The following is a 115,343-nucleotide window of genomic DNA, read 5'->3' as shown; positions in this document are numbered from 1 at the left end:
ATCTATAGCTTCTTGGCAAAGCTCAGCTTTAATACTGCCATTAGCAATACCATTGACAATATCAAGGTTCAGACGGTCGATACCATATTTAAACGTCATCGTAACGCTCCTAAATTAAAAAACTAAATGGCTGCCTAATCGGTACTTATTACCAGGCGCCGTTAATATTGCTAAACTGACGACTCCCTGGCTTGACCAGGTGCGTCGTTTAACTTGTAAACAGGGGATAGCTTGATCAATGGCCAATAACTGGCAGACAGCATGATCTGCAATGACAGCTTCAATCTCATGAGTCGCCTCTGTTAACGGCGCTTCAATTGAAAGATATTCATGCGGTGTGATCTGGGTAAAATTTTGTGCTAAGTAATTGGGGACCAACTTGCTGTTAACATACCGTTGTTCTAGCTGGATTGGTTGGTCGTTTTCAAAATGCAGCACTTCGGAATAAAATGCGCTATCGTTTTCTTTGAGATCGAGTAAAATAGCGACCTCGTGTGTAACTGCGACTTTTTTTAGTGTAAGTTGTTCGGCATGATGCTGGTGGCCGCGCTGTTGGATTTCATCAGCAATATTACGGATTTCCAGTAAGGAAGACTGTGACTTAAAGGTGGCAACAAAGGTACCTGAACCTTGAGTGCGGATCAATAAACCTTGTTCAGTCAGTTCTTGTAAAGCTCGTCGGGCGGTCATGCGGCTGACAGAAAACTGTTCCGCCAGTTCATTTTCAGACGGCACCTTGGCATGTTGTTGCCACTGTCCCGATTCGATCATTTGGCAGATATGTTCTTTAATGACAGTAAATTTTGCTTTTGCTTGTGTCATAACGGATAACCAGTAAATCACTAAGATAAGTCAACTTGTATATACAATTTCATATTTCAGGCTAAGTGTCAATGGTTGTATATACAAGCTTGCTAACTTTTATACTCTCAGGTAAAGTTCTCGTCAGTTTTAGTGCTTAAGCTTAGCTGGCTTTTTAATTTTTGGGTGACTTAATGAACCACATAACTTCGACAAACTGGCAGACAGTATTTATCAATGTAAACCTGGCGACCATGACGGATGGCGCAAACAGTTATGGGGTGATAGGACACGCTGCATTAGCGATTGCAAACGGGAAAATTGCCTGGTTAGGTGAAATGTCAGATTTACCTGATTTTGAACAAAACCAGGTTGAAGTCATTGACGGGAAAGGACAGTGGTTAACACCGGGGTTAATCGATTGTCATACCCATTTAGTCTATGGCGGTAATCGCGCGAATGAATTTGAAATGCGTCTGGAAGGTAAAAGTTATCAGGAAATCGCTAACGCTGGCGGAGGTATTGTTTCGACGGTGGCGGCAACAAGAAATGCCACTGAACAGCAGCTTTTTGATAGTGCATTAACTCGATTAACAGCTTTGCATCAGCAAGGGGTGACGACACTCGAGATAAAATCAGGCTATGGTTTAGACACAGAAAATGAAATTAAAATGCTCAAAGTGGCTGGGAAGTTAGCAAAGGCATTACCGATGACGATTAAACGTACCTTTTTAGGTGCACATGCCTTGCCGGTTGAATATAAAGATGATCCTGATGGTTACATTGATCTGGTTTGTACTGAAATGTTACCTCAAATCGCCTCTACACAATTAGCCGATGCTGTTGACGTTTTTTGTGAAGGCATAGGCTTTGACATTAAGCAAACAGAACGGGTGTTTGCCGCGGCTAAACAATATGAATTGCCGGTAAAAGTACATGCTGAGCAATTATCCAATTTAGGTGGTACAGAACTCGCGGCGAAATATCAGGCATTGTCTTCGGACCATATCGAGTTCCTTGACGAAGTCGGCGTGAAAGCAATGAAACAGGCTAATATGGTGGCAGTATTATTACCAGGTGCATTTTATTTCTTGCGTGAAACGCAGTTGCCGCCGATTCAACAATTACGTCAGCAGCAAGTGCCTATGGCGATAGCGACAGATGCGAATCCGGGTTCTTCACCAATTAATAACCTGCAATTAATGCTAAATATGGCCTGCACGCTGTTTAGATTAACACCGGTAGAAGCACTAGCTGGGGTAACTTGTGTTGCGGCGAAAGCGCTTGGTGAACAAGAGCATAAAGGCCAGCTCGCCGTTGGATTTGATGCCGATATCGCTCTTTGGAATATTTCACAGCCGGCAGAGCTTTGCTATCAGTTTGGTGTCAATCCGTTAGCCAGTTTGTATAAGTTTGGTCAGAAAGTCCTTTAAGCGAATAAGGCTTTGTTTATACTATAAGTAACAATATCTTAGTACGTATGCTTGTAAACTGAGGCTGGCAAAAGCCCATTAACAGGAATAACTGGATTAGCTTTTCTGGTAATATTTTGTCTATACTGTAGGGCATACCTAGGTTGTGCCTGATTGAGCAGTAAGAGGCGAAAATGAATCCTATTAAAAATGGCTTAGCGCGTCTAAGTCTTGCACTATTGTTAGTTTTTTCAAATGTTGCATTCGCATCCCCGATGAATGACGTCCTGCCACATTATAATCTTATTGAGTTTAATATTGCCTTTATTTTAGGATTAAGCTTACCCGTACTCGTCATCATCGGATTTTTACAGCCGATTCTCGCGGTTTCCTGGCGTTATCCTGCGTTAATGACATTAACGCTGCTGGCGCAGTTTTATGCCTTGCTTTATCTACAGCAATTTCAGACGATGACTGTATTAGCGACAGCAGCTACTTTTCTCTCTTTAGCTTGTTTGTGGCTGGTTGAACAGCAAGGTGAGCAGTTTAGTCAAAGCCGTTTTAACTGGTTAGTAGCCGGCGCTTTGCTGCTATTTATTAGTCTTGCTTTAGGGGTTAAAAACTATGATGTTTATCCATTGTGGCTTGGCTATATTGCCGCTATTACGGCAATTGCTGGTTTTGTCCAATTTTCGGCGAAAAATGATGCCAATATACGAGTACTGTTAACTTGGGGGGTTACTGCCAGCTATAGCTTTGCTGTTTATCTATGGCTTAATGTCGAGTTAAATTTGCTAAGCATGCTGATATTAGCGGTATTAAGTTATATTGCAAATCTTTTGACTGGCTGTTGGGCTATGGTGCAAAGGTTGGTTGATAAGTTTGCGCAGATTAAGCTTGCGGTTAACAGTAGTGAACCCTTGGTGACTCAACCCGATACAGTTTTTGATCCCATTACTAACTTACCTACTTATCAGCAAGGACTTGCACAATTAACTCATGCGTTGAGAAACCAGCAAGACGATCAATTTGTTGCCATTGTATTTAAGCCGCTAAACTTTGAACAAGTTAATAAAATATTAGGGCACCAAAATTCCGATATTTTATTATTGCAACTTGCTTATAGCTTGCAAAAAAAAGTCAGTGACAATCCTTTGCTACTGAATTTTGCTAGTATGGCTGCGCCTGTGAAAGTATGTCGCCTGCAAGGTTTGGATTTTCTTGTGGTAGTGAATGCTAGCTTATCTAATCACCCGATAAACAGTGTGGTTGAAGATATTTGTCAACAGTTAAATAAATCAGTGCCTCAGGCTGTTAGTTTCAAAAGCTTTTCACTTAGCTTCGAACTGGCATTTGGCATTGCATTACAAACGGAAAAGATACGAAGTAGTGAGGCACTGCTGGCTCAGGCAAGCGATGCGCTATTAGAAGCTGAACGTAGTCATCAACAAATTTGCTATTTTGATCAGCAAGCGAGTTTATACACTCAGCAGCAGTTAGCGAAAATGGAAAAACTGAAACAGGATGTCAAAGCAGAAAAACTAAACTGGTTGGCATATCCGCAAGTCTCTTTGAGTGATGGCAAGTTATCGGGGGTTGAACTGGCTATTGACTGGCGGGATAACGAAGGCACGGTATTTTCATCAAAAGAATTTCATCAGATCGCTGAATTTAGCGGTGAAATTCACCGGATTAGTCGGCAATTAGTACAACATGCTTTTAGTGTGCTTAAAGCGATGCATGATCAGGGGGCTGAACAAAAGGTGGCTATTAATCTATCGAGTTCCGCGTTGTTAGAGCCTGACCTTGCTGACTTTATTGAGCAACAATCGCTAGCTGTTGGTGTGGACATGCAGTTCTTAACGATAGAAATATCAGAACAAGTACTATTAGGCGCCCCTTTTCGAGCACGGATGATGATAGATCAATTACGAGTATTAGGTATCAATATTGCGATCGATGATTTTTCAGGTAGTTATGAAGCTTTGCGTTACTTACGTCGAGCGTCTATTCAACAAGTGAATATTGAATGCTCACAACTGGATATAAGCGATGGTGCGCAATATGAAAAGCCTATCGTTAACGCCTTGATAAATGTCATCCGCCAGATGAATATACCTATAGTGGCTACTGGCATTAATAATCAGGAGATAGCGAAGTCTTATCTATTGATGGGAGGAAATGTAGCACAAGGGAAAGCGGTACAATCGGGGATTCATTTAGCGGAGATCAATAACTGGCTTACCGCATGGCAAGCCAGAAAAGAAAGTGTTTAGCTTTTTTTTATTCAATATCTAACGGGTCGGGTGAAAGGATGATGCCGGTATTGTCGGCATAAATATGGTCGTCAGGAAGAAAGGTGACACCCGCAAAGTTAACGGCTAAATCACTTTCACCTAGCTCATTGTCTGTCGCGCCAACCGGAATAGAAACTAAACCCTGAATTCCTATCTCGATATCTTCCAACGCGTCGACATCTCTGACACTGCCGTAGCAGACGATACCTTCCCAGCCATTTTTAGCTGCTGCTTCGGCAATATAGCTGTCGATTAGTGCGCGACGAGTTGAACCTCCCCCGTCTATTACCAGTACTTTGCCTTCACCATCGGTTTCCACTAATTGAGTGATCAGGCCATTGTTTTCGAAGCACTTAACTGTAACTACTTTTCCGCCAAATGAGCTTCTGCCGCCATAATTACAAAAAATTGGCTCTACGACATCGATTAAATCTGCGTAAATATTACATAATTCTGACGTGTTGTATTCCACAATAGATTCCTTAGTGAAAAATACGATTGTAACGCTAGTATACCTGTCCTTAGCTGAGGTACAAGCGTGAGTAGTAATATTGTGCTTGTAATCATTAGGGAAACGCTATTTAATTAAGCAAGGTCAAAGTTTTAAGGGAATATCTTCGATAATGGTGGCTAATGTTTTTGCCTTAAGCTTTTTGTTTCTGGTCGAAGCGATTGTTTTTGGTGTTTTGGCCTATTTACTCCATTCATTTTATCAATCAGCTTTAAAGCGCTATGCTAAATTTTGGTGTTATAGCCTAGTTGCTTTAAGTGTGCATTTCGCTGTTTCTGCGCTGCAGCATGCTCTTCTTCAGTACAGTGAAACTTCATTACTACAAGTGACATTGACTTGTATCGCACAAATTAGTCAGTATTTGTTTGTGCTGTTATTTTGTTTCGGTTGTCATATTAGCCGTGAAAACATTCAATATAATAATGCTAACGTATACGGTTTACTCTCAATAGCGGTTTTGCTTGGAGCTTTCTGCAGTTTACTATTTGCATTTAATGAAAATGGGGCGTTTAGCCGTTTTTACCTACGCGAAAGTTTAGCCGATTTGATCTTTGCCGGGGTATTTCTCATCACTTTGTTGTTATTGCTTAAACATGAAAAACGGCATTTTGTTGCCAAGTTGTTTATGATTTTTAGCGCGATATTAACGGTGCGTTATTTCTTTTCGTCGTTTATCTCTATCGTATTTGTCAATAATAATGGTTTTGGCGCTATGTTTAATACTCTGGTTTATTTTGATTTTGGCGCGTTTGCAATATTGGGGTATCTGATGTTGCTGTGGATGCACAGCGCAGAGCGAAATACGGCTGAAAGAGCGATAAATAGAGCAACATATTTAGGTAAGCATGATCAGCTCACCGGAGCACTAAATAGGGAACAGGTGATAGAAAAATTACCACTTGCTATTGAACAGGCTGTCTCGAATCGTCTTAAGTTACAGATATGTTTAATTGATTTAAAGCGTTTTAAGTTTGTTAATGACAGCTTTGGTTTGAAAACTGGGGATATGATTTTAGGTGAAATAGCCAATCGCCTCAGTGATAGTATTTTTTTACCGAAAGTAGTGGGACGGCTGAGTGGCGACTCATTTATTTTTGCCCTAGAGATCTCTGAAGATAGTCAACAGGAAAAAGCCGCGAAACATTTACATGATCTTATTTCTCGGCCCTGTTATTTAAACCATCAGGAAATACATCTGCAGGCGAGTGTTGGTTATTGTTTGGCGCCAGTTGATAGTTCTGACGCCGAAGAGCTATTACAGCAAGCAAATTTAGCCTTATTTCAGGCGGAAAGTCATAATGTTGCCAGCGTTAAGTATAAAGATGGTATGCAATCTCATGGCAGGCGCTTGGTAGAAGCGGAAAAAACCATCCGGCAGGCGTTAGCACAACAAGAGTTTATCTTATATTTTCAGCCTCAACTAAATTTACTGACCAATCGTATTGATGGCGTTGAAGCATTAGTACGTTGGCAGCACCCTGAAAAGGGCTTGTTAGCGCCAGGAGAATTCTTGTCTGATATTGCGGCACTCGGCTTAAGTGGTGAACTGGATAATTACGTGCTTGAGCTGGCCTGTCAAACTAATGCCCGCTGGTATCAAACCTATCGGCGGCGAGTAGCTATTGCGGTGAATTTAAGTGCGACAGAGTTTCAGGACCCTAAGTTAATCGCAAAAATCCAAACGCTATTGCTCAGTTATGACATCCCTCCCAAATATCTGGAATTAGAAATTACTGAGGATGTGGTGATCACTGATATCCGTTCAGCAATGGATACTATCTTCGTTTTACAAAATATGGGTATTAAAGTGTCGATCGATGATTTTGGTACCGGTTATTCGTCATTGGCATATTTAAGAGATTTACCGATTGATAAAATTAAAATTGATCGGAGCTTTATTACCGAATTTGCTGCTAATGATTCTGACTTAACGATTGTCAAATCTATGATACGTTTATCTCATGGCTTAGGTAAGCGGGTATTGGCAGAAGGAGTTGAGTCTATTGAGCAGTTGAACTTGCTACGAAAATTAGGTTGTGATGCTGTACAAGGCTATTTTATTAACCCACCGTTACCAGAAGAAAAATTTGTCAGCTACTTAACGCGAAAATAAGCGTATTTGATATTAGCAACTATACTTCAACTAGTTACGTGCTCAAGCAGAGGTTCTTTATATGTTAATCAAGCATAAGCTGATCATAAATACATCGATTTTAGTCGCCGCAATGTTATTTATGTTAGGGCTCATTATTTATGCCGTATCGTCATTGGACAATGACGTCAGTATTGCAACTACTATCGGTAAAGTAGAAGGCTCAGTGTTGCAATTACGTCGAAATGAGAAGGACTTCCTAGCAAGAAAAGACCTTAAATATTTTGATAAATTTGAAAGCCAGTATAAGACGCTACAAAGTGATATTAATGTCTTAGATAAAGGGTTTGACAGTGTTGGCCAGTCGATGTCGGAAATTTCGAGCTTAAGGAAAATTGTCAGTGAATATTTTGAACATTTTAAGGCCGTGGTTCAGGCGCAGCAGTCTATAGGGTTGCACTCTAAAGATGGACTTTACGGTAAATTGCGTGACGCCGTCCATGGTGTTGAAGGTTTAATCGGCAATAACGATTACCAGTTACTCGCTGGCATGCTACAGCTTAGGCGTGACGAGAAAGATTTTATGCTGCGTTTAGATGATAAGTATTTAAAAAAATGGCAGGACAATGCGGCTATTTTTAGTGCAAATGTAAAGCAAAGTACTTTATCGGATGAACAAAAATCACAAGTTATTGATAATATAGCTATTTATCAAAATAATTTTGTTAACCTGGTGGAGCAGCAGCGACGGTTAGGTTTTTCTGCCAGTGAAGGGCTAAATGGTAAAATGCGGGAAACGGTTCATCAGGTCGATCAGGTAATGGCAAAGTTAACCAAAGCCAGTCAGCAAACGGTTGAAGATCACGTACTGTTTGTTGAAAGTTTATCTATCATTATGTTTTTTGTGGTGATGGCGATTGCCACTGGCTTTGCCGCTGTTGTTGGCCGTAGCATTATTAATGCGATTAATAAACTTAAAACCGCAATGCTTAATGTAGCCGAAACTAAGAACTTGGCGATTGAGGTTTCCACTGATGGTAAAGATGAACTAAGTGAAATGGCGAAAGTATTTAATACTATGATTGCCAGTTTCAGAAACTTAATTGTTGAAGTTAATCATTCCGTTGATACCGTGAATGATGCAACCCGTAATTTATCGCAAAATATTCATGCGGCGAATGAAGGCGTGGATACTCAGATACAGCAAACGGATATGGTAGCAACCGCGGTGACTGAAATGGTGGCGACGGTTGATGAAATAGCTAATAATACGAAAGAAGCGGCGAATAAGGCTGAAACTACCCATCATAATGCAGAAAAAGGCAAATCTGGAGTTGAAACTACCATAGCTCAAATTGATCAGTTATCCAGTACCTTATTAGAATCTGAACATGTGGTACAGGAATTAGCAAAAGACAGTGATACTATTGGTTCCGTGCTGGATGTTATCCGTGGCATTGCTGAACAAACCAACTTACTGGCATTAAACGCGGCGATAGAGGCGGCCCGAGCTGGAGAGCAAGGGCGAGGCTTTGCTGTCGTGGCCGATGAAGTGCGAACTTTGGCCAGCCGTACGCAAGATTCCACCCAGGAAATTGAAGCGATTATCAGTTCGCTACAAAATCGGACTAAAGAGATTGTCACTCATATGGCGGCGTGTCGAACTCAAGGGCAGGATAGCGCTGATCAGGCTAGTTCTGCTGGGCAAATGTTGGAAGAAATTACTCATGATGTTTCTACTATCATGGATATGAATACTGCTATTGCCACCGCGATCCAGCAACAAAGTGCAGTGGCGTCAGAAGTGAATCAGCATGTGGTAATGATCCGGGATGTTGCTGAAAGTTCAGGTAAAGCGGCGCATCAGAATGCGCAAATGAGTGAGGAGCTTTCACAACAAGCGGATGTACTTAATAGAGAAGTAAACCAGTTTGCGGTGTAATAGCAATTTGACTGAATTGGTCGCCAAGTATTTAATCAACTTGTTCTAAGTTAAAGTAAAGTTGTTAGAGTGTGGTCAGCTTTTAATTAAGCCAGCTCTTTTATTAGCTGACTTTTTAGTCGTAACCACTATTAGGAGGTATATCAAAATCAGGACTGTGAAGTTACTCTTTATTTTCGTCAATATTAGCTGGGCTACGTCGGTATTTTCCAATGATAAACTAGTGGTTGCGTTATCTAGTTTTGAACCCTGGACTATTATTAATGAGCAGCAAATAAGCGGTATTGATATCGAATTGCTTGAGCGCTTAGCACAGATGCAAAAGCTGACGCTTGATTATTATTCTTGCCCCTGGGCCCGATGTTTACAGTTATTGAAAGAAGGTAAAATCGACATCGTTAGTAGTATTTTTTACTCTGACGAACGGGCGGAATACTTAAGTTATTTTAATCAACCTTATGTTCATGGTAATTATCAGGTTTTTTATTTAAATAAAGCGAGTAACTTCGGTATTAATAGCTTTAGTGATTTAAATAATTTAGAGATAGGCGTACGACGCGATATCAGTTACTTCCCTAAGTTTGATCAAAACCAGCAGTTAAACAAAAAACAGGTCACTTATGATCATCAACTGGTTAATATGTTGCTAAATCAGCGGATTGATACCTTTGTTGGACAAGAAGATGTTATTGACTATTTGCTGATAAAAGAGGGTCATAGCGACAAGTTTATTAAAGCGAATTATAAAGTATTTCAGCCTGATAACAGCTTTTTGGCATTTTCAAAAAAATCTAAATTATTGCCGCTGCAAGCACAAATGGAACGAAATTTAGCAATCTTATTAGCGCAGGATATGATTGGCCAATTACGTAAGAAATATCAGTAGTGCGTTTTTGTGGCTCATAAATAAAAAAGGCGCAATATACTGCGCCTTTGAACTTTAATTCCTGATTGAAAAGCTAAAGAATAAAGCGGCTTAAATCTTCGTTTTGTACCACGTCGCTCAGTGTTTTTTCGACATAGGCTTGGTCAATTACAATTTTTTCCCCGCTGCGATCATTGGCGGTAAAAGAAATTTCTTCGGTTAGTCGCTCCATCATAGTGTGTAAACGACGAGCGCCGATGTTTTCGGTCGATTCATTGACCTGCCATGCTGCTTTGGCGATTGCATTGATGCCATCTTCACTAAAAGAAATATCAACTCCTTCCGTAGCCATTAATGCGATATATTGTTCAGTTAAAGAGGCATTAGGTTCAGTTAAAATACGAACAAAATCATTACTAGATAGCGCCTGCAATTCAACGCGAATTGGCAAGCGACCTTGAAGCTCTGGAATAAGATCCGATGGTTTTGCCATCTGGAAAGCGCCGGAAGCAATAAATAGGATATGATCGGTTTTAACCATGCCGTGTTTAGTGCTGACGGTTGAACCTTCAACCAAAGGCAGTAAGTCACGTTGGACACCTTCACGGGAAACATCTGGGCCAGAACTGTCGCCGCGTTTACAAATTTTGTCGATTTCATCAACAAAAACAATACCATTTTGTTCAACGGCTTCAAGCGCTTTGGTTTTAATGTCTTCTTGATTGACTATCTTAGCGGCTTCTTCTTCCTGCAATGCTTTTAACGCGTCTTTGATCTTCAATTTACGCTTGTTGGTTTTTTCACTCGACATGCTTTGAAACATATTTTGCAATTGCGAGGTCATGTCTTCCATACCTGGAGGTGCCATGATTTCAACACCAACTTGTGGTGCCGCCAGATCAAGCTCTACTTCCTTATCGTCTAATTGACCTTCGCGTAGTTTTTTACGAAATACTTGGCGAGTACTAGCATTGTCAGTTTGCTGCTCGTTACCAAAGGTGTCGCGTGGATTGGGCAGTAATACGTCGAGAATACGTTCTTCTGCCGCTTCTTCTGCTAGATGCTTAACCCGCGCCATTTCCTGTTCTTTGGTTAGTTTGAAGGCCATATCAGTCAAATCACGAATAATGGTTTCTACTTCTTTACCAACATAACCGACTTCGGTAAATTTAGTCGCTTCGACTTTAATAAAAGGGGCATTTGCCAGTTTTGCTAAGCGACGTGCGATTTCCGTTTTACCAACACCGGTTGGTCCTATCATTAAGATATTCTTTGGCGTTACTTCGCTACGTAGCTCTTCATTAAGCTGCATTCTGCGCCAACGATTACGTAAAGCTATCGCGACTGCGCGCTTGGCGTCGGACTGACCAACTATGTGGCTATCTAATTCGTGGACTATTTCACGAGGAGTCATATTTGACATAATAATATCCTTACTGCTGGCTTAAAGCTCATCAATCGTTTGGCTATGATTGGTGAAGACACAGATGTCGCCAGCAATTTTTAATGATTTTTCAACAATTTCCCGAGCAGAAAGCTCAGTATTTTCTAATAATGCAATTGCGGCAGACTGTGCAAAATTACCGCCACTACCTATGGCGATCAAATCATGCTCTGGCTGCACTACGTCGCCATTACCGGTAATGATTAATGATGCTGTTTCATCAGCTACTACCAACATGGCTTCGAGTTTTCTTAAGGCACGATCACTACGCCAATCTTTAGCTAATTCTACTGCGGATTTTGTTAAATGCCCTTGATGCATTTCAAGTTTACTTTCAAAACGCTCAAATAATGTGAATGCGTCGGCAGTGCCGCCAGCAAATCCAGCGAGTACTTTATCGTGATATAAACGACGTACTTTTTTGGCATTGCCTTTCATTACGGTATTGCCAAGAGAAACTTGGCCATCGCCACCAATGGCTACTTTGCCATTGCGTCTTACGGAAACAATAGTAGTCACAACTAACCTCTACTTACAGTCGCTAGCGCGGTGCGCTAGCAAGGATCAATGTAGACTAGATTGGGTATATTCGGAATTTTTTCAAGGAATAGGAGGTAATTATTTCCACAACCAGATTTGACAGGTAGTGATACCGTTGCTTTTGAGTTTATGCTTGTCTTTCTCTGCGGCGCGTTTACGAGGATATGGCCCCAGATACACTTTGTGCCAGGTGCCACTGGAACCTGTTGCTGAGCTAATTTGTGAGCTTAAACCACTAAAGGCGATGGTGGCTTTCATTACCTCCGCCTGCTTGCGGGTTCTAAAGGAGCCGCACTGCATCTTGTACGGTCCTTTTTCTTCTACTGCATATTCACCTACATCGACTTCTTTTGATTTTAGCTCTTCCATATATTGCCATTTTTCTTCTGGTGGCTTGGGTAGTTTACTGTCTTGTTGAGCTTGTTTGGCAGGTTGTGTCGCGCTAGGCGCTGTTGGTTTTATATCTTTGATACTCCATAAAAAATAACCGAAAGCTGAAATCGCTATTACTAAGAATAATAGAATGATTTTGAGTTTTATCGGAATGCCGGCTGGAGTTTCAGCTGTTTTTTTATATGGGTTGTGCTTTTTTTTGGGAGAATTAGCACGGGAAATATAATCTTGATGAGCCATATATTTTTATTTCATGATTAAATTAATTGCAAAAAGGAGAATATTCTAACCCAGTGAATGGAAAATGGTAGCGCTTAATTACTGGTATTGCTTAAGTGAATGAAAATTACCAGCTTAAATCTTGTGGATCGATATCGACTGACCAGCGAACTTTTGTCTGCCATTCATTATTTGGGATGTGATTGATTAGCTGAGAAATGCCTTGATGCAGCGCCGTTCGGCTTTTTGCCTGAACGATTAGATGGTAACGATATTTTCCTGCTCTTTTTTCTATCGCCGCAGGCATAGGGCCCGCAATTTCACAATCGTTTAAATTGATCTGGCTGAGCTGACGCAAAAACTTTTCCGGATAAGACGGATAGTTTGCATCTGCTCGAAATAATGCCTGATAGCCAAATGGGGGTAATAATGCCATTTGGCGTTCTGTTAATCCTTGCTGAGCGAAATGTTGATAGCCATTATTGACCAGATCTTGTAGTAACGGGTGTTGTGGGTACTGGGTCTGAATGATGACTTTTCCCGGCTTACTGGCACGTCCGGCACGCCCTGCTACTTGCACTATCAGCTGTGCCATATTTTCTGCCGCCCGATAATCAAAGCTAAATAGTGCGCCATCTATATCTAAAATTGCTACTAAGGTAACGTCGGGGAAATGATGGCCTTTCGCCAGCATTTGGGTGCCGATGAGAATTTGATGTTCTTTATTGGACACTTGTTGCAATAATTTATTGAGTTCACCTTTGCGACGGGTACTGTCACGATCGATTCTGACCGTACTGTGGTGATTAAAGTGCTCGCTTAGGTATTCTTCGATTTGTTCAGTTCCCTGACCAACCGGTTTAATACGAATACTACCGCAATCAGGACACTGTGGAGGCACGCGTTTTTGACTAGCGCAATGATGACAAATTAATAACCCCTGAGAGCGGTGCAAGGTATAAGGGCGCTCACAGCGTTGGCAATTGGCGACCCAATGGCATTCCTGGCAGTTAATTGCCGGCGAAAAACCACGGCGATTTAAAAACACCAGCACCTGTTCACCTCGTGCCAGAGTGTTGGTTATTAGTTGTTTTAGTGGCCTTGATAGGCCAAATTCTAACGGCTGATTAGCGACATCGATTAACGCGATTTTGGCTTCTGTGCTACCGCCCGCCCGCTTTGTTAATCTATGATAATGGTATTTTGCGTTTAGCGCATTATGCAATGATTCAAAGCTTGGCGTTGCGCTGCCTAAAATAATAGGAATATTGAGTTGCTTGGCTCGAAGAATTGCAACGTCTCTGCCATGATAGCGAAAGCTATCTTGCTGTTTAAAAGAAGCATCGTGTTCTTCGTCGACAATAATCAGCCCTAAATCCGGTAATGGCGTAAAAATAGCTGAGCGGGTGCCAATAACAATTGCGGCATTGCCTTGATAGGCATTATGCCAGGTCGCGAGGCGCTCTTTATCATTGAGACCGGAATGATGGAGAAAAATAGGGACATTAAAACGCTGTTCAAAGCGATTTAGTGTTTGTGGTGTCAAGCCTATTTCCGGAACCAATACTAGCACTTGCTGATTTTGACTGAGCACTTTGGTCATTGTTTGTAAATATACTTCGGTTTTACCACTGCCGGTAATGCCATCGACTAAATGACAACTATATTGTTTAAGCAATTGACTAACCGCAGAAACAATGACCGCCTGTTCAGCAGATAAGTTTAGTTCATCTTGCTGATTGAGTGAGTCGCTATGCCATTGAAACGGCTCACTTTCTTTTTCAGTGCTAACGATCAGCTGTTTTTTTTCTAATGCTGATAATTGCGTTTTGCTAAAACCTAAGGTTCTGATTTCTGGCCAGCTCAGTTGTTGATGGTTGCTGATCAGATGGTACAGTTGCTGCTGTTTGGTTGCCCGTGTTGTTAATTTGGCTAATTCAATCTCTTGAGTTTCATCTGTCAGTGGCTGACACTGCCAATATAGCGTCGGGGCTAGCGTAATGTTATCAACCTGGCGTAATAGCACCGGTAGGGCTTGCTGAAAAACATCCCCTATCGGGTGATGATAATAGCGGGCACAAGTCATCAATAATTGTGTTAATGGTAGTGGAATTTTATGGTGTGCTGTGACTTTCGAAGTTATAGGTTTGAGTTTTTCTTGAGCAAATTCTGTTTTATTGGAAACAGCTAAGATGATGCCAATAACCTGGCGGTTACCAAATGGAACGATTACTCGCTCGCCGATGGCAAACTCGTTATTTTGTAAGCTCTCTGGCACTGAATAGGTAAATAATTGCCGCATAGGTACCGGGATAGCAAGTTGTAAAAATAACGGCTGAGACAAAGTAATGATCTGTGGTGATGTTAGTTAACTTATTGTGAATGTTTCTTACCTCAATGCCAATAGGTAGCATGGGAATATTTTTTGGCTATTTATTTACCAGTTTGTCTTGCGCCTTGGCTTAGGATCCATTATTATTCGCCCCCATTAATTTTAACTCGTATGGTGCTTGGCAGCGATTTGGCGTTGACTAAGTGGCGATACGGCCTATTTAGAGGTTTCCATGAAAGACGGTATTCATCCTAATTATGTAGAGATCAAGGCAAATTGTTCTTGTGGTAACGTGATCAACACTCGTTCAACGTTAGGCAAAGACATCCACCTTGATGTATGTTCAGAATGTCACCCATTCTACACTGGTAAGCAAAAAGCTGCTGAGACTGGTGGTCGTGTTGATAAATTCAATAAACGTTTTGGTGCTTTGGGTAAGAAGTAAATTCTTGCTGGTAGTAAAATGTTTCGAAAAAAGCGCCGCAAGGCGCTTTTTTTATATCTTAAAAAAATCCATTAAATTTTTTCTCCGCTTTAAACCCTTTTGTTGCATACTGCATCTAACAAATTAAATCACCAAGATATAGAGATTATAACGTTTGGTTCATTCAGAAGTTATTGATGCAAAAGAGCTGTTTAGTGGAGATGATCAGGCGGAGTTAGTCACGCGTGCACAGCGAGGCGATCAGCAAGCTTTTCATCAATTGTATCTAAACAACTATCGCAGAGTTTATGCCCTGTGTTGGCGAATGCTAGCGGATAAGGACAGTGCAGAAGATGTTTGTCAGGAAGTGTTTGTGCAACTTTGGCAAAAAATTGGCAATTTTCGTGGTGAAAGTAAATTTACCACCTGGTTACACAGCGTAGCGACACATATTGTCTTAGGGCATTTACGTAAACAGAAAAATTGGCTGCAGCGCATTTTCAGTATTGAAGAACATCAGGTTGAAATTGCTAGCGTTGAATTAACCGATGAAAAAGCATCGAGTGAATTAGATGCGAAAATTCAGCAGTTGCCGGAACGAGCAAGATTAGTATTTGTGTTATTTGCAGTAGAAGGTTACCGCCATGAAGAAATAGCTAAGCTGTTAAACATGGCCGTTGGTTCGAGTAAATCGCAATACCATCGAGCCAAACAATTGTTGAAAGAATCATTAAGTGAGTAAGCAGATGAAAAAAGTAATATCCGATCAATCACTTGAGCAACAAGTCGCGCAACTGCCGAAAGAAATGGAACCTAAGCGTGATTTATGGCGTGGTATTGAAAAAGCGATTGCACTAACGCCGCAACAGGCAGAGAAAAGATCCTCAGTAGTTTCTATGGCGTGGGCGGCGTCAATTGTTGTCGCTGTACTTGTTTCTTGGCTGTCATTGTCGCCGCAACAAGGAAATGTGCCTGAGTCGATAACGATAGTCAGTACGTTAGAAAAAGATTTTGAACAGCAAAAGCAGGTCATGCTTACAAACTTTGGTCAGCCTGAATTGTCAGAGCTGCCTAAGGAAATGCAAGAGCAACTCAATGAACTGTCATCGGCGCGTAGCGCGATTAGTAATGCGTTAGCTAATGATCCCGATAATAAGGAGTTACTGAATCTATTACGCTGGACACAGCAGCAGGAAATTCAGTTATTAAAACAGCTTTATACCCCACAGTGGCAAACAATTTAGTGGTAAAGAGGTAATGATGAAAAAATTTGTGAAATTAGGTGTAGTTGTACTAACTACAATGATGTTTGGGACCTGTGCCGCACAGCAGGTGCATAAAAGCTTGCCTAGTGAGGGAGTGACCAGTGTTAGTGTAGAAAACCAGCAAGGTAAGGTGACGGTAACGGCATGGGAGAAAGACAGCGTAGAAGTTGACGGTGAGATAACAGACAAAGCGGAAAAGTTTGTTTTTGAACGTAGTGGTGACCGTATTATTATTAAAGTGGTATTACCAGACTACGGGCATAAAGGCCATAGACGCGAGCATGACTCTATCTTTACCGTTAAGTTACCCAGTTCAATGCGTTTTGATTTTGCTGGTATCGCCAGTGATATTAGTTTGACCGGTTTAGCAAAAAACAGCGAAGTAGAAACCGTCAGCGGTAATATTGATGCGAAAAACTTATCAGACTATATCGATATATCGACGGTCAGCGGTAATATTGTTAGTCAAGGGTTAGCAGGTAAAATACGGTTGGCAACGGTAAGTGGCGATATCAAAGATCAGCAGTCGGATGGACAATTGGATTTGAAAGCGGTGAGTGGCAATATTAATACTCGTTCGACTGCTAAAGAGTTACGTATTAATAATGTCTCCGGTGATATTGATTTTAGTTTAGCTGATGTTGATGAACTTAAAGTTTCCACCGTCAGTGGTGAGGTCGAGGGGCAATTAGCACTGAATGAGAATGGATTATTAAAAATGAGCAGTGTTAGTGGTGACTTTAATATTGCATTTACTAATGAGGTTCAGGCTAATTTTAAAATGAGTGCAAATGCTGGTGGCCAGTTAATTAATCGCATCACAAATGATAAGGCACAGCATGCTAAATATGGCCCGAGTGCCAAACTACGCTTTACTACCGGTAATGGCAGTGCTTCAGTGAAAGCAACAACTGTCAGTGGCCGTATTGTGGTACGAGAGGATTAGCCGCTAGTATTTAAACATAGGTGGTAACATACCACCTATGTTTGCTTTAAGTTTGCTACTTATTTGCTTTAAAATTTCTACTATCTAATACATAATAGTCATTCTATTAATCTCAGGTTTTTTCGGTTAGAAATATATTCGCCGTTTAGTTTGAAGCACGTAATACAGGTATCTGAATGGCAGATCGTAAACTCGCCAAATTTTCAAGAAACAGCAATGCAGCGCATGATCAGCAGGTTGAAAATTTAAAAGTTCCTCCCCATTCGTTAGAAGCAGAACAATCGGTCTTAGGTGGCCTGTTGCTGGATAACGAAGCTTGGGACCGCGTTGCTGAACGTGTCGTTGCTCAAGATTTTTATAGCCGTGCACATCGTGTGGTTTATGAAACCATTGGTGGCCTGATTGAGTTAGGTGAACCTGTTGACCTGATCACCTTATCCGAAGCACTGGAAAACGATCAAAAATTGGACGACGCTGGCGGCTTTGTTTATCTCGCAGAGATGATGAAAAACACGCCAAGTGCCGCAAATATAACAGCATATGCAGAGATCGTTCGTGAACGTGCGGTTACTCGCGAAATGATCAGTGTGGCCAATGAAATTGCCGAAGCAGGTTTTGATACGCAAGGGCGAACCAGTGCTGATTTATTAGATTTAGCGGAAACCAAAGTTTTTGCTATTGCCGAGCAAAGGGCTAATAAATCTGAAGGACCGGAAAATATTCATTCGGTGCTGGAAAAAACTGTCGATAGAATTGAAAAGTTATATCAGCAGCCACACGATGGTGTTACCGGAGTTTCTACCGGCTTTTCTGATCTCGATAAAATGACTGCTGGTTTGCAGTCTTCTGATTTAATTATCGTAGCCGCTCGTCCGTCGATGGGTAAAACAACGTTTGCTATGAACTTGGCAGAAAATGCCGCAATGACCGAAGACAAACCCGCACTTATTTTTAGTTTAGAGATGCCTTCAGAGCAGCTTATGATGAGGATGCTAGCATCACTGGGTCGTATTGACCAAACCAAAATTCGTACCGGACAATTAGGCGATGAAGATTGGGCGAGATTATCATCAACTATGGGCCTGCTGATTGAAAAAGGCAAAATGTTTATCGATGATGCCGCCGGCTTAACGCCAACAGAAGTACGCTCGCGTGCACGCCGTATTGCGCGTGATAATGGCGGTTTAAGTATGATCATGATTGATTATCTTCAACTGATGCGTGCACCTCAATTTGCAGATAACCGAACCTTAGAAATCGCAGAAATTTCTCGTTCATTAAAAGCGTTGGCAAAAGAGCTGGAAGTGCCGGTAGTCGCACTTTCTCAGTTAAACCGTAGCTTGGAGCAACGAGCGGATAAACGCCCGGTTAACTCAGATTTGCGTGAATCAGGCTCGATTGAGCAAGATGCGGATTTGATCATGTTTATCTATCGTGATGAGGTTTATCACGATGATTCTGAATTTAAAGGTATGGCTGAAATAATCATTGGTAAACAGCGTAATGGACCTATTGGTCGTGTGCCATTGACCTTCCAGGGACAGTTTTCCCGTTTTGATAATTACGCCGGTTCTCACGTGCTGGAAGAAGATTAAACTACGATGAGTATTAAGACAGCAACGGCGCATATCAATTTAAATGCCTTAGCTGATAATCTCCAACACGTTAAAGCTCAAGCGCCAGATAGTAAGGTGCTGGCGGTGCTTAAGGCCAATGCCTATGGTCATGGTTTAGAACGTATTGCCAAGGCATTACAGACAAATCATGAGAGTGTTGATGCTTTTGGTGTCGCTCGAATTGATGAAGCATTAGCATTAAGAGCCGCAGGGGTGATCACTCCGATTGTCTTATTAGAAGGTTTTTTTGATAGTAATGAGCTAGCTTTACTCGCGGTTAATAACCTGCAAACCATAGTACATAATGAACAACAATTAGCAGCCCTTTGTGATAAGCAACTCGTCTTGAGTCAACCACTGAAAGTTTGGCTGAAAGTAGATACAGGTATGCATAGGTTAGGTATAAATCCTCAAGAATTTAGCCACTATTATCAGAGCCTAAAAGCAAGTGCTAATGTAGAAAATGATATTGTGCTGATGAGTCATTTAGGTTGTGCGGATGATTTAACTAATCCGGTGACGGCACGACAAATCAATTTATTTAATCGCATTACCCAAGGAATTGATGCTGAACGTAGTATGGCAAATTCTGCTGGAGTTGCTGCTTGGGCAGATTCCCATTATCAATGGATAAGACCAGGCCTGATGCTTTATGGCGTTTCGCCAATGCAAAATCAAAATGATCATAGCATTCGCCCAGTAATGACGTTGCAGTCAAGCTTAATTGCAACACGAAAATTAGCGAAAGGCGAATATGTTGGTTACGGCGGCGCTTGGCATAGTGAGCAGAACACCATTATTGGCGTTGTTGCGATAGGCTATGGTGATGGTTATCCCAGACACGCTAAAAATGGTACGCCAGTATTGATCAATGGCCGACGGGTGCCTTTGGTTGGTCGAGTATCTATGGATATGATCACGGTAGATCTAGGCATTAACAGTCAGGATAAGGTCGGCGATATTGCGACTTTATGGGGTGAAGGTTTGCCGGTTAAAGAAATCGCTGACTGGGCAACTACTATTCCTTATGAGCTATTGTGTAATATAACCCGACGAGTGCAAATAGCAGTTAGTTAAAGCCGAGCTATTCGCTGCTTTCACCGTTTATTGTCGCTACTAGTGAGCGTTGCCCAGCGCGGTTTCTGTGCTCACCTAAGTAAATTCCCTGCCAGATACCAATATTGAGCTGGCCATTTTTAATCGGAATGGTAACGTTATTTCCTAAGGTACTTGCCTTGATATGGGCAGGCATGTCATCAGAGCCTTCATAGGTGTGTTGATAATAATGGGCGTTTTCTGGAATAAACTGATTGAAATGTGCTTCCATATCAGAGCGAACCGTAGGATCGGCATTTTCATTTATCGTCAGTGATGCCGAAGTGTGTTTAATAAACAGGTGTAAAATGCCAATATTAATTTGTGCTAGCTCAGGTAGTTCTAGTAACACTTCGTCGGTGATCAGGTGAAAGCCACGCCGCTTGCTTTTAAGTTGGAGAGTTTTTTGCAGCCACATATTAGCAAATATTCTTTAACGGATTAAGCCTGGTTGGGGTTGAATGAAGAACAGTTACTTATCAAAGCTAAATTCGATATAGGCTTTACCATGAGGAGAGTTTAGCGGAATGATAACAATTGGTCCGTCTGCTTTATGCTGAATTGTGTGATTTTTTCCAGAGACTACCATAGGTGTTGCCATATCAAACTCGAAGCCTTTTTCACTTAGCATACGTTTAGCACCACCTGTGACCATATTGGTTATTTCGCCTACCAGATCAGTGATTTCTTCATTTATTTCATCAGGCGCTTCACCTACCATGCCTTTCATAGTAGCTAATGCCAACGGGCCATCGAATGTAATAGATAACGAACCTTTGGTTTGTTCACTCACCATACCAATAAGGCCTGATACATCCCCCATAGCATTTTGATCTTTTTTCAACTTTGGCTTTTCCGGCGTCAGTTCCATTTGAGCCATGGTTGCCATAACGTTGAGCATTGACGATAAAAATGGGTTAATAAACTCTACATTCATGAATATTCTCAAAACCTTGGTTCGTACTAGTATCCTGATTTTGCACGTTAAACGGCAAAATGTAAATCAATGAATACTAATTATTATTTCTCGATAATACCTACTCGCTTAGACTCGGTAAAGGTTAAGCTACCTGATAATACAGAGTCTTGATAATTCACAGTATTTACTTGTTTGTAATAAGTATCGACGAGTAAGTCATTTTTTACCACTAATCCGGCTAAATTATTTTGAAATACCGCTTCCTGGTAGATAAACATTTGACCATTAACAATTTCCAGGCCGATCCAGGTTAATGGAATAGCTTGTTGTTTAAACTTTAGTTGAAAGTGCTGATTGAAGTAATGTTGAATATAATCTTCATAGCTAGCATGTTCTGGTGAGAAGTGTTCTTGTCTCGTTTCAGCGATGACATTTTCTAGATCATGCGCGGTGAACTGATGGATAATCTCTATATTATTAGTTCTTGGATTAACAGACATTTCTGTTAATCCAAAGAAGTATTTATGGGCAAAGGCGGATGCACAATGCCCAAAAATAAACAAGATAAAGAAAATTTTTAATGCATTAGTTTGCATTGTTACTTATCTTCTTTTTTCTTGTTGTCTTTATCGTCGTCTGTTTTTAGCTCTTCATTGTAATCACGCATCATATCTTGCTTCTTACGTTTATAGAGTTCAAAACGAGATTTAATTGGGCGAGCTGGCCAATAGTTGTTATTGACGTCAGTATCAGCTGTTTCCCAGTTAGGATCGATGGCAATAGCTGTCAGCTCTTTTTCTCGGATAAATAGTTTTGACACTTTATCTGAGTTTTTACGCCAAATTTCCGCAGGTAAACGTACATGTTCTGTGCTGCCGTCTGCATAAGTCAGGTCAAGCAGAATCGGCATAGGTAGACCGCCTTTGTTTTTAAAATCAATGATATAAAAGTTTCTGTCATCAACTAACAGGTCTTTTTCCCATTGCTTTAATTTCTTTTGCTTTTTGTTATAGCTGTTACGATCAGCGTTTGTGGCGGTAAACTGGTCATGTTCATTGTAAAAGTCTAATAACTCAGGCTTTTCATTTGTTCTTAACCAATGACCTTTATTGCGCAGGTCGCTAATAAACGTTGGTTTTTCATTTTCTAACGCACGTTCCCACGCTTCTTCTGTATCAGGGTTTTGGCTGTTTGGACGATATAAATGAATATCTCCTAGTGCTATATCAACATGGTCAGTGGTGTAGAACCAGCCACGCCAGAACCAGTCCAAATCAACTGCTGAAGCATCTTCCATGGTGCGGAAAAAATCTGCTGGGGTTGGGCGTTTAAACTTCCAGCGCTGGGCATATTCACGAAAGGCAAAGTCGAATAATTCACGACCCATTACTGTTTCACGTAATATATTTAATGCGGTTGCTGGTTTACCATAAGCATTATTACCAAACTGCAGGATTGATTCTGAGTTGGTCATAATCGGTACCTGATTATTACTCTTCATATAGTTGGTAATTTTTGCCGCATGACCACGACGCGATGGATAGTTTTCTTCCCAGGCTTGTTCTGCTAAAAATTGCACGAAAGTGTTTAAACCTTCATCCATCCATGTCCATTGGCGTTCATCAGAGTTAACTATCATAGGGAAATAGTTGTGACCAACTTCATGGATAATTACACCAATTAAACCGTATTTAGTACGACGTGAATAGGTTTTTTCACCTGTTTCTTCGTCTAATGTCGGGCGCGGACCGTTAAAGGTGATCATCGGGTATTCCATGCCACCAACTGGACCATTGACTGAAATAGAAACGGGGTAAGGGTAGTCAAAGGTATATTTGCTGTATTGTTGCATGGTGTGAATGATGGCTTCAGTGGAATATTTTTCCCACAGCGGGTTACCTTCATTCGGATAGAAAGACATCGCCATAGTGTCAGTGCTGTCTTTTTTATAGCCTTGAGCATCCCAGATAAACTTACGGCTGGACGCAAAAGCAAAGTCACGAACGTTTTCTGCTTTAAAATGCCAAGTTTTGGTTTTGCTTGCACGAGATTTTTCGTTCTCTAATGCTTCTTCAGGGGTGACGATTAATACTGGCTTTTTCGCCGTTTTAGCTGTGGCTAAACGTTGACGTTGGGTTTTGGTTAAAACCTTTGATGCATTTTGAAGTTCACCCGTTGCAGCAACGATATGATCGGCTGGTACGGTAATCTCTACATCATAGTTACCAAATTCTAAGGTAAATTCACCACTGCCGATAAATTGCTTATTTTGCCATCCCATAACGTCGTAATAGGCAACAGCGCGCGGGAACCAGCTCGCAACTTCATATAAGTAGTTGTCGTCTTTTTCAAAATACTCATAACCCGAACGGCCACCTAGTACTTTCTGCTCATGTAACTGATAGTTCCAGTCAACATTGAACTCGATGCTTTTTCCTGGTTTTAGTGGTTGATCTAAATCGATACGCAGCATGGTGTTGTTGATGGTATAACGCATTGCATCATTACTGGCATCAGTGACTTTTGTGATCTGATAACCACCATCAAACTTATCTGCTTCTACAGCATTGCGCATGCCTTTATAAGTGACTTTTTTCTTTGGTGCGTTTTTCATGCCATTGGTAATGGAATTACGCTTATGAACATTTTGGTCGAGTTGCAACCAGATATATCTCAACGTATCTGGTGAATTGTTGACGTAATGAATGGTTTCAGAGCCGGTTAAGCGCTGAGTATTATCATCAATAGCGATGTCAATTTCGTAGTTTACCTGTTGCTGCCAATACTGATGGCCCGGTGCACCGGAGGCTGTTCTATAAGTGTTTGGGGTTGGTAATATTTCTTCTAACTGCCTAAATTTGTCATCATCTATTGTGTTTTTAGCATAAACATTCCCTATGCTTGCTACGGCAAAACACAATAAAGCAGATTTTATTGATATTTTCATAGATTTCCCATCTTTAAGGTGGTTGTAAAATTTTGTAACGCTCGGTTATACCATAACGCGCAATTTTAAGTTAGCGCTCACTAGTGCTAGTGCGGTGAATGGTATAAAAATTACGTTTAATTGTTTGTGTTTATTGACATGCTTGACAGGCACCATGTGCTTCAATAATTTGATGGCTAATAGTAAAGCCTTTGTTAGTGGCCATTGCTCGTAATGCGCTATCAAAATCATTGGATTGAATTTCTTCGACATGACCACATTGGTCACATATCAGCAATTGTACTGGATGGTTGCAATCACCAAAGTGGTGGCAAAGAACAAAGGCGTTAATAGATTCAATTTTATGAACAAAGCCTTGTTGCCCTAAAAAGTCTAAAGCGCGGTAGATGGTAGCTGGTTTTGCTGCTGGATCTACTGCTTTAAGCTGATCTAGTAGTTCGTATGCACCTATAGCTCCGTCATGCTTTGTGAGCAAAGTAAATACTTGCTCACGGGCGAGGGTAAACCTGGCACCTCGCTTTTGGCAGGTTTTCTTCGCTTGTTCCAATAGTTGTTCAGGTGTCATAGACGTTGTTGTCCGTAATGAAATAACAGGCATTAAGGGCATAATATCAATATAGTGAGCAAAAGTTAAACTTGGTGCTGTGGATTTATTAAGGTCACTGTTATTTGCTGAGTTGTTTTATGGAGTAAGTCGTATCGATGTTTTAAAAAGCAGTATTTAAGGTGTTGCTTTTTTCGTAAAATGAACCATATTAAGTAAAGATATTACAAGGAGATGTAACGATGAATCAGGACGATTTTGATCACTTCAATTATCTCGCTGAAAAAGTTATCCATGACAAAGCGAGCCAAGCCGAAATAAATGAATTTCATAACCTAGTGCAAATATGGAATACTGAAACGAAATACAACCTATTTAACTCTATGGAAAGAAGTGAAAAACTTTTCATTAATGGCTAGGTAGCTGTATTTTCATAGGGGTAAAAAGTTAGCTTGGTTTTTGGTTCGTTCGGTTTTAGTTGCGACCTCTACTTTAACCGCAAGTAGCTCTTCCAGCGATAACTCAATAAACTTTCTTATTGCCACTCTCTGCTGCCTTCAATTTCTTTTTAACAATGATCGAGCAGGTATCCATGAAAGTCGGAATTACTGAGCCTTGTGATTAATCAATAGAGTCGTGTCAGCGCTGATTCTATTTTTGTATATGAGCCAATAGAAAAATGTTTCTCCTGCTGGATTATGAGCTACTCTTAAAGATTAAAATTAGAATGAAATGATTGTTTTTTTATTTCAGGAGGGCATTGTGTGGATGAGCGTATCGATGTATTAGACAGGTTTTCTTGTGAAAACTGTCTAGATAGAAATCGACTAGATTTTGATTTTACGATGGCTTTTCAGCCAATTGTGAACTGCCAAACGAAACAAATATTTGGATATGAAGCCTTGGCTCGTGGACTAAATAATGAGCCTGCCTATTCAGTAATATCTAAAGTGAATAATGAAAACCGCTATTTGTTTGATCAATATTGTCGGGTTAAAGCCATTCAGTTGGCTGCTAAACTACAACTTAATTCAATGCTTAGCATAAACTTCCTTCCGAAAGCAGTTTACAAGCCAGAACGTTGCATTCGAACGACTATAGAAGCAGCAAAAAAATACGATTTTCCTATCAATAATATTATGTTCGAGTTTACTGAAGTTGAAAAAATTGAGGATAGTGACTTCGTTAAAAGTATCGTTGACTATTATGGGAGTTTAGGGTTTAAAACGGCCATTGATGACTTTGGTTCGGGCTATTCTGGCTTAGGATTGTTAGCTGAATTTCAAACAAGCATAATAAAAATAGATATGGAACTTATACGTAATATTGATAAAAACCAACCTCGACAAAAAATAATAAAAAACTGTTTGAACCTATTCAAGGAGCTTAATATTACTCCACTAGCAGAAGGCATTGAGACACAAGCAGAGAAGGAGTGGTTACAAGAGGCTGGTATTTCGTTAATGCAAGGATATCTTTTTGCAAAGCCTGGATTTGAATGTCTCCCTGAGGTTGATCTAAAAAACTTATAAAGCAAAGCGTTTTGTATTTTGCCTTTAAATCATGTTTAGATAAAAGGTTAGCATAGTTAGTTGGCTATGGTGGTGGCTTACCTTTGAAATTGAAACTATTAAACTTAGAGCAAAACTTATTTGTTTTTTAATATGATTATTTTATCAAAAAAGCATTAATTTTATATTTCTTCTGAAGCAATAACGAAACAGCTATCCGTCCAATCATTATCTTTGATTTTCTTTGTTTAATACTTTCAAAACTCGTATAATTCACCCATATTTCAGTCCTTGTTTTCAATGGTTGAACTCGATTTTAATCTATAGGTTTTGTTGTTAATCATATGATTTCTCATAAACTTTCTGTCGCGCCCATGTTGGATTGGACTGCTTTCTAGGTTTATCAAAGGGTGTGAGCTAGTGAGGAAGTCCTGTGGGGTGACCGATTGATGTTGAGGGTGACTGAACGTGCATGTTTTAAAGGGCTGTTTCATGTAAGTTTGGAGTACTATTTTTAACTTTATATATCGGATTAGATCTTAGGATGTAATCAAATATGATAGTTATAGATATGTGGCAAGTGCTGATACTGAAAAAGTCAAAATCTACTATTCCGACCCATTTATATTTAAAAGTTTTTAGTGGTTATCATGCTAAGTAATCGCTCAATAGTAATATAAATATATTCGTAAATTTTATCTATTGGAGTTAAAGTCAATATGGTTAATGGTGGGTATAGTGAAAACCACCTAGCTATAGACAATAAATATAAAATAACTGAAGGTTCAGCTTTTAAGCTGTAAACAAGGACGTGTATGAAATTAACATTAGCATTAGAAAATTGTTACGGTATCAACCGCCTAAATAAAGAGTTCGATTTTACTAAATCAGCGTATAACAATGGTGTTAACTCTTTATATGCACCTAATGGCACGCTAAAAACATCACTTGCAAAAACCTTTATAGATGTTGTTAACAACGACGACACGAAGGATTTGATCTTTCCGGAACGTAATACAGTTAGAGATATTCAAATAGATAATGTCGATGTTGCAGCTGAACAGCTAATGATCATTGAGTCATACAATGAAAGTTATAGTTCCAAACAATTATCGACATTATTGGTTAATGAGAACCTTAAGCAACAGTACGATACCGCCTTAAAAGAAGTCGATGAAAAGCGAACCACGTTAATAAAAGCATTGGCTAAGCAAGCCGGCAGAAAAGGCGTTGCGGTAAATTCTTTTCCAACTGTTATTTGTGAAATTTTTAATAAGTCTGAGAAAGACTTTTTAACCCTATTAGCCGAGCTTCACCAACACACATTCCCTGATTACAGCATTTACGCAGATTATAAATTTGGTGATTTATTTAATGACAAAGTACTCGCGGTAATTGCTAAAGGTGATTTTGCAAAAGAGCTAACGAGCTACGTCGATACTTATGACAAGTTAATTGAACAATCGAGTGTATTGACGAAGAGTTTTAACCATCAGAGAGCTGGTGAGGTGTCTAAGAGTCTTCGCGATGCTGACTTTTTTAATGCTGAGCATAGCGTCAATATTTCAGTTGAAGGTAAGCCACAGTTAGCCAAAAACCTAGATGAACTCAATGCGATATTGCAAGCAGAACAAGAAAAGGTGCTTAATAGTGATGAACTTAAGCAGCAATTTGCAAAAATCGATGATAAGTTAAAGGCTAAAGATACATCTGCATTTAGAGATTTTATTACTGAAAATCAGACTTTACTTAAAGAATATCAAGATATACCTGAATTCAAAAAGCTAGTTATCAAAAGTTATTTGCAAGCTCAACAAGCTTTATGGGACGATTTAGTCGCTACTTATAAGCAAAATCAGCAGCTAGTCGAAAATATTATCCATCAGGCTAAAACTGAGCAAACCATCTGGGCTACTGTAGTTGAACTCTTTAATAAACGTTTTACAGTGCCATTTAAACTTAGTATCAACAACCAAGATGAAGTTATTTTAAACGGTCAAGCGCCAAGTATTCTGTTTGAGTTTGACGATGGTCGAGATTCGCTAGAAAAAGTAAATCAAGAAAGTTTAATGAAGGCACTTAGCCAAGGTGAAAAGCGGGCGTTATATATACTAAATGTATTATTTGAGCTTGAAGTTAAAAAGCAGCAGCCGACCCCAGTTTTAATCGTAATTGATGATATTGCTGATTCATTTGACTACAAGAATAAATACGCAATTGTTGAATATCTTCGTGATATTTCAAATATCGCTCATTTTAATTTATTGTTGCTAACTCATAATTTTGATTTTCATCGCATTATCGGTAGCCGTTTAATCGGAAGTAAAAGTGATGACGCGAGAAATAAAAGAATTATTGCGACTAAAACAACAACATGTATTGAGTTGAAGAGAGAAACATATCAAAACGATGTTTTTGCTGCTTGGAAGAAGCAAATGCATAACAACGTTGCATTTATGCTTGCAAGCATACCGTTTGTTAGAAATTTAACCGAATATTGTGGTTTTACAGGTGATAAAAGCCATTACAATCGACTAACCTCTTTGTTGCATTTGAAGCCAGATAGTAGAGACATCAAAGTTATTGATTTGCAAACTATTTACAGAGATATATTTAATGATAAACCAAAATTAACTCTACAAAATCCTAATGACATTATTGTTGATAAAATTTATCAACAATGTGACCAGCTTGTTCAAGGCAATAATGAAACCCCAGAGCTTGAATATAAAGTGATAATTGCAATGGGCATTAGACTAAAAGCAGAAGTTTTTATGATAGCAAACATAAATGATAGTGCATTTGTCCAATCTATAGCTTCGAACCAAACAAGAGAGTTGTTCGACAAATACTCTGCATTATTTCAAAATGAGCAGACCACTATCGAATTGTTAGACCAAGTTAATTTAATGACGCCTGAAAACATTCATCTAAACTCATTTATGTATGAACCTATTTTAGATATGTCAGCTCATAGGCTCTATGAGCTATACGAAAACATAAAACAATTATCAGATACAGATTAATGTCAGCAATGGAGCTGAAAGAATTAACTTAATAAACAAAAGTCAATTGGAACCGAGTAATTGATTTTCTAGTAACAGAAGAAAATCAATTTCCCTATCAGCTTTTTCAAAACTCTTCTTATTCTTAATGTATAATCGTCACAATATTTTAAGCTCAAAATCCTACCTTTTGAGGGTGACCAAAGGGTGACCGTAATGGAAATTCAAGGTAATTCTAAGCGATTCAGAGCAATTTAAAGCGTCAAATAGATGAATAACGAAATTATTGAAACTACTGAAAAACCTAAAGCTCCCATAAATAGGGGGCTACATGCACTATCCGTTGCGCCCATGCTCGATTGGACTGATCGCCATTGCCGCTACTTTTATCGAACCATGTCAAAAAATGTGGTGCTATACACTGAAATGGTGACAACAGGGGCAATATTATTTGGTAAAGGAGATTATCTGTCCTTTAACGATGAAGAGCACCCTGTGGTATTGCAGCTTGGAGGTAGTGATCCAAAGGCGATGACAGAGTGCGCAAAAATTGCTGAGCAGCAAGGTTATGATGAAATTAATATCAATGTTGGTTGTCCGTCAGATAGGGTGCAAAATGGTCGTTTTGGCGCGTGTTTGATGGCAGAACCTGAGCTGGTGGCACAATGTGTTAGTGAGATGCAAAATGCCGTCGCTATTCCGGTAACGGTTAAATCGCGTATTGGCATTGATGATATGGATAGTTATGAATTTCTTCATCGCTTTATGGAGACTGTTTCGCAGGCGGGTTGTCAGCATTTTATCGTTCATGCCCGCAAGGCCTGGCTTAGTGGCTTAAGTCCGAAGCAAAATCGTGAAGTCCCTCCACTAGATTATCAACGGGTGTATCAGTTAAAGCAGGATTTTAACGATTTAACCATCAGCATTAATGGTGGAGTTAAAAGTTACAGCGAAGTTGCTGAGCACCTTAACCATATCGATGGTGTGATGATAGGTCGTGAAATTTATCAAAACCCTTATTTATTAGCACAGGCAGATCAAACTGTATGGCAAAGTAATAATGAAATAAAGTCACGGGCAGATATCATTGCGGAAATGTCAGACTATATCGATCGCTATGTTGCTGATGGTGGTCGTGTCTGGCATGTGGTCCGCCATATGCTGGGATTGTGTAATGGTTTACCAGGAGCTAAACAGTTCAGACGATATTTAAGTGAAAATTCTGGTCGGGAAAACGCCAGTAGTGTCGTTCTCAACGAAGCGTTCGAGCGGGTTGGTTAATAGAACCAAGGGTAACTGTCCTGAAATCGGGAATTCACTTCCCGATTTCGAGATTGAAACCAGCAATTAGGCTTTGTTTAATTTAAGATTTGTTACGTATTGTCACTAATTAATAGTTAATTACACTATTTCTAAATTCTTCGTCAGTTAAATCGCTCAATCAATTTTTATACTAAAAATTAAATAACTAACTATATCAATCGGTTAGTTATTTTTTCCATCTGTGGCACAACCTTTGTAATAGTTATTGCGTCTTTACTATCAACAACAGAAGGAAAGTGCTCATGTTTAGCTTAGTTACCTTGTTTAGTTTAATGATGTCTCCGGCGATCATTGTACTGATTATTTCATTTATCGTTAGCGCATTTGAAAGCAAGTCTAGTGTATTAACTGGCTGTGACAGCAGTTCGTTAGTTAATTTCAACTTAGCATAACTAATGCCCTACTAATCGTTATCTTAGCTGACCTCTGCATTATTTTAGTTGGGTATAGTACTATTTCTTATACAAACCGTGATTGGTTGATACTTTTACCAGCTCATTAATTTCTATCTTATCCTCGTTATTTTTTCTTTGTTATTCTGTACAAGCACCTGAGAGTTAGTTACTTTTATTTCATCTTTTTTTATTTAAGTAGTGAATATGGATATCTCTCCGTTAATTAGTACCGAGTCACTGGCTGCTATTCTTAACCAAACTAATCTTGTTTTTCTAGATGCTAGTATGCCTCCTGTGGGTGGCATGGCAACACCAGAGGCCAGCTGGCCTGATGTGGCGATTAAAGGCGCACGCCGTTTTGATCTAGAGCGAGATTTTTCGGATCATAACAGTGGCTTACCTCATACGATGATTAGTGAGCAAGCGTTTCAGCAGGCGGCACAGGCACTTGGTATCAATAAAGATAGCCAGATAGTGGTTTATGATGATTTAGGATTATTCTCTGCAGCTCGTGCTTGGTGGATGTTCAAAGCTATGGGTCATCAGCAGGTTGCAGTTTTAGATGGTGGGTTACCTAAATGGCTACGAGAAAACCGTCCAATAGCTAGGGGAGAGCAGACATTATCGGTTAACGGGAATTTTCAAGCGAAAGCACATTTAGATTACTTTTGTGATGTAAATCAGGTGCTAGCCGCAACTGAAGATAAGACAAAAGCAGTATTAGATGCCCGTGCAGCCCAGCGTTTTTTAGGGCAAGTTGCAGAACCTCGACCCGGATTGCGTAGTGGTCATATTCCGAATTCAATTAATTTACCTTTTACGCAATTGTTAGCAAATGGTCAATTGTTAACAAAAGCAGAGTTAAAAGAAGCTTTCTCGTTACTTGTTAATGATAATCAACAATTGATTTTTTCTTGTGGCTCTGGAGTTACAGCTTGTGTTTTAGCATTAGCCGCTGATATAGCTGGTTATCATGAATTAACGGTTTATGATGGTTCATGGGCGGAATGGGGCAGTGATGCTCAGCTGCCGATCGGCTAATTTATCACTCAATCCCGCTTAATTTTTCTACTTGGTTAATTTGACTAATTCTATTGTTAAATTAACCAAATTATCGTTTGACATATTATGTCTTGATTTTCTTTGTTTTTCCTGTATTTATAAATATTTAATAATATCAATCAATTAAAATTATTTTTCTTGTTGGCACAAGCCTTGATATATACCAAGCATAAGGTGAATAACACCATCTAATTTGAGTCGGTATAAAGGAGAGCAGCATGAAAAGTATCAAAAACATATTCGTTATCTCTGTTGCAGTTTTAGGGATCGGAACAATCAACAGTGCATCAGCAGCTAATCGTGATATTGAACAAACAATGCAGCAAGTGATCAGCACGCAAGGTCAGCAAGTGACGCAAAGCTTAACCAAGCAATTACAACTATCAATTCAGTCATCGCTTCGCCAAATGGTTTTAGTTAAAGCAGTAGCAAAAACGGAGCACGTTCCTTCGCTACTAGCTGTCGCGAATAAAACACAAACGTTAAACAAGAATAATTTATTAACAGAAGAAGAGTAGGAGAGTTTAATTATGGGTATGTTTTCACGCTTCACAGATATTATTAATGCCAATATTAATAGCATGTTGGATAAAGCAGAAAATCCTGAAAAGATGATCAAATTGATCATTCAGGAGATGGAAGAAACCTTAGTCGAGATCAGAGCAACTGCGGCGAAACATATCGCAGAAAAGAAAAGCCTGACACGCCATATTCAAACGCTGGAAAAAAGTGCAGCCAACTGGCAGGAAAAAGCCAGCGTAGCTGTGGCAAAAGGACGTGATGATTTAGCTAAGTCAGCATTGATTGAAAAAAATAAACGTCAATCTGAGGTGGAAGCTAAGCAGGAAGAGTTAGTTCAGCTTGAAGAGTTTTTAGCGGCAGTGCAAGACGATGCCCAGCGCTTACAGGACAAATTAGCTGAAGCTAAGCGTCGTCAGGATGCATATTTATTACGCCAGCAATCAGCGCAAGTACGCTTAAAAGCGAGGGAAAAAGCCGCGGTTTACAATATCGATGAAGCGATTAGCAAGTTCGAGCGTTATCAGCAAAAAGTCGATGAAGTGGAAGCCCAGGTAGAAGCCTTTGATATGACCGCTAATCAGGATTTAAGTAGCCAAATTAGTGCACTAGAAACGGATGAACAGGTGGAACAAGAGTTAGCGGCATTAAAAAAGCAGGTCGCTAACGGTTAGATTAACGAAGTTAGCCTGTACATAGCATAGATAGTTTAAGTGATTATCTTTGTTATGTACGAATTGTTAGAGTTTTTTTGCCAATGTAGATTAATAGAAAATGATTAATGAACTTGGCACTGGATAAAAGGTAGTTAGTCATGAGATATCAACGAGAGTATTTAAACCAAGGCCGTTTAACTAAAGATTTAATGCATAAAAAAGTATCGGGAATTTGTGGTGGTATTGCACGTCATTACCAGTTACCACGTTTAGGTGTCCGAATTGCTGCCATCGTCTCATTATTTATGTTTCCGGTGGTTACTGCGGTAGCCTATATTACTGCTGCTATTTTATTACCTGAGCGCAGATAATATTTGCCGGTGTTTTGCGATTACTGTTCATTAAGGAACTGATATGTCTTTTATTAAATCATTAATACTGGCAATTATGGCAACGCTTTTTCTTACCTATGTGCTAGGTGTTAGCTTTATTGAAATGCTGGATCTGGATATTTATATGGGGAATGAGTTGATTGAACCTTTGCAGGCAATTAGTATCTCAGCGATAGTTATGGTGATTTTGGTTTTAGTAGCGTTAGCGATAGTATTAAGTGTCTTTGGCTCACTGATCTTTATCGCTATGTTGTTATTGGGAGGTTGTGCCATGATGATGATAGGGATTTTCTGGCCGATTTTACTGGTAGCAGTGTTAATTTGGTTGGTTGCCCGAGATAAGCCGAAGCCAAGATACAATTAATTTGAAAAAGAATAATAAAACAGGATGTAAAATGAAAAAATCGATTTTAATGCTCACGTTGTTATCCGCGATTAGTTACAACGCATGTTCCGATACACTGGCGGCGAAAAAAGCACTAGATGATGAGAATGTGACATTAGCTGAGCAGGTTTTTAATGAGTTGAGTAGCTCAGAGCGAGTAAGTATTGAAGGGCAAGTGATCACTGGTCGTATACTGTTGGCAAAAGATAAAACCGAAGAAGCGTTTGAGCATTTTGAAGAGCTCAGCGAACAGTACTCCGATAATATTGATGTGCATTATTACTTAGGCCTCAGTGCGGTGATCATGGCACAAAAGGCGAGTATTTTTTCTAAACTGGGCTATGCGGAAGATTTTATTGAAGCAATGGAAAAGACTATTCAATTAAATCCCCAGCACTTAGATGCACTCAATACTTTGATAGGCTTTCATTTAGCGGCTCCTGGAATCGCTGGCGGTGATCAGGACAAAGCGCTGGCTTTAGCCAAACAAATTAAAAGTTTTAATCAAGAGCAGGGATATGCGCAATTAACCAATGTTTATTGGCGCACAGAGCAAAAAGAGTTAGCTGAGCAAGCATTTGCTGAAGGTATTAAACAGTTTCCTCATAGCTATTCGTTATATCTAAATCGAGCGATGGCTTCTTTCAGAGCTGAAGATTGGCAAAAAGCTAATACTGACTTATTAAAAGCTGTGGAATACGCGACAACTGATAGTGAGAGGTCTCAGGCGCTATATCAGCAGGGCAAAGTATCAGTTGAATCAGGGAAAGGTATCATTTTTGGAATCGAAGCGCTTAACCAGGCTTTACCTATTGCGGACACTAAACACCAACCTTGGATTAAATATCGTTTGGCGCAGCTATATACATTGAACAAAGAAATAAACAAGGCGAAAGAGTTAGTAGCAACGATTAATCTCAGTAAAAATGAAGATCTTGAAGATAAGGTTAAGAAATTGACCAAGAAATTGAAAAAGCTACATAGCTAACAATATAGTGCGTTAAGTGAATAGTCACTAACGCACCAACTGTTGATATTAGTTAAAGAATGAGGCGAGAATATCTTGGCAAGTTTGAGTTTTGACTAAGCGAGAAAACTCTTTCGCTTCATCTGCTATCGCCTGATTGACCCGCGCAGCAGTTGCTTGTTTCATTAATGCCCTGCTGGTTTGCGTGGCATCTGCAGGTAATGCAGCAATAGTTAAAGCCTGTTTTTCTGCAATAGCTAATAGCTCTTCTGGTTGGCAGCATTGATTCGCTATGCCATAGTCAGCCGCTTGCTGACCGGAGAACAGATTACCCAGTACTAACAGTTCAAATGCACGGTTGTGACCGACACGAAGCGGTAATAGTACACTTGAAGCAGCTTCAGGACATAAACCTAATTGAGTAAACGGCAGTTTTAATTTTGCATTAGTTGCAGTGATAACAATGTCACAATGCAATAACATGGTGGTCCCAATACCAACAGCTGGGCCGGCAACGGCGGCAACTATAGGTTTAGTGAAATTTGCGATGGTGTTAACAAAGGCAAAAGCGGCGAGTTGTTCATCGTTGGCATGTTCAATAAAGTCAGCCAGATCATTACCGGCACAGAAGCAATGTTCATTGCCTTTTATTAAAACACTATGAACCTCTGTATCGTCTTGCGCTTGCTTAAATATTTGGCAAAGCTGTTGATACATGACGGTATTTAACGCATTTTTCTTATCGAAACGATTAAGGGTGATGGTTAAAACATTATTTTGTAAATCAGAGAGAATTAAGTTATCCATTTGTTTTTAGCTTCGTTACAATATCAAAACAACAATAATATGGATAAATAAGGATGTATAGCGCTATATGAAAAATTTAACTGTTAATCGCTTTTTGTTAATTGCGGTGTTATCGCTATTAACTAATGCATTATTTGTGCATCAGGCAGTAGCTAGTGAAATTACCGTAGCTCAAGGATATGTACGGGCAACGATCCCAGGTACGAAAATATCATCGGCGTATATGGAGATTGCTAATCATGGTGAGCAGGATGCAATATTAGTTGCTGCGACCAGTGGAGTCAGCGATCGAGTTGAAATTCACCAGCATACGATGGAAAACGGTTTAATGAAAATGCGCCAGCAAAAATCACTCACTATTGCTGCTCATGATGTGGTAAAACTGCAGCCCGGTGGCTATCATTTAATGATATTTAATCTAACTGATCCGCTAAAAGCTGATGAAAAAATAGCGCTTACTTTGCATTTTGATAATAACGAAAAGCTTGACGTTAATTTACCGGTGAAATCGATTGTTAATCAACAGCAGTCAAAAAGTCACCATCATCATTAGGAATTATTTATGAATGTTAATATTTCCATGAAATTGTTGGGCTCATTATTAGCCTTTATTTTGCTGTCGTTATATTTTTTGGGTGTTTACTGGAGCTTTGAGCCGGATGCGTTGGATATTCGTCAGCAAGTAACCAATGACGCTACTGCTGACAATGTTGCTCCTGTTGTTGGTTACACCACAACAACCGCTTTGATTCGAGTGACAGAAACGCTATTAGATAAACCTGGCGGATATTTGGCAAATGATGCGCTACCACCAAGTTTTTTTCTGGATAATATTCCTTCTTGGGAATTTGGCGCACTGGAAATGATCCGTGATATGGCACTAGTGATGCGTCAGGAATTTAGTCGTTCACAGTCACAATCATTAGAGAATGCTCATTTAAAAGTAGCGCAGCCGCAACTAAATATTGACCACAAAAGCTGGGCGATGCCAAGTGCGGAAACTGAGTATCGACAAGCAATTAAGGCCCTGTATGCATATCGAAAATCACTGGCGGATGTTAATAGCCAGTCAGCACAGTTTTATGCACGTGCGGATAATTTACGTGATTGGCTACAGGAAGTGAATAAACGTCTAGGCAGTTATTCTCAGCGATTAAGTGCTAGTGTCGGTCGTGAACAATTGAATGTTGATTTAGCCGGTGAGCAATCAGCACAACAGTCGACCACTTCTTCTGCTAATTTGCATTTAAAAACCAGTTGGTGGCAAATTGATAACGAATTTTATGAAGCGCGAGGTGCGTGCTGGGCGTTGTTACATTTTTTACGTGCAGTAGAAATTGATTTTAATGATGTGTTGGAAAAGAAAAATGCCAAAGTGAGCATGCAACAAATCATCAGGGAGTTGGAAGCAAGCCAGGAAGCTATCTGGAGCCCAATGATATTAAATGGTGATGGTTTTGGTGTTTTAGCGAATCATTCATTAGTCATGGCAAATTATATTTCACGCGCTAATGCAGCGTTAATCGATTTAAATGAGCTCTTAAGTCAAGGATAAAAACATGAAAAAATTATTAGCGGTAACACTCTCTGTTACGCTTTATTCCGGCGCCGTTCAGGCGGACGCTATCGGTGTATATATCGGTGGTCAATATTGGGATAACCAGGCAAGCGGTAAGTTCGGTGAAAATAATCAACAAGTAGATTTTAATTTGTCTGATGAGCAGCAAGGGAGCTTTTTCATTGCGCTAGAGCATCCAATTCCTTTTATCCCAAATGCCAAAATAGCCAGTACTTCGCTTGATACTCAAGGGATGACAACTTTAGTGAGTGAAATTAATTTTGGTGACGAGACTTTTGCAGTGGGTTCTGAAGTATCTGCTGAGTTTGATGTCAGTTATATTGACTACACCTTGTATTATGAAATATTTGATAATGGCCTATTCTCCTTTGATATAGGTTTAACCGGTCGAGATTTTGATGGTGACGTTTCGGTATCTAGTATCTTAATGGCAGGTGAATCATCAACTAGCACGGGCACAATTGCTACCGACGAAATGGTGCCTATGTTATATGCAGCAACGTCAATTGGTTTACCATTTACCGGATTTAATGTTTTTGCTGAAGGTAATTTCTTATCAATTGATGATCATAATTTATATGACTATCAGGCTGGCATTAGCTACGAGTTAATTGATAACTTAGCTGTTGATATTAATCTAACGCTTGGTTATCGTGCGGTGCAATTATCACTCGAAGATATTGATAATTTATATACTGACCTTGATTTTAAAGGCGTCTTTGCCGGCGCTGTTGTACATTTTTAATTCCACCAGATATATTATCTTCCCAGCTTAAGCTAACAATTCACGACATTGTTTGCTTAAGCTGAACTTATTCACTTCTTTATTTATCTTACTGTTTTACTTAACTGTCTACTATTTTGTACTAAAGGCATTAATTGCTAGTAAATTTTTGTTTGTCAATTTGTAAATAATGTGTAATATTTTACCGGTTACATATTGTTAATTTATTAACAACTATGCCAACTCTCATCGGTAAAGAGTTCACTTAAAATATATTTGAAAAACTATAAAGAATAGGGATTAGTATGAAATATAATAAAACCGTCATCGCGACCTTAGTCGGTGCGGCGCTAAGTTCGACTGCTTTAGGGCTAACTGCAGCGAATTTCCAGGGAAATGTACCTCATAAATCAATTGAAAATGTGCTAGCTAAAAAAGAAATAGCTAGCATTCGCGCAACAACAAGAAGTGGTATGCGTAATCAGTTTGATCGTCAGTTAGGTAAAGCAACATTTCAATGGGCTGGTGTTAATCAAAGCACGCCTGATCTAGGTGCGATTGCTGCTGATCAACAGTTAGCTTATGCTGGGGACTATTATTTGAATCAAATAATAGGTCAATCAGCAGCGAAAAATAAAGTGGTACAAACTGTTTTAGCAGCTAAACACGATACAGGTCGTGGTGCAAAAATAGCCAAATATAAGCAAGAAGTTGCTGGTGTTGAAGTATTTAATCGTGAATTTAACATCATGATGGATAAGCAATTTAACCTAGTTGCATCTTCTGGTTATTTAGCTGATAGTTCATCAGCGCGTTTATCATCAGTGATTAAAGATCTATCTGCGGCATTTGGTGATTCGACAGAAGCCGTAAGTGCAGCATTTGCTGCCATGGGTGGTGATGCAAATTCAGTTGATTTGAGTAAACAAGAAGCTGCAGGAAAATTTGAAACCTTTAAAGCAGCTAACTTAACGAATGGTAAGCAATTAGTTGGTTCGCCAAGAGCAAAGAAAGTATTTTTTGAATCTAAAGGTAATTTGATCCCTGCATACTATGTAGAACTTCAAACTGGTGACGTTGATACGGTTGAATCAGATTATTATAGTTATGTGGTATCAGCGAAAACTGGCGAAGTATTGTTTAAAAAGAACTTAACTAGCCATGCTGAGAAATTTAACTACCGTGTTTATGCCGATGATCATGGTAAGCCGTGGGATAGCCCGTTCGGTAATGTGATTCCAGCTGAACAAGGTGCAGATCCTGCAGCATATTTAACGGCTGAGTATTTGCCTGCTCCTATGGTGAGTTTAAGTACCGGCCCTATTAGTACAGAAGATCCTTGGTTGGCGGATGACGCAACAACCACACAGGGTAATAACGTTAATGCTTATGTCGATGCGATTGCACCTGATGGTTTAACTAACGGTGATTACACTGCAGAAACTACGGGTGATTTTACTTTTGATTATGCCTATAACGATGAAGAAGCTGAGTATTCATTAAATAATCGCAAAGCAGCCATCGTTAACTTGTTTACCATTAATAACTACTTGCATGATGATTATTATGACCATGGTTTTGATGAAGTTGCTGGTAACGCGCAAAATGATAACTATGGCCGTGGTGGTGAAGAAGGAGATGCGTTAAACGTTGAAGTTCAGGATAACTCAGGTCTTAACAATGCCAATATGAGTACTCCAGCAGATGGACATTCACCTCGTATGCAGATGTACCTTTGGGAAACTACTCAAGCTGAAAATGGCGTAGACTTTGGCGTCACTGTTTCTTCTCATCCAGATTTAGGTTTGTTAGATGTTATCCAATTTGCCAGCTTTGGTCCAAGTGTATATAACGTTTCTGGAGAGTTAGTCCGTATTGATGATGGTGTTGACCCAATCACAGATGGTTGTGAAGAAGCGGTCAATGGTGCTGATTTAGCGGGTAAGATTGCGATTATCGATCGTGGTAGCTGTAACTTTACTGATAAAGTCAAAAATGCCCAAAATGCTGGTGCTATAGCGGTATTAATTGCCAATAATACCGATGATGGCACACCAGCGCCTATGGGGGGAGCAGATGATACTGTTTCTATTCCAAGTATGGGGATTAACTATAGTGAAGGTGCAGCAATTTACGCATTGTTAGATGCAAATGAAATTGTCACCATTGATATGTTCAAAAATGATTTGACTCGTACTTTCAGAGCAAGTTCATGGGATGCTGGTATTGCTGCTCATGAGTGGGGCCACTACATCAGTAATCGCTTAGTAGGTAATGCATCTGGTTTGAGCAGTAACCAAGCAGGTTCAATGGGTGAAGGTTTTGGTGATTTCCATGCATTATTGTTAATGGCAGAAGCTGATGATGCGTTAATGGCGGGCAACGAAATGTTTGGCTTGCCATACTCGGCAACATCGTATGTTTCTAGCTTTATTTATGGTATTCGTCATTATCCGTATACTACGGATATGAGCATTAACCCTCACACCTTTGCTGATGTAGAAGCCGATCCAGAAGTACATGGTTCAGGCAGTGTTTATGCCTCTATGTTATGGGATGCCTATGTTGGCTTGATTAATGATGAGCGTCATACCTTTGCTGAAGCGCGTGATTTAATGAAAGATTATCTCGTTGCTGGTTATAAGATGATGCCTATGGCACCAACTTTCACAGAAGGACGTGATGCATTATTAGCTGCGGCATATGCGAATGATGTTGAAGATTACAAAGTGATCCTTGCTGCATTTGCTCGTCGTGGTATGGGTATTGGAGCTAAATCACCTGAGCGTTTCTCAACAGATCATGCTGGTGTGGTTGAATCTTACAAAACTGAATTAGCAACATTTAATGTAACATCTCATGCATTAGACCTTGACTATGAAGGGTTAACTTCTGGTTACTGTTCACTTGATGGTATCTTAGATAAAGGTGAAACTGGTACAGCTACTTTCTCTGTTAAGAATACTGGTACTTCTGCTTTATCAGGTGTAACAGGTAAAATTGAAGTGCTTAGTGGTCATGACGTGACTTTTGCCAATGATGGTGTTGTTACTTTTGGTGATGTTGCAATGTTTGGTTCTGCAACTAGCGCACCGATTGAATTTACCTTAAATGATGCCGGTACTGCTGACGATTTGGTATTGAGTGTTACTTTCCCTGATTTAGGTGAAGGCGCTGAAGCTGATGATTACATGCTTGGTACAATCGTTAACATTGATTTTGAGCAACGTGCATTTACTAGTTCTACTCAGACTAACGCTTTAAATTCATATGCTATCTGGAATGACTTCTCTGAAGTTGTGATGATTGGTGGAGATATGGCAAAAGGTACTTTCGGTGTAGATTGGTGGGATGCTGGTAAAACTGACGGCATGATTGCTTCAACTGCTTATAGTTATGATTCAGATGTTGCATATCAAACTCGCAAAATTGATGTTGGCTTTGACGGTGATTTCACTATCACTTGGTGGCACTTGTATAATTTAGAAGAAGATTATGATGGTGCTGTAGTTGAAGTCAGTGTAAATGGCGGGGCCTGGGCTGACATTACTGAAATGGGCGGTGAATTCTTAGGTGATGGTTACACTAATACTTTGATAGACGAAACAACAGCTGCGTTAGCTAGCCGTGATGTATTCTCTGGCGTTAACTATGGTTGGGAAGTTGTGAATTTCGGTGAAGCGCTTAACGGTAACCAAGTACAATTCCGTTTCCGTCAATCTACAGATGGTGGTTATGTACCTCCTGAATTTTCTGGTTTTGGCGCAGGCTGGTACATCGATGACTTAACTATTACCAATGCTCAAAATAGTCTGTTCTCTGATGTAGTAGCGGGTGATACTTATGCTTGTGATAACCGTTTACCAAACGTGACTATCAGTGATGCAATGAATGTTAGTGAAGGCTCAGAAGTTCACTTATCAGTAAGTGCGACAGATCCAAATGGTGATGAGTTAACTTACTCTTGGGCACAAACTGATGGTTCACACGTTACGTTAACTGGTGCTGATACTATGGAAGTATCATTTACAGCGCCTGAGGTAACTGGTAATCAGGTATTAGAGTTTACTGCAACAGTTGACGATGGTCATGATACCGTGACTAAGTCAGTGAAGGTGAACATTACTGATACTAAAGATCGCACGCCGATTAATGCAACTAGCAATAAAGGTGGTGGTGGTTCAACAACTTGGTTAAGCTTGTTGTTATTACCATTGATGGCATTACGTCGTCGTAAATAATCATCCTTAGATAGATGAGAATATAAAGGCTGGTTGATATACCAGCCTTTTCTTTTTAAAGGAGATAATTATGTATTTGAAATATCTGTTATTGCTAATAACTATCTTTATTGTGGCATGTAATTCTGAACAACAGGAAAAACTGGAAGAAAAATCTACAGTTGCAACAAGTGAAAAATCGGTTACTGAACCTGAAGTGCAATCGACAGAAGGAAATGAGCCATCGAGTGAAAACTTAAAAGAGCAATTATTAAATAGTAAATTGGGCTTGAAAAAGCCAAGTATGAAATCATTAACTATAAATAATGAAAGGTTAAGAGTGACTGACGCTAAATTGCTTAAAGGCACGCAAGTTTATAATAAGATGATCCGCCAAACAGGTACGGTTAAAGGCACTATAGTGATAGTGACAACAGAACTTGATAAATATCAGTCACAGCTTAAGTCGTTACCTGTCTCTGAAATAGCCAAGCAAACTTATAGAATTGATGCTACTAGCCTGGATAATTTAAATGAGTTTTATCGCGAGTTACTTGCTATGGATTGGATAAAGCAGGTTGAGCTGGAAATTGATTACAGTGGTCCAGCACCCGGCGATAAGCGTGAAACTAAATAGCGGTCCACAAGATTTTGTGCAAATGATAAAAACAAAAAAGCGAGCGCTAAAAATTAGCACTCGCTTTGAGTTAATCGTTGACGTTAGTTGCTTTAGTTGTAATTAAGCCGCTACGTTTGTACTTTCAAAGATTTTATCGGCAGAAGCAGCAACAAAACCGGAATAAAGTTCACCATTAGCTAATGGGTAACGCTTGGCAAATTCATAGAAGCATGAAGGGATTTCAGCTGCGGTATCGGAAAACTCAACGGTGACTTTATCTGCCATCGTCGATGATTGCTCAAGTTTCACTGATTGGTCACCTTTGATTTCGCCGCCGGTAGTATTCAATGAGAAACCCGCGTCTTTTAATGCAGTGTTAACATCTTCTAAGTGCTCAAAGTTCACTAAGTGGTTTACGCTAACAGTAAAGTGGTTAGCACGATAGCCCCAGGCTGCAAGCCAAGCAGCATACTCACTTTCTGCTAATAGAGTTTGATAATCCTCAAAGCTTACTTGCCATTGTTTACCGGCATATAAGAAGCTTGGCTCGGCAATGACTTGCTCATCAATTTGCGCGACTAGTTTACGGATGATTTGTTGTGCTTGAGCAGAGAATTCTTCTACTAATAATTCACTGATGAACACTTTAGGCAGGTTAGTATCGGCATGTTCAAAGTGCTTGGCATAAAGTTTTTTCGCTTCAAAATGGTACTCACCGCATTCCTTGTAACCTAAGTTAAGTAAATGTTGAGCAAGCTTTTCAATATTCACTTTTTCCAAGTTGAATGTGCGATAGGCGACATGATCGTTAATCACATCATGACCTGAGTTATCGGCTCCCAATAACTGGTGAATATTTTTTGCTGAAGGAGTTACCTGGATATAGTTTTCCCAGATGTTTTCAAATAGTGATTTTACTTGTGTACTCATAGTTCATTCCTACTTACGACAATTAATAAACAACATAAATAAATTAATTAATACCAGTTAGCATAAATATTTAGTCTATTAGCGAGAATTTAATAGCTTATAGGCAAGGCATTGGTTGCAAAGAATGGTTACTCCCTTGTTAAAATCAATAACGCTGCATATAAGTCATTAAAACTCGCCCTTCGGGAACTCAGGAACAACATGATAACTACACAATATTTCCTTAATGTAGAATCACTATATAAGTGAAAATCTTGTTTGTTCTAATGCCGTTCCTGTAGTTCTAAGTGGTTAAATATTTGTGCTAACTGGTATAAGGCAATGGCGAGCTTAGGTGTGGAGTTTTAAAATTTACAACGAAGACTAACCATTGCAAGCAATGGTTATATTTGATCAATGCTCTTAAAGAAGCCGGGTTTAAATCCGGCGATAAGAGCGGCTAATTTTCTCAGCAAGGTTGCCATATTATTTAATGGTTAATCCAGGCGATAAGTTTTCAGGTAAGCTCATTTTCTCAGCTTCTACTGATGCAACAGGAAATGCACAGTAATCTGCCGCATAATAAGCACTGGCTCTATGGTTACCACTGTCACCAATACCACCAAATGGCGCAGCACTACTGGCACCAGTAATAGGCTTATTCCAGTTAACGATACCGGCACGAATACGCTTAAAAAAGTGCTGATAGTCCGCTTCACTGTCGGCTAATAAGCCAGCAGATAAACCAAAGGCTGTGTTGTTACCTTCATCAATCGCTTGATCAAAATCTTGATAGCGGTATATTTTTAATAACGGGCCAAAATGTTCTTCATCTGGCATCTCCGTAATTTCTGTAACATCAATAATACCTGGCGTCACAAAACCTGTACCCGCTTCTTTATGAGTTAATGGTAATAATGATTTACCGCCTAAGGCAACTAACTGCGCTTGTGCGGCAACTAAGCCTAAGGCTGCTCTCTCAGAGATCATTGAACCGATAAATGGTTGCTCTTGATCATCATAATAGCCAATTTTAATTGCCTTAGTTGACGCAACTAATTTTTCAATAAGGGCATCGCCCTGTTCACCTTGCTCGATAAATAAGCGACGAGCACAAGTACAGCGTTGACCGGTAGTGATAAAGGCTGATTGAATAATATCGTGTACTGCTGCATCCACATCAGTGATGCCTTTGACGATTAACGGGTTATTACCGCCCATTTCAAGCGCAAGGATCTTACCCGGTTGACCACCAAATTGCTCATGCAGGAATTTACCTGTGGTTGAGCTACCAGTGAAGAATAAACCGTCAATTTGTGGGTGATTCGCCAATGCTTTACCCGTTTCAACTTCACCTTGTACCAAGTTAATGACACCTGCTGGTAAGCCAGCTTGTTGCCATAATTTTAATGTTTGCTCTGCAACTAATGGCGTTAATTCACTTGGCTTGAATACTAAAGTATTACCAGCGATTAGTGCCGGTACTATATGGCCATTAGGTAAATGTCCTGGGAAGTTATATGGACCGAATACCGCAACAACGCCGTGAGGCTTATGGCGGATAAACGCTTTTGCGCCCGGCATTGGGTTTTCCACAGTGCCAGTACGTTCGTGGTAGGCTTTAATTGAGATAGCAATTTTACCTATCATGGCGCCTACTTCAGTGCGGGTTTCCCATAACGGCTTACCGGTTTCCTGTGCAATAGTCGTTGCTAATGCTTCTTTATTGTCCGTTAGCTGTTGGGCAAAGCGTTCGGTTAACGCAATACGCTGTTCTAGTGAAGTATTTGACCAGCTTTCAAAAGCCGTACGGGCACTTTTTATTGCCGCATCTACTTGTTCTGCTGTGGCGCTTTTACCTTGCCAGATCACTTCGTTCTTGGCAGGGTTTAACGAACTGATTTCGTTACCATGACCAGCTTGCCACTCGTTATTAATAAGTTGAATTGGGTGCGTCATAAATTCTTTCCTCATTGCATTAACATATCGGTTAAGTCTTACTTAATTGACTATGTTGAATGACTAATTAGTTTCGGATCAGTCGGATCCAGTCACCATCGTTAACATTTAATGCGTCAGCAGCTTCCCGGCTGAGTACCGCCTGATTGGCTGTTTCACGCAATAATAACGAGGTTTGAATTGCTCTAAAACCAGCCACTTCGGTGTTACAAACGATATAGTTTTCACTTGATGTTACATCACCAATTAACACCTGACATTTTTGACTTTCTTTAATTGATTTTATCGCATGAGTTTGCGCTTCAACTGTAGGACCTGCGTCAAAAATATCGACATAACCTCGGCGGCAGAAGCCTTCCGCTTCTAGCAGTCTTAATGCCGGCACTGTTTTTTCATGCACTTTGTTAATCACTTGCTGGGCATCTTGGCTCAATAAATTAACGTAAATTGGATATTTAGGCATTAATTCGGCGATAAATACTTTTTTGCCAATGCCGGTTAAATAATCCGCAGTTGGAAAGTCCATGGAAAAGAAGTGTTCTTCAAGCCAGTTCCAAAATGGAGAGCGACCATTTTCGTCTGATACTCCACGCATTTCAGCGATCACTGTTTGGGCAAAACGCTCTAAATGTTCAGCGATAAATAAAAACCGGATACGTGATAAAAAGCGACCATTATTGTTTTTGCGATGGCTTTCACTTAAAAATAAGGTACAGATCTCAGTTGTGCCAGTATAGTCATTACATAGGGATAAGGTTTCAACGGTATTGTAAATGTTTAACTCACGTGAATTATGAACAACCTTACCTAAGTGATAATGATAAAAAGCGTCATCTAAGCCGACGGCTGCTTCTATACCACTAGTACCAACGACTTTACCTGTTTCAGTATCTTCCATTACGAAGAGGTAGCCTTCGTCACCCGGCTGAGTCACTTGCTTGTTAAATGAGGTTTCCGCTTTGTTGATGCGTTGCTGTAATAATTCTTCATTGACAGGGAGCGATGTAAAACCGTGTCCTGATTCTACCGCAATGCGATGGAGTGAATCATAATCGCTTTGCTGAATAGGGCGTATAATAATCATAATGTGTTCTCAATGATAAAAGTAGCATTGATGCTATTAGCATAAATGCTACTCATATGAATTTAAGCGTTAACTATGCTAGCAACAGCTTTTTCGAATCGTGCTAAACCTTCAGTGATATCTTCATTTGGAATAACTAACGACGGTGCAAAACGGACAATATTGGCGCCAGCAACTAAGGTCATAACACCTTCTGTCATTGCTGCGTTTAGGAAGTCTTTTGCACGACCTTGATAGCTTTCGTTTAATACCGCACCGATTAATAAGCCTTTACCACGAATTTCGCCAAAGACATTATATTTCTCATTAATTGCATTTAAGCCTGCGATATATAATTTCGCTTTTTCTTTTACGCCATTAAGTAATGTCGCGTCGTTAACGGTATCAAATGCTGCTTCTGCTACTGCACAAGCTAATGGGTTACCACCGTAGGTGCTACCGTGAGTACCAATTTTTAAATGCTTGGCAATTTCAGTCGTTGTTAACATCGCGCCAATTGGGAAACCGCCGCCTAAAGCTTTTGCTGTGGTTAAAATGTCAGGTGTTACGCCAAGATCCATATACGCATATAATGCACCTAAACGGCCAACGCCTGTTTGTACTTCATCAAATACTAATAACGCATTGTGTTGGTCACATAATTCACGTACACCTTTAACAAATTCAGGTGTTGGTGAAACGATACCACCTTCACCTTGTAATGGTTCCATCACAATGGCACAGGTTTTATCTGAAATGAGTGCTTTAACGCTTTCTAAATTGTTGTATTCAGCGTGAACAACATCACCAGGTTTTGGACCAAAACCGTCAGAATAAGCGGCTTGACCACCGACAGTAACGGTAAAGAATGTACGGCCGTGGAATCCTTGTTTAAAAGCGATGATTTGCGTTTTTTCTGCACCGTGAACATCTAATGCCCAACGACGAGCAAGTTTTAATGCTGCTTCATTTGATTCAGCCCCAGAGTTAGCGAAATAAACTTTCTCAGCAAAAGTACTGTCAGTTAATTTTTTCGCTAAACGTAAAGCCGGTTCGTTGGTCATGACATTTGATAAGTGCCAGATTTTATCCGCTTGGTCTTTTAATGCACCAACTAATGCCGGATGACAATGACCTAAACAGTTAACAGCAATACCGCCAGCAAAGTCGACATATTCACGATTTTCTTGATCCCAAACGCGTGAACCTTGACCACGAACAGGGATCACTGCTGATGGTGCATAGTTAGGAACCATAACCTCGTCAAATAATGCGCGGTTAACTGATAGTTGATTAGACATTGTTTACTCCTCTTTAGTGGGAATTCTATTGTTACTCGATGTAAATTCATCTTTGTTGATGGATGAATTGTTCATCAATTAAGCAAAAGTTCGCTCGACTTTGTTGAGCTTTCTATCGCAACGAAGTCATATTATAGTTGAATAATTGGTAGGCATTATGACAGAAAAAAAGCGCTCTGTCTTGTTTTAGATCCTCTAAAAGCCTTGTAAAATAAGGGGTTGAGGTGTTTTATTCAGTTATATTGCATAACTATAATTTATTAGTCGTTAGACAATATTTCGCCAGCTATAGCCGCTGTTAGCGGCTAAAATAGAAAAAGGGCGTTTACTGCCCTTTAATAAATAATCATAAATTTTTTCGATAAATTTAACTAAAATTGAGCTTAATATGGTCAATATCGTTCGATTGCAACTTTTTCAGCTCTTGCGACGATAGCCGCACCAGTTTGAATAATTGCTTGGTTTCGCTGGCGCTGATCAACTCTTCTTTCGCTAAATTACGTTGCATAATATAGGCTTTAACTTTAATCACCAGCTGTGCGATAGTTGACATCTTATCCAGATCGGTAATATAAGCAATATCAAACAAAGGTTCGGTTATCGGCAGGCGATCAAAGCGCATAAGTTCTACCATATCCGCGGTAATTTTGCTGCTACGTTCAATTAGTTGTTCATGCAGTAATTCTGGAGACATCTCAATACCGGTTAAGGTGTCATGCAAGCGTTTATCTTTGTCGAGATAAGCTTGTTTTAATGCATCCTTATGCATGTCATTAAAGGTTTGAAAAAAGCAGCGTGCGACCGCAAATATGCCGATATTACTGAACATGCCGGCGGTAAAGGCACTAAAGCTATCTATATCGCTATCTTTTGCTAATAATTGGCAGCCTAAAGCAATAGCAACTGAATCGTTCCATATCTTACGTTTCATTATGACAAATGGGGCGGTATTCACCGGTAGCCAATGCTTTAGCATAAAAGTTGGCATCACCAGCTTGAGGTTTTCAAGACCAACATAACTTAATGCGAGATTGCCATCAGTGACTTGGACATCCGCTCTTTTGCGATACTGAGGTTTATTGACTAGCTTGATCAATTCGTCAGCTAACCAGGGGAGCGAATTTACCAGCGGAGCAATGCGATTTATCGATGCCGCTTTTAAGGTTAAAATTTCCATGATCGCTGGTGCGGTATCTTCAATACCTAAGATATTGTGATAAAGGGCTGTGTGATCATCAAACTCGTTATTTATCTTTGCGCTAACCTTGCTATAAAACTTCGCCATGGTTTGTGATTTAAAATGAGCCTGGCCATAGGCTTCTACGATGCGGGCTTGCTTGGCTTGTTCTTCTACCGCTAATAGTTCCCGGCGACGATGCTCTTGTTCACTATTTTGTTTATCGATAGAGGAATAAGGCTTTCCTGCAGGATCGGCGAAATCTTTACTAAAAGATAAACTCATAGCGCGATGATAAATGGGGGTAATGCTGTCGTTTTCTTCAAATATCTGCATTTGTTCTAATTATAATATGGATTTTCGGATTCACTTTTTATATCGGCATGTTAGGGTTAATTATTAACATAGTCGGCATATTGAGTAATGAAGTTATTAAGTAATTGTAAGCCTTGCTCTGTTAATACTGATTCAGGATGAAACTGTACACTGGCAATCGGCAAGCTTTTATGGGCTAGTGCCATAATTTCCCGCTCTTTACTTTCACTGCTTTCACACCAGGCGGTAACAGCTAATTCATCCGGCAAGCTGGCATTGTCTACAATGAGAGAATGATAGCGAGTTACCTTTAGTGGATTATTGAGCTCGCTAAAAATAGACTGGCTTTGATGTTGCACCATGCTGGTTTTACCATGCATGACTTTTTCAGCTTTGATCACTTGAGCACCAAAATGCTCGGCAATGCATTGATGTCCTAAACAGACACCGAGTATTGGAATTTCTCCAGCAAACTTTTTGAGCACGGCAAGTGAAATTCCCGCTTGTTGCGGATCACATGGCCCAGGTGATATCACAATATATTGTGGTGCCAATGCGCTAATTTGCGTCAAGCTGATTTGATCATTACGGTAAACCTCAACATCCTGGCCTAAACTACGAAAGTAGTGTACTAGGTTATAGGTAAAAGAGTCGTAATTGTCGATCATTAATAACACGAATGGCGCCTTAGATAGCTACTAGATTAAACGCCGCTATTCTAAAGCCAGTGAGCCGACAATTCATCATTTATTTTGACAGCGCTCAGAGATAAGAAAAATAAAAGGTCAAATTCAACTCGGCCTTTTATTTTTCGAGGATTATCGCTCTATTTAAAATTGAGCAAAAGTTGCAGTCAGAGCTTACTGTACCTGTGCCTAATTTATCGGCATTGTAGCTGGCATATTTTACCCGCAGGCCATATTTTTTGCGATCTTGCATAATGCAGCTCAGTCTGATTTTGTTGCTTAAGGTTGTAACAACAATACACTGAATGGGGATGCGATCGAACCAGTGTTAATTTTAATTGGGTTAACAGCTCTAACAACTTAAAACCGTTGCTGAAAAGCAAACAGTTGCGCTTGTGCTTGCATTAAGGTGACAGGTAAAAAACTGACGGTTTCGCCGGGGCGTTTTTGACTGAGGCGAAACAAGTCGGTTTGGATAACGTTACCGAGCACTGGGTAGCCGCCAATAGTTTGCCGGTCTTTCATTAATACTATTGGTTGCCCGTCGCTCGGACATTGAATGGTGCCGTAACATACCGGTTTTGATAAGTTACTGCTATGCTCACCAAGTTCCAGCGCGCTGCCTTTTAAGCGATAACCCATGCGATTACTCTGTGCGCTAATGTGGTAATGCTGCTTGATAAATTGTGCTTGTTTAAGTTCAGTTAAATTAAGCCACAGCTGACTGGGTAAAAATCTCAAAGTTAAATGACCTGGCTGATGAAAATGCCAAGGCAAGCGTTTTCGGTGCGACAAGTTTTTTTCGGCTCTTACTTTGCTGTTAGCAAAGGTTAACTGTTTACCTCGGGTTATCACAGGTTCTGCAAAGCCTAATAGCAATTCATTACATGCCTGACTAGCACTGTTTAACCACTGTTTACACTGAAAACCACCAGCAACAGCCAAGTAAGTATGTAGTTGCTGTTTAGGAGTATCTAACGTTAACGTTTCACCTGCGTTGAGTTGATAACGCTTATTATTAGTAATGCCTTGGTTATTAGAGATAGCCTCATTTTTTGCTACACCTATCTGCGCGCGGCAATCGGCACCAGTTAAGACAAAAGTACAGCTTGTATCTGTGGTGAGTGTTATTTGCCCTAAGGTGATTTCAAGTGCCGGAGTGTTTTTAGGGTTTGCGAGCAGCTGATTGGCTAAACAGTAGCTGTATTCATCGGCGGCGCCACTAGCGCTAAAGCCAAGATGTTGCGCTTCATTGCGTCCTAAGTCTTGTAATGTCGCGCTGCCTTTTAGCTGAGTTATGGTGAGGGTGCTCACAGCTTCCCTCCTAGCTCAATAAATGTCGACCGTTCAATTGGGATGAATTTAACCATATCCCCGACATTGATGGTTGGGCTGAAGTCATTGTTACTTACCTGATACATCTCGATAGGTGTTTTACCGATAATATGCCAGCCACCAGGGCTGACATTTGGGTAAACAGCGGTTTGTTGCTCGGCAATGGCAACAGCACCTTTGGCAATGGCCAAACGTGGTGTTTGCTTTCTTGGAAGTACTAGTTCTTTTGCTAAACTGCCGAGGTAGCAAAAACCGGGGGTAAAACCTAAGGCATAAGCGCGATACAAGCGTTGGCTATGTAACTCGATTACCGCAGTTGTTGTCTGCTTACTTTCTCTAGCAACATCTTTAAGATCTAGCGCTACTTCATCGCCGTAATAGACTGGGATCTCTATGATGCTGTTGCTATCAGGGTGAAAGTCATTATTTTTTGGAGCACTATTCCAAAGTTCCAGTATCTGCTGGTTAAGTGAATCAGTGCTGATTTTATCAAAGTAATAATAGAGCAATAGTGAGTTATAACTAATCACTGTTTCAGCGATATATTGAGGAAAGTCGCTATTAAGTTGCTGTGCCAAATTTACTATTTGTTGATGTTGCACAGGGCAGATCTTTTCTGGCCAGGTGATCAACAGCGTGTTTTCACTGGCGGGGAAGATATTGATGGCAGCAGCATTGTCACTCATTGAGCCAGTCACTTATAGTTTTCACTAAATTAACCGCTGCTTTATTATCGCCGTGTACACATAAGGTATCAACGTTAAGGACAAGTTTCTGCTGATTCACTGAACTTAACTGCTGGTTTTGTACTAATGCTTTCACCCTGGCTAATACTTGCTGGCTATCAATAAGTACGGCGTTTGCTTCGTTGCGCGGTATTAACAAGCCATTGTCTTGGTAACCCCGATCAGCGAATGCTTCAAATTTGAGTGTTAGCTGATATTGCTGTGCAATGGCTTGATGCTCTTGGTTGTCAGGATGAGCCTGTATCACTAGCGCAAGAGAATTATCAAGCAATGCGATGGCCTGACAAACGGTGTGTAAAATCTCAGGTTTTGCCATCATATCATTATAGAGTGCTCCGTGAGGCTTGACGTAGCTCACGGAAGTGCCTTGTGCCTGACAAATGGCTTGTAAGGCGCCAATTTGATATTGCAGGCAAGCAATTAATTGCGCTTTAGGCAATGTCATTGACATTCGACCAAAGTTTTCTCTGTCAGGATAACTTGGATGTGCGCCAATTGTGACGTTATGCTGACAAGCCAGTGTTACTGTGGTTTGCATCGTCAGTGGATCTGAGGCATGAAAGCCACAGGCAATATTGGCCTGATCAATATAAGGCATGATCAGCGCATCTTGATTGCTATCGCCGGTTAATTCTCCTAAATCACAATTGAGTGTTAACATAGTTCCTCATTTACAAACCTTTAATCGACTGTAACAACAATATCCGATTGTGGAATACAGCTACAGGCAAGAATATAGCCTTGTTTTTTCTCTTCGTCGGTCAAACCATCATTTGCTAGTTGTTTAACTTCACCGCTTTGTAGTTTCATTTTACAACTGCCACACATACCGCCTCTGCAAGAATAGGGTAGCACTAATCCGGCGGATTCGCCCTGATCCAATATCGGCTCTTCCGTATTGCCTTTATAATAAGTATCCCAGGAGTCAAATAAAATCCCCACTTTTTTCACTGTTTTTTCGGCTTGTTGTTCCGGATTTTTTCGTATACCAAAACTTTCAAAATGAAACTGCTGCTTCGGTAATCCCAGAGCCATTAACAGTGATTTTGCTTGTTCGCGAAATGCCAGGGGACCACAAACTAACACTTCACGGTTGAGCAATGATGGGATATTGCTGAGCATCTTTTGTGAGAGCCGTCCTTGATAGTCCGTCCATTGCGGTGGTGCGGAGCGAGTTAAGGTAAAGTCTAACCGGCAGTTGCCGTGTTGGCGCGCGAGCGTGTTAATTTCGTCAATGGCAATCAAATCTTTTTCGCTGTGGGCGCTATGGAAAAATGCGACATCGTTTTTAATACCTAGATCAACCAGCGCGCGTAACATCGATAGCATAGGAGTAATACCACTACCAGCAGATAACATTAGCAACTTTGCTGGGTCTATTGCACTAAGATGGAACTGACCACGAGGCTGCTCGGCAACTAATCTATCACCGACTTTAAAGTGATCATGTAAATAGTTAGAAACTATGCCAGGTTGCTGATAATCGCTGACGCGTTTTACTGTAATACTTATCAGGTTTGGTCTTGTTGGGCTTGATGATAAGGTATAATTTCGCAGGACAGTTTTGTCATTAATGTTTAGAGATATTGGCAAATGTTGCCCGGCAATATAATTGATGCTCTGATGATTGCCCGTTTGTAGCCAGAATGTTTTGACATCATGGGTTTCATCGATGATTTTTACGCACTCAACCGGGAATGTCGGTGTTTGTATTGCACTTAGTGGTAAGTTATTGCTTTGAGTAAGGAGTTGTTTTTGCTTAAGTGCCGCCGGAGTTTGACTGATAAATATCGGTGGCGTTTGTTGTGCCAATACTTCGATGCTGTCACCTTGATTAATTTGCCCCTGATTTAGAGCAATCAGGTTTTGACCAAACATGACATCGCCTTTTTCTACCTGACGGTATTGTTTTAAAGTGGCCAATGGTTGCTGTTCGGGATGTTTTTTCCCTGTAAGTGGGTTTACGGTGGTAAAAATACAGCGACTACAGGATTTCACTACTTCAAAGGTGACGTCACCGATGCGGATTTTTTTCCAGCTATCTTCAGCAAACGCCAGAGTATTGCCGGCAACAATGTTCGGTCGAAACTGTGCCATAGTAACTGTGTCATCGCCCAAGCGTTGGTTTAACTCATTCAGCGATGCCTGTGAAATTAACAGTAAAGGGTAACCGTCAGCAAAACTGACTTGTTGGTCACTGTTTTTGACAGTACGTGAAGATGCTTCTCCAAAAAAGTACAACTGACAATTTCGGGCTAAATATTTACTGAACCAGGTATCGTAGTGTTGATGACAGTGTTGTCCGCTGATCAGATCTTTCCACACCACAACGTCGGAATAATGTGATGAAAACTCGCTATAGTTAATGATTAATGGCGGCATGTTGGGCGCGGTTAAGATCATACCAGAGGCGGTTAAACTTGCTTGGATCAGGCAAATGCTGGGTTCAGTGCGGGCAGTGATAAATTGGCCGTTAGTGTCGGTTATCACAAAGCGGCGATCAAAGCTTAAGCCAAATTGATCGATCCAGGTGTTCGATACTTCAATGCCAGCACTGGATTTAATTGGATAAATGTGGAGGGAAGAAACTGCAGCTGTGGTCATTAAAAGTCCTTTTGTTTGTTGAAAGTTATAGCGAAGTGAAAAGTTAAATTATCTCGCCTTTAGCATGCCATTTTGACTGATGTTAAGGTATATTGTCAGCAATTTTATCATAAATAAAAAGATGTTATGCATATTCATATTTTAGGTATTTGCGGAACCTTTATGGGAGGGATCGCCGCCATTGCTAAACAATTAGGTCATCGTGTTTCTGGTTGCGACGCTAATGTTTATCCACCGATGAGTACCCAGCTTGAGCGATTAGGCATTGAACTTAATCAAGGTTATTTAGTGGAGCATTTAGCGGATGAACCTGACTTGGTGATTATCGGTAATGCGATGTCACGTGGTAATCCGTTAGTTGAATATGTGTTAGAACGAAACATTAATTATACTTCTGGTCCTCAGTGGTTATTAGAAAATGTCTTGAAAGATCGCTGGGTGCTGGCAGTTTCCGGCACGCATGGTAAAACTACTACCAGTTCCATGCTCACTTGGATTTTGGAATATGCCGGGATGAAACCTGGTTTTTTAATTGGTGGTGTACCACAAAACTTTGACTGCTCTGCGCGTTTGGGTGATGCGCCGTTTTTTGTTATTGAAGCGGATGAATACGATACGGCATTTTTTGATAAGCGTTCTAAATTTGTTCATTACCGCCCCCGTACTTTAGTGATCAATAACCTGGAATTTGATCATGCTGATATTTTTAGTGATATTAGTGATATTCAACGCCAGTTCCATCATTTAGTGCGCATGGTGCCGAGTAATGGTTTGATTATTCATCCACAAAGTGAGCAAGCGATCACTGACACGCTAGAGCAAGGTTGCTGGACACCGATAGAGCAGAGTGTCACTGAAGTTGAACCATTAGCCGGCTGGCATGCAGAGAAACTAGTCGCTGATGGCAGTGAGTTTGTTGTTCGTTTTAAAGGTCAGGAGCAAGGCATTGTGAAATGGCATTTAATCGGTGATTTTAATATCGATAATGCCTTGATGGCGATTGCTGCTGCTCGTCATGCCGGTGTGCCGACGAAAGTGGCAATTGAAGCGTTGGCTGAGTTTGTTAATACTAAACGTCGATTAGAACTGCGTGGGGAAGTTGCTGGCATTAAGGTGTTTGATGATTTTGCTCATCATCCGACAGCAATAAGCAAAACACTGGCTGCGCTGCGTGCTAATGTCGGCAATGATAAGCGAGTGATTGCGGTATTAGAACCTAGATCAAATACCATGAAATCTGGTGTCCATAAAGACACCTTAGCGCAATCACTGCAACAGGCTGATTTAGTATTTGTTTATCAGGGCGAGCAAGTGCAATGGTCGGTGGATGCGTTGATTGATGATTGTCAGCAACCTTGTATCGTCAGTGATAATTTGCCACAGTTTATTGAGCAAGTTGTCCAAGCGACTCAGCCAGATGATACAATTGTTGTGATGAGTAATGGTGGCTTTGGTGGCATTCATCAGAAGTTATTAACGCAATTAGCGAATAAATCGTTAGCTAGCCACAACGATTAACCAAATTAGTGAAACAGAGTAGACATTCATGAGTGAATTTAAGCAAAAAATCACAGTTGCTGTTACCGGTGCATCGGGTTCTTTATATGCATTACGATTAATAGAGTGTCTGTTGGCGGCTAATGTACAAGTGTATTTATTATGCTCAAGTGCCGCGCGAGTGGTGTTTGATACTGAAGTCGGCTTAAAACTACCGAGCGCGCCGGAAAAAATTTCTCAGTTGTTAACTGAAAAATTTAACGCTAAGCCCGAGCAAATCATTGCTTATGGTAAAGAGCAGTGGTTTTCACCTGTTGCTTCAGGCTCAGCTGCACCGAAAAAGATGGTGGTCTGTCCTTGTTCAACCGGCACTCTGGCGGCGATCAGTCAGGGCATGAGTGATAATCTGATTGAACGTGCCGCTGATGTGGTATTAAAAGAACGTGGTCAGTTGATTCTGGTGCCAAGGGAAACGCCGTTTTCTACTATACATTTACAGAATATGTTAACGCTGTCGCAAATGGGAGCGACCATTATGCCGGCGGCACCTGGTTTTTATCATAACCCTGAATCGATTAATGATTTAGTGGATTTTATTGTCGGCCGTTTACTCGATCATCTTGAGATTGAGCAAAGTATCATGCCGCGTTGGGGTTATGTAAAGTAGCTTATTGAATATTGAGTGCGGAATAAATTATATCCTTGATACCTGTTGCTAGCTAAACAAGCAAGACGCTGCAAGTCTGCCTTGGGAGCTCAACACCAGCATCCATGATGGTGATGCTTGCCATTATTACCATAGCAACAGGTTTATTAATCAATGAATTAAATTAATTGCCATTGCTTAGTAGGGATTAAATAAAACGGAAAGGGGTAGCGTTATTAGCGCTACCCCTTTCTTCTGACCGATTCGTTGACGACTCTTCCCAGCTATAACTTCATATGTAAAATCGGAAATGGTTTTCCCATATCATCAAGCGGTGAACGTGATACGACTTTAAATCCCAAGTGCTGATAAAAACCAGCGGCTAACGGATTTTGTTCGTTAACATCCACTTTAGTGACCTTAAGCTCATTAAGGGCATATTGCATTAATTTTGAACCTAAGCCCTGGCCACGGACTTCGTTTAATACGAATAACATTTCTACCTTATCTTCATGAACACCAAGAAACGCTTGTATCGCCCCTTGTTCGTTCTTCAGACACTTTAATGTTACCGCAGGAAACGCCTGCTCGATAATTATCGGCTTAAAAAACTCAATATCTTTTTCTGTTATAAAGTCATGAGTTGCTCGGACTGAATTTTCCCAAACGGCTAGCAATTCCGCATAGTCGCTGGGAAGCACATTTTCTACAATCATATTGTTCTCTAGGTTTATAAAGATTAATCGTTGCCATGTGCAGCCGCGAGCGTGGATTTTAGCAAGTCGGTACTAGGTTGTATAGTGTAGGTGATGGTGGGCTTAAGAGAGTTGTTTGTATATATCCAAGCCTGATTTAACATCAATTGTCACAGTGATAGTAAAGTTGAACTTTTGTTGATTAGAACACTCTACTTGTGTGAAAAGAATTTTACACAAGTACTAAATCAGGCAATAAAAAAGCCTTACAAATGTAAGGCCTGAAATGCTCGCTGTATGGTCTAGTTTAACTAGCTTCTTATTAATTTTGTTTTGTTATTATTATTGTTTTCCGTTAGCGCGGGACAATTTATAGCAAACGGATTTTCCCTATGCAACAACTTTATTAGAGCATTTATACCACGATTTTATTCGTATATTAGCGTAAAAAACAAACGTTATAAAATTGTTAAAACTAAGTGCATGATAGCTAAAGGGCTTCTGGGTATTTCTGCCAATTGCATCTTTTATATTTTTGATGCTTTTGATTTAGAACATAGATCAAAAAAATTGTCAGTGATAGAATGCGCGCACTTGATTTAATGGATACTTCTTAATGACTGAATTAAAAAACGACACATATTTACGCGCTTTGTTACGACAACCGGTAGATTATACTCCGGTATGGATGATGAGACAGGCGGGCCGTTATTTACCTGAATATAAAGCGACACGTAAAGATGCTGGCGATTTTATGTCGTTATGTCGAAATACCGAGTTAGCGACCGAAGTAACCATTCAGCCATTACGCCGTTTTCCATTAGACGCAGCAATATTATTCAGCGATATTTTAACCATTCCTGATGCGATGGGCTTAGGTTTATATTTTGAAACTGGTGAAGGGCCGAAGTTTGAACGGCCAATTACCTGTAAAGCCGATGTTGATAAAATAGGTTTGCCGGATCCAGAAGGCGAATTGCAATATGTGATGAATGCGGTGCGTTCTATTCGTAAAGAGCTAAAAGGTCAGGTGCCATTAATTGGTTTTTCCGGTAGTCCGTGGACATTAGCGACCTATATGGTTGAAGGTGGTAGCTCAAAAGCATTTACCAAAATTAAAAAAATGATGTATGCCGAGCCACAAACTTTGCATCTATTATTGGATAAGCTGGCAGATTCTGTCATTAGTTATCTTAATGCACAAATCGCCGCTGGTGCACAATCTGTGATGGTGTTTGATACTTGGGGCGGGGTGTTATCGCCGCGTGATTACAAAGATTTTTCATTGCAATATATGGCGAAAATCGTTGATGGACTCACCCGTGAAAATGATGGTCGTAAAGTGCCTGTCACTTTATTTACTAAAAATGGCGGCATGTGGCTAGAAGATATTGCCGCAACTGGTTGTGACGGTGTTGGTTTAGATTGGACTATAGATATTGAAAATGCCAAAGCGCGTGTTGGTGATAAAGTGGCTTTGCAGGGAAATATGGACCCATCAATGCTTTATGCACCGAAAGAAAGAATCGAACAAGAAGTTGCTACTATATTGAATGGTTATGGTGATACAGGTACGGGTCATGTCTTTAACTTAGGCCATGGTATCCATCCAGACGTAAACCCAGAGCATGCCGGGCACTTTATAGAAGCTGTGCATCGTTTGAGTAAGCCGTATCATAAGTAAATTTCGTTAGAGATAAAAATAGGAGCCGATAAGCTCCTATTTTTTATTTGAAGGAATATTAATTCTTAATTTTTTGATAATACACACGAAATGCCGGCTGCCAACTACTACCTTTATCATCCGTTTTATCAATATATAGCCAGCGATTGTTAGCTTTAAGCTCTAATGTCAGCCTAAAGCCTCGCCATGTATTCGGTCCAATGGGGAAAAATGTTTCAGCGTCAAGGTTATCAAGCACAAGTTGGTTATCAATTATTTTGCCTTGATATAAATCCATAATGCCCCATACATCGTCGATAGCTGCTTTGCGAAAGACATCTCGATATTGATCATAGCTGATATATGTTTGCATATGAAAGCCCTGTTTATCGATATCAATAGGCATTTCCTCTAACAACATGCCACGCTGTTTAAATGAGAATTCAACTAGCTTTGGCTTACCTTGTTGCCACGATTTACCGTTATCTTCGGTTATGTCGGTTCTTGCTAACCACTTACCAGATAAAATACTAAGTTTCTGCATCATGGCGAGAGGTTTTTCTGATACTTTAGGGAGATTACTTTCCGCGATTAGCTCAAAGGAAAACATAAAAGTAATTAGTGATAATATTTTTAATAATTTTTTCATAAGTATTTATATAATTAATTAAATATCATTGATGTTAGTCGCTTTGGTAAAAGAAATCTAAGCGCTCTGTCGTTTGGCTAATACCATCTAACGCATTTTAATTAGTAGAAAAGACAATATGAAAAGTGATTAAAACAATCTATTTAATCCATTTAACGCTGCAACCCTAAAGGCTTCTGCCATTGTTGGATAGTTAAAAGTTGTTTCAACAAAATATTCTATCGTGTTGCCACCGTTTTTTTGTTGCATGATTGCTTGACCGATATGAATGATCTCAGCGGCATTTTCGCCAAAACAGTGTATACCTAATATTTCTTTCGTTTCCCGGTGAAAGAGTATTTTTAATGAACCTACTAAGTTATTGGAAATTTGTGCCCGTGCTAGATGTTTAAACTGGGCACGTCCTACTTCATAGGGGATTTTTGCTTCCGTTAATTGTTGCTCGGTTTTACCTACTGAGCTGATTTCCGGAATAGTGTATATGCCGGTTGGAATATCAGTGATTAATTTGGCTTTGCTTTCGTTATTGAGCATGGCACCGGCACAGATGCGCCCTTGATCGAATGCCGCACTGGCAAGACTTGGGTAACCGATAACATCACCAACGGCATAGATGTTTTCTACTTCCGTTTGATAACAATCGTTTACTTTTAGTTGGCCCCGGCCATCGGCTTTTAATCCGGCGGCGGCTAACTCTAAGTCAGCGGTGTTTCCTGTACGACCATTTGCCCATAACAAGCAATCGGCTTTCATTTTCTTACCTGACTCTAAATGCACAATCACATGATCATCGCTGGCATCAACACTTTCGATCTGCTCACCATGGCGAATGACAACACCATTATTCCATAAGTGATAGCTCAATGAGTCTGACATTTCGTCATCAAGGAATGATAATAAGCGGTCACGCGTGTTCACTAAATCTACTTTAACGCCTAAGCCTCTAAATATTGATGCATACTCACTACCAATAACGCCTGCGCCATAGATAATGACGTGACGCGGAGCATGGCTGAGTTCTAAAATACTATCTGAGTCATAAATACGAGGATGGTTAAAGTCAATTTCAGCCGGACGATAAGGACGAGAGCCGGTGGCAATGACGATTTGCTTGGCAGTAATTTTATCGACCGAGCCGTCATGTCTTAAGATACGAATAGTGTGTGCATCAACAAACGAAGCTTCACCCAAATAATGCTCAACTCGGTTACGGTTATAAAAACCACTACGTAAATCCACTTGCTTGCGAATAACCGCTGAGGCATGACTCAGAATATCTTGAAAAGTTAAATGTTTAGCATCGGCACCTGCGTTAAATAGTGGGTTAGAATTGTATTCGATCAAACGACTGACCGATTGACGTAACGCTTTTGATGGAATAGTGCCCCAATGAGTACAGCCACCACCGACTTTGCTATAACGCTCGATAATTGCAACGCGTTTATCTTTTTTCGCTAAGTTCATTGCCCCGCCTTCACCACCAGGGCCTGTGCCGATGATTATTGCGTCAAAGTCATACGATGGGTTTTGCTCTGTTTTACTTGATGATGATGCTGGTTTAGCCAAAGATAGCGCCTCAATTCCTGCCTAAAGATATCAAAAATTTTAGCAGGAATTGTGCGAATGGTAACTAATAAATTATTGTTTACGCGAGTTTTTCAATGAAAAACTGCCAACTTCGACGTTGTTCGGTCAAGCGTTGTTTCAACTCTTGGTATTGTGACATCATTTCTGATTTCTCAACGTCAGCAATTAATTGATCGCGTTTCGTGGTAAGTAACGCTTTTTTAATCGCGTAGTAATCATTAATTTTATGAATTAATGCATCATATTCGTGTTGTAAGCGCTCCAGTAATTGCTCGGCATTTGGATGGTTGCTGAGTTTTTGCTGGCTGCGTTTTAAGATCATCGCCAAACGCGCTTTTTCTATCTTATCTTCTGGGCTGGTTCTAAGCTTGTCGGTCAATCCCAAGTAGTGACAGCTTTTGATCAACCATTTTGTCGGATCAAATTGCCACCAACGAATACCATTGCGATAGTCGTTTTCAAAGATATGATGGAAGTTATGATAGCCTTCACCAAATGTTAATAACGCTAAAAAGCCGTTATCACGTGCGGTGTTTTTTTCGGTATAGGTTTGTTTACCCCAAATATGCGCCAGTGAATTAATGAAAAAAGTGGTGTGATGGCTCAATACCAAGCGTAAAACACCGACAAGTAATAAACTGCTGATAATATCGCCATGCCACCAACCAAATAGTAGTGGGATACCAAAGTTTAAGCTCACGGTAAGTAACAAATAGTGTTTATGTTGCCACATTACAATGGCGTCTTTTTGCAAGTCTCTAACATTATCGTAATTAGTGTAACGGTGCACTTGATATTCCCTCAGCATCCAGCCGATATGCGAATACCAAAAGCCACGTTTAGCTGAATAAGGGTCAACATCATTATTATCGACATGCTTATGATGAATTCTGTGATCTGATGACCAATGTAGTATGCTATTTTGCAGGGCAAAAGCACCGCCAAGGGCATAGATGATACGTAATGACCAATGTGCTTGATAAGTTTTGTGAGACCAGAGGCGATGATATCCGGCAGTAATTGACATACCGCAATAGATAAAACAGGCAACTGCCATTAAAATTTCTGTGCTATCAAAGCCATGAGTGATTGCGCGATAAGGCACCGCTATTGCGGCAAATAAGAATGTCAGTAAAAACACACTGACGTTAAGCCAGATGATCTTAGGTTTTTTCATGAAAGATCCTGAGATTAGTAATTGAATAATAAGTTTCAGTGAACAGTTGTACGCTATTTTAGTTTTCGTACCAGCTGAGTCAAGCAAAAATTGGTGACTGATTTGTTACAAATGTATGCTAGAGCTTTAAACTAGCATTCCATAATTATTTCAGTATCATATAAATAGTGAATCATTCGATCCTCTTTGGAATAAGCTAGATGGCCGGTATTAGAGCGCAACAAAAAGAAAAAACACGTCGCCAGTTGATTGATGCTGCGTTAGGGCAGTTAAGCAGTGAGCGGAGTTTTTCCAGTTTGAGTTTAAGGGAAGTAGCAAAAGAAGCGGGGCTAGCACCAACGTCTTTTTATCGCCATTTTTCTGATATGGATGAGCTCGGGTTAACTCTGGTCGATGAGGCTGGCTTAACTTTACGTCAGTTAATGCGTCAGGCGCGTCAGCGCATTGAAAAAGGTGGTTCTGTTATTCAAATCTCGGTGCGTACCTTTATGGAATTTATTGAAAATAACGGCAATATATTTCGCTTATTGTTGCGTGAGCGTTCAGGAACCTCGGCAGCATTTCGTGCCGCAGTTAACCGGGAAATCAGTTATTTCACCCTGGAGCTTTGTGATTATTTGCAACAAGCAAATCGACTAGATGCTGAAGTGGCTTATTTACAGGCAAATGCAGCCGTTACTATCGTGTTTAGTGCTGGTTCTGATGCTTTAGATGCCGATAAAAAAGAACGGGAACAGCTTGCTTATCGCACCATTCAACAATTACGATTTATCGCTCGCGGTGCAATGGAAATGGCGCAACGTAAAGCCACGAACAATTAACGGCGCGTTAAAATTACACCCGTTTCAATATGATGGGTGTAAGGGAATTGATCAAATAATGCCGTTTTGACAATTCGATGGGTTTTAACCAGAGTTTTCAGGTTATCTTTTAATGTTTCTGGATTACAGGAAATATAAATAATATCGTTAAAGCGACTCACTAACTCCACACTGTCGGGATCTAATCCGGCGCGCGGAGGATCAACTAAAACAGTTTCATAGTTATAACTGGTCAGATCAAAGTTTTCTAATCGGCGAAATTGTCTTTCGCCATTCATCGCCTGGCTGAACTCTTCACTCGACATTCGAATAATATCAATATTGTCGATGTTGTTGTCGGCAATATTGGTTTGTGCAGACTTTACTGAGGTTTTTGATATTTCAGTACCTAATACCCGGTCAAAATTTTGTGCCAGTGCAATACTGAAATTACCGTTACCGCAATAAAGTTCGACTAAATCGCCGCCTTTATTATTTGTTGCTTGTTGCGCCCAAAGTAACATTTGTTCGTTAACTTTGGCATTGGGTTGGGTAAAACTATTTTCTACTTGTTGATACTTATATTGTTTATCACCAACGGTAAGCACTTCAGTGACATAGTCTTGCTCAAGTATTAGCTTTTGCTTTTTAGCTCGGCCAATAATATTAACTGGACAAATAGCGGATAATTGCTTTTTCAACCACAGAGCCTGTTGTTGCCATTCTTCGTTAAGCTGCTTGTGATAAAGCAAGCTGATCACCGCTTCACCACTTAAAGTTGTGAGAAAGTCGACTTGAAACAGTCGTTCTCTGAGCGTTTGTTGATCGTGAATAGTTGCTAATAAGGCGCTCATCAATTGATTGACCAGCTTACTGGCCACAGGAAAATGTTCCACCTTATATTTCTGTTTGCTTTTTTGATCAAACATTATGTAGTAGAGGTCGTCACCATCATGCCATACGCGAAACTCGGCACGCTGACGATAATGTAAAGGTGCTGAACGATAAAGTTCAAAGTCAGGTATTTTTAGTTCTGCAAATAATGTTGCCATATCCTGCTGTTTAGCAGACAACTGCTGTTCATAATGCTCGGGATTGATATGACTAAACATAAAGAGAACCTTTTATAAATAAATGCCGAAGTAGAAAGGGCGCGATTCTATCGTTCAACGCAACTTTGTCTAGTGCTATTTTAGAATATCTTACCTATATTGTCTTTTACTGATGTCAGTGCAATGTGAGTCTGGTGTATTACGTAGTCTTGTTATTTAATGCGTTAAAATAAAAAAACCGCAGTAATGCGGTTTTTATTTGGGTTAATGAAAGCGCTAAGATTCATCGTCCGATTTTTCTGGACGCTCTTTTGCTTCACGTACTTTTAATGTCCTTTGTTGAAATTCTGAGTCATTTAACTTTTGAATCGCATTATCTGCATCAGACGCTGACATTTCAACAAAACCAAAGCCACGTCTTTTACCTGTGTGCTTATCTTTCATTAAACGTACCGAGTGAACATTACCGTGTTCTGAGAATAACGCCCTAACTGCTCCTTCATTTGCGCGATAAGGTAAGTTACCGACATAAAGAGTTTTGACTTCTGTATTAGCGTCTGTATCTGCATCAGTAGCACCGAAAAATGCGGGAATAAGTGCTGATACAAACATTAATACCGCAACAAGAGCTGGAGTTAATTGAACAGAACCAGCAATAAAAAAGCCAATTACTGCTAATACAAGCGCAATTATTATTGTTATACCTTGGGGAAATTTCATATGAATACCTAAATTTTTATTGTAAAAAGCATTTAATAGCAATTCTATGTTACCCAGCTTTTCATTTAGTGCAACTATATAAGGATAAAATTTACTCAATTAATCAAAAAGCTAAGTGAATTATTAGCTACAAGCGAATAATTCTACATATTTAGCCGATGAATTATGCGGATTGTATGAATAATCTTCAAACAGTCAAAAAGATCAAAAAAGTAGTTGCACAACGTAGAAAAATCCCTAAAATGCGCATCCACTTCTCAGGGACAGCCCAGAGGAGTGTTTTGATAAGTTTAGTTATCGAATTTGATAGGTAAACGGGTCAGATAAGTTAAGAAAAAGTGCTGCGGCGAAAAAGCTAAAGAAATTTTCAAAAACTTGTTGACATCAAAACTGAGTTGCGTAGAATGCGCATCTCGCTTCGGGCAAGGCTTCTAGCCAAATCGAAGTGTCGGAGTTAAACGAATGCGATTTAACTTCAGTTATCTCTTCTTTATATAGAAAAGATAACGTTCTTTAACAATTAGTTATCATGCAATTTGTGTGAGCACTCACATGAGATTGATTCGACAGCTACTTAGGTAGCAACAATAATCTCAGTGAAGATGTTCATACAAAACAATTATTACCTTCGGGTAGTAAGTAAGTTTTATTTGTACAGAATTCATTGAGTCGAGAGCTTGTCTCTCACAAACGATTTTTTAATTGAAGAGTTTGATCATGGCTCAGATTGAACGCTGGCGGCAGGCTTAACACATGCAAGTCGAGCGGAAACGAGAAGTACTTGTACTTCGGCGTCGAGCGGCGGACGGGTGAGTAATGCTTGGGAATATGCCTTAAGGTGGGGGACAACAGTTGGAAACGACTGCTAATACCGCATAATGTCTACGGACCAAAGAGGGGGACCTTCGGGCCTCTTGCCTTTAGATTAGCCCAAGTGAGATTAGCTAGATGGTGGGGTAATGGCCTACCATGGCGACGATCTCTAGCTGGTTTGAGAGGATGATCAGCCACACTGGGACTGAGACACGGCCCAGACTCCTACGGGAGGCAGCAGTGGGGAATATTGCACAATGGGGGAAACCCTGATGCAGCCATGCCGCGTGTGTGAAGAAGGCCTTCGGGTTGTAAAGCACTTTCAGTCGTGAGGAAAGGTGTAAGGTTAATACCTTTGCACTGTGACGTTAGCGACAGAAGAAGCACCGGCTAACTCCGTGCCAGCAGCCGCGGTAATACGGAGGGTGCGAGCGTTAATCGGAATTACTGGGCGTAAAGCGTGCGTAGGCGGTTAGTTAAGTCAGATGTGAAATCCCGGGGCTCAACCTCGGAACTGCATTTGAAACTGGCTAACTAGAGTATTGTAGAGGGTGGTGGAATTTCCAGTGTAGCGGTGAAATGCGTAGAGATTGGAAGGAACATCAGTGGCGAAGGCGGCCACCTGGACAAATACTGACGCTGAGGCACGAAAGCGTGGGGAGCAAACAGGATTAGATACCCTGGTAGTCCACGCCGTAAACGATGTCAACTAGCTGTCTGTGTTCTTGAAACGTGGGTAGCGTAGCTAACGCGCTAAGTTGACCGCCTGGGGAGTACGGCCGCAAGGTTAAAACTCAAATGAATTGACGGGGGCCCGCACAAGCGGTGGAGCATGTGGTTTAATTCGATGCAACGCGAAGAACCTTACCATCCCTTGACATCCAGCGAATTTTCTAGAGATAGATTAGTGCCTTCGGGAACGCTGAGACAGGTGCTGCATGGCTGTCGTCAGCTCGTGTTGTGAAATGTTGGGTTAAGTCCCGCAACGAGCGCAACCCCTATCCTTATTTGCCAGCGCGTAATGGCGGGAACTTTAAGGAGACTGCCGGTGATAAACCGGAGGAAGGTGGGGACGACGTCAAGTCATCATGGCCCTTACGGGATGGGCTACACACGTGCTACAATGGCGTATACAGAGTGCTGCAAGACCGCGAGGTGGAGCGAATCACTTAAAGTACGTCGTAGTCCGGATTGGAGTCTGCAACTCGACTCCATGAAGTCGGAATCGCTAGTAATCGCAAATCAGAATGTTGCGGTGAATACGTTCCCGGGCCTTGTACACACCGCCCGTCACACCATGGGAGTGGGATGCAAAAGAAGTAGTTAGTCTAACCTTCGGGAGGGCGATTACCACTTTGTGTTTCATGACTGGGGTGAAGTCGTAACAAGGTAACCCTAGGGGAACCTGGGGTTGGATCACCTCCTTATCTTGAACGAATTAACTTGTGTTGAGTGTTCACACACATTGTATGATAACGAATTAGAAGAAGACAAAGCCTTTGGGGCTATAGCTCAGCTGGGAGAGCGCCTGCCTTGCACGCAGGAGGTCAGCAGTTCGATCCTGCTTAGCTCCACCAACTTTATCTGAGTGACCTACTGGCGGTGAATACTAAAATAGGTCTGTAGCTCAGCTGGTTAGAGCGCACCCCTGATAAGGGTGAGGTCGGCAGTTCAAGTCTGCCCAGACCTACCAAATTCTTCGTTACTCTGCGTTAGTTCGCAGCTCGTGTAAAAAAGCCTACACGTCGCTACTAACTAGCTTGATTAACTTGAATTGAACGTACTTCTTCAAGGAACGAAAGGCCAAACTTAACGTATCATTTGATGATGATTTAAGTTTGGTTTTTTAAACCAAGTTTTTAGCCGAATGCGCGCTAATTACTACTTCTTTAACAATCTGGAAAGCTGATATATATCCCGATAAATGTTGGTGTCGCGCCAATATTTATCACCGATAATCCTTTCTCCTCGACCTATGTTGAGAAGAGAAGATTATCAACCGATAGTTGAAAGACTATCAAATTCTTATTCAAGATACTCTATTGAGTACGTGAAAATGTCAGGCTTTACAATTGCTGGGGTTTAGTCACCCTGGCGTACCAAACTATTTGGGGTTGTATGGTTAAGTGACTAAGCGTATGTGGTGGATGCCTTGGCAGTTAGAGGCGATGAAGGACGTGTTAATCTGCGATAAGCTGTGTTAAGCCGATAAAAGGCGTTATAGGCACAGATTTCCGAATGGGGAAACCCAGTTGCATAAGCAACTATTCTTTGGTGAATACATAGCCAAAGAAGGCGAACCGGGAGAACTGAAACATCTAAGTACCCCGAGGAAAAGAAATCAACCGAGATTTCCTTAGTAGCGGCGAGCGAACGGGAATTAGCCCTTAAGCGTGTGGGCGTTAGTGGAACAGTCTGGAAAGGCTGGCGATACAGGGTGATAGCCCCGTACACGAAAGCAAACACAACGTGAAAACGAGTAGGACGGAGCACGTGAAACTTTGTCTGAACATGGGGGGACCATCCTCCAAGGCTAAATACTCCTAACTGACCGATAGTGAACCAGTACCGTGAGGGAAAGGCGAAAAGAACCCCTGTGAGGGGAGTGAAATAGAACCTGAAACCGCATACGTACAAGCAGTGGAAGCCTTCGGGTGACTGCGTACCTTTTGTATAATGGGTCAGCGACTTATATTCTGTAGCAAGGTTAACCGATTAGGGGAGCCGTAGCGAAAGCGAGTGTTAACTGCGCGTTTAGTTGCAGGGTATAGACCCGAAACCCGGCGATCTACCCATGGGCAGGTTGAAGGTTGAGTAACATCAACTGGAGGACCGAACACACGTATGTTGAAAAATGCGGTGATGACCTGTGGGTCGGAGTGAAAGGCTAATCAAGCCGGGAGATAGCTGGTTCTCCCCGAAATCTATTTAGGTAGAGCCTCGCACGAATACCATTGGGGGTAGAGCACTGTTAAGGCTAGGGGGTCATCCCGACTTACCAACCCTTTGCAAACTCCGAATACCAATGAGTACTATGCGGGAGACACACTACGGGTGCTAACGTCCGTTGTGAAGAGGGAAACAACCCAGACCGCCAGCTAAGGTCCCAAAGTCATAGTTAAGTGGGAAACGATGTGGAAAGGCCCAGACAGCTAGGAGGTTGGCTTAGAAGCAGCCACCCTTTAAAGAAAGCGTAATAGCTCACTAGTCGAGTCGGTCTGCGCGGAAGATGTAACGGGGCTAAACTATGCACCGAAGCTGCGGATTTAATCTTAGGATTAAGTGGTAGGGGAGCGTTCTGTAAGCCGTTGAAGGTGAGTTGTAAAGCTTGCTGGAGGTATCAGAAGTGCGAATGCTGACATGAGTAACGATAAGGGGAGTGAAAAACTCCCCCGCCGAAAGACCAAGGTTTCCTGTCCCATGTTAATCAGGGCAGGGTAAGTCGGCCCCTAAGGCGAGGCGGAAACGCGTAGTCGATGGGAAACAGATTAATATTTCTGTACTTCTATATATTGCGAAGGAGGGACGGAGCAGGCTAGGCAGGCATGGCGTTGGTAGTCCATGTGAAAGTGTGTAGGTTGAGAGTTTAGGCAAATCCGGACTCTTAAGACTGAGACACGAGACGAGTTTCTACGGAAACGAAGCTGTTGATGCCATACTTCCAGGAAAAGCTTCTAAGCATCAGATATATAGGAACCGTACCCCAAACCGACACAGGTGGTTAGGTAGAGAATACTAAGGCGCTTGAGAGAACTCGGGTGAAGGAACTAGGCAAAATAGTACCGTAACTTCGGGAGAAGGTACGCTGTTGCTGGTGATGGGACTTGCTCCCTAAGCTGGTGACAGTCGAAGTAACCAGGTGGCTGGAACTGTTTATTAAAAACACAGCACTGTGCAAAATCGAAAGATGACGTATACGGTGTGACGCCTGCCCGGTGCCGGAAGGTTAATTGATTGGGTTAGCTCTGCGAAGCTCATGATCGAAGCCCCGGTAAACGGCGGCCGTAACTATAACGGTCCTAAGGTAGCGAAATTCCTTGTCGGGTAAGTTCCGACCTGCACGAATGGCGTAATCATGGCCACACTGTCTCCACCCGAGACTCAGTGAAATTGAAATTGCGGTTAAGATGCCGTATACCCGCGGCTAGACGGAAAGACCCCGTGAACCTTTACTATAGCTTGACAGTGAACATTGCTCCTACATGTGTAGGATAGGTGGGAGGCTTTGAAACCGCGTCGCTAGATGTGGTGGAGCCAACCTTGAAATACCACCCTTGTATGCGTGATGTTCTAACCTAGGGCCCTTATCGGGCTTGGGGACACTGTCTGGTGGGTAGTTTGACTGGGGCGGTCTCCTCCCAAAGAGTAACGGAGGAGCACGAAGGTTGGCTAAGTACGGTCGGACATCGTACGGTTAGTGCAATGGCATAAGCCAGCTTAACTGCGAGACAGACACGTCGAGCAGGTGCGAAAGCAGGTCATAGTGATCCGGTGGTTCTGTATGGAAGGGCCATCGCTCAACGGATAAAAGGTACTCCGGGGATAACAGGCTGATACCGCCCAAGAGTTCATATCGACGGCGGTGTTTGGCACCTCGATGTCGGCTCATCACATCCTGGGGCTGAAGTCGGTCCCAAGGGTATGGCTGTTCGCCATTTAAAGTGGTACGCGAGCTGGGTTTAGAACGTCGTGAGACAGTTCGGTCCCTATCTGCCGTGGGCGTTTGAGAATTGAAGAGGGCTGCTCCTAGTACGAGAGGACCGGAGTGGACGAACCACTGGTGTTCGGGTTGTCATGCCAATGGCATTGCCCGGTAGCTACGTTCGGAACTGATAACCGCTGAAAGCATCTAAGCGGGAAGCAGGCTTTGAGATGAGTTCTCACTGGAGCTTTAAGCTCCCTAAAGGGTCGTTGGAGACTACAACGTTGATAGGTCAGGTGTGTAAGGGTTGTGAGGCCTTGAGCTAACTGATACTAATTGCCCGTGAGGCTTAACCATACAACACCCAAGTGGTTTTAAAGTTGTAGACTGACATATCGTCGATGAAAAACGTTCATCCATGAACCTCATCGACATTAGTGCATCCATGCACGTCAAATCACGTACTCAGAATTGAATAAGAAGATTGAAACAGCTTTCCAAGATTGGTTAATTGAGCGAGAGCTTGATTAACGCCAGTTTATGTCTAGCGACAATAGCGTTGTGGCACCACCTGATCCCATGCCGAACTCAGAAGTGAAACGCAACTGCGCCGATGGTAGTGTGGGAGTTCCCATGTGAGAGTAGGTCATCGCTAGACTTCTATTAAAGAGAGCCCGATACGAAAGTGTCGGGCTTTTTGCTATGTATTTTTTAAGACGTAGAGTGTAGGCACCAAGCGCCGGTCGCTCTTAGACTTCCTGTCTTCGCGCCATTAGTCAATCCATCTATGTCAGTAGGACATCGCTAGACGCCTAATACCAAAAATGCCTGAGTTAATACTCAGGCATTTTTACTTTTTTCTTATAGTTAATTTTTAACGTATCGGTTTAAAACTTCGATTGAGCATTTAGTACAATACTAACGCCGCTATTTAGCAACACTGGCGATGGCATGGTCGAGTACGCGATGAAAGCTTTCATCGTCAAAGGGCTTTAGTAAGCAATCTAAAGCACCGAGTGCTTTTATTTCTTGTGATTTTTGATGGTAAGCGGTCGCAAATATAACTCGTTCTGTTATTTGTAATTCTGTGGCGATATCAATGCCGTTTTGACCGGGCATCTGTATATCAAGAAAGATCAAATCGGGCTGATATTGAGTGACCTGCTGCCTGATCTCTGAGCCATTGCGTGCCTGATATATCTCACCAATATCGGACCTTTCCTTTAATAATGAAGCGATGGTCAATCTTGCCAATTTTTCATCATCAGCAATTAAAACATTTAACATATGTTATTCCTTAGGAAGCGAAACACTGGTCTCAAAATATTCATGTTCAAGTGCTTTCAGCTCAAGCTTTGCCTTGTCACCATAAAGTTTTTTTAAGCGTTCTTTGGTATTGGTAATGCCGATGCCAAAACCTTTATGTTCGTCTTTGCCAGTAAACTTATTCACTAGCCGGATTAAAATATGGCTGTCATCACAGTTGATATGCAATTCAATTTTGTTGTGATCGGATTCAAGCTGGGAACCATGCTGAACTGCGTTTTCCACTAACGGCTGTAACAACATAAATGGAATTTGGTTTTTCAGGCAGTGATCACTGACATTAATCTCTAGAGATAGCTTGTCTTCAAAGCGCATCTTTTGAATGCTAAGGTAGCTATTAATAAATTCCAGCTCTTCTTCAAGCGGAATCAGTTGAGTTTGCTGATTCTCTAATACTTTTCTCAGCATGGTACTCAGTTCGCTTAATGCCTTAACCGCGGTATTTTTTTCATCTAACCGAATTAAGCTGGAAATGGTATTAAGGGTATTAAATAAAAAATGCGGGTTGAGTTGTGATCGGAGTGAATGCAGTTCTATTTCTACTAATTGTTTGGCTAATTGTTGATTGGTCAATTCTTGTTGTTTGGCATTTTTATAATAAGACATAGCATAGCCGACACCAAAAATTGATAAATAAACCAGAAAATCTATATGGAGTAGACTGTAGGCAACGTCATTAAATGAAGCGACCCAGCCCTGCCAATCGAGCAGTGAATGCTTTTTCACATGCACTTCAATGATGGTTAATAGCCAGTAAATACCAAGAAACAGTACTGTGGTGGCGATATTTTTAGTGACAAAGCCTTTGAAATCGTTATTTTCTAATTTTATCGTAGCGGTGGATGCAATTATAAAAGGAGCAACTAAAATCCAGTTGCCCCAAAACGGTAAGTATTTAAACCAAAGCTCGATGAAGTCTGCACTTTTAGCATAAACTTCGGTGCGTACCCTGTAGGTATTGCTGGCTGCTAAGGTATTTAACACTAACCAAAACAAGGTATTAGCAAACCAAAAATGCCAATTAGGCAGATTATTTATTAGCTCTTTAAAATAGCGTACCACGATTGCTTGGCCTTAATTTACAACAAATTACTTGTCTATAAGATGATCATATGGTGCTAACCCTAAGTTTACCAAGTGACTCGTCTTAAATTCTTTGTTGTTAGTCGATAAACTGGCAAATTAGGAGAATAAAGTAACTTAAGCAAGAAAAGCTCAGTAAAGGCTAAAGGTTTTTCATTATCTAAGATAAAATAGCACGATTGGTTAGGTTTAGGATGTTAATGTGAGTTCTTCAGGTAAGCGATTAAATAAATTTATTAGTGAGTCGGGCTTTTGTTCTCGCCGTGAAGCAGATAAATTGATCGATAATGGCCGGGTAACGATTAATGGCAAGGTGCCGGAATTAGGTACCAAAGTGATATCTGGCGATAAAGTGTGTGTCGATGGTAACGTTATCGGTGCTATGCCGGAGAATAAATCTGATCGTATCTATATTGCCTATAACAAACCTATAGGTATCACCTGTACGACAGAGCGCCATGTTAAAGGGAATATTATTGATGCTATTGGTCATAAAGAGCGGATTTTCCCAATAGGGCGGCTTGATAAACCTTCAGAAGGATTGATCTTTTTAACTAGCGACGGCGATATCGTTAATAAAATATTACGTGCGGAAAATGCCCATGATAAGGAATATATCGTCACAGTAGATAAGCCTATTAGTGAACGTTTTATTGAGCGTATGTCACGTGGCGTCCCTATTCTCGGTACTATTACTAAACCTTGTATTGTTAATGCACAGAGTAAGTTTGTTTTTCGCATCATTTTAACTCAGGGACTTAACCGACAAATTCGCAGGATGTGTGAATACTTAGGTTATGAAGTGAAAAAGCTTAAACGTTCTCGTATTATGAATGTGGAGTTAGGCAGCTTGAAACTTGGTCACTGGCGCAATCTGACGACTGAAGAAATGGCAAAAATCAATGGTGCTGTGGCCAACTCCTCTAAAACCGCAGTTGAAAATGATACTGTGAAATTAGCAGGAGAAAAGGAAGTTAAAAAGCAAAAGTTAACTGTTGCTGCGATTAAACGACCAAAGTCACAAGCTGAGCATAAGAAAAGTAAGTCGACTCTTTCCCTTAATCGAAGCAATAAAAAAAGGAGCTAACCGTGCTCCTTTTCTATTGATAATAGTTATAGTAGATCATTTTAGTTTTCTCTTAGCGCTCTAAAACCTACATAGTTAGAACGAAAACCTGGTGATAACTCCAATCTTACTGAAGTACGAGCCAGTTTAGGGGCAAAGTTCCAGGCACCGCCTCGCGCGACAACTTTATTGCCGTTAGTTAATTCCCAGACGTTACCGACAATATCAAATAAGCCTAATTTGTTAGCTCTGAAAGAACCGACTGGTGAGGTACTGATGTTTGACCATTTGCTGCCACAATAGGCGCAATTAGCTTTACCATTGCCAATATCATCGCCCCACCAATAGTTTTCTGCACTGCCTGCACGGGCAACGTATTCCCATTCAGTTTCATTCGGTAGACGATATTTACGTTCAGTTTGTTTAGATAACCAGGCTAAATAGGCTTTACTGTCTTTATCACTGACACAAACAACCGGATGATCATCGGTTTGCTTGAACCCAGGATTACGCCAGTTAAGTACGCTGTTATATTCTGGTTCTCCGTCAACAAAAGCCGCACAACCATTGCCACTTTCAGCTTCTGTAACATAGTGAGTATCTTTAACAAAACGTTTGAAATCACCCACTGTGACCTGATTTTGGCCGATAGCAAATGATTTTAATATTTGTTCATCGCGAGCTGGTTTTTCATTGCTTAAGCCTGCACCTTGCATATCGCCCATTTGAAAGCGACCTGCTGGTACGCCGATAAGCTCTGGTCCTAATTCATCACCTGGTAAAATGTCCTGAATTTTTTCACCATTAGCAAAATTAATCGAAGCTTTGGCTAACTCCGCTTTTATTGTCATGTTTTTATTGAGTCGGATATTTTCCTGATGATCTAAATAACCAGGTTTAGTAATGACAACTTCATGGGCGCCTGATGCAAGCATTACGGACAATTTCGTTGAACCGTAACTAACGCCATCGATAAAAACTTCATCATCATATTGATCGGATCTGATGGTTAATTCGTACAGTACAGAATCGTCATTAAATGAAATTTCGTTACCAGCATTTTCATCAACTGCAGCTGTGCTGAGGTGTTCTTGCTGATAAGTACAATAGCGAGCTGACAAATCTAATAACTTACAGGCTTCGGTATTAGGCAGAGAGCCTTCTAATTCAACTGTAATAGTAGTGCTGTAATTGCCTTGGCCACTAAATTCGCCTGAAACGACTTTATGGTTAAGTAATCTGACTTGTGCAGCTGAGTCATTTTTATTTTGGCTGATCACGTTAGATTCAGTAGCGCCGGCAAAGAGGCTATCAACAAATTGTTTAGACGCTTTTTGTTTTGCTAAACGATTACTGCGCATAATACATTGCTTTAAGGTTTCTTGCGCATCACAGCTGACTATTTGAGTGGCTTCTAAGGTAGCTTCTTGTTCAAATTCTTGTTGTAAACGTTTAACGCGAGCAATTCTTATTTCTTCTCTTAATGCTTCTCTGGCATTGGCTAAGGTAAAACGGTCGATATTGGCATTCGCCAGTTTTTGTTTGAGATCTGCTAATAAGGTGACGCTGGCTTTAATGTCATCTTTATTTTGCTTTTGATTCTGAATGGCTTGACGATAGGCATTTTGCGCTTGAGCAATGTCCTGATCTGGGTTGTCGACCATGGCTTCATATTGCTCATTCATATTCAATAACGCTTGTTTACGCGCTGTTTGTAGCTCTGCGCCTTGGCTGCGCAATAAGCCTAGTTTATCGGTTTCATTAGCGACTTGAGTGTTTAAAGAGCTTAACGAGTTCATAAATGACTCATATTCAGCCTCTTTGGTACTTAACTGAATTTCTAAACTTTCTACGGATTTGTCTTGAATTGGAGCAAGTTCAAAAGCTTGTGTTCCAATTGAGAGACAACTAACTGTCATTGCGAGTAAAGCCAAGCGCATGTTTATTATTCCTGAACAATGTAGAGTTTTACTCTGCAACTTAGGTAACTGAACCTAGTTTGCAGATTAACTTCAATTTAGTAATTGATATAGTTTTAATAGTCTCAATCATATTGGGTCGTTGGCTAAATCGCAAGAGATAAAAAGAGAAACCTGTGATTTGTTAGCAGCTTGCTAATAAAATGCTCGAATAATAGCAAGTTGATTAAGTACTTGCTCACTTAGCGAGAATTAAAATGCTTATATTTAGAGATTAATAATTAAGCAAATTTGCTGGAGAGTATTGGTCGGTTAATAGTTTTGTTTGTGTTGGCCAGTCTTTCTCGTCCATTGTTGAAGTCATATTAGTGGTAATATCAATAATATTAATATTATAAGGTTTAAGTGTTTGGTTCAGCGCCTGTGCTCTTTCTGTGATTTGCTTACCGTCCGGTAACTCCTGATTAACAGCTAAGATGATGCGGTTACTGTTTTTGCTATTTCTGACATTAAAGAAATCACCAAAGACCTGATAATAAGTGGCGGATTCATGATTATAGAGTTCACTGATAGAAAAGGTATTGGCGGATAATACGCCATCAGGTGTCAGCAACTGCTTTGCTTCCTGAAGAAATTCTCTTGTTAACAGATGTTCTGGAATATAGTCACCGTTAAAGGCATCTAAAATAATCCAGTCATAACGCTTCTTTTTCAAAGCAGCTCGTTTAATAAAAATGCGGCCATCTTGTACTTTTGACGTTACTCGTTCGTTTTCAAAAAAGCCGAAGTATTGTCTGGCGACTTTTATCACCGCCGGATCGATTTCGACATTAGTGATCCGGGCGCTCGGGTAGAGTTGATGCAAGGTATTAGACATGGTGCCGCCACCTAAGCCAATGATCAAAATATTTTCTGGCGCTTTCTCCATAACTAGCAAACTGGAAAACAGTAATTTAGTGTAGTTAAACACTAATCTTTGCGGATCATTCTTATATAAGCAGCTTTGATTGGTTTTACTGGTCTTAACGTTAAATTTTAGACAACGTAAATTAAATTTATCTTCTACTAAGATATTTCGATATAGCGAACGTTCCTGATGGATCACTTTTGCGATGCTCGGTAATGAGATAGTTGATATTACTACGAGTAGGCATAGTATTTTATTCATGGCCTGCCTCTAATGCAGTGCTAGGCGCCACTGCCTTTATTCTATCGATACTAATAGCAACGATACCTAATGCGGTTAATATGGCACAAAAAGTCAGTACAATGGCGTTGACTTCAAATAACAAGACGAAATAAAACGAGGTTAAAATAGTCCCCAGAGCACTGCCTAAGGTTGAAACGAAATAAAGTTTACCTGCAACGTGGCCGCTGTTATTTTTATCTGTGACTAACAGGCGCACCGAATAAGGGGAGATCATGCCAAGGATAATGGTTGGAATAAAAAATAATGCGATGGAAGCAAGTAACGAACCGTAGCGGCTATCCTCTATTGCAATAAATATCGATTCCATTATCGCTGGTGCCCACAGTGCTATTGGTAAAATAGCTAGACCGGCTAATAGAAAAATAACACCGTAGCGGGTCAGGTTAACGTGACGGGTGGAATATTTACCGCCAAGTAAATAACCAAAGGACAAACTCAGCATAAATACTGTGATAATACTACCCCAGATATGGACACTGCTACCAAAGAATGGCGCAAGAATGCGGCCACCGAGTAATTCAATCCCCATAATGCAAAAGCCGCTGCAAAAGGCTAACAGATAAATAATAATGTTTTGCTGGTAAGAAATCATGAATACTTGATAGGTTTAGCTAAGTTAACAGCAGTGTAACCAGTTAAGTTCGCACTGGCTAGTCTGATATAGAAACTGATAGTTTTTAAATTCAACTCGTTGGCTATACTCTATTAACTTGATAATAATCGATAAAGAGAGAAAACATGAAACTAATGCAAAGTACGATAACGTTAATTTTACTATTGGTTCTATCTTCTTGTGCGTCAATGGGGGAAGGTAGCGTAGCTGAAAAACGCCAGAAAATATTACAAATGAAAGATCAGGTGTTAACCCAGTTATTTAGTAAAAAACCGGATACCAGATCACAATTAAATTCAGCACCAGGTTATGCGGTGTTTAGCAATGCTAATATTAACTTGATCTTTTTAGCTGCTGGTACGGGTTATGGTGTAGTCAAAGACATGTCTTCTGGACGTCATACCTATATGAATATGGCGGAAGGTGGTGTTGGCCTAGGGTTAGGCGCTAAAGATTATCGGATTGTCATGGTGTTTCATACTAAAGATGCCATGACACACTTTATTGAAAATGGCTGGAGTTTTGGGGGCAATGCTGATGCAGCGGCGAAAGCTGGTAAAAAAGGAGCGTCTGTTGAGGGAGAAGCCTATTACGGTGATGTAACCGTTTATACCTTTACCGAATCGGGCTTAGCCTTACAGGCGACGATTAAAGGTACTAAGTTTTGGAAAGATAAGGACCTGAATTAACAAAAAAGTCGGCCAATGCCGACTTTTTTATTTTTAACCGAGTTGAAGTTAAGTCACTAACTGCAACTCAACAAAGGCTTTAAAAACTTAGCGGTATGCGACTGTTTATTTTTGACTATCTGCTCTGGTGTGCCGGTTACTAAAATTTCACCGCCACCAGAGCCTCCTTCCGGTCCTAAATCGACAATCCAGTCGGCAGTTTTGATCACATCTAGGTTATGTTCGATAATAACAATGGTATTACCGTGATCGCGCAATCTATGGATCACGTGCAGTAACTGCTTAATATCATGAAAATGCAGACCTGTGGTTGGTTCATCCAAAATATATAGTGTTTGCCCGGTATCTCGTTTTGATAATTCTTTCGATAACTTGACTCGTTGTGCTTCACCACCTGAAAGGGTGGTCGCCGATTGACCTAGTTTAATATAGCTTAGGCCAACGTCCATTAAGGTTTGTAACTTACGTTTAACTGCTGGAATGGCTGAGAAGAAGTCAAATGCATCTTCTATGGTCATATCTAATACTTCATGGATATTCTGACCTTTGTATTTGACTTCCAAGGTTTCGCGGTTATAGCGTTTACCTTTACAGACATCACATGGCACATAAACGTCGGGTAAAAAGTGCATTTCTACTTTAATGACACCATCCCCCTGACAAGCTTCACACCGCCCACCTTTAACATTAAAACTAAAGCGTCCAGGTTTATAGCCACGGGAGCGAGCTTCCTGAGTACCAGCAAAAATATCGCGAATGTTGGTAAATATTCCGGTGTAAGTTGCCGGATTGGATCTTGGTGTACGGCCAATAGGGCTTTGGTCGATATCGATAACCTTATCCAGTTGCTCTAAGCCTTCAATACTTTTATAAGGAGCAGGCTCCGAAGTGGTGGCATTGTTTAGCTCGGTATGGGCAAGCTTATACAAGGTGTCGTTTATTAGGGTTGATTTACCCGAACCGGAAACGCCGGTAACACAGGTCATTAAACCATTGGGAATGACTAAATCGACATTTTTCAAGTTATTACCGCTAGCACCTTTTAGCGTAACAATATTTTTCTTATTAAACGGAGTGCGTGTTTTCGGTATTTCAATCGACTCTCTACCTGATAAATACTTACCAGTAAGTGAGTGTTCACATTTTAGTATTTCGTTGACATCACCTTGTGCGATTACTTCACCACCGTGAACACCGGCACCTGGGCCAATATCGATAACAAAGTCAGCGGCGCGAATTGCATCTTCATCATGCTCTACGACTATTACCGTGTTGCCTAAATCGCGTAGGTGGATCAGGGTTGTTAATAAACGTTCGTTATCACGTTGGTGTAATCCGATAGAAGGTTCATCTAGCACGTACATCACACCAACTAAACCGGCGCCTATTTGGCTGGCCAAACGAATTCGCTGTGCCTCACCTCCAGATAAGGTATCGGCGCTACGGGAGAGATTAAGGTAATTTAAACCGACATTAACCAAGAAGCCTAATCTGTCATTAATTTCTTTGAGGATTTTTTCCGCTATTTGGCCTTTTTGCCCAGTCAGATGTAACTGCTCAAAGAAGGCTAACGCGTCGGCAATGGCAAGGTCAGTAATATTATGCAATGGGGTGTTATCGATAAAAACATTACGCGCTTCAAGCCGTAAACGAGAACCATCACATTCTGGACAATGTTGGCTATTAAGGTATTTAGCTAATTCTTCGCGTACCGCGTTTGATTCGGTTTCGCGGTAGCGTCTGTCCATATTGTTTAAAATACCTTCGAACGGGTGCTTGCGAATAACAATGTCGCCGCGGTCGTTCATGTATTTAAATTCAATTTCTTGTTTGCCACTACCGCGTAAAATGACCTTTTGATGGTCTTCTGATAGTTGATTAAACGGCTTGTCAATGGCAAATCCATAATGCTCAGCTAAGGCTTGTAGCATCTGGAAATAGTAAAAATTGCGTTTGTCCCAGCCGCGAATTGCTCCGCCAGACAGACTTAACTCAGGATTGGCAATCACCCGGTTAGGGTCAAAAAATTGCTGCGTACCCAGGCCATCACAGGTTTGACAAGCACCTGCCGGGTTATTAAATGAGAATAATCTTGGTTCTAGTTCCTGCATGCTATAGCCACAGTGCGGGCAGGCAAAATTTGCTGAGAACAATAACTCTTCACGTTTTGGTTCATCCATAAAGGCGACTTTTGCAGTGCCTGCGGTTAATGCCAATGCTGTTTCAAATGACTCAGAAAGCCTAAGCTGAATGTCTTCTCGTACTTTTAAGCGATCAACGACGACTTCGATGGTGTGTTTCTTATGTAGCTCTAATGTTGGAGGATCTGACAGATCACATACTTCACCGTCAATTCGGGCACGGATATAGCCTTGTGCGGCGAGATTATCCAGTAACTTGATATGCTCACCTTTTCGGTTTTGTAGCACGGGTGCTAGCACCATCACCTTGGTACCTTCTTCCAGTTCTAGTACCTTGTCTACCATTTGTGAAACTGTTTGTGCGGCTAACGGCTGTTGATGCGTTGGACAGCGAGGCTCACCAACACGTGCATATAATAAACGCAAATAATCGTAGATTTCAGTAATTGTGCCGACGGTAGAACGGGGGTTATGAGAGGTCGACTTTTGCTCGATTGAAATGGCTGGTGAAAGTCCGTCAATGTGATCGACGTCTGGTTTTTCCATTAGCGATAAGAACTGGCGCGCATAAGCGGATAACGATTCGACATAACGACGTTGTCCCTCGGCATATAGGGTATCAAATGCTAATGACGATTTTCCTGAGCCTGAGAGGCCGGTAATGACGATTAATTTATCGCGCGGAATGTCTAAACTGATGTTTTTTAGATTATGGGTACGTGCGCCTCGAACTTCTATATTTCTCATATTGTTTCCACCGTAAATCGCAGCCGCATATTATTGCATAATAATTGGACTGACTTCATCAATAATCTCTATTTTTGTTCAGTGAATTGTCGTGGTAAACTAGCGCCGTTTTTATTGTCGCTAACAATAGGTCGAATTGGTTTCCATGAGTCATTCAGGTTTAAATAGTATTGAGAAAAAAGCCGCTTTTTCTTTAGCTACTGTCTTTGGTTTACGCATGCTTGGCTTGTTTATGATCTTGCCAGTATTTGCTATTTATGGTGAGCAGTTAATTGGTTTTAGCCCAATTTGGATAGGTCTGGCCATTGGTGCTTACGGGCTGACTCAGGCGTTATTGCAAATTCCAATGGGAATTTTATCGGATAAATTTGGCCGTAAACCGATTATTCTAGCCGGCTTGGTGGTATTTCTTATTGGTAGTATCGTTGCGGCGATGTCAGATACTATTTATGGCGTAGTTGCTGGTCGGGCACTGCAAGGTATGGGGGCAATTGCCAGTGCTATTTTGGCACTTGCCGCTGATTTGAGTCGTGAAGAGCAGCGGCCGAAAGTGATGGCAACCATAGGGATGTTTATTGGCTTATCCTTTACTTTTGCTATGGTATTGGGACCTGTTGTTGCTGAATCGTTTGGTTTAAGTGGTCTGTTTTGGTTGACTGCAGGGTTAACTCTAGGTGCGATGCTAATGATCCAGTTTATGGTGCCTAATTCGGTGCATAAAGCGCCGCGTGGTGACAATATTGCTTTACCGGATCAAATCGGACGTTTGATATGCCATCCGCAATTGTTCCGTCTTAATATTGGTGTCTTTATCTTGCATATGGCGTTAACTGCCTGTTTTGTTACGTTACCTAAACAGTTTGTTGCTGCTGGATTACCGTTAGACCACCATTGGCAATTATATTTGCCGACCTTAATTGGTTCCTTCTTTTTAATGGTGCCATTTATGATTTGGGCGATTAAAAAGCAAAAAGAAAACGCCATGTTTTCTACTATGGTGTTATTGTTTGCCTTAACCTTGCTACTACTGTGGTATTTACCACTTTCTATGATGTCATTGGTGATTTCTGTCGCGATGTTTTTTACCGCGTTCAATTACTTAGAAGCGACGATGCCATCGATTTTATCGCGTTTAGCACCGGCTGGTGTTAAAGGCAGCGTCATGGGAATATATTCTAGCAGTCAGTTTATGGGGGCTTTCTGTGGTGGCTTGTTGGGTGGTGCAATTGCTAGCCAATGGGGTGAACAAATGATTTTCTTAGTGATGGCGTGCTTGGGACTGTTATGGTTTATTGCGGCAACTGGCATGAAACCACTGAAAAAATCAAAGAGCTATAGCTTTAGCACTACCATCAATAGTGAAGAGCAGGCAGATGAGGTAGCAGATCAATTGATTCATTTACCTGGTGTGATTGAAGCGACACTCGTGCACTCTGAGTCTGTAGCTTATCTGAAAATCGACGATAAACTTGCTGATTTTCAACAAATTAAGTTACTACTTAAACCGTCTAATTAGTGTCTAATTATCAAGGTAGTGATTTATTTCTCTCTTAATAGAGATCGAGATAGGATTATTTTCACACTAGTGCAGTAATGATAGTTGGTGCATTGAGCTTCATAAAAAAGAGTCTATATCAACGGAGTTGAATAATTTCAGCGCTTACTTTTCTGGTACCTAATTGCAGTGTGATTTCATCGTCGATTTGTTTTCCTTGTAATGATTTTCCTACTGGTGAATCAGGCGTGATCACAGTGATCTCCTGCTGCTCAATGGTACAGCGAAACCCAGGTGCGGCTGGTAAAATCATGAACCATTGAGTACCTTGCTCTGCTTGCTCCAGATGTACTAAAGAACCTAATGTCACTTTATTCGATGTTGCCAGCGATAGGCTTTTGATCTGGTTAATCGCTTGATTCAACTGCTGAGCTCTTAGCGACTGTCCTTGTGCCAGATAACTGGCTTCAATCGCTAAGGTATCGTATTGAGTTTCGGCGATAGATTGCTCATCGATTGCGGCAGAATGGGCCGCTTTGGCGGCAGCACTTATTGCTGTGAGTTCTTGCTTGAGGTGTTCAATCACCTTGTTAATTATCTGTTGTTTCATCATTACACCATTGATTCATTAGCAAACAAAATAACACATTTTCTTGAATTACTTTAGCTGAATTAAATCCGATCTGACAGGTGTCAAAATAAAGCTTGAGTTTTACACAGTAAACGGCTACTTTAATAACAACTGGTTAGACCTTTTGGTTGGTTTTAAGAGCAATTAAGACAGAAATTATGACAACAGCATCTGCATACCCACATTTATTAGCGCCGTTAGATTTAGGCTTCACCACTTTGGCCAATCGTACCCTTATGGGTTCTATGCACACTGGCCTAGAAGAAGAAAAAGGTGGCTTTGACAAACTTGCAGCGTTTTATCAGGAGCGTGCTAAAGGAGGCGTTGGTTTAATCGTTACCGGTGGTATTAGCCCGAATATGCGTGGTAGGTTAGCTCCTTTGGGGGGACAATTGAGTTGCTTTTGGCAAGTGGCGAAACATAAAAAAGTCACCAGCGCTGTGCACCAATATCCAACTAAGATTTGTTTACAGCTGTTACATGCTGGTCGTTATGCTTATCATCCATTTAATGTTTCAGCGAGTAAGAAAAAGTCTCCGATTAACCCTTTTACCCCGAGTAAAATGTCGGTACGCCAAATAAAATCTACCATTAAGGATTTTGCTCATTCGTCGAAACTCGCAGCAAAAGCGGGCTATGATGGCGTTGAAATCATGGGTTCGGAAGGTTATTTAATTAATCAATTTAGTTGTGTTCGGGTCAATGATCGCAATGATGAATGGGGCGGCTCAATTGAAAACCGCATGCGTTTTGGTTGTGAAATTGTTAAAGCGGTGCGCGAGAAAGTTGGCAAAGAATTTATTATTATTTTCCGTTTATCGATGCTGGATCTCGTCGAAGGTGGTAATAGCTGGCAGGATGTGGTCACTATGGCAAAAGGCATCGAAGCGGCTGGCGCAACGATTATTAATACGGGGATTGGCTGGCATGAAGCGCGCATACCAACAATATCGACTTCCGTTCCTCGGGCCGCTTTTACCTGGATAACTCAGCGCATGAAAACGGAGGTTAGCATTCCTTTAGTCACTACTAACCGTATTAACACCCCAGAAGTTGCTGAACAGGTCTTGGCAGATGGTCAGGCGGATATGGTATCAATGGCGCGGCCATTTCTTGCGGATGCACAATTTGTTAAAAAAGCTGCAGAGAATAAAAGTGAAGAAATCAATACCTGCATTGCTTGTAATCAGGCGTGTTTGGATCATGTGTTTAAGCAGCAGCGTGCTTCCTGCTTAGTCAATCCACAAGCCTGTTATGAAACTGAGCTGGTACTTACACCAAGTGCAAGCAATAAAAAACTGGCGGTTATAGGTGCTGGGCCGGCTGGACTAGCCTTTAGTGTTTATGCCGCAAGAAAAGGCCATCAGGTGACTTTGTTTGATAAAGCCAGTGAAATTGGCGGTCAGTTTAATATTGCTAAACAGATCCCGGGCAAAGAAGAATTTTATGAAACCTTGCGCTATTTTGATGTGCAACTGAAAAAACTAAAAGTTGATGTTCAGTTAAACAGTGAGCAAACTTCAGAAACGTTAATTGCACAAGGATTTGATGACGTGATACTGTCGACGGGCATTGCACCGCGTCAGCTGGATATTCCCGGAATTGAACATCCTAAAGTTAAAAGTTATTTACAGGTATTAAGGGATAAAGAGCCGGTTGGCGATAAGGTTGCAATTATCGGTGCTGGCGGTATCGGTTTTGATGTTGCTTGTTATCTGGTGGAAAAAGAGTCGTTAACTCAGCAGCCAGAAAAATGGTTGAAAGATTGGGGCGTGGATAAAAATTATCAGCACCCAGCAGCGCTACTTGATAAAGCTGAACATCAGCCAAGTAAAAAACAAGTGCATTTATTACAACGAAAAGCGACAAAAGTTGGTGCAGGTTTAGGGAAAACCACTGGTTGGATCCATCGTGCAACCTTAAAGAAAAATCAGGTGCAAATGCATAACGGTGTCAGCTATCAAAAAATCGATGATCAGGGTTTACATATCCAAAAAGATGGTCAATCTCAGTTGTTGGATGTTGATACTGTGATCATTTGTGCCGGACAAGAGCCAGAACGTTCACTTTATCAAACATTACTTGATGCTAATGTCAGTACCCATTTAATTGGTGGTGCTAACGTTGCGGCTGAACTGGATGCAAAACGTGCCATCCGTCAGGCACTTGAATTAGCAATCGCGATTTAATTGTCCAATTGCTATCTATGATGATCTAATTTATTTGGCCTGCAATGCAGGCCTTTGTCGTTTTAATGCCGTTGGTGATTGCGGGCACAAGTTATTTACTCTGGGGAATTTATCAGGCACTGAGAACGAGTGTTGCGGCTATAAATCAGGCGGCAGAACGCTTGGGCAATGGCACTAAATGCTGTCATTGAAGCAGCACGCGCCGGAGAACAAGGGCGTGGTTTCGCAGTGGTCGCTGATGAAGTCCGTACGCTGGCCAGTAACACTCAAGATTCTATCGCTGAAATTCAGCGTATTATCGAGCAATTGCAACAAGGAACCAATGAATCGGTGCAGGCAATGAATCAGGGCATAGAAAAGGCAACGCTGGGTGTTGAGAATACTGAAAAAGTTCAACAAGCATTCAGTGAAGTGACAGACAATGTCGTCACTATTGTTGATGCTAACAATGAAATTTCTGCCGCAGTTGAACAGTAAAAAGTGATGATGAGTTCAATTGATGAAAATACCGGTAACATTGCCAGTGGTGCTGATCGGGTGTTAAGTGCAGCAAATAAGGCGGCTACGGCGGGGTAATATTTATTTCGCTTGGCGGATCATTTAACGCAACAGCTTGAACAGTTTACGTTAGATGCATAGAATGCGCGTTCTAGTTAGTTAACTTGAACGCCCATGTCAGACTTATCTGTTAACATCAGATCACAGGATATTGAAGTCCTGTTATCGCCAAAAGATTATTACCAGCGATTACTGAGTTTAATTGCTGAGGCTAAAACGCGTATTTATATTACGGCGCTTTATTTGGAAAATGATGCTGCGGGTCAGCAGGTATTAACGGCTCTGTATCAGGCCAAACAAAATAATCCAGAACTTGACGTTTGTATTTTTGTTGATGCGCACCGGGCGCAACGTGGCTTAATTGGCCAGGAAAAGTCTCTCGGTAACCGGGCGATGTATCAGCAATTTGCCCAGCAATATAACTATGCCATTGATATTTACGGTATTGCTGTTAAAACCAAGGAATTACTTGGGGTTTTGCACCTAAAAGGCATGGTGTTTGACGATCAGTTGTTATATAGCGGCGCCAGCATTAATAATGTTTATTTACAGCAGCGAGAAAAGTATCGTTTAGATCGTTATTATCAATTAAATTCAGCTACGTTGGCAAACAGTGTTGTTGCCTATTTGCAGCGAACCTTTGTTGAATCAGGTGTGGCAATTGATTTAACTACAACTGAGCTTTTAAACGCTAAGCAGCAAAAAATCTTGAGCCGGCAAACAACGTCAATAGTGAAGCGAGCGAATTATCGGGTAAATCATATTGATCAAGCAGGTGAATTAACGGTTACTCCATTGGTGGGATGTGGAAAACGTAATAATCCGTTAAATCAGACTATTTGCCAAAAAATTAAAGAAAGTCAGCAGGAAATCATCATTTTTACGCCGTATTTTAATTTACCGCGTATCGTGATCAAGCATTTGGTCGCTGCGTTAAAACGCGGGGTTAGGGTGACGTTGGTCGTTGGCGATAAAAGCGCGAGTGATTTTTTTATTAAACCGGGTGACAACTATAGCTTTATTGGGGTTATTCCTTATATTTATGAGCAGATCTTACGGCGTTTTGTGAAACGCTGGCGACGTTATATTAATAATGGTCAACTGAACATTAAACTCTGGTGTGATGGTGATAACAGCTATCATGCGAAGGGCATGGTTATAGATCAGCGTTGGCATTTAATAACAGGCAGCAATTTAAATCCAAGAGCCTGGGCGCTGGATTTAGAAAATGGTTTGTTAATTGATGATTGCCAACAAAGTTTGCAACAGCGCTTTAACAATGAATACCAGCGTATTACTCAAAATACCCGATCGCTTAGTGATTATCGCCAGTTAGAGGCGATAAATGATTATCCAATACAACCGAAAAAATTGTTACGTCGGTTATCGTTAGCAAAAATTGATCGGGTGTTGAAGCGCTTGTTGTAACGCGTTTTATACCAAGCGCTACATTGGATAGATAACCCATAGTTTACTCAGATATCAATTTCAACATAGAGAATCATCATGTCGACAACGTTTTTTATAGATACTTTTAAACCTAGATTCAGTGACACCGATGCTTTGGGCCATATCAATAATACTATGGTACCTGTATGGTTTGAAGGTGCTCGTGACGACGTGTTTAAGTGGTTTACCCCAGATTTAGATTTAAACAAATGGCGTCTTATTTTGGCGAAGATAGATGTGACCTTTCATGGGCAAATGTATTATGAATATGATATGGAAGTGCGAACCTATATTGGTAGGATTGGCGGCTCTTCATTTGATGTTTATCAGGAACTTTGGCAGCAAGGAGAATGTCGGGCATCGGGAACCGCTGTAATGGTGCACTTTGACTACCACGCACAAAAAACGGTGAAAATTCCGCAAGATATTGTTGATAAAATGAGTGAATATTTAAAGAAGTAAAATTGGCTCTATCGCAATAGAAATAGCAATGTTAGAATAGATCTCTTAACTGTTTAATTTGATTCAGCATCAACTTTAGCGCTAAAGTTTAATGTTGAAAAGTCAGTAGCTTATCAACTACTGCGCAACCTGAGTAGGAAATATACATGGCCAGTCGTGGTATTAACAAAGTCATCATTGTTGGAAATTTAGGGCAAGATCCTGAAGTGCGTTTTATGCCAAATGGCAGCGCGGTTGCAAACTTTACTGTGGCAACCTCTGAAACTTGGAAAGATAAGCAAACTGGTGAGCAAAAAGAGAAAACTGAATGGCATCGTATTGTCATTTATCAGCGTTTGGCTGAAATTGCTGGCGAGTATTTGAAAAAAGGTTCAAAGGTGTATTTAGAAGGTCGCTTGCAAACTCGTAAATGGCAAAATCAACAAGGTGTTGATCAATACACTACTGAGATTGTGGCAAACGAAATGCAGATGTTAGATTCACGTGGCCAGGGCGGTATGACACAGGGCGGTGGTTTCCAGCAACAAGCACCACAACAGCAAGGTGGTTTCCAACAACCTGCCGCTGCAGCAGCTCCTCAGCAACAAGCGGGTTTCCAACAGCCAGCTGCTGCGCCACAGCAACAAGGTGGTTTTCAGCAACAGAGTCCACAGCAGCAGTATAAGCAACCTCAGCAGCAAGGTGGCTATCAGCAAAATCAACAACAAGGTGGTTTTCAGCAACAGAACCAGCAACAGGCACCTAAGGTAAACCCGCAGGAACCGACGATTGATTTTGACGATGATATTCCGTTCTAATTCAAGACAAAAACAAAAATGTTGAAAACGAATAGCGAAAGAAGGTGGATTTATTCCCCCTTTTTTTTTGCCTTTAAAAAATACTTTCAGTGTTAACTCATCTATTATACTTATACTGTTATAACTATTTAGGGTGTAAGTAAAGTTCGAACTATGAATGTAAGCTTATTACTTTGTCAACGATCTCAAAGGGTGCTTGGGCTATTATTGCTATGCAGCAGTTTTACTTTATCGGCAAGAGAAGCGTTTGATGTGTATTCCCTGTCATTGTTAGAGCTTTCGCAAATAAAAATCTCCACCGGCACGCCAGTTAATTTAAATCAGGCACCTGCTGTTGCCAGTTTAATCACTGCAACAGATATCCAAGCGCTCAGTGCATTAACCCTTGAAGATGTGTTGGAGTCAGTACCAGGCTTACATGTCATTCCTTCAACATTAAACCGAACCTCACCTGTGTATACGTTTAGAGGTATTTATGCCGGTCAAAACCAGCAGGTGATGTTTATGCTTAATGGTTACCGTATTGATGGTGATCTTTATGCATCCGGCCTTACCCATTTGTCTCGGATGAATGTTAATAATATTGAGCGTATTGAGGTAGTGCGAGGACCAGGTTCAGCAATTTATGGCGCAGATGCGTATGCTGGTGTGATCAATATTATTACCAAAACGGCAGCGCAGATTAATGGTACTCAGCTTGCTACCCGATTAGGATCGCACAATACGCAAAATATCTGGCTGCAACATAGCCAAATATTTGCTGATGATTGGCAACTGGCAGTGAATCTCGAGTATTTTAAGCGCGACTCTGCTACAGACAGGAAAGTAGAAAGTGATTTCCAGTCAAGCCTTGATGGCTTGTTTGGTAGTAGTGCTTCACTGGCGCCTTCTTATCTAGACGACAGAATTGAAGCATTAAATTACAATATTCATATCAATAATACGCATTGGCAGCTTGGTTTAGATGGTTACCTGAAAAGAAATTCAGGGGTTGGCGCCGGTGCCGCACAATCCATTGATCATTTAGGCAATGATCATTTAGATCAATATTTATTGTCGCTTGCCTATAGCAACGATAGTTTGATTGATGACTGGTCGTTTGAAAGCCAATTGAGCTTTTTCTATTTGGATACCTTAGCGACATTCGACATTTTTCCTTCAGGGACTGTACTACCTGTTGGTAATGACGGGAATATTTTTACTCCGCATGATGGTCAAGGGTGTGTAACGGTTAATATTCCTGGCATAGGTTGTTTAACCACTTTTAGTGAAGGGTTTAAAGGTAATCCGGGTAGTCAGGTTAACATCCCGACGCTTGAATTAACAGCCTATTATCAGGCAAATAAAGACAATCAGTTGCGCTTTAATATTGGCTATAAAAAAGAAAAAATACATGGTGTAGAAACGAAAAATTTTGGACCAGGGATATTAGATAAAAAAACTCTGGCAGGTGATGCGAATCCGGTGATTGTTGATGGCGTAGTGACATCGGTAGAGAATACGCCATTTATTTATGTACCGGATAAAACCCGAACGATAAAATATGCCTCGTTACAGGACATTTGGCAAATCAACCAGGGGTGGACGTTAACCACTGGCATACGCTATGACCATTATTCAGATTTCGGCAGCACCATAAACCCAAGGGTTGCTTTGGTTTGGCGTACTACGAATAAGCTAACGAGTAAATTCTTATACGGTGAAGCGTTTCGTGCTCCCTCATTTAGTGAGCTATACAGCCAGAATAACCCGATATCATTAGGAAATAAGAATTTACAACCAGAGACGATTAATACTTCTGAAGTATCTTTTAACTATGCGTTGAGTGCAGATTTAACCGCTAAACTTAATTTATATCATTATCGTACCGATAATATGGTCGCTTTTGTTGTCAATAATGAAGGAGTCGGTACAGCGCAGAACTACCGGAGTTTAACAGGTAAAGGATCTGAAATTGAAGTGGAGTGGCGCGTTAATGATAACTGGCAAGTCAAGGCGAATTACGCCTATCAAAGCACCAAAGATGAAGCTAATCATAGCCAAGTAGAGTACGTACCTAAGCAACAGTTTTATTTTGACGCCCGCTGGCAAATCAATAGTCATTGGCAACTGTCGAGCCAGCTCAATTATATTATTAACCGCAAGCGGGAAGAGGGTGATACGCGAGAAGCCGTTGATGATTATCAGCAAGTTGATCTGGCACTGCGTAGAAAGCATTTAACCAGCAAACCAAGTAGCCACTGGAGTATTGCTGCAGCGGTAAAAAATATCTTTGATAAACAAATATATGAGCCAAGTGACGGTAGGATCTCTAATGACTATTTAATGCATGGCCGGCGTGTGTATATCGAACTTAGTTATCATTTTTAATACGCCAATAGGGTTCATCGCCAAAATACTGACTTAAATAGTTGATTAACACCCGTACCCGTTGCGATAAGTGTCTGGTTTGCGGGTAAATAGCGTAACCGTTAATATTATTGTCGCACCAATATTCACGTAATAAAGGAATAAGCTGGCGCTGACGAATTGCCTTATAACAAATAAAGTCGGGTGTGAATAATAAGCCTTTGCCATCAATGGCCGCCTGACAAAGAAAGTCGCCGTTATTGGCACTGACAACTGTTGGGATATCAACTGTGGTTTTATTACCCGATGGTGTCAAAAGCGGCCAGCTGTTGCGCCCGCCGGTATAATGCATTCGGACATGACCTTGTCGTAAATCCTCTGAGGTTTTAGGTATACCATGCTTTTTTAGATAAGAGGGACTGGCACATAAGATCCCTTGTGCTTTAAATAATGGTTTGGCCATCAAAGTTGAGTCATCCAGATTGGCAATACGAATTGCCAGATCGAAACCTTCCTGAACCAGGTCAACTTTACGATCATTAAAGTCGATATCAAAATAAACATCGGGATGAATGTCATTAAAGGTTCTTAGCGCCTGGTTTAAATGATTTAAACCAAAAGACAACGGAGCCGCAATTTTTATCCGCCCGGAAAGTGCCTGATGTTCACTGCGAATGCTAGATTCTACTTCGGCTAAATCTTCTAAAATACGGACACTCTGCTGGTAATAACTGAGTCCTGATTCTGTTAGGGTTTGGCTGCGTGTTGTTCGAGTCAGTAGTGAAACACCTAGTCGCTTTTCTAATTCTGTTAATCGTCGGCTAACTGCTGATTTGACGGTATCCATCTGCTCTGCTGCTTTCGTGATACTGCCGGCTTCGACAATCCGAATAAAAGTTTGCATATCTTCGTAAGGGTTCATAGTACGCTCTATTGTTCTTTTTCAGTAAACAATAAGTTCTTTTTGTCACTGTTTATTGTTTTTCTTATAACGGTAAACTGAGCTTAAGTAAACAAACTTAACTAAATTAATTGGAGAGAGAGATGAGAACTATTGAGAATTACGGCAATTTAATCGGACGCATTTTAATCAGCATCATTTTTTTAATGGCAGGGATAAGTAAAATTTCGGGCTATGACGGAACAGTTGGCTATATGGAAGCTATGGGAATACCAGGTCAGCTTCTCCCCTTGGTGATCTTGACTGAAATCGCAGGTGCATTAGCGATCATTGTTGGTTTTAAAACCCGAATCGTCGCATTTTTACTTGCTGGCTTTACTGTGCTGTCAGCATTGATTTTTCATGCCGACTTTACCGATCAAATGCAATCTATTTTATTTATGAAAAATATCGCGATTGCTGGTGGCTTTATGTTTTTAGTGGCTAATGGTGCTGGGTATGTCTCTATTGATAACGGCATGCCAAAGAAAAGTAATTAATGGCTGATAGCGAGTTACGGGCACTAAGGTGCCCAACAATAACAAATTTTTAGGAGATGAAAATGGCATCACAAAACGTATTACACATTAATTCCAGTGGCCGTCACCAAGGGTCTATTACCCGTGAAGTATCTGAACAGTTAGTGGAACAACTCATCAAAAAACAAAAAGCTGGCAAAGTGATTAAACGTGATTTGGCAACAGGTCTACCGTTTATTGATGAACAGTGGATTGGCGCGAATTTTACCGCAGCGGAAGATCGTGAAGCGCATCATAAGGAAACCCTAGCGTTATCAGATCATTTGGTGGGTGAATTACAGCAGGCAGAGCATATTGTTATTGCGTCACCTGTGTATAATTTTAGTATTCCTGCGGTATTAAAAGCCTGGATTGATTTAGTTGCCAGGGCAAGACTTACTTTTAAATATACTGAGCAAGGCCCTGTTGGTTTGCTGGAAAATAAGAAGGCGTATTTAGTGATGGCGTCCGGCGGTGTAACTATTGGCAGTGAGGCGGATTTTGCTACTAACTATTTAAAACAGGTAATGGCGTTTATTGGTATTACTGATGTCACTGTTATTGATGCTGGGCAAATTAAGTTATCAAGTGAGCAACAAACAGAGAGTATCGATCAGGAATTAGATAGTTTAATTAATGCTTAATTAACGAGGAGGACATCATGAATGCAGTAAGAGAAGTTAAACAGGTTATTAATGGTTTAGCCGCCTCAGATGGAGACGGAGTGCAATTAACCCGCTTAATCGGCACGCCGTATCTTGACATGCTCGACCCATTTCTCATGCTAGATGCGTTTAGCTCTGATCAAGCGCAAGACTATATTGGTGGCTTTCCTGACCATCCGCATCGCGGGTTTGAAACTGTCACTTATATGCTGGCGGGTAAAATGCGTCATCGGGATAATTTGGGTAATGAAGGCGTGATTGCAAAAGGAGATGTTCAATGGATGAGTGCCGGTAAAGGTGTGATTCATTCAGAAATGCCGGAACAGGAAGATGGCTTACTTGCTGGGTTTCAGCTCTGGGTAAATTTACCTGCTAGTGCAAAAATGTCAGCGCCCAAGTATCAGGAGATAAAAAGTAATGATATAGCCATCGAAGCGCTTGCTGGTGGTGGTCAGATCAAAGTGATTGCCGGAGAAACCCAGCAAGGAACCAAGGGCGTGATTCAGAATGATTTTGTCTCGCCAACCTATTGGGATGTTAGCCTCACTGAAAATGAAGTGTTAACACAAGGGGTGGATAAAAACCACAATGCGTTTATTTATGTTGTTGATGGCAGCCTAGCAATTGGCAAGCAACAAACCCGAGTTAACCAAGGGCAACTTGCTGTGCTAACGGCTGCGCAGGCGATTGAAGTGACATCATTACAAGCAAGCCGTTTTCTAGTGATTGCAGGTAAGCCGTTAAATGAGCCTGTTGCTCGTGGAGGTCCTTTTGTGATGAATACCAGAGAAGAAATTAATCAAGCATTTCATGATTATCAAGCGGGTCAATTCTAAAGCTTAAACGGGGGAAAATACGAGTTGTTATCTATGATTCATTTTACCCCGCCATTTTGCGAGCGTGTTTTGATAGAAGCCGTCACTATGAATGCTTTTTAATGCCTGAGTCAGTTTATCGGTAATTGCTTTTGGTGTCTGCTTATTGCACGCCAGATGAAAATCTAATTGTAAATCTTTAACCTCAAACACACGCTGTAAGCTATCAAAATCAACGCCAGCAAGCTCTGCTCGGTACGCTATGGTGATGTCGTCAGCGACAATAAAGTCAATTTCCGGACGGGTCATTAACAGGTTAATCAGTGAGTTGGTATGTTCAAGGACATACAAGTTTTTATTTTCAACAAAACCTCTTTCTACTAATCCCAAGTGAGTAGCATCATTTTTATTAACAGCAATTAAGTATTTTTTAATTTCTTCGATATCGTTTATTTTGTCGTGCTGTTTAGCTTTGATGCCCCAAATAACGGCATTATTGAGTTCGGTTATTTGGCCTATCCATTGAAATAAGTTTTCTCTTATTGGCAGACGAGCAATAGAGAAGATGCAGTGATTAGGTTTTTGTAAGGTTAGATTATAAGAACGTACCCAGGAGTAGACATTCATTTGATAAGAGTAACCGCTACGCTTTAATACCTCATGGACCAGTTCAACAGAAAATCCAGACAGCTGACTATTTTGATCGACGATTTGGTAGGGGGGTAAATGCTCTGTTACCAGAAATAATTCCGGCTCAGATGCCGATGTTACTTTTACCTGTGTTAACAGCGCCAACAGCACTAGCCTGCTAAACAGATAGTTGCTAAAGAGATTAGCAGCGATTAAATTTTTAATGCAACTCACAACAACTCACAGCAAGGTTTTTAATACAGCGATAGGGCTGACATTAGAAGTTCTTGCTGCTTATTATAGCTTAGTTTAGTTGTTAAAAATATCGGCCAGCGATACCTGTTTGAAAAGTTTCTATCGCGCCCCTCTGTTGCATAGTAACAAACACTTGTTTGCCCGTTTTACCTCCAAAGGCAACATTCGTCGGGTGTTGACCTTTTAGTTTTATTGAACGTAGCAGCTTACCTTGAGGAGAAATAACTACTACTTCACCAGCACCGTATCTTGCAACATATAGGTTACCTGCTTTATCACAGCGCATACCATCTAAACCAAAGCTATCAAACTGATAGAAGAGTGATTTGTTGCTAATGTTGCCTTGTGCGTCTAACTGATAACGCCAAATCTTCCGTTGTACACTTTCATTAACATACAAGGTGTTGTTATCTGGACTTACTTCAATACCGTTAGTGGTGCCCATGTTAGCTTCTAATAAATTCGAGGTACCATCGGTATTAATACGCCAGATATTGCCAGTGTTTTTTGACCAGTTAGGATCGCTGGCAAACAAAATACCACTATCAGATATCGCAATATCGTTTGGCTGATTCATCTTTGGGTTATGGGCAAAAACGGATAGTTGTTTAGCCGCTATGTCATATTTGAAAATATTGTGATTGACATAATCAGCAATATACATGTTATTAAACTTATCGAAACGAATACCATTACCGATAGAACCATTAGGTAGTTCGATAAAAATTTCGCCGTTATTTTGTTTATTCACTTTGCCAATAGTGCCATCTTTAGCGAAATTGACCGCATATAAATTGCCATTTTTATCTACTGCTGGTCCTTCAACGCCTTTGGTAAAGCTTTGTGCTGGCATCCAATCTTGAGTGGCTTCTTGTGCTGCAATAGTAAGTTGACTGGGAAAAAATAAAGAAAGAGCAATAGTTGAAAAATAGCGCATAATATTGACAAGATAGTGAATAGTGAGAGTAAATTAGCATAACTACCGGTGTAGACAATGATTAATCTGTTATATCAATATGCCTTTTTCTCAGGCTATTTTTAGGATAATAAAAAGCCCCTAAATATTGCTCTATTCAGGGGCTAATGAGCTGTTATCGGCGACAGTTGCTAATACTAATAATAGGTGTCTTCTCTATTATGTACTTGGGGATCTTCGATAATTTCTTCGAAGTTCACTTCAAAACTATTGTTGTTGACAGGGTTTGACATATAAATTGTCCTGGTAGAACCATCTATCCAGGTGACAGTACCACTGCCTTTTTTGCTTCCGCATTTCATACCAATATGAATATCATTAAACTCCATAACCCCTCCTTTAATATGCCAGATGTTGAAACATACAGCATAAGCAATTAGATACTTTATTATTCAAATAGTTCAATATATAAACTATCAATGTTTAACTTTTCTGCATAAGTATTCTATTATAGAGCGGCATCTCACGAGGTCTATAGCTGATCAGCTTGTATATTCAATTCCGAGCACGGTTTGCTTGCTAGCTCCCGTCACCGTTGGGATATTTCCATAGAATTTTTTGTCATATGCGAACGCCAACCAGGCAAATGCCATAGCTTCAAATGCGTTATTATTCAGCTTTAGTGTATTAATTGAATTTAACGTGTGGCAGCTAAGTTGCTGTTTTAATTGCTTATAACACTGCTTGTTGTGGATTCCTCCTCCGCATAAATATACGAAAGCTTTCGGGGATAATTTGTTAATGGCATTTGCAACAGAGTGAGCGGTTAATGCCACTAATGTTGCTTGCACGTCGACGGCAGCAAGGTTATAACAACTGAGATATTGTGATAACCAATCCAGAGTAAAATATTCTCGACCAGTACTTTTCGGCGCAGGCAGAGCAAAATAAGGATCTGATAGTAACTCTGTTAACAATGGTTGAGAGATTGCTCCCTGGGCTCCCCAGTTACCGTCTTGATCAAAACTTTTGCCGGTATGTTGTAAGCACCACGCGTCAAGTAATGCGTTGGCCGGACCGGTATCGAAACCAAGTACCGACTGCTGTTTATCTTCGGGCAGGTAAGTAATGTTAGCTATGCCGCCAAGATTGACGATAAAGGCATCTTGCTGCAACTCATTAAATAGGTAGCGATGAAAAGCTGGCACTAATGGAGCTCCTTGTCCGCCTAGCGCCATATCTTTTGTTCTAAAGTCACCTATTGTTCTGATACCAGTTAAACAGGCCAGAGTCTGACTACAGCCAATTTGTAAGGTAAAAGGGTAATTAATGTACTCGCTCTTTGCAGGGCGGTGCCTAATTGTCTGACCATGGCAGCCAATGGCGATAATATCTTTAGGTGACATTTTTTGCTGAGCAAGAAGTTCTTGTATCGCTTGGGCAAAAAAGTGTGCTAATTCGACGCTAAGCTGACCTAGGCGATCAATTTCATTAATTGATGGAGAATATAGCTCAATGATTTTTTGCGCTAAAGCTTGATTATAAGCTTGATAATAATGACTGATCAGTTCAACGTTTTTTTCGTTAAAGCTAACTAAGGCTAAATCAACACCATCAGCACTGGTACCTGACATTAAACCAATATAGTAACCAGAGTGACTCATCTCATTAGAGCGCTTGATTATCACTTTGTTTAAGTGAGTTTAGCGCTAATCTTGAGCCTGCTAATTCAGTTAATCGCTGCTCCGCGATTTGGGCAAAAGCCTGGCGGTATTTTTTCGCAATTGGTTGGGCATCCGGTAATTTTACGGTTCTTGGATTGCGGTGGACACCGTTTAATAAAAACTCATAATGTAAATGCGGCGCTTCTGCAAGGCCTGTGGCACCTACATAGCCAATTACTTGCCCTTGTTTCACTCTTTGGCCGCTTTTCACTGCACGTTTAGTAAAATGCAAATACTTAGTGACGATATTATTGCCGTGCTGAATGAAAACATAGTTACCGTTGAAGCGGTTATAGCTCGCTTTAATTACTCGTCCATTACCTGACGCGACTACAGGCGTACCTTTTTTCGCGCGATAATCTGTTCCACGGTGCGCCTTCCAACGTTTTTGAATTGGATGAAAGCGCTTTGGCTTAAAATTAGAGCTGATATATTTAAAGTTAACCGGTGCACGTAAAAATGCTTTTTTCATGCTTTTACCGTCAGGTGAGTAATAGTCACCATCGGTAAAGCGTATTGCCTGAAATGCTTCATCCTGATTGACAAATTCTGCGGCTAAGATTTTACCTGTACCGATATATTCGCCATCAACATATTTATTTTCGTAAACAACATGAAATGCATCGCCTTTTCGGATATCTAAGGCAAAATCGATATCCCAACCAAAAATATTGGCTAAGTTGATGATTTGACCATCATCTAATCCGGCTTCAATACCGGCATTCCAGAAATTTGATTTAATAACACCGTGCGCGATATTTTCTCTGATCTCTACGGTTTTTGTTTCTTTGCTAGATTGGTACTTACCTTCAATCAGGTTAACGAATAAGGTTTCGGTTTTCGATAGTGGGTATTCTAATGATGCTAACTCGCCTTGCTGATTTTTACCTATGCGTAACTTATCTCCGACATTAAGCTTTTTCAGTAGCTTACTATCATTGCCTTTTGCCTGGCTGACTTGATAAGTCGTACGGGGGCTAAAGCCTAAACGTTTAAATATTTTAGCTAATGAATCGCCTTTTTTGACTGTCGCAGTCTGCCAGTTCAGTGTCTCTGCTGCTGTTAGGGGGGCAGTTGTTTCTTCTGACTCAGTTGTTACAGTATCTGCACTGCTTTTAGGTACAGTTAATTGATAGCGTTTACCTACTTCAAACGAAGATTGTTCGGTTTGACGACTAGCCGTTGCTTTTTCTGAGGGAATAATAAGTAATAAAAGTAATAACAGGCTAACAGCAGAGAGAACAACTCTGTGCTGTTGGGGTAATGCTATATAGAAATTTCTTATACTTTTCAAAAAGTTACTACCTAAATGACGATTTCTAATACGACAACTATCGTTCACTATAACAAAATAATACGTAACTAAACAATGTTTGACTTTCCTCCATGCGGTGATTTGCAGTAGAATTCGCCACTTATCTCTTAATATTAGCCATGAAATTGGAGCAAAACCGATGTCAGATGTCAGCCAAGCGTTTGCCGAGTTAAAACGCGGTAGTGATGAAATCTTACTGGAAGAAGAATTACTGGAAAAGTTAAAGCAAGGTAAACCTCTTAAAATTAAGGCGGGCTTTGATCCAACGGCACCTGATTTACATTTAGGCCATACGGTATTAATCAATAAATTGCGTCAGTTTCAGCAACAAGGGCACGAAGTGATTTTCCTGATCGGTGATTTCACTGGCATGATAGGTGATCCTACCGGTAAAAATGTCACCCGTAAGCCGTTAACCAAAGAAGATGTGCTGGCAAATGCTGAAACTTATAAAGAGCAGGTATTTAAAATTCTTGACCCAGCAAAAACCCGAGTGGAATTTAACTCCAGCTGGATGGAGCAATTAGGGGCTGCCGGCATGTTAAAACTGGCGTCTCGTCAAACCGTTGCTCGGATGATGGAGCGTGATGATTTTAAAAAGCGTTATACTAATGGCCAATCGATTGCTATCCATGAATTTATGTACCCATTAGTGCAGGGCTGGGATTCTGTTGCGTTAGAAGCTGATGTTGAACTTGGCGGTACCGATCAAAAGTTCAACCTATTAATGGGCCGCGAACTGCAAAAATCTGAAGGGCAACGTCCGCAAACTGTATTAATGATGCCATTACTCGAAGGCTTAGATGGCGTGCAGAAGATGTCAAAATCATTAGGCAATTATATTGGTATTACCGATACGCCAACGGAAATGTTCGGTAAAGTGATGTCGATTTCTGATGAGCTGATGTGGCGTTATTTTGATTTATTAAGCTTTAAACCGCTGGAAGAAATTGCTGCTTATAAAGCAAAAGTAGCTGAAGGGGCAAATCCACGTGATGTCAAAATTGATCTGGCGAAAGAACTTATTGCGCGTTTTCATAGTGAACAAGCTGCCGAAGCTGCGCATCAAGAGTTTATTAATCGTTTTCAAAAAGGCGCGTTGCCAGATGATATGCCAGAGCTGACATTAGCAGCAGAAAATGGTGAGATTGCTATTGCCAATTTATTAAAAGAAGCTGGCCTAGTGGCAAGTACTTCCGAGGCAATGCGAATGATCAAGCAGGGAGCTGCGAAAATAGACGGTGAAAAAGTAACGGATAATAAGTTGATGATCGATCAGGGGGCGACTGCCGTTTATCAAGTAGGTAAACGAAAGTTTGCCAAAGTTACGGTCAACTAACAGCCATTTGTTGATATCTGAAAAGCCAGTCTAATATGACTGGCTTTTTTTATGCCCAGGAAGTACAGCATATTACGACTTTATCGATAAACAGGTGTGTATATACAAACAGCTCTTAACTTGAATGAGTTTCGTCAGCTTTTTTTACATTTGTTTTAACTATTAAGATAGGCTTTAAATTAAGTGTTTGAATTTTAATTATTAATATAACTGGAATGTAATATGCTTTAACTTATTAATGATTAACAAGCGTCTAACGATCGCCAATTTTATTACTTTGTAGTCGACGATAGGGTATTCAGATGGAATCATCAAAAAACAGAGATCCATTAATTGAAAGGCGTAGTCACGATAGTGACTATCAGTCCTTATGGACAGAGCTTACTTTAGCACAAAAGTTTTCTGCCAGTAGTTTATCAAAGTACGGCTACGAACTGGCGTTTATCAGGCATTCCACTGCGGGTAATATTGCCGTAATGCTGCTTGACGATAATGCTTCAACAATCAGTAGTGATGGCATGATCGATTCGTCACCTGATATTATTATTCGCTAGCAGCTAAGTTAAATAAATCCATACTCTATATAGGGTTACTATTTTTTATTTGATCTAAATCATATCTCAATAACTGAACTCTCTTCTTAATCTTATTCTTTGATCTAAGTCATCTTCTGCTCTCATTTGAAGCGTAGTATGTGCGACATATTGTCGCAGTTTACTGATTTCTTGGTTGTGGGATAAAGGTTGAAATGAATAAAACGCTGTTATTTAATCGCCGTATAATATTAGCCATGCTGATGATTATTAGCATACTAATCCCTGCCCATGCACTTTTTGTTAGCCCTCCTAAAGATCCTATTCCCCTTATCCATGAAATTTTTCCAGAGTTGACCAAAATCGGTGAAAAGCAAGGTGAGCCATTAACGTGGACCATTTATAAAGGTGATGAAATTATTGGTTATGCGTTTGAAACCAATGATATAGCCAAAATACCAGCATATTCTGGTGAACCAGTAAATATGCTGGTCGCTATTGATCCTAAGGGCGTTTATCTCGGCGCTAAAGTTTTAGAACACCACGAACCGATTATTTTGGCGGGTATTCCTGAAACTAAATTGTATGAGTTTGCCGATCAATATCCCGGCTTGTCTGTTAGCGACCGTTTAAAAGTAGGTGGTAGTAAACAAGGTGGCACTACGCATATCGATGGCTTATCTGGTGCTACTGTGACCGTGATGGTGATGAACGTTGCTATTGTTAAATCAGCAACTAAAGTGGCACGTGCACTTGGTATCATTAAAGCCGATCAACAGATCATTCAGCCAATGGCGACCATCTATCAGGATGTCTATCAGAAAACAGATTGGCAAACCTTAGTCGGGGATGGCTCTATTAGACGCCTATACCTCAACCGTAAAATGGTCGATGAAGCGTTTTTTGGCACCGCTGCTGAACATATAGGTCAAGCGTTGCCAGAACAAAAAGATGAGATGTTTGCTGAGATCTACTTTGCTCAACTCAATATACCTAGCATAGGCAAAAACTTATTAGGTGAATCGGAATATCAATGGTTAACGAAAACGCTACAACCTGGCGAGCATGCGATCGCCGTGATGGGAAATGGCTATTCTTATAAGGGCTCAGGGTATGTGCGTGGTGGTATCTTCGATCGTCTTCAGGTCTTACAAAACGGTGACGCAATTGCCTTTCGAGACTTAGATCATACTCGCCTTACTGATTTGTATATCGATGGTGTTCCTGAGTTTCGTGAAATGTCGATATTTATCATTCGCGAACATCACGCATTTAATCCAGGTGTCGATTGGCAGCTGGAGTTATTAGTGCGTCGGCAAACAGGTGCGGTGGATAGCATTTTCACCAGCTTTAAAGGGGATTATCACACCTTAGATAAATACGTTGATCGTCCAACGGTGATCTTGCCAGAGCCGGAATTGACGTTGACTCAGCAAGTTTGGCAGGAAAAAAATCTCGAAGTGATGATTTTAGCTGGGTTAATGGTGATATTACTGGCGACGCTGTTTTTGCAAGATATCTTAGTCAAGCATCCAACGTTTTTGCATAATTTTCGTCATGGTTTTTTAATCGTTACTGTGGTTTTTATTGGCTGGGTTTGGGGCGGACAATTATCCGTAGTGAATGTCTTCACTTTCCTGCAAGCCTTTATGTCTGAATTTTCCTGGGATTTGTTTTTACTGGATCCGGTGATTTTTATTTTATGGTGCGCGGCTGCGGTCACCATGATCTTATGGGGCAGAGCGGTCTATTGTGGTTGGTTATGCCCGTTTGGTGCGTTGCAAGAACTACTCAATGTCTTTGCTCGCTATATTAAAATTCCACAAATCGAACCACCGTTCGCCGTTCATGAACGCTTGTGGGCAATTAAATATTTAATTTTATTAGGACTGTTTGGCCTGTCGCTTGACTCATTAGCAATGGCTGAACAGTTTGCAGAAGTTGAGCCTTTTAAAACCACCTTTTTACTAAAATTTGACCGTGAGTGGCCATTTATCGCTTGGGCATTATTGCTGCTGGTTATCAATTTGTTTAACCGCAAGTTCTTTTGTCGCTACCTATGTCCGCTTGGTGCGGCGCTTTCTGTGGGTAATAACGTCAAACTGTTTAATTGGCTTAAACGTCGTCCTGAATGTGGCAAGCCCTGTCAAACCTGTGCCAAAGAATGTGAGATTCAGGCGATTCACCCTGATGGCACTATCAATATGCGCGAGTGTCATTATTGTCTGGATTGCCAAATTACCTATTTTAATGAGCAAAAATGTCCGCCGCTTAAGAAGCTGGCACGAAAGAAAAATCGTTTTAACGAGCAAAACAAAGAAAATGAGATACCGACGGTTAATGTCGCTTAATCGGCCAATTGAAAAAGAAAAGAAAATAATAGTGGAGAAAGAGTATGAGCAATGAAAAACATGATGTTAATGATCTAGAGTTAGAAAACGAAGACAGACGTAAATTTTTTGGTAAAACTGCGCTATTAGGGGCCGGTGCGGTTGCTGCTCCTATGACTGCCGCAATGTTCTCGTCGATGGCGCAAGCCCGCGCCAAAGAAGCAGGTAACAGCCCATTTGTTCATCCGGGCGATCTCGATGAATACTATGGCTTCTGGTCAGGTGGTCACTCGGGTGAAGTACGTATTATGGGCATTCCATCGATGCGTGAATTAATGCGTATTCCGGTGTTTAATACTGATAGTGCAACTGGCTGGGGGTTAACCGATGAGTCTAAGCGTATTAAAGGCGACAGTGCTCACTTGTTAGCAGGTGATTCGCACCATCCTCATATGAGTATGACTGATGGCCGTTATAACGGTAAGTATGTCTTTATCAATGATAAGGCCAATACCCGTGTAGCCCGTATTCGTTGTGATGTTATGAAGTGTGACAAGATGATCACTGTACCAAACGTGCAAGCGATTCATGGTTTACGGGTACAAAAAGTACCATATACCAAATATGTTATTTGTAATGGTGAATTTGAAATTCCAATGAACAATGACGGTAAGGCGAGCTTAGAAGACGTCAGCACTTATCGCTCATTATTTAACGTCATTGATGCGGAAACCATGGAAGTGGCTTTCCAAGTCATGGTTGATGGTAACTTAGATAATACCGATGCAGATTATGATGGTAAGTATTTCGCCTCTACTTGTTACAACTCAGAAATGGGTATGAACTTAGGTGAGATGATTTCTGCTGAACGTGACCATGTGGTGGTCTTTAGTTTGGCTGCCTGTGAAGCTGCGGTAAAAGCAGGTAAATTCAAAACCTACAATGGTAATAATATTCCAGTACTTGATGGTCGTAAGGGTTCTAATTTAACCCGTTATATTCCTGTGCCTAAATCTCCTCACGGTATGAATACTTCACCAAATGGTGAATACTTTGTCGCAAATGGTAAATTATCACCAACAGTTTCTATCATCTCGATTAAGAAACTGGATGATTTATTCGCCAACAAGATCAAACCACGTGACGCGATTGTTGCTGAACCAGAATTAGGCTTAGGGCCATTACATACAGCGTTTGATAACAAGGGGAATGCTTACACTACCTTGTTCCTCGATAGTCAGATTGCAAAATGGAATGTTGAAGATGCGATTGCTGCCCACAATGGCAAGAAAGTGAACTACATTCGTCAAAAATTGGATGTGCATTATCAACCGGGTCATAACCATACGTCACAAGGTGAAACTCGTGATGCGGATGGTAAATGGTTGATATCTTTATGTAAGTTCTCGAAAGACAGATTCTTACCAGTTGGTCCATTACGCCCGGAAAATGATCAATTAATTGATATTTCTGGTGACGAAATGAAACTCGTACATGACGGCCCAACCTATGCGGAACCACATGACTGTATGATAGTACATCGTAGCCGTATGAAGCCTAACAAGCTGTGGACCCGTGATGATCCTATCTTTGCTGAAACTTTAGCCCAAGCGAAACGTGACGGTGTTAACCCGATGACGGATAACAAGGTCATTCGTGACGGTAACAAGGTCCGTGTTTACATGACCTCGGTGGCGCCAACCTTTGGGTTGGAATCATTTAAAGTGAAGTTGGGTAATGAAGTGACGGTTATTGTGACTAACTTAGACATGGTTGAAGATGTTACCCATGGTTTCTGTATGACTAACCATGGTGTACAAATGGAAATTGGTCCACAGGCGACTTCTTCAATCACCTTTACCGCCGACAAGCCAGGTGTTCAGTGGTACTACTGTAACTGGTTCTGTCATGCATTACACATGGAAATGCGCGGCCGTATGCTGGTTGAAGCCTAATTTTTATCGCAAATAAAAATCAAAAAGGAGCATAGCAGTATGCTCCTTTTTCTTTTTTTAGCTAGGTTAGGTTCCCGATAGCTGTTGCTAGGTAAACAAGCAAGACGTTGCGAGTCCTTTCATGGAAGCTCAACACCAGCATCCATGCTGGTGATGCTTGCTCTTATTACCATGGCAACATCTTTATTTACTAATGGGCTAAATTTATAGCCACCAATAATAGGAATATAAATTTTAGCTAACGTAAATCGATATCGTGTTCGATATAAGCTTTTAGGCACATTAGCATATGCATCCAGCCACCACAGTTTTCATGAGAGGCGGTTAAACCTTGTGAGTCTTGTGGCCAGCCTTGTTCACTAATGGTTACTAAGGTTTCATCGTCACTAACGGTTTCAAAGGCGATAATAACTGTCACATCGTAGCTTTCACCTTGAGTTTTCTGCCATGCTTTAGCATCTAGGCTTAGTGTGATTCGTTGATTATTTAGCACTTCTTTGACAATAACTGGATAATTTCCCCATTGCTGCCAATGCCAAATCACTTGTTGACCAGGGATTAAGTTATCACTGCTTTCATCTGCGAAATACCTGATGATATGCTGCTTTTCTACTACCGCTTGGAAGACTTCGCCCAGTGGTTTTAAAATTTTCGTACTGACACTGTAGTTAGTTAGCATAGCAAGCCTCTTGCACTTAATGATAAATATGTTATAAATTTATAACATATTTATCAATTGGTCAATGTTGAACGCGAAGATGAGCACAAAAGAGCAGCAGGACGATAAAGTTTTTAAAGCATTGGCGGCCAGTGATCGACGAAAAATACTAGATCTGCTGCGGGATGGTCCAATGCTGACGGGGGATATCTGCCAGCAAATGGCATGGTTAAGTCGTTGTTCGGTGTTACAGCATTTAAAGGTATTAGCCAGCGCGCAATTGATCGTACAGCAAAAGCAGGGGCGAAACTGCTGGAATACTTTGGATATCAGTCCAATTCAGGGAATTTATCAACGTTGGATTAAAGACTATGCTGCGCCGGCAGCTAATTTTCTGCATCTGTTGAAACAGGATCTTGAGCAAGATTAACCTGTGCTAACTTTGCTCGACCTAGTTACTTTAAATAGACGCTAAGTTGTTCGTCGCTAAGTTAATATTGTTTAATCAAGATCAAAGGAGAGTGTCACAATTGCTGATAGGATAGTTTTAGAAAATCGCAATGGAAGATAGCTCTTGGTATTAATAGCAAAAATACAGAGGGGTTTCCTGTTTAGTCTGGCATTTGTGGTCGCAATATCGGTAACGAATGTTGCTCTGGCGCAGCAGTTTGAAATCTCTGCTCAAGATAATTTACAGCAAAGGCTGGATCAGGCGGCTGATGGCGATATTTTGCGACTGGCACCGGGACGTTACTCGGGTAATTTTGTCATTAAGCATAGTATTACCTTGTTAGGGCAGCCGGGAGTTATCATTGACGCTCAAGGTCAGGGGCATGGGCTACTATTACAAGCATCAGATATTCACATAAAAAACCTTAACATTATTAACTGGGGCCAGGATCTGACAGCACAAAATGCGGGTATTTATTCTGATAGTCAGTCTCAGCGTATTTTAATCGAAAACAATCAGTTAAAAGGTGATGGCTTTGGTATCTGGTTGCAAAAATCTGATGATTCACAAGTGATAGGCAACACCATTGAGGGCAATCTTAATTTACGCTCTGCCGATCGCGGTAATGGTATTCAATTGTCGATAGTTAAAAATGTCGTCGTTCGCGATAACGAAGTTTTTCATACCCGCGATGGCTTATACATCATCTCCAGTCAGCAAAATACTCTGGAAAACAATACCATGCATGATCTTCGCTATGGTGTGCATTACATGTACTCTCATAGTAACAAGGTATTAAATAATCATGCTTATAATACCCGTGCGGGTTATGCCTTAATGAGTTCCCGTCACTTAGTAGTCGATGGTAATACTAGCCACAATAGCGAAGATTATGGCTTCTTAATGAATTTTATTACCTATTCGCAAATTAGTCATAACCGTATTAAAAATGTCTGGACCAAACCCGAACATAAAGTATTAGGCCGTGATGGTAAGGGATTGTTTGTTTATAACTCTGCCTATAACACCATTAACGATAACCTGATTGATACAGCGGAAATTGGTATTCACTTAACCGCAGGTTCTGAAGGCACTAAGGTCTATGGTAATAGCTTTATTAACAATCCGACTCAGGTGAAATATGTCTCCAATAAGAAACAGGAATGGAGTCAGCAGCAACAGGGCAATTACTGGAGTAATTATCTGGGTTGGGATATGGATAATGACCGTATTGGTGATAGCGCGTTTGAGCCGAATGACGGTATCGATAAATTATTATGGCAATACCCTGAAATGAAAATGTTAATGGACAGCCCCGCAGTGCTTATTTTACGTTGGGTACAAAAACAATTTCCGGTATTAAAACCACCTGGAGTGAAAGACAGCTATCCATTGATGACTTCACCGCATTTGCAGCAGCAAGATAAGGTATTTACCCATATGAGTGTCAAAGCGGGTGTTAAAACTGCGTTGCAACCCGTAACGGATAAAGGTGATTAGATGACACATTCAGTAAACGATTCCCGGTTAGTGACGTTAAAGCAAGTCGGTAAGCATTATCCCAAGCTCATTGCACTTGATTCAATTGATATGCATCTTGATCAAGGCGAAGTTTTAGGATTGTTTGGTCACAATGGCGCTGGTAAAACCACTATGATGAAACTGATCCTAGGGGTGATCTCACCAAGCTCAGGTCAGGTGGAAGTTATGGGGTGTGCCCCTGATTCAAAAACTGCCTGGCATATGCGGACGAGAATAGGTTATCTGCCGGAAAATGTTAGTTTTTATGAACAGCTTACTGGGCTTGAAGTACTCACTTACTTTGCCCGATTAAAAGGCTATAGTAAAAAACATGCTATGGCGTTGCTGGAACAAGTCGGCATCACCTATGCGATGAAACGCCAAGTGAAAACTTATTCTAAAGGCATGAGACAAAGGTTAGGTTTGGCTCAGGCATTTATAGGTCAACCTAAGTTGTTGTTATTGGATGAGCCAACTGTCGGCTTAGATCCAATTGCGACTGCTGAGTTTTATCAAACGGTTGATCAGCTTAAAAGTCAGGGCACCAGTGTCATTCTATGTTCCCATGTATTACCCGGGGTTGAACAACATATTGATCGGGCAATGATTTTATCTTCGGGTCACTTATTGGCATCCGGTAGCTTAGCAGAGCTTAGGACACAAGTAGATTTACCGATACGTATTAAACCGTATGGTTTAAATGGCACGCTTAGGCAAGATGCACAGTTAATGCAATATTTAACAGGTGAAAATACGCAGGATATTTTGCTCGTGCCAGAAAAAGATAAACTGGCAATCTTGCGTCAGTTATTATCTTATCCATCATTACAAAATATTGATGTTGAGCCCGCTAATCTGGAGCAGGTTTATCAACATTATTTGATGCAACACCAGCATCAAAACCAGCACGATACAGCAGCGGAGCATAGAGAATGAAACAAATTTTAGCTGTTGCCAGTAAAGAATTTTGCGATGGCCTGCGTAATCGCTGGTTATTGTCGATTACCGCAATATTTGCTGTTTTATCGATTGGACTGACCTATGTTGGCGCTGCGGCATCAGGTGTGGTCGGGATCGCATCGCTATCAACTACAGTAGCAAGTTTATCAAGCTTAGCGGTGTTTCTTATTCCGTTAATTGCTTTATTGTTAAGTTATGACAGTTTTGTTGGTGAGCAGGAAAGTGGCACTTTATTGTTACTGCTCACTTACCCGTTAAGTAAAACTCAGCTGTTACTGGGAAAATTTTTAGGGCAGGGCAGCATTATTGCCCTGGCGACTTTACTTGGTTTTGGTAGTTCAGCGATAGTATTGTATCTGCAAACCAATGATAGCTTAGTGTTCACAACGTTTTTTACCTTTATACTCAGTGCCGTGTTGTTAGGGTTAAGCTTTACTGCCATTGCTTATTTGATCAGTTTATCGGTCGCAGAAAAATCTAAAGCAGCGGGGTTAGCACTAATCACCTGGTTTTTATTTGCTCTAGTGTTTGACTTAGGTTTACTCGCACTATTGGTGGGAATTGAACAAGGGATCAGCCAACAAGGTTTAACTCAGCTTATGATGCTCAACCCTTCCGATATTTTCCGTTTAGTGAACCTTGCGGGGCTAGATAGTAGTGATGTTAATGGTGCGCTGGCAATAGCGATTAAATCCAGTTTATCGCAACAACAGTTATTTGTCTTGCTGCTTAGCTGGGTCATTATGCCGTTAGTATTGGCAAATTTTATTTTTAAGAAGAAGAAATTGTAATGAAAATCTTAACTACTTTTCCATTATTCATTCTGTGCCTGTTAGTGGCTTGTTCACAACCTGATGAAAATAAACATCAGCAGCAACAGTCGGTAGCGATTGAATCAAACGATGAATGCCACTTGTGTGGCATGTTGATAGCAAATTTTTCTGGTCCAAAAGCTGAACTTTATCGACAAGGGATCACGGAAAAAGAAAGCAATAAAATCCATAAATTTTGTTCGACTCGGGACATGTTCAGTTTTTATCTCGATCCAGAAAACAAACGCAATGTTACCAGTATCTACGTGCATGATATGAGTAAATCACCTTGGGATGAGCCGAATGACAGTTACTTTATCGATGCCAAAACTGCCTGGTTTGTTGCAGGTTCTGATAAAACAGGGGCTATGGGGCCGACTCTGGCGAGCTTTGCTAAACAGCAAGACGCTCAGCAGTTTGCTCAGCAGTTTGGTGGTCAGGTGTTGGCGTTTGAACAAGTTGACTTAGCGGTATTAATGGAATAATTGCTATAACCATTGACGCTTGATATTTTACTGGGCTAGGCTAGCAGCTAAACGATATCATATTAAGCCTGGATGCGATTATTTAAGCTGCTCATTTTTTTGTTATTATTACCTGCTGTTACTTCCTGTAGCGGTCGCTTGCCAGCATCGGCGAAATATAGTCGCTATTATGATTTTTCTGCGATTAAAAGTTATAGCACTTTTGATCGTAATTCTGCATTTAGCGAATACCAAAATATCAGTGATGCTACCCGTAATAGCATTGAGCTTGCGATTGAGCAGGCGCTGGACTCACTAGGGTATAGTTATCAAAGTAGTGAGCAAGCGGATATTCTGATCAGTTATCATTTGATCAATAAATCAAAAGAGCTAAAAAAATATAATCGTGGCGTCAGTTTCTGTCGTCCCTGTTTAACGCTGAGTGACCGAGATAACCGTCAAAAAACATGGCGAATGCAGCCGGGCAGTTTGATTCTTGACGTTGTTAGTCGTGACAGTCATCGCTCTGTTTGGCGCAGTGTGTATCCATTAGATATAAAAGAACAAGATAATAGTTTCGAGGTACAAGAAAAAATCCAGACGGTAATTAAGCATATGTTAACTAGTTTTCCGTTACACGCATCACCTAGTTAATTGTTTATCAGAGGGATTTGCAGATGTTGAAATGGTTAATTATCTCAACCGGGGTTTTGGTGACTTTAAGCATGGTGTTATTGGGGCTGGGTAAATTATTGCACGATAATGAGCAGCGGGTGACTGAAATTAAAGCACAAGGTGTTCGCTCTGCTGAGGGGAATTCAAAATCTGCCGCCAGAGCTGAGCTGGTTATTAGTGATGGAAATAGCAGCCAGAGCAAGACGTCGATAACGAAAAATATTATTCGACAAAATTTAACTTGTATCAGCGATGAGCAATGTGTATTGATACAGGCGCAATTTGCTGATCTCACCTGTGATATAGCGATTAATACTATCGGGGCGGCAATTTTGGCAAAAACTGCGTCTGATCAATCATTGGCAGGAAAATGCCCTGAGGTTCCACCATCTGCTGGTGCGAGATGTCAGGCTAATTTATGTGTTATTAGCAAATAAAAATACGCTAACCTTAACGTCTGAATGCCGCTATAATAACGAAAAATTGAAAAACTGGACTGATATGAATTTCCCAAATGATGAAACCGGCCAGGTATTAGCAGAGATGCAAGATGCTGGAATTGACTTAGCTGCTGAGCACAAAGTGGTTTTTTTTCAATTATTTGAAAAGAAAGAACAGGCGATGGCAATGGCTGAACATTTAGCGGCCAAAGCGCCTGAGATCATCGTCGATCTTCACCCTGACCAAACGCCTAATGTTTGGGATTTAGATTGTACTTTAGTGATGGTGCCCAATTATGACACCATTGTCGCTCAGGAAGCGCAGTTTGAACAAATTGCTCGCCAGTTTGACGGTTACAATGATGGCTGGGGGATTGAAGCCTAATATTTTATAATCACTATCGTCTTTTCACTTTTCCACCATTCACTTACAAAAATAAACATTTTTTGCACATTTCTCTAACAGCAGTATTAGTTAGCATATCCGAGAATACATTCACTGTGAATGCACTAAGGAATCGAGATGAAATTTGTTAACTATATGATGGCAACTATGATTGCATTTGCTGGACCGACAATGGTAAATGCTGAACAAATGAAGACACAGCATAGCATCGGTCTACAAGTGGGCGGTGGCGGTCTGGAATACAAAGGCAAAGATACCGATAACCAGGGCGTTGGTACTTCTTATCTTTATTATAACTATCAGTTTATGCCGGGGTTATATCTGGAAGCAGGGCTGTTAGGGGCTGAAGATGTCGAAGATTGGCAATGTAAAAATAACGCTGGCGGCAGTTTGGAATGTTTTAATGATGATACAGAGCACGTTGAGTTATTAGCAGATGATTTTGATTTTGGCTCTGTCATCGTGGCGTTAAAAGGTGAGTTAAAAGTATCAAAGCGTAATGCCTTCTATGCGAAAATAGGTGCTGAATTTTATGATTATCAGTTTGACCTAGAACGTGAAAAGATCGTTGATGAAGACGGTACCGGAATTTATGCCGAAGCTGGTTGGCAATACCGTTGGGATGCGGGCATTGGTCTCAATGCCGGTTTCCAAATGCATAATCTTGGTGATTTAGACATGAGTACCTTTAATATTGGCGTTAGCTATCTATTTTAAGCATGAGCTACTTTTCTTTGTCAACAATTTGAAAGGCAGGTAAGGAAACCTGCCAATATATCGCTGCTAACCTTAGTGCCAACGCACCAATAATGGCGTAAATTGTCGCGACATTTTCTGATAAGCCCAACCAATTGAAAATAACAAACAGGCAGCCACCAAGCATTGCTGCTAAGGCGTAAATTTCCTGTCTGAGTATCATAGGGATAACGTTACATAAGACGTCACGGATCATGCCACCGGCAACGCCAGTAATAGTTCCCATAACGATAGCAACAGAGGTGGTAGCCCCTAACCCTAAAGCCTTTTGCGTGCCTAATACCGCAAATAGCGCTAAACCAAAGGCGTCAGCAATGAGTAAAAAGCGTTTAGGAATACGTTTCGGGCGGCGGATAAAAATGATAGTTAATAATGCAGTGGCTAAAATTACATATAAATAAATCGGGTTTGCAACCCAAAACACCTGAGTACCTAAGATCACGTCTCTAATGGTACCTCCACCTATGGCTGTTACCGCAGCTAGCACCACAACACCAAAGGGATCCAATTGATACCGCCCCGCCATTAATGCGCCGGAAAGCGCAAAAACGATGACACCAAATAAATCAAGCCAGTAAAGTAACTCAAACATTAGCTGTGATAAGTGTGCTAGCTTATTTTACCAGTGGCAAATCAGCTGCCACCCAGGCTTGATAATCACCCGACAAATGATGGAGTTTGTTAAAGCCTTGCTCGATTAACACGGCTTCAGCAACTTGTGCGCGACGACCTGAACGGCAATGTACAACGACCAGTGTATCCTTGTATTGACTGAGTTCAGTCAAGTGCTGTTCAATTTGATCATGGCTGATATTAAGTGCTCCTTTGATATGACCCTGATTAAATTCTTGTTGACTTCGTACATCTAGTATCACAAAAGGTTCAGTTTTTGGTGCATTAAGTAGCGTCAATAATTGTTGTTGCGATAAACTATTTACCTGAGTGGCAAATGACAAAAAACTGGTGCCAGCCAGTAATAATAGCGTACTTAACTGTTTGAACTTCATGAGGACCTCGTTGATAATTTTTGGGTGATGACGATAAGCTATTTACCACTTAGTATAGTAATAATAACCAAGAGTGAAATTAATAATCCCATGAATAATGTGGTGAGTAAATTAAGTTGCTTTATTGCTAGTAGGATATGCTTAGCTTCAGGCTGACGCGACTGTTGATTAAAACTGATACGCCTTAATTTTTCTTTACTATACATGGCTACGCCCCCGAGCTGAATACTTAACAAGTAAGCAAAATAGCCGATGACTATATTGTTATCGAGTTTAAAGAAATGCTGTCGAACCAGACGCCAGTATAACGTGGTTGCACTACCTATTGATGTCAGTATCAAACCGAGTAAGTAAAGTCGTCCTGGTAGCCACTGTATTAGGGCAACAAGGTGATGAATAAATTGTCCAAAGGCGCGAAATTTAGCCTGTTTGATATTCCAGCTATAGTGCATTTCTAATAACATCCGATAACTAAACGCCGCCAGAGGACCGAGTAATAAAAAATAACAGCCGACGGTAAATTGTTGCTGAAATTTTTTTATTATCAGCATTTCTATGCTTGCTTTGGTTAAGCCTAACGGTGACATTTGTTCGGTGTCCCGCAATACATGTGGGGCAAGGGTTTGTTTAGCCTGATATTTATTTTGCTCGCTGAGGTACTTTGCTTCTTGCTGCGCGATGGCATTGAGCCCAAATGCGCCGAAGGCAAAATAAAGCAGCAAGCCATCCCAGATAAAAGGAAGCGCGACAAAGTCTGCAAATATCCACAAGATCAATACTATAGGAACGAATGTAATTAAGGTAGCTATGATACCTGCGATTTTTTGATGGGTGGTGCTGTCTTGTGCTTTATTGACTTTAGCAGCCAGTTGCTGACAGTAAAATTGCAGGAAGTTAACTGAAGATGCGGGGAAAAACTGAGCTTGTAGCCATTTAACTACAACTACCAGTAATAACAGTAGAATATTATGTGCTGTTGCCGGTAGTTGTAATAAAAAGTCCATGCAGTAACTCTTATTGTTTGTTGGTGCTAGCTGAGTGTCTCAGTAGTCTTAAGGTTATTTAGCATATTTAATACTAATTGTGAGGAATTTACCGAGGCAGTTTCTAAATATGCTTCAAACGATGTTGGTGACTCTTTACCGGCAATGTCAGACATTGAACGAATGACAACAAATGGTACGTTAAGCTGGTGGCAAGTTTGTGCGATGGCAGCCCCTTCCATTTCTACCGCTGCCATTGTCGGGAAGTTAGCACGGGCTTTGGCAATATCATCATCTTTGGTCATAAAGGTATCACCTGTGGTGATCAAACCAACTAAGGTTTGAATATTATCCAGTTGAGCGATACCTGCCTGAGCGGCTTCTACTAGTCTGGAGTGAGGCATATAAGCTGCCGGATTTGCTGGTAATTGTCCTACTTCATAGCCAAATGCTGTAACATCTACATCGTGGTAGCGCACTTCTGAACTGATCACTATATCGCCTACTTTTAATGACTGTTCAAATCCACCCGCTGAACCTGTATTTACCACATAATCTGGTTGAAATTCTTTGATCAAAAATGCAGTTGCTAATGCCGCAGCAACTTTACCTATACCAGACTGAACAATAACGACATCTGTGCCGTCCAACTGTCCTTGATAAAAAGTGTATCCTGCGATTTCTGAGGTGGTTAACTGGGTTAATTTGCTTTTTAAAATAGCAACTTCTGGCTCCATCGCGCCAATA

At 40.8% G+C, this 115,343-nt stretch carries 104 protein-coding genes, 2 tRNA genes and 3 rRNA genes (2 of these 109 cut by a window edge); 62 read left to right on the top strand and 47 right to left on the bottom strand.

Going from position 1 to position 115,343, the window contains the following annotated elements; translation table 11 throughout:
* Both hutH and hutC read right to left on the bottom strand, forming a co-directional pair.
* Nucleotides 1-99, bottom strand: the 5' portion of a protein-coding gene (gene hutH / locus QQK06_RS07105) for a histidine ammonia-lyase (RefSeq protein WP_284243969.1). Its footprint begins 1,419 nt before the window's first position; the window shows 99 of its 1,518 coding nt (coding positions 1-99); it begins with the start codon at nt 97-99; its stop codon lies beyond the left edge, outside the window.
* Between the two features lie 15 nt (nt 100-114).
* Nucleotides 115-822, bottom strand: coding sequence for a histidine utilization transcriptional repressor HutC (gene hutC / locus QQK06_RS07100; protein ID WP_284243968.1), 708 nt, complete (start codon nt 820-822; stop codon nt 115-117).
* A 173-nt stretch (nt 823-995) separates the two neighbouring features.
* Here hutC and hutI point away from each other — a divergent pair, with 173 nt between their 5' ends.
* Together hutI and QQK06_RS07090 are read left to right on the top strand one after the other, a co-directional pair.
* Nucleotides 996-2,234: an imidazolonepropionase gene (gene hutI / locus QQK06_RS07095; protein ID WP_284243967.1), complete on the top strand. Its 1,239-nt coding sequence runs from the start codon at nt 996-998 to the stop codon at nt 2,232-2,234.
* A 173-nt stretch (nt 2,235-2,407) separates the two neighbouring features.
* A complete protein-coding gene (locus QQK06_RS07090) occupies nt 2,408-4,489 on the top strand; it encodes a GGDEF domain-containing phosphodiesterase (protein ID WP_284243966.1) in 2,082 nt (693 codons plus the stop codon).
* Nucleotides 4,490-4,496: 7 nt separating this feature from the next.
* Here the strand turns inward: QQK06_RS07090 and rraA are convergent, their stop codons facing one another.
* A complete protein-coding gene (rraA, locus tag QQK06_RS07085; RefSeq protein WP_284243965.1) occupies nt 4,497-4,982 on the bottom strand; it encodes a ribonuclease E activity regulator RraA in 486 nt (161 codons plus the stop codon).
* 151 nt (nt 4,983-5,133) lie between these two features.
* Between rraA and QQK06_RS07080 the strand changes: the two genes are divergently transcribed.
* The 3 genes from QQK06_RS07080 (at nt 5,134) to QQK06_RS07070 (ending at nt 9,941) form a co-directional block, all read left to right on the top strand.
* Nucleotides 5,134-7,134, top strand: a complete 2,001-nt coding sequence (locus QQK06_RS07080) for a putative bifunctional diguanylate cyclase/phosphodiesterase (RefSeq protein WP_284243964.1) — start codon at nt 5,134-5,136, stop codon at nt 7,132-7,134.
* 61 nt (nt 7,135-7,195) lie between these two features.
* Nucleotides 7,196-9,055, top strand: coding sequence for a methyl-accepting chemotaxis protein (locus QQK06_RS07075; protein WP_284243963.1), 1,860 nt, complete (start codon nt 7,196-7,198; stop codon nt 9,053-9,055).
* 157 nt (nt 9,056-9,212) lie between these two features.
* Nucleotides 9,213-9,941, top strand: a complete 729-nt coding sequence (locus tag QQK06_RS07070; RefSeq protein ID WP_284243962.1) for a substrate-binding periplasmic protein — start codon at nt 9,213-9,215, stop codon at nt 9,939-9,941.
* 73 nt (nt 9,942-10,014) lie between these two features.
* Here the strand turns inward: QQK06_RS07070 and hslU are convergent, their stop codons facing one another.
* The 4 genes from hslU to priA form a co-directional block, all read right to left on the bottom strand.
* The gene (gene hslU, locus QQK06_RS07065) at nt 10,015-11,343 is read right to left on the bottom strand and encodes an ATP-dependent protease ATPase subunit HslU (protein ID WP_284243961.1); all 1,329 of its coding nucleotides are present in this window, start codon (nt 11,341-11,343) and stop codon (nt 10,015-10,017) included.
* Nucleotides 11,344-11,364: 21 nt separating this feature from the next.
* Entirely contained in the window at nt 11,365-11,883 is a 519-nt protein-coding gene (gene hslV, locus QQK06_RS07060; RefSeq protein WP_284243960.1) for an ATP-dependent protease subunit HslV, read from the bottom strand.
* Nucleotides 11,884-11,982: 99 nt separating this feature from the next.
* Nucleotides 11,983-12,537 carry an SPOR domain-containing protein gene (locus QQK06_RS07055; RefSeq protein WP_284243959.1) on the bottom strand — a complete coding sequence of 185 codons (555 nt, stop codon included), beginning with the start codon at nt 12,535-12,537 and terminating at the stop codon, nt 11,983-11,985.
* Between the two features lie 106 nt (nt 12,538-12,643).
* A complete protein-coding gene (gene priA, locus QQK06_RS07050) occupies nt 12,644-14,860 on the bottom strand; it encodes a primosomal protein N' (RefSeq protein ID WP_284243958.1) in 2,217 nt (738 codons plus the stop codon).
* 220 nt (nt 14,861-15,080) lie between these two features.
* Here priA and rpmE point away from each other — a divergent pair, with 220 nt between their 5' ends.
* The 6 genes from rpmE (at nt 15,081) to alr (ending at nt 20,176) form a co-directional block, all read left to right on the top strand.
* Nucleotides 15,081-15,293, top strand: coding sequence for a 50S ribosomal protein L31 (rpmE, locus tag QQK06_RS07045; RefSeq protein WP_284243957.1), 213 nt, complete (start codon nt 15,081-15,083; stop codon nt 15,291-15,293).
* 154 nt (nt 15,294-15,447) lie between these two features.
* A complete protein-coding gene (locus QQK06_RS07040) occupies nt 15,448-16,014 on the top strand; it encodes an RNA polymerase sigma factor (RefSeq protein WP_284243956.1) in 567 nt (188 codons plus the stop codon).
* A gap of 4 nt (nt 16,015-16,018) precedes the next feature.
* Nucleotides 16,019-16,516 carry a hypothetical protein gene (locus tag QQK06_RS07035; protein ID WP_284243955.1) on the top strand — a complete coding sequence of 166 codons (498 nt, stop codon included), beginning with the start codon at nt 16,019-16,021 and terminating at the stop codon, nt 16,514-16,516.
* 13 nt (nt 16,517-16,529) lie between these two features.
* A complete protein-coding gene (locus QQK06_RS07030; protein WP_284243954.1) occupies nt 16,530-17,483 on the top strand; it encodes a DUF4097 family beta strand repeat-containing protein in 954 nt (317 codons plus the stop codon).
* A 176-nt stretch (nt 17,484-17,659) separates the two neighbouring features.
* Complete coding sequence (gene dnaB / locus QQK06_RS07025) at nt 17,660-19,078, top strand: replicative DNA helicase (RefSeq protein ID WP_284243953.1); 1,419 nt, start codon at nt 17,660-17,662, stop codon at nt 19,076-19,078.
* Between the two features lie 12 nt (nt 19,079-19,090).
* On the top strand, nt 19,091-20,176 hold the full coding sequence (alr, locus tag QQK06_RS07020) for an alanine racemase (protein ID WP_284246593.1): 1,086 nt from the start codon (nt 19,091-19,093) through the stop codon (nt 20,174-20,176).
* Nucleotides 20,177-20,183: 7 nt separating this feature from the next.
* On the opposite strand, the gene QQK06_RS07015 is transcribed toward alr, so the two are convergent.
* From QQK06_RS07015 to zur, 5 genes are all read right to left on the bottom strand, one after another.
* Nucleotides 20,184-20,612, bottom strand: a complete 429-nt coding sequence (locus QQK06_RS07015) for a secondary thiamine-phosphate synthase enzyme YjbQ (protein WP_284243952.1) — start codon at nt 20,610-20,612, stop codon at nt 20,184-20,186.
* Nucleotides 20,613-20,666: 54 nt separating this feature from the next.
* Nucleotides 20,667-21,131: a chemotaxis protein CheX gene (locus QQK06_RS07010; protein WP_284243951.1), complete on the bottom strand. Its 465-nt coding sequence runs from the start codon at nt 21,129-21,131 to the stop codon at nt 20,667-20,669.
* A gap of 83 nt (nt 21,132-21,214) precedes the next feature.
* Nucleotides 21,215-21,709 carry a DUF6702 family protein gene (locus QQK06_RS07005; RefSeq protein WP_284243950.1) on the bottom strand — a complete coding sequence of 165 codons (495 nt, stop codon included), beginning with the start codon at nt 21,707-21,709 and terminating at the stop codon, nt 21,215-21,217.
* A 2-nt stretch (nt 21,710-21,711) separates the two neighbouring features.
* Nucleotides 21,712-24,060 carry a M1 family metallopeptidase gene (locus QQK06_RS07000; protein WP_284243949.1) on the bottom strand — a complete coding sequence of 783 codons (2,349 nt, stop codon included), beginning with the start codon at nt 24,058-24,060 and terminating at the stop codon, nt 21,712-21,714.
* Nucleotides 24,061-24,190: 130 nt separating this feature from the next.
* The gene (gene zur / locus QQK06_RS06995) at nt 24,191-24,625 is read right to left on the bottom strand and encodes a zinc uptake transcriptional repressor Zur (RefSeq protein ID WP_284243948.1); all 435 of its coding nucleotides are present in this window, start codon (nt 24,623-24,625) and stop codon (nt 24,191-24,193) included.
* A 221-nt stretch (nt 24,626-24,846) separates the two neighbouring features.
* Between zur and QQK06_RS06990 the strand changes: the two genes are divergently transcribed.
* From QQK06_RS06990 to QQK06_RS06940, 11 genes are all read left to right on the top strand, one after another.
* Nucleotides 24,847-25,023 (top strand): hypothetical protein, encoded by a 177-nt coding sequence (locus QQK06_RS06990; RefSeq protein ID WP_284243947.1) that lies wholly within the window; start codon nt 24,847-24,849, stop codon nt 25,021-25,023.
* Between the two features lie 345 nt (nt 25,024-25,368).
* Complete coding sequence (locus QQK06_RS06985) at nt 25,369-26,136, top strand: EAL domain-containing protein (RefSeq protein ID WP_284243946.1); 768 nt, start codon at nt 25,369-25,371, stop codon at nt 26,134-26,136.
* A 794-nt stretch (nt 26,137-26,930) separates the two neighbouring features.
* Nucleotides 26,931-29,141 (top strand): ATP-binding protein, encoded by a 2,211-nt coding sequence (locus QQK06_RS06980; RefSeq protein WP_284243945.1) that lies wholly within the window; start codon nt 26,931-26,933, stop codon nt 29,139-29,141.
* Nucleotides 29,142-29,390: 249 nt separating this feature from the next.
* Complete coding sequence (gene dusA, locus QQK06_RS06975; RefSeq protein ID WP_284243944.1) at nt 29,391-30,401, top strand: tRNA dihydrouridine(20/20a) synthase DusA; 1,011 nt, start codon at nt 29,391-29,393, stop codon at nt 30,399-30,401.
* Nucleotides 30,402-30,685: 284 nt separating this feature from the next.
* Complete coding sequence (locus QQK06_RS06970; protein WP_284243943.1) at nt 30,686-30,835, top strand: hypothetical protein; 150 nt, start codon at nt 30,686-30,688, stop codon at nt 30,833-30,835.
* A 207-nt stretch (nt 30,836-31,042) separates the two neighbouring features.
* Nucleotides 31,043-31,879, top strand: coding sequence for a sulfurtransferase (locus QQK06_RS06965; RefSeq protein ID WP_284243942.1), 837 nt, complete (start codon nt 31,043-31,045; stop codon nt 31,877-31,879).
* Nucleotides 31,880-32,118: 239 nt separating this feature from the next.
* Nucleotides 32,119-32,418, top strand: a complete 300-nt coding sequence (locus tag QQK06_RS06960) for a hypothetical protein (protein WP_284243941.1) — start codon at nt 32,119-32,121, stop codon at nt 32,416-32,418.
* Between the two features lie 12 nt (nt 32,419-32,430).
* A complete protein-coding gene (gene pspA, locus QQK06_RS06955; protein ID WP_284243940.1) occupies nt 32,431-33,093 on the top strand; it encodes a phage shock protein PspA in 663 nt (220 codons plus the stop codon).
* Nucleotides 33,094-33,233: 140 nt separating this feature from the next.
* Nucleotides 33,234-33,446: a PspC domain-containing protein gene (locus tag QQK06_RS06950; protein WP_284243939.1), complete on the top strand. Its 213-nt coding sequence runs from the start codon at nt 33,234-33,236 to the stop codon at nt 33,444-33,446.
* Nucleotides 33,447-33,489: 43 nt separating this feature from the next.
* Nucleotides 33,490-33,831 carry a hypothetical protein gene (locus tag QQK06_RS06945; protein WP_284243938.1) on the top strand — a complete coding sequence of 114 codons (342 nt, stop codon included), beginning with the start codon at nt 33,490-33,492 and terminating at the stop codon, nt 33,829-33,831.
* 31 nt (nt 33,832-33,862) lie between these two features.
* On the top strand, nt 33,863-34,840 hold the full coding sequence (locus QQK06_RS06940; protein ID WP_284243937.1) for a tetratricopeptide repeat protein: 978 nt from the start codon (nt 33,863-33,865) through the stop codon (nt 34,838-34,840).
* A gap of 48 nt (nt 34,841-34,888) precedes the next feature.
* Here QQK06_RS06940 and QQK06_RS06935 read toward each other — a convergent pair whose 3' ends face one another.
* A complete protein-coding gene (locus QQK06_RS06935; protein ID WP_284243936.1) occupies nt 34,889-35,626 on the bottom strand; it encodes an enoyl-CoA hydratase-related protein in 738 nt (245 codons plus the stop codon).
* A gap of 67 nt (nt 35,627-35,693) precedes the next feature.
* Between QQK06_RS06935 and QQK06_RS06930 the strand changes: the two genes are divergently transcribed.
* From QQK06_RS06930 to QQK06_RS06910, 5 genes are all read left to right on the top strand, one after another.
* Complete coding sequence (locus QQK06_RS06930) at nt 35,694-36,179, top strand: copper chaperone PCu(A)C (RefSeq protein WP_284243935.1); 486 nt, start codon at nt 35,694-35,696, stop codon at nt 36,177-36,179.
* Between the two features lie 9 nt (nt 36,180-36,188).
* On the top strand, nt 36,189-37,181 hold the full coding sequence (locus QQK06_RS06925; protein WP_284243934.1) for a DUF2333 family protein: 993 nt from the start codon (nt 36,189-36,191) through the stop codon (nt 37,179-37,181).
* A gap of 4 nt (nt 37,182-37,185) precedes the next feature.
* Entirely contained in the window at nt 37,186-37,950 is a 765-nt protein-coding gene (locus tag QQK06_RS06920) for a TIGR04219 family outer membrane beta-barrel protein (protein ID WP_284243933.1), read from the top strand.
* Between the two features lie 284 nt (nt 37,951-38,234).
* A complete protein-coding gene (locus QQK06_RS06915) occupies nt 38,235-42,170 on the top strand; it encodes a rhombosortase-dependent M36 family metallopeptidase (RefSeq protein ID WP_284243932.1) in 3,936 nt (1,311 codons plus the stop codon).
* Between the two features lie 70 nt (nt 42,171-42,240).
* Entirely contained in the window at nt 42,241-42,786 is a 546-nt protein-coding gene (locus tag QQK06_RS06910) for a hypothetical protein (RefSeq protein WP_284243931.1), read from the top strand.
* 102 nt (nt 42,787-42,888) lie between these two features.
* On the opposite strand, the gene QQK06_RS06905 is transcribed toward QQK06_RS06910, so the two are convergent.
* The 10 genes from QQK06_RS06905 to QQK06_RS06860 form a co-directional block, all read right to left on the bottom strand.
* On the bottom strand, nt 42,889-43,698 hold the full coding sequence (locus tag QQK06_RS06905) for a DUF1338 domain-containing protein (protein WP_284243930.1): 810 nt from the start codon (nt 43,696-43,698) through the stop codon (nt 42,889-42,891).
* 465 nt (nt 43,699-44,163) lie between these two features.
* Complete coding sequence (gene astD / locus QQK06_RS06900) at nt 44,164-45,636, bottom strand: succinylglutamate-semialdehyde dehydrogenase (RefSeq protein WP_284243929.1); 1,473 nt, start codon at nt 45,634-45,636, stop codon at nt 44,164-44,166.
* Nucleotides 45,637-45,703: 67 nt separating this feature from the next.
* Entirely contained in the window at nt 45,704-46,720 is a 1,017-nt protein-coding gene (astA, locus tag QQK06_RS06895) for an arginine N-succinyltransferase (RefSeq protein WP_284243928.1), read from the bottom strand.
* Between the two features lie 62 nt (nt 46,721-46,782).
* The gene (locus tag QQK06_RS06890; RefSeq protein WP_284243927.1) at nt 46,783-48,000 is read right to left on the bottom strand and encodes an aspartate aminotransferase family protein; all 1,218 of its coding nucleotides are present in this window, start codon (nt 47,998-48,000) and stop codon (nt 46,783-46,785) included.
* A gap of 367 nt (nt 48,001-48,367) precedes the next feature.
* Nucleotides 48,368-49,513, bottom strand: coding sequence for an HDOD domain-containing protein (locus tag QQK06_RS06885; RefSeq protein WP_284243926.1), 1,146 nt, complete (start codon nt 49,511-49,513; stop codon nt 48,368-48,370).
* A gap of 56 nt (nt 49,514-49,569) precedes the next feature.
* Complete coding sequence (locus QQK06_RS06880; protein WP_284243925.1) at nt 49,570-50,169, bottom strand: anthranilate synthase component II; 600 nt, start codon at nt 50,167-50,169, stop codon at nt 49,570-49,572.
* A 369-nt stretch (nt 50,170-50,538) separates the two neighbouring features.
* On the bottom strand, nt 50,539-51,492 hold the full coding sequence (locus QQK06_RS06875; RefSeq protein ID WP_284243924.1) for a 5-oxoprolinase subunit C family protein: 954 nt from the start codon (nt 51,490-51,492) through the stop codon (nt 50,539-50,541).
* Nucleotides 51,489-52,199: a 5-oxoprolinase subunit PxpB gene (gene pxpB / locus QQK06_RS06870; RefSeq protein WP_284243923.1), complete on the bottom strand. Its 711-nt coding sequence runs from the start codon at nt 52,197-52,199 to the stop codon at nt 51,489-51,491. Before pxpB ends, QQK06_RS06875 begins: the two co-directional genes overlap by 4 nt.
* Entirely contained in the window at nt 52,192-52,920 is a 729-nt protein-coding gene (locus tag QQK06_RS06865) for a 5-oxoprolinase subunit PxpA (protein ID WP_284243922.1), read from the bottom strand. The genes pxpB and QQK06_RS06865 overlap by 8 nt, the downstream gene beginning before the upstream one ends.
* 20 nt (nt 52,921-52,940) lie before the next feature.
* Nucleotides 52,941-54,863, bottom strand: coding sequence for a hybrid-cluster NAD(P)-dependent oxidoreductase (locus QQK06_RS06860; protein WP_284243921.1), 1,923 nt, complete (start codon nt 54,861-54,863; stop codon nt 52,941-52,943).
* Between the two features lie 126 nt (nt 54,864-54,989).
* Between QQK06_RS06860 and mpl the strand changes: the two genes are divergently transcribed.
* Both mpl and QQK06_RS06850 read left to right on the top strand, forming a co-directional pair.
* Complete coding sequence (mpl, locus tag QQK06_RS06855) at nt 54,990-56,381, top strand: UDP-N-acetylmuramate:L-alanyl-gamma-D-glutamyl-meso-diaminopimelate ligase (protein WP_284243920.1); 1,392 nt, start codon at nt 54,990-54,992, stop codon at nt 56,379-56,381.
* Between the two features lie 28 nt (nt 56,382-56,409).
* Nucleotides 56,410-57,027 carry a flavin prenyltransferase UbiX gene (locus QQK06_RS06850; RefSeq protein WP_284243919.1) on the top strand — a complete coding sequence of 206 codons (618 nt, stop codon included), beginning with the start codon at nt 56,410-56,412 and terminating at the stop codon, nt 57,025-57,027.
* A 263-nt stretch (nt 57,028-57,290) separates the two neighbouring features.
* Here the strand turns inward: QQK06_RS06850 and QQK06_RS06845 are convergent, their stop codons facing one another.
* Nucleotides 57,291-57,722, bottom strand: a complete 432-nt coding sequence (locus tag QQK06_RS06845) for a GNAT family N-acetyltransferase (protein WP_284243918.1) — start codon at nt 57,720-57,722, stop codon at nt 57,291-57,293.
* A gap of 595 nt (nt 57,723-58,317) precedes the next feature.
* Here QQK06_RS06845 and hemE point away from each other — a divergent pair.
* Nucleotides 58,318-59,385, top strand: a complete 1,068-nt coding sequence (gene hemE, locus QQK06_RS06840; protein WP_284243917.1) for a uroporphyrinogen decarboxylase — start codon at nt 58,318-58,320, stop codon at nt 59,383-59,385.
* 58 nt (nt 59,386-59,443) lie between these two features.
* Here the strand turns inward: hemE and QQK06_RS06835 are convergent, their stop codons facing one another.
* The 3 genes from QQK06_RS06835 to QQK06_RS06825 all read right to left on the bottom strand — a co-directional run bounded on the left by QQK06_RS06835 (nt 59,444) and on the right by QQK06_RS06825 (nt 62,777).
* On the bottom strand, nt 59,444-60,013 hold the full coding sequence (locus QQK06_RS06835) for a hypothetical protein (protein WP_284243916.1): 570 nt from the start codon (nt 60,011-60,013) through the stop codon (nt 59,444-59,446).
* A gap of 129 nt (nt 60,014-60,142) precedes the next feature.
* Nucleotides 60,143-61,579 (bottom strand): Si-specific NAD(P)(+) transhydrogenase, encoded by a 1,437-nt coding sequence (sthA, locus tag QQK06_RS06830; RefSeq protein WP_284243915.1) that lies wholly within the window; start codon nt 61,577-61,579, stop codon nt 60,143-60,145.
* Nucleotides 61,580-61,658: 79 nt separating this feature from the next.
* Entirely contained in the window at nt 61,659-62,777 is a 1,119-nt protein-coding gene (locus QQK06_RS06825) for a fatty acid desaturase (protein WP_284243914.1), read from the bottom strand.
* Nucleotides 62,778-62,977: 200 nt separating this feature from the next.
* On the opposite strand from QQK06_RS06825, the gene fabR reads away from it, so the two are divergent.
* A complete protein-coding gene (gene fabR / locus QQK06_RS06820) occupies nt 62,978-63,598 on the top strand; it encodes an HTH-type transcriptional repressor FabR (RefSeq protein ID WP_284243913.1) in 621 nt (206 codons plus the stop codon).
* On the opposite strand, the gene trmA is transcribed toward fabR, so the two are convergent.
* Nucleotides 63,595-64,689, bottom strand: a complete 1,095-nt coding sequence (gene trmA / locus QQK06_RS06815; protein ID WP_284243912.1) for a tRNA (uridine(54)-C5)-methyltransferase TrmA — start codon at nt 64,687-64,689, stop codon at nt 63,595-63,597. The two genes, fabR and trmA, sit on opposite strands and share 4 nt — an antisense overlap.
* A 216-nt stretch (nt 64,690-64,905) precedes the next feature.
* On the bottom strand, nt 64,906-65,349 hold the full coding sequence (locus QQK06_RS06810) for an RNA recognition motif domain-containing protein (RefSeq protein ID WP_284243911.1): 444 nt from the start codon (nt 65,347-65,349) through the stop codon (nt 64,906-64,908).
* Between the two features lie 699 nt (nt 65,350-66,048).
* On the opposite strand from QQK06_RS06810, the gene QQK06_RS06805 reads away from it, so the two are divergent.
* From QQK06_RS06805 to rrf, 5 genes are all read left to right on the top strand, one after another.
* Nucleotides 66,049-67,589: ribosomal RNA gene (locus tag QQK06_RS06805) — 16S ribosomal RNA — on the top strand.
* Between the two features lie 74 nt (nt 67,590-67,663).
* Nucleotides 67,664-67,739 (top strand) — tRNA-Ala (locus QQK06_RS06800).
* Nucleotides 67,740-67,778: 39 nt separating this feature from the next.
* Nucleotides 67,779-67,855: transfer RNA gene (locus QQK06_RS06795), tRNA-Ile, on the top strand.
* A 427-nt stretch (nt 67,856-68,282) separates the two neighbouring features.
* Nucleotides 68,283-71,161, top strand: a 23S ribosomal RNA gene (locus QQK06_RS06790).
* 186 nt (nt 71,162-71,347) lie between these two features.
* Nucleotides 71,348-71,462 (top strand): 5S ribosomal RNA (rrf, locus tag QQK06_RS06785).
* Together the 16S, 23S and 5S rRNA genes with 2 tRNA genes alongside form the textbook arrangement of a ribosomal RNA operon.
* 269 nt (nt 71,463-71,731) lie before the next feature.
* On the opposite strand, the gene QQK06_RS06780 is transcribed toward rrf, so the two are convergent.
* Nucleotides 71,732-72,091, bottom strand: coding sequence for a LytR/AlgR family response regulator transcription factor (locus QQK06_RS06780; protein WP_284243910.1), 360 nt, complete (start codon nt 72,089-72,091; stop codon nt 71,732-71,734).
* A gap of 3 nt (nt 72,092-72,094) precedes the next feature.
* Nucleotides 72,095-73,192: a sensor histidine kinase gene (locus tag QQK06_RS06775; protein ID WP_284243909.1), complete on the bottom strand. Its 1,098-nt coding sequence runs from the start codon at nt 73,190-73,192 to the stop codon at nt 72,095-72,097.
* Between the two features lie 256 nt (nt 73,193-73,448).
* Between QQK06_RS06775 and rluF the strand changes: the two genes are divergently transcribed.
* Nucleotides 73,449-74,300, top strand: a complete 852-nt coding sequence (gene rluF / locus QQK06_RS06770) for a 23S rRNA pseudouridine(2604) synthase RluF (protein ID WP_284246592.1) — start codon at nt 73,449-73,451, stop codon at nt 74,298-74,300.
* 41 nt (nt 74,301-74,341) lie between these two features.
* Here rluF and QQK06_RS06765 read toward each other — a convergent pair whose 3' ends face one another.
* From QQK06_RS06765 to QQK06_RS06755, 3 genes are all read right to left on the bottom strand, one after another.
* Entirely contained in the window at nt 74,342-76,219 is a 1,878-nt protein-coding gene (locus QQK06_RS06765; RefSeq protein ID WP_284243908.1) for a formylglycine-generating enzyme family protein, read from the bottom strand.
* Nucleotides 76,220-76,472: 253 nt separating this feature from the next.
* A complete protein-coding gene (locus QQK06_RS06760) occupies nt 76,473-77,366 on the bottom strand; it encodes a spermidine synthase (protein WP_284243907.1) in 894 nt (297 codons plus the stop codon).
* Nucleotides 77,359-78,000, bottom strand: coding sequence for a fused MFS/spermidine synthase (locus tag QQK06_RS06755; protein ID WP_284243906.1), 642 nt, complete (start codon nt 77,998-78,000; stop codon nt 77,359-77,361). Before QQK06_RS06755 ends, QQK06_RS06760 begins: the two co-directional genes overlap by 8 nt.
* Nucleotides 78,001-78,146: 146 nt before the next feature.
* On the opposite strand from QQK06_RS06755, the gene QQK06_RS06750 reads away from it, so the two are divergent.
* On the top strand, nt 78,147-78,710 hold the full coding sequence (locus QQK06_RS06750; RefSeq protein WP_284243905.1) for a lipid-binding SYLF domain-containing protein: 564 nt from the start codon (nt 78,147-78,149) through the stop codon (nt 78,708-78,710).
* A 56-nt stretch (nt 78,711-78,766) separates the two neighbouring features.
* On the opposite strand, the gene uvrA is transcribed toward QQK06_RS06750, so the two are convergent.
* Nucleotides 78,767-81,598 (bottom strand): excinuclease ABC subunit UvrA, encoded by a 2,832-nt coding sequence (gene uvrA / locus QQK06_RS06745; protein WP_284243904.1) that lies wholly within the window; start codon nt 81,596-81,598, stop codon nt 78,767-78,769.
* A gap of 145 nt (nt 81,599-81,743) precedes the next feature.
* Between uvrA and QQK06_RS06740 the strand changes: the two genes are divergently transcribed.
* Nucleotides 81,744-83,114, top strand: coding sequence for an MFS transporter (locus QQK06_RS06740; protein ID WP_284243903.1), 1,371 nt, complete (start codon nt 81,744-81,746; stop codon nt 83,112-83,114).
* A 118-nt stretch (nt 83,115-83,232) separates the two neighbouring features.
* On the opposite strand, the gene QQK06_RS06735 is transcribed toward QQK06_RS06740, so the two are convergent.
* Nucleotides 83,233-83,703, bottom strand: coding sequence for a GreA/GreB family elongation factor (locus QQK06_RS06735; RefSeq protein ID WP_284243902.1), 471 nt, complete (start codon nt 83,701-83,703; stop codon nt 83,233-83,235).
* Nucleotides 83,704-83,882: 179 nt separating this feature from the next.
* On the opposite strand from QQK06_RS06735, the gene QQK06_RS06730 reads away from it, so the two are divergent.
* The 7 genes from QQK06_RS06730 to QQK06_RS06700 all read left to right on the top strand — a co-directional run bounded on the left by QQK06_RS06730 (nt 83,883) and on the right by QQK06_RS06700 (nt 91,549).
* The gene (locus QQK06_RS06730; RefSeq protein WP_284243901.1) at nt 83,883-85,913 is read left to right on the top strand and encodes an NADPH-dependent 2,4-dienoyl-CoA reductase; all 2,031 of its coding nucleotides are present in this window, start codon (nt 83,883-83,885) and stop codon (nt 85,911-85,913) included.
* 44 nt (nt 85,914-85,957) lie between these two features.
* Complete coding sequence (locus tag QQK06_RS06725) at nt 85,958-86,104, top strand: hypothetical protein (protein ID WP_284243900.1); 147 nt, start codon at nt 85,958-85,960, stop codon at nt 86,102-86,104.
* The gene (locus QQK06_RS06720) at nt 86,082-86,390 is read left to right on the top strand and encodes a methyl-accepting chemotaxis protein (protein WP_284243899.1); all 309 of its coding nucleotides are present in this window, start codon (nt 86,082-86,084) and stop codon (nt 86,388-86,390) included. The genes QQK06_RS06725 and QQK06_RS06720 overlap by 23 nt, the downstream gene beginning before the upstream one ends.
* A 195-nt stretch (nt 86,391-86,585) precedes the next feature.
* On the top strand, nt 86,586-87,899 hold the full coding sequence (gene pssA, locus QQK06_RS06715) for a CDP-diacylglycerol--serine O-phosphatidyltransferase (RefSeq protein WP_284243898.1): 1,314 nt from the start codon (nt 86,586-86,588) through the stop codon (nt 87,897-87,899).
* Between the two features lie 78 nt (nt 87,900-87,977).
* Nucleotides 87,978-88,382, top strand: a complete 405-nt coding sequence (locus QQK06_RS06710) for an acyl-CoA thioesterase (RefSeq protein ID WP_284243897.1) — start codon at nt 87,978-87,980, stop codon at nt 88,380-88,382.
* A 146-nt stretch (nt 88,383-88,528) separates the two neighbouring features.
* On the top strand, nt 88,529-89,179 hold the full coding sequence (ssb, locus tag QQK06_RS06705) for a single-stranded DNA-binding protein (RefSeq protein WP_284243896.1): 651 nt from the start codon (nt 88,529-88,531) through the stop codon (nt 89,177-89,179).
* Between the two features lie 153 nt (nt 89,180-89,332).
* On the top strand, nt 89,333-91,549 hold the full coding sequence (locus tag QQK06_RS06700; protein WP_284243895.1) for a TonB-dependent receptor plug domain-containing protein: 2,217 nt from the start codon (nt 89,333-89,335) through the stop codon (nt 91,547-91,549).
* On the opposite strand, the gene QQK06_RS06695 is transcribed toward QQK06_RS06700, so the two are convergent.
* A complete protein-coding gene (locus QQK06_RS06695) occupies nt 91,533-92,450 on the bottom strand; it encodes a LysR family transcriptional regulator (protein ID WP_284243894.1) in 918 nt (305 codons plus the stop codon). The two genes, QQK06_RS06700 and QQK06_RS06695, sit on opposite strands and share 17 nt — an antisense overlap.
* A 122-nt stretch (nt 92,451-92,572) precedes the next feature.
* Here QQK06_RS06695 and QQK06_RS06690 point away from each other — a divergent pair, with 122 nt between their 5' ends.
* The 3 genes from QQK06_RS06690 (at nt 92,573) to QQK06_RS06680 (ending at nt 94,487) form a co-directional block, all read left to right on the top strand.
* Nucleotides 92,573-92,968 carry a DoxX family protein gene (locus QQK06_RS06690; RefSeq protein WP_284243893.1) on the top strand — a complete coding sequence of 132 codons (396 nt, stop codon included), beginning with the start codon at nt 92,573-92,575 and terminating at the stop codon, nt 92,966-92,968.
* Between the two features lie 62 nt (nt 92,969-93,030).
* Nucleotides 93,031-93,630: an FMN-dependent NADH-azoreductase gene (locus QQK06_RS06685; RefSeq protein ID WP_284243892.1), complete on the top strand. Its 600-nt coding sequence runs from the start codon at nt 93,031-93,033 to the stop codon at nt 93,628-93,630.
* Nucleotides 93,631-93,647: 17 nt separating this feature from the next.
* Nucleotides 93,648-94,487, top strand: a complete 840-nt coding sequence (locus tag QQK06_RS06680) for a pirin family protein (protein WP_284243891.1) — start codon at nt 93,648-93,650, stop codon at nt 94,485-94,487.
* Between the two features lie 27 nt (nt 94,488-94,514).
* Here the strand turns inward: QQK06_RS06680 and QQK06_RS06675 are convergent, their stop codons facing one another.
* From QQK06_RS06675 to QQK06_RS06655, 5 genes are all read right to left on the bottom strand, one after another.
* Entirely contained in the window at nt 94,515-95,330 is an 816-nt protein-coding gene (locus tag QQK06_RS06675; RefSeq protein ID WP_284243890.1) for a substrate-binding periplasmic protein, read from the bottom strand.
* An 82-nt stretch (nt 95,331-95,412) separates the two neighbouring features.
* Nucleotides 95,413-96,288, bottom strand: a complete 876-nt coding sequence (locus QQK06_RS06670) for an SMP-30/gluconolactonase/LRE family protein (protein WP_284243889.1) — start codon at nt 96,286-96,288, stop codon at nt 95,413-95,415.
* A 176-nt stretch (nt 96,289-96,464) separates the two neighbouring features.
* Complete coding sequence (locus tag QQK06_RS06665; protein ID WP_284243888.1) at nt 96,465-96,656, bottom strand: hypothetical protein; 192 nt, start codon at nt 96,654-96,656, stop codon at nt 96,465-96,467.
* Nucleotides 96,657-96,809: 153 nt separating this feature from the next.
* Nucleotides 96,810-97,931, bottom strand: coding sequence for an anhydro-N-acetylmuramic acid kinase (locus tag QQK06_RS06660; protein WP_284243887.1), 1,122 nt, complete (start codon nt 97,929-97,931; stop codon nt 96,810-96,812).
* Nucleotides 97,932-97,935: 4 nt separating this feature from the next.
* A complete protein-coding gene (locus tag QQK06_RS06655) occupies nt 97,936-99,285 on the bottom strand; it encodes a peptidoglycan DD-metalloendopeptidase family protein (protein WP_284243886.1) in 1,350 nt (449 codons plus the stop codon).
* Between the two features lie 160 nt (nt 99,286-99,445).
* Here QQK06_RS06655 and tyrS point away from each other — a divergent pair, with 160 nt between their 5' ends.
* From tyrS to nosZ, 4 genes are all read left to right on the top strand, one after another.
* Nucleotides 99,446-100,645 (top strand): tyrosine--tRNA ligase, encoded by a 1,200-nt coding sequence (gene tyrS / locus QQK06_RS06650; protein WP_284243885.1) that lies wholly within the window; start codon nt 99,446-99,448, stop codon nt 100,643-100,645.
* A gap of 302 nt (nt 100,646-100,947) precedes the next feature.
* Nucleotides 100,948-101,199 carry a hypothetical protein gene (locus tag QQK06_RS06645; RefSeq protein WP_284243884.1) on the top strand — a complete coding sequence of 84 codons (252 nt, stop codon included), beginning with the start codon at nt 100,948-100,950 and terminating at the stop codon, nt 101,197-101,199.
* 194 nt (nt 101,200-101,393) lie between these two features.
* Nucleotides 101,394-103,529, top strand: coding sequence for a transcriptional regulator NosR (nosR, locus tag QQK06_RS06640; protein ID WP_284243883.1), 2,136 nt, complete (start codon nt 101,394-101,396; stop codon nt 103,527-103,529).
* Between the two features lie 44 nt (nt 103,530-103,573).
* The gene (nosZ, locus tag QQK06_RS06635) at nt 103,574-105,463 is read left to right on the top strand and encodes a TAT-dependent nitrous-oxide reductase (RefSeq protein WP_284243882.1); all 1,890 of its coding nucleotides are present in this window, start codon (nt 103,574-103,576) and stop codon (nt 105,461-105,463) included.
* Nucleotides 105,464-105,701: 238 nt separating this feature from the next.
* Here the strand turns inward: nosZ and QQK06_RS06630 are convergent, their stop codons facing one another.
* A complete protein-coding gene (locus QQK06_RS06630) occupies nt 105,702-106,142 on the bottom strand; it encodes an SRPBCC domain-containing protein (RefSeq protein ID WP_284243881.1) in 441 nt (146 codons plus the stop codon).
* A 79-nt stretch (nt 106,143-106,221) separates the two neighbouring features.
* On the opposite strand from QQK06_RS06630, the gene QQK06_RS06625 reads away from it, so the two are divergent.
* The 9 genes from QQK06_RS06625 (at nt 106,222) to QQK06_RS06585 (ending at nt 112,567) form a co-directional block, all read left to right on the top strand.
* A complete protein-coding gene (locus tag QQK06_RS06625; protein WP_284243880.1) occupies nt 106,222-106,551 on the top strand; it encodes an ArsR family transcriptional regulator in 330 nt (109 codons plus the stop codon).
* Between the two features lie 153 nt (nt 106,552-106,704).
* On the top strand, nt 106,705-108,072 hold the full coding sequence (locus QQK06_RS06620) for a nitrous oxide reductase family maturation protein NosD (RefSeq protein ID WP_431313656.1): 1,368 nt from the start codon (nt 106,705-106,707) through the stop codon (nt 108,070-108,072).
* A complete protein-coding gene (locus tag QQK06_RS06615; RefSeq protein WP_284243879.1) occupies nt 108,073-109,029 on the top strand; it encodes an ABC transporter ATP-binding protein in 957 nt (318 codons plus the stop codon). It begins immediately after the preceding gene.
* Nucleotides 109,026-109,844: an ABC transporter permease gene (locus tag QQK06_RS06610; RefSeq protein ID WP_284243878.1), complete on the top strand. Its 819-nt coding sequence runs from the start codon at nt 109,026-109,028 to the stop codon at nt 109,842-109,844. The genes QQK06_RS06615 and QQK06_RS06610 overlap by 4 nt, the downstream gene beginning before the upstream one ends.
* Nucleotides 109,844-110,350: a nitrous oxide reductase accessory protein NosL gene (locus tag QQK06_RS06605; protein WP_284243877.1), complete on the top strand. Its 507-nt coding sequence runs from the start codon at nt 109,844-109,846 to the stop codon at nt 110,348-110,350. Before QQK06_RS06610 ends, QQK06_RS06605 begins: the two co-directional genes overlap by 1 nt.
* Nucleotides 110,351-110,449: 99 nt before the next feature.
* Nucleotides 110,450-110,983: a DUF4136 domain-containing protein gene (locus tag QQK06_RS06600; RefSeq protein WP_284243876.1), complete on the top strand. Its 534-nt coding sequence runs from the start codon at nt 110,450-110,452 to the stop codon at nt 110,981-110,983.
* A 23-nt stretch (nt 110,984-111,006) separates the two neighbouring features.
* Complete coding sequence (locus QQK06_RS06595) at nt 111,007-111,441, top strand: hypothetical protein (protein WP_284243875.1); 435 nt, start codon at nt 111,007-111,009, stop codon at nt 111,439-111,441.
* Complete coding sequence (locus QQK06_RS06590) at nt 111,425-111,829, top strand: ribonuclease E inhibitor RraB (RefSeq protein WP_284243874.1); 405 nt, start codon at nt 111,425-111,427, stop codon at nt 111,827-111,829. Before QQK06_RS06595 ends, QQK06_RS06590 begins: the two co-directional genes overlap by 17 nt.
* Before the next feature lie 138 nt (nt 111,830-111,967).
* Complete coding sequence (locus QQK06_RS06585) at nt 111,968-112,567, top strand: outer membrane beta-barrel protein (protein WP_284243873.1); 600 nt, start codon at nt 111,968-111,970, stop codon at nt 112,565-112,567.
* Nucleotides 112,568-112,574: 7 nt separating this feature from the next.
* Here the strand turns inward: QQK06_RS06585 and QQK06_RS06580 are convergent, their stop codons facing one another.
* The 4 genes in view from QQK06_RS06580 to mtnN are tightly spaced (at most 38 nt apart) and all read right to left on the bottom strand, a layout consistent with a single transcriptional unit that may run on beyond the window.
* The gene (locus QQK06_RS06580; protein ID WP_284243872.1) at nt 112,575-113,198 is read right to left on the bottom strand and encodes a trimeric intracellular cation channel family protein; all 624 of its coding nucleotides are present in this window, start codon (nt 113,196-113,198) and stop codon (nt 112,575-112,577) included.
* A 22-nt stretch (nt 113,199-113,220) separates the two neighbouring features.
* A complete protein-coding gene (locus QQK06_RS06575) occupies nt 113,221-113,613 on the bottom strand; it encodes a rhodanese-like domain-containing protein (protein WP_284243871.1) in 393 nt (130 codons plus the stop codon).
* Nucleotides 113,614-113,651: 38 nt separating this feature from the next.
* Nucleotides 113,652-114,617 carry a cobalamin biosynthesis protein CobD/CbiB gene (locus tag QQK06_RS06570; protein ID WP_284243870.1) on the bottom strand — a complete coding sequence of 322 codons (966 nt, stop codon included), beginning with the start codon at nt 114,615-114,617 and terminating at the stop codon, nt 113,652-113,654.
* 26 nt (nt 114,618-114,643) lie between these two features.
* A protein-coding gene (mtnN, locus tag QQK06_RS06565) for a 5'-methylthioadenosine/S-adenosylhomocysteine nucleosidase (protein WP_284243869.1) crosses the window boundary here: on the bottom strand, nt 114,644-115,343 show its 3' portion. The gene runs 14 nt beyond the window's last position; the window shows 700 of its 714 coding nt (coding positions 15-714); its start codon lies off the right edge, out of view — the gene reads right to left on this strand; its stop codon occupies nt 114,644-114,646.

The organism is Thalassotalea insulae, from assembly GCF_030161395.1.
Taxonomy (GTDB): Bacteria; Pseudomonadota; Gammaproteobacteria; order Enterobacterales; family Alteromonadaceae; genus Thalassotalea_E; species Thalassotalea_E insulae.
This window is presented reverse-complemented; position numbering and strand designations above follow the sequence as displayed.

Bases quoted from the DNA above. Each gene is read 5' to 3' on its own strand.
- astA (WP_284243928.1), bottom strand. From the start codon at position 46,720: ATGATTATTATACGCCCTATTCAGCAAAGCGATTATGATTCACTCCAT.
- QQK06_RS06630 (WP_284243881.1), bottom strand. From the start codon at position 106,142: ATGCTAACTAACTACAGTGTCAGTACGAAAATTTTAAAACCACTGGGC.
- QQK06_RS06860 (WP_284243921.1), bottom strand. From the start codon at position 54,863: ATGACCACAGCTGCAGTTTCTTCCCTCCACATTTATCCAATTAAATCC.
- QQK06_RS06625 (WP_284243880.1), top strand. From the start codon at position 106,222: ATGAGCACAAAAGAGCAGCAGGACGATAAAGTTTTTAAAGCATTGGCG.
- pxpB (WP_284243923.1), bottom strand. From the start codon at position 52,199: ATGAGTGACAATGCTGCTGCCATCAATATCTTCCCCGCCAGTGAAAAC.
- QQK06_RS06980 (WP_284243945.1), top strand. From the start codon at position 26,931: ATGAAATTAACATTAGCATTAGAAAATTGTTACGGTATCAACCGCCTA.
- QQK06_RS06670 (WP_284243889.1), bottom strand. From the start codon at position 96,288: ATGCGCTATTTTTCAACTATTGCTCTTTCTTTATTTTTTCCCAGTCAA.
- QQK06_RS07010 (WP_284243951.1), bottom strand. From the start codon at position 21,131: ATGAATGTAGAGTTTATTAACCCATTTTTATCGTCAATGCTCAACGTT.
- QQK06_RS06970 (WP_284243943.1), top strand. From the start codon at position 30,686: ATGTTTAGCTTAGTTACCTTGTTTAGTTTAATGATGTCTCCGGCGATC.
- QQK06_RS06825 (WP_284243914.1), bottom strand. From the start codon at position 62,777: ATGAAAAAACCTAAGATCATCTGGCTTAACGTCAGTGTGTTTTTACTG.
- QQK06_RS06950 (WP_284243939.1), top strand. From the start codon at position 33,234: ATGAGATATCAACGAGAGTATTTAAACCAAGGCCGTTTAACTAAAGAT.
- nosR (WP_284243883.1), top strand. From the start codon at position 101,394: ATGAATAAAACGCTGTTATTTAATCGCCGTATAATATTAGCCATGCTG.
- fabR (WP_284243913.1), top strand. From the start codon at position 62,978: ATGGCCGGTATTAGAGCGCAACAAAAAGAAAAAACACGTCGCCAGTTG.
- QQK06_RS06690 (WP_284243893.1), top strand. From the start codon at position 92,573: ATGAGAACTATTGAGAATTACGGCAATTTAATCGGACGCATTTTAATC.
- astD (WP_284243929.1), bottom strand. From the start codon at position 45,636: ATGACGCACCCAATTCAACTTATTAATAACGAGTGGCAAGCTGGTCAT.
- rpmE (WP_284243957.1), top strand. From the start codon at position 15,081: ATGAAAGACGGTATTCATCCTAATTATGTAGAGATCAAGGCAAATTGT.
- QQK06_RS06765 (WP_284243908.1), bottom strand. From the start codon at position 76,219: ATGCGCTTGGCTTTACTCGCAATGACAGTTAGTTGTCTCTCAATTGGA.
- tyrS (WP_284243885.1), top strand. From the start codon at position 99,446: ATGTCAGATGTCAGCCAAGCGTTTGCCGAGTTAAAACGCGGTAGTGAT.
- QQK06_RS07055 (WP_284243959.1), bottom strand. From the start codon at position 12,537: ATGGCTCATCAAGATTATATTTCCCGTGCTAATTCTCCCAAAAAAAAG.
- hemE (WP_284243917.1), top strand. From the start codon at position 58,318: ATGACTGAATTAAAAAACGACACATATTTACGCGCTTTGTTACGACAA.
- QQK06_RS06865 (WP_284243922.1), bottom strand. From the start codon at position 52,920: ATGTTAACACTCAATTGTGATTTAGGAGAATTAACCGGCGATAGCAAT.
- QQK06_RS06725 (WP_284243900.1), top strand. From the start codon at position 85,958: ATGCAGGCCTTTGTCGTTTTAATGCCGTTGGTGATTGCGGGCACAAGT.
- QQK06_RS06905 (WP_284243930.1), bottom strand. From the start codon at position 43,698: ATGAGTACACAAGTAAAATCACTATTTGAAAACATCTGGGAAAACTAT.
- QQK06_RS06760 (WP_284243907.1), bottom strand. From the start codon at position 77,366: ATGAATAAAATACTATGCCTACTCGTAGTAATATCAACTATCTCATTA.
- QQK06_RS06685 (WP_284243892.1), top strand. From the start codon at position 93,031: ATGGCATCACAAAACGTATTACACATTAATTCCAGTGGCCGTCACCAA.
- QQK06_RS06735 (WP_284243902.1), bottom strand. From the start codon at position 83,703: ATGAAACAACAGATAATTAACAAGGTGATTGAACACCTCAAGCAAGAA.
- ssb (WP_284243896.1), top strand. From the start codon at position 88,529: ATGGCCAGTCGTGGTATTAACAAAGTCATCATTGTTGGAAATTTAGGG.
- QQK06_RS06965 (WP_284243942.1), top strand. From the start codon at position 31,043: ATGGATATCTCTCCGTTAATTAGTACCGAGTCACTGGCTGCTATTCTT.
- QQK06_RS07075 (WP_284243963.1), top strand. From the start codon at position 7,196: ATGTTAATCAAGCATAAGCTGATCATAAATACATCGATTTTAGTCGCC.
- hslU (WP_284243961.1), bottom strand. From the start codon at position 11,343: ATGTCAAATATGACTCCTCGTGAAATAGTCCACGAATTAGATAGCCAC.
- QQK06_RS06960 (WP_284243941.1), top strand. From the start codon at position 32,119: ATGAAAAGTATCAAAAACATATTCGTTATCTCTGTTGCAGTTTTAGGG.
- QQK06_RS06730 (WP_284243901.1), top strand. From the start codon at position 83,883: ATGACAACAGCATCTGCATACCCACATTTATTAGCGCCGTTAGATTTA.
- uvrA (WP_284243904.1), bottom strand. From the start codon at position 81,598: ATGAGAAATATAGAAGTTCGAGGCGCACGTACCCATAATCTAAAAAAC.
- QQK06_RS06750 (WP_284243905.1), top strand. From the start codon at position 78,147: ATGAAACTAATGCAAAGTACGATAACGTTAATTTTACTATTGGTTCTA.
- QQK06_RS06605 (WP_284243877.1), top strand. From the start codon at position 109,844: ATGAAAATCTTAACTACTTTTCCATTATTCATTCTGTGCCTGTTAGTG.
- zur (WP_284243948.1), bottom strand. From the start codon at position 24,625: ATGACACCTGAACAACTATTGGAACAAGCGAAGAAAACCTGCCAAAAG.
- QQK06_RS06885 (WP_284243926.1), bottom strand. From the start codon at position 49,513: ATGCAGATATTTGAAGAAAACGACAGCATTACCCCCATTTATCATCGC.
- QQK06_RS06920 (WP_284243933.1), top strand. From the start codon at position 37,186: ATGAAAAAATTATTAGCGGTAACACTCTCTGTTACGCTTTATTCCGGC.
- QQK06_RS06755 (WP_284243906.1), bottom strand. From the start codon at position 78,000: ATGATTTCTTACCAGCAAAACATTATTATTTATCTGTTAGCCTTTTGC.
- QQK06_RS06890 (WP_284243927.1), bottom strand. From the start codon at position 48,000: ATGTCTAATCAACTATCAGTTAACCGCGCATTATTTGACGAGGTTATG.
- QQK06_RS06610 (WP_284243878.1), top strand. From the start codon at position 109,026: ATGAAACAAATTTTAGCTGTTGCCAGTAAAGAATTTTGCGATGGCCTG.
- QQK06_RS07080 (WP_284243964.1), top strand. From the start codon at position 5,134: ATGGTGGCTAATGTTTTTGCCTTAAGCTTTTTGTTTCTGGTCGAAGCG.
- QQK06_RS07090 (WP_284243966.1), top strand. From the start codon at position 2,408: ATGAATCCTATTAAAAATGGCTTAGCGCGTCTAAGTCTTGCACTATTG.
- QQK06_RS06850 (WP_284243919.1), top strand. From the start codon at position 56,410: ATGAGTGAATTTAAGCAAAAAATCACAGTTGCTGTTACCGGTGCATCG.
- QQK06_RS06780 (WP_284243910.1), bottom strand. From the start codon at position 72,091: ATGTTAAATGTTTTAATTGCTGATGATGAAAAATTGGCAAGATTGACC.
- QQK06_RS06695 (WP_284243894.1), bottom strand. From the start codon at position 92,450: ATGAACCCTTACGAAGATATGCAAACTTTTATTCGGATTGTCGAAGCC.
- mpl (WP_284243920.1), top strand. From the start codon at position 54,990: ATGCATATTCATATTTTAGGTATTTGCGGAACCTTTATGGGAGGGATC.
- pssA (WP_284243898.1), top strand. From the start codon at position 86,586: ATGTCAGACTTATCTGTTAACATCAGATCACAGGATATTGAAGTCCTG.
- QQK06_RS06710 (WP_284243897.1), top strand. From the start codon at position 87,978: ATGTCGACAACGTTTTTTATAGATACTTTTAAACCTAGATTCAGTGAC.
- QQK06_RS07015 (WP_284243952.1), bottom strand. From the start codon at position 20,612: ATGTGGCTGCAAAAAACTCTCCAACTTAAAAGCAAGCGGCGTGGCTTT.
- dnaB (WP_284243953.1), top strand. From the start codon at position 17,660: ATGGCAGATCGTAAACTCGCCAAATTTTCAAGAAACAGCAATGCAGCG.
- QQK06_RS06575 (WP_284243871.1), bottom strand. From the start codon at position 113,613: ATGAAGTTCAAACAGTTAAGTACGCTATTATTACTGGCTGGCACCAGT.
- QQK06_RS06925 (WP_284243934.1), top strand. From the start codon at position 36,189: ATGAATGTTAATATTTCCATGAAATTGTTGGGCTCATTATTAGCCTTT.
- QQK06_RS06910 (WP_284243931.1), top strand. From the start codon at position 42,241: ATGTATTTGAAATATCTGTTATTGCTAATAACTATCTTTATTGTGGCA.
- hutC (WP_284243968.1), bottom strand. From the start codon at position 822: ATGACACAAGCAAAAGCAAAATTTACTGTCATTAAAGAACATATCTGC.
- QQK06_RS06580 (WP_284243872.1), bottom strand. From the start codon at position 113,198: ATGTTTGAGTTACTTTACTGGCTTGATTTATTTGGTGTCATCGTTTTT.
- QQK06_RS07035 (WP_284243955.1), top strand. From the start codon at position 16,019: ATGAAAAAAGTAATATCCGATCAATCACTTGAGCAACAAGTCGCGCAA.
- nosZ (WP_284243882.1), top strand. From the start codon at position 103,574: ATGAGCAATGAAAAACATGATGTTAATGATCTAGAGTTAGAAAACGAA.
- QQK06_RS06940 (WP_284243937.1), top strand. From the start codon at position 33,863: ATGAAAAAATCGATTTTAATGCTCACGTTGTTATCCGCGATTAGTTAC.
- QQK06_RS06585 (WP_284243873.1), top strand. From the start codon at position 111,968: ATGAAATTTGTTAACTATATGATGGCAACTATGATTGCATTTGCTGGA.
- QQK06_RS06645 (WP_284243884.1), top strand. From the start codon at position 100,948: ATGGAATCATCAAAAAACAGAGATCCATTAATTGAAAGGCGTAGTCAC.
- QQK06_RS06680 (WP_284243891.1), top strand. From the start codon at position 93,648: ATGAATGCAGTAAGAGAAGTTAAACAGGTTATTAATGGTTTAGCCGCC.
- QQK06_RS06665 (WP_284243888.1), bottom strand. From the start codon at position 96,656: ATGGAGTTTAATGATATTCATATTGGTATGAAATGCGGAAGCAAAAAA.
- QQK06_RS07005 (WP_284243950.1), bottom strand. From the start codon at position 21,709: ATGCAAACTAATGCATTAAAAATTTTCTTTATCTTGTTTATTTTTGGG.
- QQK06_RS06945 (WP_284243938.1), top strand. From the start codon at position 33,490: ATGTCTTTTATTAAATCATTAATACTGGCAATTATGGCAACGCTTTTT.
- QQK06_RS06615 (WP_284243879.1), top strand. From the start codon at position 108,073: ATGACACATTCAGTAAACGATTCCCGGTTAGTGACGTTAAAGCAAGTC.
- QQK06_RS07030 (WP_284243954.1), top strand. From the start codon at position 16,530: ATGATGAAAAAATTTGTGAAATTAGGTGTAGTTGTACTAACTACAATG.
- QQK06_RS06915 (WP_284243932.1), top strand. From the start codon at position 38,235: ATGAAATATAATAAAACCGTCATCGCGACCTTAGTCGGTGCGGCGCTA.
- QQK06_RS06930 (WP_284243935.1), top strand. From the start codon at position 35,694: ATGAAAAATTTAACTGTTAATCGCTTTTTGTTAATTGCGGTGTTATCG.
- QQK06_RS06720 (WP_284243899.1), top strand. From the start codon at position 86,082: ATGGCACTAAATGCTGTCATTGAAGCAGCACGCGCCGGAGAACAAGGG.
- QQK06_RS06660 (WP_284243887.1), bottom strand. From the start codon at position 97,931: ATGAGTCACTCTGGTTACTATATTGGTTTAATGTCAGGTACCAGTGCT.
- QQK06_RS06595 (WP_284243875.1), top strand. From the start codon at position 111,007: ATGTTGAAATGGTTAATTATCTCAACCGGGGTTTTGGTGACTTTAAGC.
- QQK06_RS06700 (WP_284243895.1), top strand. From the start codon at position 89,333: ATGAATGTAAGCTTATTACTTTGTCAACGATCTCAAAGGGTGCTTGGG.
- QQK06_RS07000 (WP_284243949.1), bottom strand. From the start codon at position 24,060: ATGAAAATATCAATAAAATCTGCTTTATTGTGTTTTGCCGTAGCAAGC.
- QQK06_RS06845 (WP_284243918.1), bottom strand. From the start codon at position 57,722: ATGATTGTAGAAAATGTGCTTCCCAGCGACTATGCGGAATTGCTAGCC.
- QQK06_RS06810 (WP_284243911.1), bottom strand. From the start codon at position 65,349: ATGAAATTTCCCCAAGGTATAACAATAATAATTGCGCTTGTATTAGCA.
- trmA (WP_284243912.1), bottom strand. From the start codon at position 64,689: ATGTTTAGTCATATCAATCCCGAGCATTATGAACAGCAGTTGTCTGCT.
- dusA (WP_284243944.1), top strand. From the start codon at position 29,391: ATGAATAACGAAATTATTGAAACTACTGAAAAACCTAAAGCTCCCATA.
- QQK06_RS06570 (WP_284243870.1), bottom strand. From the start codon at position 114,617: ATGGACTTTTTATTACAACTACCGGCAACAGCACATAATATTCTACTG.
- QQK06_RS06990 (WP_284243947.1), top strand. From the start codon at position 24,847: ATGAATCAGGACGATTTTGATCACTTCAATTATCTCGCTGAAAAAGTT.
- pspA (WP_284243940.1), top strand. From the start codon at position 32,431: ATGGGTATGTTTTCACGCTTCACAGATATTATTAATGCCAATATTAAT.
- QQK06_RS06740 (WP_284243903.1), top strand. From the start codon at position 81,744: ATGAGTCATTCAGGTTTAAATAGTATTGAGAAAAAAGCCGCTTTTTCT.
- hutI (WP_284243967.1), top strand. From the start codon at position 996: ATGAACCACATAACTTCGACAAACTGGCAGACAGTATTTATCAATGTA.
- QQK06_RS06835 (WP_284243916.1), bottom strand. From the start codon at position 60,013: ATGAAAAAATTATTAAAAATATTATCACTAATTACTTTTATGTTTTCC.
- QQK06_RS06935 (WP_284243936.1), bottom strand. From the start codon at position 35,626: ATGGATAACTTAATTCTCTCTGATTTACAAAATAATGTTTTAACCATC.